The sequence below is a fragment of the Pseudomonas gorinensis genome, assembly GCF_042015035.1.
GTDB classification, from domain to species: domain Bacteria; phylum Pseudomonadota; class Gammaproteobacteria; order Pseudomonadales; family Pseudomonadaceae; genus Aquipseudomonas; species Aquipseudomonas gorinensis.
In genome coordinates, this window is the sequence record NZ_CP167125.1 from 3143547 (window position 1) to 3258889 (window position 115343).

Below are 115343 nucleotides of genomic sequence, written 5' to 3' on the forward strand. Positions count from 1 at the left end.
TTCGTTGAGGGTGAATTTGCTGACGCCCAGGGTCTCGGTCAACTCACGTACCGACGGCAATTTGCTGCCGGGTGCCCATTCGCCTTGCTCGATGGACTGGTTGAACGCGTCGACAATCTGCTGCACCTTGGGGGTGCCGTCGACAAAAGCGATGGGGGTTACCAACATAAGGCTTCCTTGTCTTTGCCGGTCATTTTACCGGTGAAGTTCGGGCGAATTAGGCATTACTTTACCTGCCTTGCGCAATGCCACTGTCCTAGACTGCGCGGCATCCGGCCCATCTGCGGCTGTCTGATCCCAGGAGCCAGGGCCATGACCAGCGCATTGACGCTATCTTCGTTTCTCTACTTTCTGCTGTTTTGCACCACCCTGACGTTCAGCCCAGGCCCCATGACCCTGTTGCTGCTGAGCCTGGGCTTGAAGGGCGGGTTGCGCAATTCGATCCCGGCGCAGGTCGGTGCCAGCGTGTCGTACCTGATCTCGATCCTGATCTTCGCCGTGGGGTTTTCCGAACTGATCAAGGGCAACCTGGCGATTACCCAGGGCATCCAGATTGTCGGCGTGGCCTATATCCTCTACCTGGCCTACAAGCAGTGGACCAGCAGCGGCCTGCCAATCGACACCGCCGGCAGTGTCGAGGGCGCGCGCGGCCTGTTCGGCAAGGGCTTGCTGACGGGGTTTTCCAACCCCAAGACCCTCATTATGTTCAGCGCCGTGTTCCCACAATTCGCCGGGGCAGGGGAGCACCGCTCGACGACGGACATCGCCATCCTCGGGCTGACCTTCCTGCTGCTGCAATGTGCCAGCGGTTGCCTGTACTGCTATTTCGGCCAGCGTATCCGGCACGTGCTGGAAAACCCCCGGCGGCGGGTGGTGTTACAACGGGTCACGGCCGCGCTGTTGCTGGGGGTGGCGTTGATGCTGGCGCGGGGTTTTTCCCCGGCAGGGCTGTAAGCTTATAAGCGGTAGTGGCGTATTGCCGCCGCCCTGATAGACTCCAGGCATTCATATAGGATCATCAGAGCATGCCGGCCGCCGGAGGAAAGGGATTTCCGCTCGCTACACGCTTGTATAAATCCCGCACCCTGGGGCTGACGCTTGGCTTTGTGTGCGTGGCGTTTGGCATGTATCCAGTGAACCCGCCCCTATGGGTGTGGGTCTGGATGATCCTCAACGCCTTCGTATGGCCGCACCTGGCCTTTCAGTCCACATTGCGCGCGCCCCAGGCCCTGCGCAGTGAACGCCGCAACCTTCTGTTCGACTCCTTTTGCGGCGGCTTCTGGGTCGGTGCCATGCACTTCAACCCGCTGCCCAGCGTCACCACCCTGTCGATGATGACCATGAACAACGTCGCCATCGGCGGCCCGCGTTTCATGCTGATGGGCTGGGTGGCACAGGGGCTGGGGATTGGCGTATCACTGCTGATATTCACGCCCGCGTTCATTGCCTTGACCACGCCGGCACAGCTCTATGCGTGCCTGCCGATCCTCATGCTTTACCCGCTGGCCCTGGGCTGGATCTGCTACCGCCAGGCCTTGAACCTTGCACGGCATAAGCGCGAACTGCTGGCCCTGAGCCGCACCGACAGCCTGTCTGGCCTGCTCAACCACGGCGCCTGGAAGGACCATCTGGAAATCGAGTTTCAGCGCTGCCGGCGCGAGCAGCAGGGCGCGGCCATTGCGTTGATCGACATCGATCATTTCAAGGTGATCAACGACACCTACGGCCATGTCACTGGCGATATCGTCCTGCGCCAGCTCAGCAAGGTGCTGCGCCAGAACCTGCGTGTCGCCGACCTGGCCGGGCGCTACGGCGGTGATGAGTTCTGCGTGATCCTGCCGGGCATGCCGCTCAACCGTGCCACCGAAGTGATGGACGCCCTGCGTGATCGCTTCAACGCGCTGGCCTACGCCCAGGACCCGACCTTGCGCGCCAGCTTGAGCATCGGCCTGGCCCCTTATCAACTCACGCATGCCGACTCCACCAGTTGGCTCAATGACGCTGACCTGGCGTTGTACGAAGCCAAGAGCAGCGGGCGCAACTGCGTCAGTGCGGTGCAGGGGGCTTGGTTGCGGTCGGTCTAGTGGGGTAGGGTGTGGCGTGATCTCCCTATAAAAACAAGGACCGTTGCATGCTTTTTACCTTCCCCCGTACCCTTCTGGCCGCGACCCTGGCCTTGTCCTTCACGCTCCCGGCCTACAGCGCCGAACCCCATAAACAGATCCAGGCAGACGCCGAACAGTACAAGGCCGACGCCCTGAAACTGCTCGAGCGCCTGGTGAATATCGACTCGGGCTCCGGCTACGGGCCGGGCCTGACCCAGGTCAGTGACATTGCCGTCGATGAACTCCAGCAGTTGGGCTTCAGTATCGAGCGCGTGCCGGATGCGGCCGCCAACAGCAGCCATGTGATTGCCACCCTCAAGGGCACCGGCAAGGCCAGGATCCTGCTGATGGCCCACATGGACACCGTATTCAAGGAAGGCTCCGCTGCCGAGCGCCCGTTCCACATCAAGGACGGCCGCGCTTATGGCCCCGGCGTGATGGATGACAAGGGCGGCATCGTCGCCGGTATCTACGCACTCAAGGTCCTGAAAAACCAAGGTTTCAAGGACTATGCGCAAATCACCTTCCTGCTCGACGCCAGCGAAGAAACCGGCTCCGACGCCGCCTCCGAGCTGATCCGCAATACCGCCAAGGCCCACGACGTCACCCTGAACCTGGAGCCCGGCCGGCCGGCGGACGGCCTGGTGGTATGGCGCAAAGGCAGCGCCACTGCGGTGGTCGAAGTCAAAGGCAAGGCCGCCCACGCCGGCGTCGCTCCGGAACTGGGGCGCAACGCCGCCATGGAAGCCGCGCACCAGATCCTGCAACTGGGCAAGCTGGGGGATGAAGAGAAGAAAACCACCATCAACTTCACTGTGATCAAGGCCGGGGATCGCACTAATGTCATCCCCGATCAAGCCATCGCCAAGGCCGACGTGCGCGCGGCATTACCTGAAGAGTTCGATCGGATCGAAAAAGATCTGGCGCGGGTGTCGGCCAACAAGTTGATTCCCGAGACGCAAGTGAAGACCAGCTTGCAACGCGGCTTGCCACCGATGCCGCAGACACCGGAGTCAGACAAGTTGGTGGCGATTGCCCAAGGCATTTATGCGGAATTGGGCAAGCAGTTGACGATTGAAGGCAGTGGTGGCGCGGCGGATGCGAGTTTGTCGGCCGGGGTCGGGACACCGACGTTGGATGGCTTTGGGATTGTCGGCGGCAACATTCATACGCCTGAAGAATATGCGGAAGTGGAAAGTGTCGCGCCGCGGGTCTACTTGCTGAGCCGGATGATCATGGAGCTTTCAAAGCGCTGACCGGGATAGGCGCTCATCCGTTCAGTGTGGGTGAGCCCCTCTTAGCCGATGATCGCATCTCCCTTTGTGGCGAGTGAGCTTGCTTGCGTTGGGCTGCGCAGCAGCCCTGAAGCAAACAACGCGATTGACCTGAACATCCCCATCGCCTGGACTGGGGCCGCTTCGCGGCCCAACGCGAGCAAGCTCGCTCGCCACAGGGGGGGCGGTATAGCCTTGGAGAGCGGTGTCCCGGAAGGCTATCCGGCCGTCAAGTGGGAGGTTTCGACACTTATCTGCTTCTCCCGCCCCAGCACCAGGCTGCACAGCGCCGGCAAAAACAACAGGGTCAACACGGTGCCCACCAGGACTCCGCCAATCAGCACATAGGCCAGGGATGACCAGCCCTCGGACTATTTCCCTGTCGGATGCCCCGGCGCCTTCTCAACGCTCGATGCAGACCGTCGGTTTCACCTGAGCCCTGCGCAATATCACGCGGCGGATTGTGGTGGTGAGCGTGACAATGCCAACGGTTGGCTAAGAGGGGGATGGGGTTTGGCGGCTTGTCGTTGAGCTATTTATGTGACGGCAGTAGCGCGCCGATTGGGCGGGGCCAAGCGTGCCAGGTGTTGGCGGCGTATAGGGCTTCCCCATTGGCACGTGAGCGCCGGGTCAGCGGATTGTCCTATACGTAGAACGAACCAAGCTGCTTTCACCGGCTAGTACTCCAGCTTATGCCGACTTATGGTGTAGGCACTTTGGAGGACCACCATGAAGAAACTGATCGGCATCTACACCAGCCCCCGCACCCATTGGGTCGGCGATGGCTTTCCGGTGCGTACGCTGTTTTCCTACGACACCCTGGGCAAACACATCAGCCCATTCCTGTTACTGGACCACGCCGGCCCGGCCGATTTCACCCCCACTGAGCAACGTCGCGGCGTCGGCCAACACCCGCATCGCGGTTTTGAAACCGTGACCATCGTGTATGACGGCGAAGTCGAACACCGTGATTCCACCGGTGCCGGCGGCAAGATCGGCCCGGGCGACGTGCAATGGATGACCGCCGCCAAGGGCATCCTCCACGAGGAATTCCACTCTGAAGCCTTCGCCCGCAGCGGCGGGGCACTGGAGATGGTGCAACTGTGGGTCAACCTGCCAGCCAAGGACAAGATGGCCGACGCCGGCTACCAGACGATTCTCGACGGTGATATTCCGCTGTTGCCGTTGGCCAACCAGGCCGGGCAATTGCGCCTGATCGCCGGTGAGTTTGCGGGCACCCAAGGCCCGGCGCGCACCTTCACGCCCATCGATGTGTGGGACCTGCGCCTGCATGCTGGCAAGGCGCTCAGCCTGGACCTGCATGCCGGACGCAACACCGCCCTGGTGATACTGCGCGGTACGGTGCTGGTCAATGGCCAAGAGCTTGCGCGCCAGGGGCAATTGGCAGTGTTCGAGCGTGACGGTACCCAACTGACCCTGGAGGCCAATGACGACGCCAAGGTGCTGCTGCTCAGTGGCGAACCCATCGACGAGCCGATCGTTGGGCATGGTCCCTTTGTGATGAACACCGAGCAGGAGATTCACCAGGCGTTTGCCGATTTCCAATCGGGTAAGTTCGGGCGGATGTAGCACTGAAAGGTGACGCCAAACCTGATGTGGGAGCGAGCGTGCTCGCCCCCACATTTTGTTCTGCGCTATACCCCGCATCCCCATTTCATGCGATCTTCCCGTCATTCACCCTGGAGTCGCCTGGATGCCCTCATTTATCGCTGATCACCCGATGTTATGCGCGCTGGCGCTGATCTTTATCGACATCGCCGTATGGCGCCTGATTTCCGCCAACCTGGCCAACTGGAAGCTGGCGGCGCGGCTGGTGATCTTCGCGGTATTCAGCGCCGTGCTGTTCAACGACGGCATGAACCCCATGCAGTTGGCGCCTTATGCCGACAACACGGCCTTGCACCTGGCGGCCACCGCGTTGCAGATCGGCTGGTGGCTGTTCGCCGCGCGGACCCTCACGGTGTTGCTCGGCACCTTGATGATGCAGCGCGTCGGGCATACCGGGCGGTTGTTGCAGGACTTGATGGGCGCGGTGATCTTCTTGATCGCGATCATCGCCGCCATGGCCTATGTGCTCGACCTCCCGGTCAAGGGCGTGCTGGCGACTTCCGGCGCGGTGGCGATCATTGTCGGCCTGGCCTTGCAAAGCACCTTGAGTGATGTGTTTTCCGGGATCGTGCTCAATACCACCAAGCCCTACCAGCTGGATGACTGGATCTCCATCGACGGCACCGAAGGCCGTGTCACTGACATCGATTGGCGCGCCACGCGGCTGCAAACCTCCCAGGGCAGCATGGCGGTGATTCCCAACTCCCTGGCGGCCAAGGCCAAGATCATCAACTTTTCGCGCCCGGCGGATATGTTCGGCTTGTCGGTGTGCCTGCAAGTCAGCCCCCATGCGCGCCCGCAAACGGTGATCGAGGCGCTGGAGCGCGCGATGCAAGGTTGCCGGCCGCTGCTGGCCAAGCCCGCGCCGAGCGTGGCGTTCAAGACCTCGGCCAGTGGGGGCGTGGAGTACGAAATCAGCGGGTTCGTGCCGGCCATGCCGCTCAAGCGCGAGGTGCGCAACCAGCTGTATGACCTGGCCTTCCGGCATTTGCAGGCGGCGGGCGTGGGGCTGTTGTCCGCCACTGAAAGCAGCGCGCCGCCGGCGGTGTCCGGTGCGCGGGCGTTGCTGGAACGCTCGTCGATTTTCTCCACGTTGCGCCAGGAAGAGAAAGACACCTTCAGCCAGAACATGACCCTGCACAGCTACCGTGCCGGTGAAATGATCCTGCCGGCGGGGGAGGTCAGCGACCATTTGTTTATCGTGGAGTCCGGCGTGGTCTCGGTGATGCTGGTCAAGGGCGGGCACAAGTTCGAGGCCGGGCGCATGGGGCCGGGGGAAGTGATTGGCGAAGCCGGGATCTTGTCCGACGAGGCCACCCCTGCGGACTTCTCCGCCAAGACCTTCTGCACCCTGTACCGTATCGAAAAGGAATACCTCAAGCCGTGCCTGGATGCGCGGCATGACATCGGCGAAGCGATGAAAGCACTGCTGGATTTCCGCATCCATGCTGCGCAGGTCATGACCCAGGAGTCGCCGGTGGTGCCGGCGAAGAAGGGGTTCCTGCAGTGGTTGCGCAAGCGCGGGTTATAACGCGATCAGGGCGCCATGGCGATGCGGTAGCGCTCGTCAAAGTCATCTGCCAGTTGCGCCAATGTCACATCGCCCAAGCGCGCCAGCAACAAGGCCTGGGCCTGGTCGAACGCGTCGGTCAGCGCCGCGTTTACCGCCTGCTCCACCAGGCATTGCGGGTGATCGGTGGATAGGCCGATGGCAAAGATCGACGGCGTGCCCAGCGCGTTGTGAATATCCAGCAAGGTGATTTCACTCAAGGGCTTGCCCAGGGTCCAGCCACCCTGATGGCCTTTTTCCGAACGCACATAGCCCTTTTCCTTGAGCAGCCCCAGCGTGCGTCGCACCACCACCGGGTTGGTGCCGAGCATCTGCGCGATGGTCTCCGAGGTGGCGCGCGCTTCATGGCGGCCCATATGGATCAGCACATGCAGCATGCGCGAGAGGCGGGTGTCATTTCTCATCAAAAACCCTCAAGTCGATTCGGTCGGGAGTATCGTTCGTAACCTAAAAAGTTGCGAGACACTTGACGCGGTATTTTTACGTAACTTATGGTGTGTCGTGAAAGCGCACGGACCACCGCGCGCGCCAACACGGGGTCACTTCCATGATGCACGACGTCATTATCGTGGGCGGCAGCTACGCCGGCCTGTCAGCGGGCCTGCAACTGGCGCGGGCGCGGCGCAAGGTGCTGGTGATTGATGCGGGGCTGCGGCGCAATCGGTTTGCGGCGACCTCCCACGGCTTTCTCGGCCAGGACGGCCAGGCGCCCGGGATTATCGCCGCCGAAGGTCGCAGCCAGTTGATGGAGTACCCGACGGTCACCTGGGTGCAGGACAGCGTGGTCCAGGCGGAGGCGGAGCAGGGCGGTTTCAGCGTGCGCACCCAATGCAATGGGGGGTTCCAGGCCAAGCGGCTGATCCTGGCCACCGGGGTGGTGGATGAATTGCCCGGCATTGACGGCTTGCAGGAGCGCTGGGGCAAGCGGGTGTTCCATTGCCCTTATTGCCATGGCTATGAGCTGGGCCAAGGGCGCATCGGCGTGTTGGCCACCTCGCCGCTGGCGATGCACCATGCCCTGATGTTGCCGGACTGGGGCAGCACCACCTTGTTCACCAATGGCGTGTTCACGCCGAATGCCGAGCAACAGGCGCAGTTGGACCGGCGTGGTGTCAGCGTGGAAAGCGCAGCCGTGACGCGCATCAGCGGTGAGCGTGCCGACCTGGAACTGGCTGACGGCCGAATCGTGCAGTTGGATGGGGTGTTCACAATGTCGCGGACCCGGCTCAGCCCGTTGGCCGAACGACTGGGCTGCGGGCGCGTCGACGGCCCCACCGGTCCTTACCTGCACACTGACGAAACCCGCCAGACCTCCGTGGCCGGCGTGTTTGCCTGTGGCGATGCGTCACTGGCCGCCGGTTCCGTGGCGTTGGCGGTGGCCGAGGGCGTGCGCGCCGGGGTGGGCGCGCACTTCTCGTTGATCAACGGTTGACGCCACTCGGGCTGTCACTTTTTCGCGGGCATCGGCTCAGCGCACCAGGCAGGGGCGTTTGTTATCGAAGCTCCAGCCGGGAATCATGAACTGCATGGCGACGCTGTCATTGCGCGCGCCCAGGCCCATGCCCTTGTAGCGTTCGTGGGCGTGGGCCACGGCGTCCATGTCGATCTCCACCCCCAGGCCCGGCTTGGCGGGCACCTGGATATGGCCGTCGACAATCTGTAGCGGCGCCTTGGTCAGTCGTTGGCCGTCCTGCCAGATCCAGTGGGTGTCGATCGCGGTGATATCGCCCGGTGCGGCGGCGGCCACCTGGGTGAACATTGCCAGGGAAATATCGAAGTGATTGTTGGAGTGCGAGCCCCAGGTCAGGCCCCATTCATGGCACATCTGCGCCACGCGCACCGAGCCTTGCATCGTCCAGAAGTGCGGGTCGGCGAGGGGGATGTCCACCGATTGCAGCTGGATCGCGTGGCCCATCTCGCGCCAGTCGGTGGCGATCATGTTGGTGGCGGTCGGCAGGCCGGTGGCGCGGCGGAATTCGGCCATGACTTCGCGCCCCGAGTAGCCGTTTTCCGCGCCGCACGGGTCTTCGGCATAGGCCAGCACGTGATGCTGGTCGCGGCACAGGGCGATGGCTTCCTTGAGGGACCAGGCGCCATTCGGGTCGAGGGTGATGCGTGCGTCGGGGAAGCGCTCGGCCAGCGCGGTGACCGCTTCGATTTCTTCGGCGCCACGCAGCACGCCGCCCTTGAGCTTGAAGTCGTTGAAGCCGTACTGGGCCTGGGCGGCTTCGGCCAGGCGCACGATGGCATCCGGGGTCATGGCCGGTTCGTGACGCAGGCGGAACCAGTCGTCCGCGTCGGCTTCGCTGCGGTAGGCCAGGTCGGTCTGGTGGCGGTCGCCGATGTAGAACAGGTAGCCGAGCATCTTCACTGCATCGCGTTGCTGGCCTTCGCCCAGCAACGCCGCTACCGGCACTTCGAGGAACTGGCCGAGCAGGTCGAGCAGTGCGGCTTCCATGGCGGTAACGGCATGGATGGTGATGCGCAGGTCAAAGGTTTGCAGGCCGCGCCCACCGCTGTCGCGGGCGGCAAAGGTGCGGCGCATGGCATTGAGGATGGCCTGGTACTGGCCGATCGGCTTGCCGATCACCAGGCTGCGCGCGTCTTCCAGGGTTTCGCGGATGCGTTCGCCCCCCGGTACTTCGCCCACGCCGATATGCCCGGCGCTGTCCTTGAGGATCACGATGTTGCGCGTGAAAAACGGCCCATGGGCGCCGCTGAGGTTGAGCAGCATGCTGTCATGGCCGGCCACCGGGATCACGTCCAGGTGGGTGACGACCGGAGCGTGGCGGGCGTGGTGCTGATGTTCTGTGTTCATGAAAACGCTTCCTTATTTGCTCAAGACGGGGGCAGGGTGCGGCACGCTGGGGGTGTGGGCGCCGGGCAGGGTCTTGGCGAAAAACACCAGGATCGCGGCGAGGATCGAGGTGCCGGCCAGCCCATATAAACCGCCCTGGATCGACCCGGTGGTCTGTTCCAGGAAACCGAAGGTCGTGGGCGCGACAAACCCGCCAAGGTTGCCAATCGAGTTGATCAACGCAATCACTGCCGCCGCGATGCGTGCATCCAGGTAACCCTGGGGGATCGGCCAGAACAGTGACGACGCCGACTTGAAGCCAATCGCCGCAAAACAGATGGCGACAAACGCAAAGATCGGTCCGCCGGTGGTGGAGAAAAACATGCCCGCCGCTGCAATCAACAGCGCCGTGGCTACCCACGCCTGCTGGTGCTTGTACTTGCCGGCCAGCGCCGCGAATGAGTACATGGCGATGATCGAGATCAGCCAGGGGATGGAGTTGTAGAAGCCCACCTGGATATCACTCAGGTCGCCCATTTTCTTGATGATGCTCGGCAGCCAGAAGGTGGCGGCATAGATGGTCAGCTGGATGCAGAAATACAGCGCGCAGAACAGCATGATCTGGCGGTCTTTGAGCAGCTTGCCCAGGCTCGGCTTGACCGTGGTGGCGGCGTCACGCTCGCGTTGTTCGCGCTCGATTTCGCCCACCAGTGCGTCCTGTTCCTCGCGGCTGAGCCACTTGGCGTCGTGGGGCTTGGAGTCGAGCCAGAACCACACGAAAAAGCACAGCAGCACCGAGGCCATGCCTTCGATGATGTACATCCATTGCCAGCCATGCAGGCCCAGCCCGGTGATTTGCAGCAGCACGCCGGACAGCGGGCCGGAGATCAGCGAAGCCAGGGCCGAGCCGCTGAGGAAGATCGCAATCGCCTTGCCGCGCTCCACCCCAGGCAACCAGCGGGTGAAGTAGTAGATCACCCCCGGAAAGAACCCGGCCTCGGCCACCCCCAGCAGAAAACGCAGGATGTAGAAGTGGGTTTCGTTCTGGATAAAGGCCATCAGGGTTGCGGTGATGCCCCAGGTGAACATGATGCGGGTCAGCCAGATACGCGCGCCGACTTTTTGCAGCAGCAGGTTGGAGGGGACTTCGAACAAGGCATAGCCGATAAAGAACAAGCCGGCACCGAAACCATAGGCGGCCGCGCCGATGCCCAGGTCGTGTTCCATGTGGGTGCGCACGAAGCCGATATTGACGCGATCGATGTAGTTGACGATGAACATGATCACGAACAGTGGGAGCACATGGCTCTTCACTTTCTTGATCGCGCGGGCCAGGACGGGGTCGAGGGCAGGCGCAGCTGTCGCAGGGCTGGAAGGGGTCACGAGGTAGAACTCCCACTGATTATTGTTGTGCGGGGATGGGTTCAGGGGTTGTCGGAGAGGTCTGACAACTTGATAGACATCATACAACTTGAATTTTCAGTGTGGCAACGTAAATTTCAGTTGTCTGCACGCTGTGTGGAAGCCGGTTTCCCTCGAATAACATCGATATTGCGGGAGGTATGCGCTGCGGGACTTTCCCCGCAGGCAAGTCGGTCCGGTAAAAAAACGCAGCATCGCAAAGGATAAGTTTGTTTGTTGTCATACAAGTTGGTGGCGATCGAGGGTGTTAGTATTGGCCGAGTCCCATGCATGGAATGACCGATGCTCAACAACCCCCCTCGCAAGCGCTCCCAGGGCCTGGCCCATGACATCGTCACCGCGCTGACCCAGCGCATCCTGCTTGGCCAAATGCTGCCGGGCGAGAGGTTGCCCTCCGAATCCGCCATCGTCGGCGAGTACGGCGTCAGCCGCACGGTCGTGCGCGAGGCATTGTCGAAACTGCAGGCGGCCGGGCTGGTGGAAACCCGGCATGGCGTGGGCACATTTGTGCTGGCGCGCGACGAGCGCCAGGGCCTGCACCTGACCCATGACACCGCCGTCAGCGTGCGCGGCATCCTCGAATTGCGCATGGGCCTGGAAACCCAGGCCGCCGCCCTGGCCGCCTTGCGCCGCAGCGACGCGCAATTGCAGCAGATGCGCCAGGCCCTCGACGATTACCAGGACTCACTCGGCAACCAGGACAGCAGCAGCGTCGAGCCCGATGTGCGTTTTCACCAATTGATCGCCCAGGCCACCGGCAACACCTACTTCACCGACGTGATCCAGCACCTGGGCAATTCAGTGATTCCGCGTGCGCGCATCAATGCCCAGGAGCGCGGCGATGCGGACTTGATGAAGCTGGGGCAGTTGGCCAACCTGGAACATGAGGCGATCCTCAACGCCATCCGCCGCCAGGACCCTGACGCGGCACGCGCGGCGATGCTGCTGCATTTGAGCAACAGCCTGGCGCGCATGACCGGCGAGTAAGCCAGTGTGCAGCCCGGTCCCCATGCTCACTCCAGTTGAATGGCCGCGCGTCCGTCACGTCGAGGGTGCGTCTACCAACTGCTGAAAGAGCGGTGTCAGCAAGTCAATCAACACCTGCGGGTCAGCCTTGACCAGTGCCGACAACGCCAGTTGCTGGCGCATCACCTGAAAACCCGCCACCAGCGCCATCGCCAGCGCCGCGCGTTCTTGCGCGTGCGCGCCCTTGAGCGTCGCGGCCATGCTCGGCTGTTGGCTGTTTTCCAGCTGCGCGCGGCCAATCGCCGCTGCGCGTGGGCTCGACGCCGAATGCAGCAGGAGCAGCCAACCTTCCAGCGACGCGCTGCTGTCGTCGCTGATGCTCACCAGTGCCGTCGCCAGGGTGCGCCCGAGGTTGTCCGCACGCAGATGACCGTCGGCGGGAATAAGCGGGCGGGCCAGGGTGTCGGCGACAACGTCGGCGAACAACTGCTCCTTGGAACTGAAGTAGCGGTCGACCAGCGCCGTGGTCAGGCCCGCGCCGACGGCGATGTCGTGCACGGTAGCGGCGTCATAGCCCGAGCGGGCGAACACCTTGCGCGCAGACAGCAAAATGGCGTCGCGGGTGACGGCGGCATCGCGCCGGCGAGGAATCGGGTTTGGCATTGGCATCCTGACGTGGCTGGGATCGGTCGGCGCACAGTGGGGGCGCGGCGACAGGGTACAGGGTCTATTTACCGTCAAGGAAGCCCAACCGGGGCGCATTTGAGGCGCCAGGGTCATTTTGTTCAATACCGCGTTGGCCTGGCCCTTTACCGTGAAGTCATCTTCGCTTGGCATGACAAAAAGGAACTGCAATGAGCTTGATCATTTCCATGGCGGCCTTCGCTCTGGCTACCTCCATCACCCCGGGCCCGGTCAATGTGGTTGCGCTCAGTTCAGGCGCGCGCTTCGGGTTTGCCGCCAGCCAGAAACACGTGTTCGGCGCCGCCACAGGTTTTACGTTGCTACTGGTGCTGATCGGCCTGGGGCTGCATGAAGTCCTGGTGCGCTGGCCGATCCTGACTCAGTTGATCCAGTGGGGCGGGGTGGCCTTCCTGTTGTACATGGCGTGGAAGCTGGCGGTGGACGATGGCCGGCTGGACGCCGACGGCTCGGCCACCGCGCCGTCGATGCTCTATGGCGCGATCATGCAATGGCTCAACCCGAAAGCCTGGCTGGCCTGCGTGGCGGGGATGGGCTTGTTTGTCGCCGATGGCGACGCCCGGCAAGTGTGGTTGTTTGCCGGGCTCTACCTGGTGATCTGCTACCTGTCGGTAGCGTGCTGGGCCTATGCCGGTACGTTCTTGCGCCGCTACCTCGGCAACCCGCACGGCGTGCGCCTGTTCAACCGCTCAATGGCCGCGTTGCTGGTGGCCAGTGTGGGTTATTTGCTGATGGCTTGAGCAAGTCGCGGTACTGCCCGGGCGTGGCCGCGAAATGCTGTTTGAAGGTGCGCTGGAAATGCGCCTGGTCGGCAAAGCCGGCAGCCAAGGCCACATCGGCGATCAACTCACCCTTGCGCAATTGGGTACGGGCAAACTGGATGCGCCGGTTCACCAGGAAGGCATGGGGCGTCAGCCCGTAATACTGCTTGAAGGCGCGGATCAGGTAAGACGGCGACAGCTCGGCGGCCAGGCAGATGTCTTCCAGTTTCAAGGCCTCGGTGCAGTGCGTGCGGATGTACTCGGCGGCCCGCTCCAGCTTGTGGTTGACCTCCCGCACGGGGGCCGGCGAAGGGTTCAGGCGCTGTTGCACTTCCGTGAAGTAACTCACCAGCACGCTCTGTTTGTGCAGCAATTCGGCCTGCTCATCCAGCAGCACCTGGTACAGCTCGATCAGGCCCTTGTACAGCACCGGGTCGCGGGTGTGCGGCGCACTGAACGGGCGATACCCCTGGTCGGTACTGAACCCCAGTTGGTATTGCAGGTCGGTCAGCCACGGGGTGTCGAGGTAGAGCATGTGATACGACCAGGGCTGGTCATGGATCGGGTTGCACGCGTGCACATCGCCGGGGTTCATCAACACCACGGTGCCGGCGCTGATCTGGAAGGTCTGCGCGCCATAGTGGTAATAGCTGCGCCCGGTGGTGATCGCACCGATGGAAAAATGCTCGTGGGAGTGGCGGGTGTAGGTGACCTTGCGCCCGTCGGCAATGGTCCGCGCTTCGATGAACGGCAGACGCTCGTCACGCCAGAAGCGCGGTGCTTGCGCCGGGTGGGTGGTGGTGTTCAGCGACATGGCGGTGGCTCCATCCCTCGAGAGATCGAGAGGCGATGATTACACAGCCCGGCGAGGCACCGCCATGGTTGTCAGTGTTCGGGCGCGATGGTTATTCAAGAAAACAAAAGTGCTGTCGATAGGATCTCATCGCCCACAAGGACCGTTACCCGATGAAACTGCTGAAACTTGCCGCCGTATTGACCTTGCCACTGCTCGGCGCCTGCTCCGACTACCACTACAAAAACTACCAGGGCGACTGGGCCCCGGAAAAACTCCACCCCGTCGACCTGTCCAACGGCGCCCCCAACCCCGCGCTGGTGTACTTCGATACCTGGCGCGAACGTGAACTGGGCGTGCCATTTCACCGCCTGGCCTTGGCGTTCGAAGTCGATGGTGTGTCCTTGCCCGGCGCTGGCCGTCACTCGATCCTCAACGTGACCGGCGAACAGGCGCTGAAGCTCAGCCCTGGCAAACATTCGCTGCGCTGGTGCAACGTGTCGATGAATGCCCTGGGCACTGGCGGTGCGTTCTGTAATGAAGGCGCCGACGACGTGGAGTTCAAGGCCGGGCAGCGTTATGTGGTGACCTACCGCCTGAGTGCAAGCACCCAGGGGGTCGGGCCCAACTACAGTACCCAGTACCACACCTATTCCAGCATCCGGAACCTGGCCACCCAGGAAATCATCTACCCGCCTGCCGGTACGGGGACGTTAATCTCTAACCCGTAAAAACCTTACTACTCAGCCTTGCCGGTGAATGAGGTGAATGAGCCCCACAATAGGCGCGAACGTGTTCGCGCCTACAAAAAACTATCCCGTATCGAGCCCATGCCGCAATGACCTACCTGATCCGCGACGCCATTCCCCAGGATGCCCTGTGTATCGGCGTGCTGGGCATGCAGGTCTTCCTCGACACCTATGCCACCGAAGGTATACGGACTTCCATCGCCACCGAAGCGCTGCAAGCCTTTGCGCCGCAGACCATCGCACGGCTGATCAGCGAGCCGGGGATTGCGCTGGTGGTGGCTGAATCCGGCGGTCACCTCGTCGGCTTTGCCCAACTCAAGTTACGCGCCGGCCACCCGCTGATTCCAGGGCCCGACGTGGCCGAACTGCAACGCCTGTACATCCAGGAACGCTTTACCGGCCGGGGCATCGGCTATCAACTGCTGCAAGCGGCGGAAGAACGTGCGCGGCTGGGGGGCGCGACGTTAGTGTGGGCGACGGTGTGGGTGGGTAATGAGCGGGCGCTGGGGTTTTACCCTCGGCGCGGGTACGAGCTGCTCGGTTCGCCGACGTATACCTTCCAGGGCGAAACCCATGAGAACCGGTTGTTCGGTAAAGCCCTGACGATCACAGCGCTTTAGACAGAAACACCCGGCTGCTAATCCGAGTCCTGGACATCAAGGCATTCCGAGTCAACTCGTGGTGCCTGGCTGGATGCTGCAAACGGGATTGGTTTCATGGGGCTCCATTAAAAAGCCATCACCATCTCATGCCACGCCATCCCGCCGTGATCCGAGGGCGAAGGCTGCACATAGCGGTAGCCCATGCGCGTGTACAACGGCACATGGCGCTCCTTGCACATCAGGTGAATGGTCTGCTTGCCCATGGCCCGCATACGTTGCACAAATTCGGTCATCAGCAGCGTGGAATAGCCCTTGCCCTGATGCGCCGGGTCGACCACCACCGACATGATCACCACATTCGGCGCCTCGGGCGAATGGCCCACCAGCTCCTTGAACGCCTCGTCCGACATCACCACCTGATGGGCGCAGCCACAATTGATAAAACCCACCACCTCGCCAGCGGCCTCCAGGATCAAAAAACCTTGCGGGTATTGCGCAATACGCGTGGCGATCTTCTCCAGCGTCGCGGCTTCGTCGCCCTCATAGGCGCTGATTTCGATATCAAAGCAACGGGCGGCGTCGGCGGGCAGGGCGTTGCGGAAGGTGAGGGCGGGCATGGTTTTTCCTGAGGCGTTTAGCGAAAGGCCACATCATAGCGGTGCGCCAATACCGCCGCCATCGCGGCCTGGATGGGCATTCTTCACTCTACCGGCGGTAAAGCGCTGCTATTGCAATGGCACATAAATATCGGTCTGCCATTGATCCTGCGGTGTTTCGGGGAAGATGCTCAGGTACTCGAAAAACAATGGCTGGTCTCGAAGCTCTTCGCCGCTGCCAGGGAGCCAGTCACGATAGATCGGATAGATCGACTCTGCGATGTGATCCGGCGAACCCACATGACGCACCACCACACAGCGCCCACCCGGGATGACGCGCTCAGTGACGCCGAACGCATTTGCTGCCAGCGGCGCGTGGATCTCGCCGCAAATGGCAAACCGGAACTCATCGGCCGGGGTGGTATCAGGATTGCCGAAAGGAATACCGAAGCTGCGACTGGAAGCCACCGGCGATTGCCCGCTCTGCATGCGCCAGGCGATGAATGACTGCACGCTTTCATCCACGCGCTCTGGGTCGCCGAGGTGCTCTAATGCAGCAACCCTGACGGAATGAAACTCAACTATTCGTACCTGCATGATGATGCTCCTGGAAAAATGAGGGACGCTGAACACCCCACGCCAGACCTGCCAATTCGGCCGCTTTCTGAATGCGCTCGGCGCCATGCCGAACGCTCGCCTGAACGCCCTGGAAAAGGCTTCTGGGCTTTCAAAGCCCGCCCCCGATGCGGCCTCCAGCACCGAATAGTCAGCGCGGGAAGACAAGTCATGCGCCGCGCGTCGTAGACGCATCAGCTGCACATAGCGCGCAACGGGCAGGCCCACAAACGCGGTGAACTGCCGATGGAAGTGAAACGCCGAAAAATACGCCACTTGGCTCAGCGTCTTCACCGACAAGTCGCCTTCAAGATTCGCGTCGATATAGGCGAGTACGGCGTCGAAGCGTTTTGTGTAGGCGGCGTTGCCTGGCAAGTCAGACACGGGTTGGAAACTCCGGGATGTGCGCTGGACGATAGGATCGACTATACCCACATGCCTGCGCCTAGCCGTACTTGCTCAAGTGTATAGACCAGCGGACTCACCGACGTGCGCGGTGCCGGCCATGGCCATATGGCCATATAGTTGCAGCCTGAACGACAGCTCCCGGCACATAGATCAAGCCGGATGGCTGAGAACTACCGGAGCCATGATCACTCCTGGCGCTCAGTGAGCTTTTTTTGCTCTTGCTTGAATTGCTCATGCCAGCGCACCAACGCATCAGCCCCATCCGATGCCTGCGCGGCCAGTGGAGTCGACACGATCGTGCCGAAAAGCGCCCAAATAAGAAGTTGCTTCATTTCATCTCACCCTGGTTGTTTGAACTGAAACGGGTGCGGATATCCGCGTTTCCCGTCCAGCCAGCGCCGCATGATCGGTTGAGTCTCGCCGTCGGCAATGGCCTTGATGAGGATGGTAGGGACTGCTGGGGCTTGCCGATATTGAGTATGCTGCCAAGATATAATCAAATTCGGACAACTGAGGCGGGGCCCCGGTTGATCAATTCGAACGGGACAGTTTCGAGCCGCCCGCGGTGGCGTTGAGGCTGGGGAGTCAGCGAAACGACACGGAATTTCCTGCCCATACGCACCGCAAGGTCACCGGGTCGTAGTTTGATTGGCGGAGAATTCCACCGCGAAACATGTGTAAACGCTGTACAACCCTCCGCCGGACCAATAAGATGAGAAGCGTTATCATTCACGCCTCGCGAGCCTCACATGCAGGATGCCAGCCCAATATCGTCCGTCGAACAGTTGTACGAGAATCATCACGGCTGGCTGCAGGGCTGGCTGAACCGGCGATTGGGGCAGAGTGCCGATGCCGAGGACCTGGCCCACGACACATTCATCCGCGTGCTGCGCGCGCCTCAGCAGGTGCGCGAGTTGCGCCAGCCCATGGCGTTTCTCGCAGCGATTGCCAATGGACTGCTGATCAATCGCTGGCGCCGCCAGGAGATTGAGCGGGCTTATCTTGAAGCGTTGGCTGCTCGACCCGAAGGGGTGGAATCGTCACCCGAGGCCCGCTATCTGGTGATCGAAACCTTGTTGCAGCTTGACTCGTTGCTGATTGGCCTGCCTGCGCGCATACGACAGGTTTTCTTCATGTCTCAGCTCGACGGCCTGACGTATCCACAGATCGCCGCGCAGTTGGGGCTGACCGTGGCTCAAGTGCAAAGGGCCATGGGTAAAGCCTTCAGTGTTTGCTATGCGAGCCGTTTCGAATGAGGTCCGACATTAGTCCGCAGGTGCGCGATACCGCCATTGATTGGCTTGTCAGGATGCAGTCCGGGCTTATGAATGCGCCTGATCTGGAGGCGTTGCGGTGTTGGCGCGAGGCGAGTGATGAGCATGAACACGCCTGGCAACGTGTCGCCAGCTTGCCGTTGTTGCAGCAGCCTGGCGCAAATCTTTTGCGCGACGCCACCGCGCGCAGGGCACTGGAATCGGCCGGGCCGGACATGCAGAAACGTCGGCAGGTACTCAAGCGCCTGTTGATCCTGGGGGCGGTTGGCGGGGTTGCCTGGCAAGGCGCGGGCTCCACGCCGGTGCGCGCCGCACTGGCGAACTACCGCACAGGAACGGGCGAGCGTCACCAGTGGACCCTGGTTGATGGCAGCTCGCTGTGGCTAAACACGGCCAGCGCCGTGAACCTGGATTTTACCGACCAAGTGCGGCGCATCCAGATGATCGAGGGTGAGTTGGCCTTGCGTGTTCGGGCAGAGTCGCGCTCGCTGCAACTGATCACGCCGGACGCGATCCTGCAGAGTCGCGACGCGTATTTGCAGGTGCGCCATGATCGGCAGGGCACACAGGTGACGGTACTGGAAGGCCAGGTGCAGGTGCACTCACGAGGCCAACAAGCGCCATCCTCGTTCGAGGCTGGATGGCAGGCACGGGTGGACCGCTTCGGGATTGGCGTGCCAAACCGCGCCGATCTCCTGGTCTCCCAGGCTTGGCTGCGCGGAGTGCTGCCGGCGGATCGCCTGCGCCTGGATGCCCTGGTGGCGGAACTCTCGCGTTACCGTCCCGGTGTTTTACGTTGCCATGAGCAGGTGTCAGGGTTACGCCTCACCGGCAGTTTTTCGCTGGATGACACCGATGCAGCATTGACGCTGGTCGCTCGCACGCTGCCGGTGCGTATCGAGCGCATGACCCGGTATTGGGTTTCGATCGTACCCGCCTGAATTATTTTTTCTGCTGCGCGATAGTTTTTTCAAACTCGCTTGGCCTATAGGGATCACCCACCCGCCAGAGGTGGGTCTTAACCCCTTAGGAGCCCCGTATGACTTCACCTTCCCGCGCCCTGCGTGCCCGTACGCTTGGACTGTTGTTGCTCAGCGTGCAACCGCTTTGCAGCCTTCCTGTCTTTGCCGCCGGTAGTTCGCAGCATTACAGCATCGACGCAGGCCCCCTGGATGCCGCGCTGTCACGGTTTGGCGCACAGGCGGGGATTACCATGGCGGGCAGCTCAACGCTGACGGCTGGCAAGAATACCCAGGGGCTGCAAGGCGATTTCAGTACTGAGGCCGGCTTGACGCAGCTCTTGCTCGGCTCGGGGCTGACCTATCAGCGCCAGGATGACGGTAGCCTGCTGCTGGTACCGAGCAGCAGCGACGTGCTGGAGTTGGCGCCGACCGCAATCAGTGGCACTGCGTACGACACCTCGCTGGGCCGCAACGATGGCATGGTCGCCAGCCGAACCATGAGTGCCAACAAGACCGATACGTCGATCATGGAAACGCCTCAATCGATCAGCGTGGTCACCCGTAAGCAGATCGATGCTCAGCAGCCACAAAGCATCGGGCAGGTGCTGCGCTACACGGCGGGGGTCAATGGTGAAGCCAACGGCGTCGATACCCGGCGCGACACGATCAGTATTCGTGGCTTTGACGCGACGACTGGCGGGGGTATCTATCGTGATGGCCTGCGCCAGTACAGCTTTGCCAACCAGAGCCGTGCCGTGGGTGAAGTCTATGGACTGGAGCGAGTGGAAGTCCTGCGCGGGCCATCGTCGGTGCTCTACGGTCAGAGCTCACCGGGCGGCATGGTCAACGTGATCAGCAAGCGTCCCACCGATGAGCCGCTCCATGAACTGGTGGTGCAGGCAGGCAGTTTTGATCGCAAGCAATTGGCGGCGGACTTCGGCGGGCCGCTTAGCGATGATGGCGTCTTGAGTTATCGCCTCACCGGGCTGTGGCGAGAGAGCGGTACGCAAATCGACTACGCCCGTGATGACCGTCAATTCATCGCCCCGGCAATCAGTTGGCGGCCCTCGGAAGACACCTCGCTGACGGTTCTGGCGTCATTTCAAAAAGACCGCAATGTGCTGGGCTACTACGCCTTGCCACGGGTAGGCACCCTCGACAGCTCGCGTTACGGACGGATCGCCACGGATCGTTTTGTCGGCGACCCTGACTTCGACAAATATGACGTAGAACAGTGGTCACTGGGGTATCAGTTTGAGCATCACCTCAATGATATCTGGACATTCCGCCAAAACGCCCGTTACAGCCGTTCCTATCAGGAACAGCGCACGATTTACCAATATGGCCTGGATGACGACCAGCGCACAGTGGGCCGCTTCGGTTATCTGGGCCACGAAGAGGTGAAGAATGCGCTGCTCGATAACCACTTCCAAGCCCAGTGGAACGTCGGCCGTTTCGAACATACAACCTTGGTCGGGATCGATTTGCAGCACGCCAGCACCAACCAGTTGGGGGGCGGCAACGTGGTTGATCCACTGGATATCTATGCGCCGGTCTATCACCAGGACTACAGCGACCTGGACGCCTTCTACGACATCAACCAGCGTCGCCAGCTTGACCAGGTGGGTGTGTATCTCTCGGAACAGCTCAAATTTGACGACCACTGGGTCTTCAATCTCGGTGGTCGCCAAGACTGGGCACGCTCGAAAACGATCCATTACGCCACCGATACGGCGGCAGACCTCAAGCAGCGCGATCACGCCTTCACGTGGCGGACCGGGGTGATGTACCTGGGAGACAACGGCGTGGCGCCCTATGCGAGCTATTCCGAGTCGTTTTTCCCTAACATCACGGCGGTGGCGCGTGACGGCAGTGCCTTCGAACCCGAAACCGGTCGCCAGTACGAAGTCGGGATCAAATTCCAGCCCAAGGGGAGTGACAGCTATGTGACCGTCTCGCTGTTCGACCTGACGCGACAAAACGTACTGACTGCCGATCCTGCCAACAATCGTTTCTCGGTGGCGACCGGAGAAATCCAGTCGCGTGGTATCGAACTGGAAAGCAAGGCGCAGTTGTCCGATGCTCTGGAGTTGATGGCCAACTACAGCTATTCACACCTTGAAATTACCCGCAGCAATACCGCCGATGAAAAAAGCAATCAACCTGGCAATACCCCTGAACAACTGGCCTCGCTGTGGTCGCAATACACCGTTCAGAGTGGTGCGCTATCGGGCTTGGCGATAGGAGGAGGGGTACGCTATGTCGGCCCCAGCTATATCGACTCGCAAAACAGCGAAGGCATTCCCCACTACACGCTGTTTGACGCCAGCCTAAGCTACGATCTGGGCAAGCTGTCTTCATCCTATGCAGGGGCGAAGCTCGCACTCAATGCGTCCAACCTGACCGACGAAACCTATGTTTCTCAGTGTGGCTACACCGGCGACAGTTGCAAATACGGGTATCGCCGAAATGTGACCGGGTCGTTGAGCTACAACTGGTAAGGCCTTGCGCTTGCTTGCGAAAGTTATCGATTGGTAATCGTCACCTTGGCGACCGGATCGGCAAGCAAGCGCAGTCGCCAGACAAGGACTCGATATGTGTATGCCTCTATTTCACCTGCGCTTGCTCCAACAGCCAATGCGCAAAGGCCTGGATGGGAGCGCGGCTTAGCTCAAGGGGGTCGGGTAACACGAGGCAGAACGTCTTGGCGATGTTCTTCTCCTGGGGCCATGGTGCAACCAGCCGGCCTTGCGCCAACTCTGCTTCCACGTACAGGCGCGGTACGAGTGCCACGCCGAGCCCCGCCAGTGCAGCCTCGATCAACATCGCGTGCAAATCGTAGCGCGCGCCCATCGCTGGGTTGCTCAGGACAATCCCGGTTTCCTGGGCATAGCGCTGCCACGCATCCGGGTTCTGTCGTCGGTGTAATCGCGGCAGTGAATCCAGAGCCGTTGCCTGCTCACCGGGATTCAGGAGAGCAGGGTGACAAACCGGAATTAATACTTCGTTCAACAGGCGGTGCGTGTGCATGCCTGTCCAGGCCGGATGCTCAAAATGGATGGCGGCATCAAAGCCACTCCCGGCAAGTACGAATGGCTCCATGCGTTCCGACAGGTGCACGCAGATATTCGGGTGTTGCGCGCAAAAGCCAGACAGCCTGGGAATTAGCCAGCGCAGGGCAAACGTTGGGCTGACGGCGATATCAAGGCTTGCGCCGTCGCTGGGCTGTCCCATCAGGTACTGGCTGTCCCTGTCGAGTCGGTCGAGGAGTTCGCGCACTTGGGCAGCGTAGCGCTCACCATTAGGTAAGAGCCGTACGCGGTTGCCAACGCGCTCGAATAGGGTGACGCCGAGAAAGGCTTCCAGGCGGCCTATCTGCCGACTGATGGCGCCTTCGGTCAGGGCCAATTCGTTTGCGGCACGGGCAAAACTGCCATGGCGGGCTGCTGTTTCAAAGGCTATCAAGGCAGCGTTACTCGGGAGCTTTCGACGCATGGGCTTTCCTGGTTCAAGTCAAAGCACCGATCTTGATGTTTAGTCACTGATGGGTGCCGAAAAGTCGTTTTATGGCTGCTTGGGGTGCCGCTAGCATGATGAAACATCAATAAGTGAAGTGCCATGATGATTTACACAGTCGAATGCAACTACGCCGATCCCGCCAGCGAAGCCGAGTGGAATGCGTTTTACAGCCTGGAAAAACTGCCCGCGTTGATCTCGGTGAGTGGTTTTAGCTCCTCACAGCGATTCAAAGCCTTGAGCGGCGATTGTCCGGCCTACTTGGCCCTGCATTCAGTCGACACGTTGGCCGTATTGCAGAGCGATGAGTACCGCCAAAAAGGGGGCGGCAACTTTTCCCGTTGGCAGTCGCACATCACTGATTGGAGACGCAACCTCTACGCCGGCCTGGACCGGGCAGTTGCCGTGGGCGCGGACGAATTCCTGTTGGTCAGTGAACAAGGCCCTCAAGTACTTATTGAGTCAGGCCTTACACCTATAGCGCTACACGCCGTCGCTTTGGACGGTACCCCTGCACACCGCTGGCTGGCCAAACTGGATTGCGCTCAGGCCAGGGCCATCGATCTGCCGGGACTGAATGTCTATCGTGCAATGACTGCGCAGTTACAGTCATGAGTCACGTGGACCTACCTCGTGGGAGACTCCCCAGCCAGCAAATTGGCGATTATTCAATCACAGCCATCAGCGACGGCTACCTGGGTGCTAGCCTGGATTTTCTAGCCAACATCACACCTACGGAAGCGGCCCGGCTTCAGTTAGCCGCCGGGATCAGCAATCCAGCCTCAATCCATATCAATTGTTATCTGGTGCGTGGGCGTGGTCGCACGATTCTGATCGACGCCGGGGCCGGAGGCTTCAAACAATGGGGCGGCGAGTTACTGGCCAATCTTGCAGTGGCTGGCGTGAAGCCCGGCGAAATAGACACGATTCTGCTGACCCACGCGCACCCCGACCACATCGGTGGCTTGTTGAACGCAGTGGGAGAGATGGCGTTCGTCAATGCTGAGTTGGTTGTGCACGAGCGAGAGCTAATGTTCTGGGAGGACGATGGCCATCTTGGCCAGGCCAGTGAACGCGCCCGTGGAAACTTCCTGTTTGCACGAAGGGTGTTCGAGCGGTACCGGAAAAACCTGCGCCCGTTCACCGTCAATGACGTATTGCCAGGCATCAGCGCGATGCCGTTGCCTGGGCATACCGTCGGGCACTGCGGATACTGCTTCGAGTCCGGGGTGGGCAACCTGCTGGTGTGGGGCGATATCGTTCACTTTCCTCAGATTCAGATTGCCCGCCCCGATGTCACGATTGCATTCGACCAGGACCCGCTGCTATCGGCGGCCACGCGAACGAGAGTGCTGGATGTTGCCAGTTCAGACAACTTGATGGTTGCTGGCATGCACTTGGGCTCGCTTGGCTTTGCTCATATCAAGCGCTGCGGTAACCGCTACGTCATTGCTTACGAAACGTGAGCCAATCCTGCTTCATTTACGATGCTCGTTAAAGACAATGATTAGGAAAGACATGACCTTGCATCCCGAACCTGAATACAACAACAGCGCTATCACCGCCTTTCACGTTCCGGACTCCGCCGATACTGCTCGATGGACGGCCTGCGAAGATCCCAGAGTAAACGAGCGGCTCTCAATATTCCTCAGGACGGGGGGCGATGGATCGTGGGCAGGGTTGTGGCTGGACGACCACGATCAGCAGCGAATCGTCCATCTTGGCTCGGGCTCAGTGGTGTGACCCCAATTTTTATCCTCCGGAAACGCTTTCGGCCAAAGGCATTGACGATAGGCACTTGATCGCGAGGTGCCTAATCTAGGCTTCGAAGTCACGACAGGGAAAAGGATATGGCGGGAGGGAACATCATTTGCGGTACGTTCCAAAGTGCCGACAAATCGGGATCAGCCTTGGAGGCAGTGTTAGATGCACTCCCATTGCAGGCTTACGAACTGGTCGAGAATGTTAAACAGCAACTCGATACAGCAGACTTTGTCCTCCTGAATTCATAGAATAAGCGCAACGCTTGAAACGAGAGGCAGAGAGCCAGCCACCGGTAGAATCCAGGCTCTCACACCGAAGGATTCAAGCGCAGATGACTACGCATTACCGGCAGCTGACTCAGGGACAACGTTACCAGATTGAGGCTGGCTTGAGCGCCGCAGAGAGCCAGGCGAGCATTGCAAAGCGGGTCGGCGTGCATCCCTCGACGATCAGTCGCGAGGTTCGCCGCAACAGCACCCAGAATATCTACAAGGCTGTTTCTGCGGCCCATGAAAGTGATGCTCGTCGAGCGGGTGCGCGCAAGTTTTGCAAGCCGGCGACATGGCTCAGCCATCATCTCCCGGTGTGGCTCAAGCATGGCATGAGTCCGGAGCAGATCGCCCAGCGGTTGAAGCAGGAGCAGCCAAGCCGGGCGGTCAGCCATGAGTGGATTTATCGGTTCATTGCCGCCGAACAGCGCGCCGGTGGTGAGCTTTATACCTATCTGCGACATCGCCGAAAGCGCTACCGGAAACGCTATGGAAGCCACGATCGGCGCGGGCAGCTGCGTAATCGCGTGTCAATCAGTGAACGCCCAGCCGAGGTCGAAAGCCGCGAGCGCCTGGGGGACTGGGAGGGCGATACGGTACATGGACTGGGCGGTAACCTGGTGACCCTGGTTGATCGCAAAAGCGGCTATCTGAGCGCCTATCCGGTCAAGCGCAGAACGCGCCGGCAGGTAACGCGGGCGATCAATCTGATGCTTCAGGGCCATGCCGCTCACACGCTGACGCTGGATAACGGAAGGGAGTTTGCCGGGCATGAACGCATCGCGCTACGGAGCCAGTGCCAGGTCTTTTTTGCAGACCCCTATTCATCCTGGCAACGTGGCACCAATGAAAACACCAACGGTCTGCTCCGCCAGTATTTCCCCAAGGGCAGCGACTTCAGCAAGCTGACCGTCGAAGCCGTCAATCGGACAGTAGCGAGGATCAATCTACGCCCGCGCAAGCGCTTGGGCTGGAAGACGCCGTACGAAGTGCATACAGGGGTGAGCGTTGCACTTATGTGTTGAATTCAGGCCTCATAGATGTCGAACTGAATCGCCCCTGACTTCGTAGGCATTCGGAGTTACTGCTTTTGGCCGATTCTGTTGAAAAAGTCGGAGGCAGTTTTTGAGGCATCAAAGTACGCGTCGGAGTTTGAAATCTTGAATGTCCGCAGAGCTTTCAGGCTGAGATTTCACGTAGAAACGTGCTGAAGAGGCTCTTTAACCGGCCCATCCTGCTGTGTTCTGAAAAAACCGACTTTTTCAACAGAATCGGCTAAAAGCAGACCTTCCTTAAATCTTTAAACAGGTTTACAAACCAGATACCTTCACTAGTTTAGGCAAGACGGCATGACACTTTCCAAAGGCAGTATCATAAAGCTGATCACTATTGACCGAGCAGCGGTGGTACTCACGGACTGGTTGAACTCTCGGGAGGCGTCTCCTGGAGATATCGCCGTGGTGGAAAGGATTTCAATGGGGGAGGCTGGATGTACCGTTCTCTTGTTGTGCGAGCTAGAAGTAGGATTCCTTGAGTGGAGAGCGTCATATTTTGAGGCTGGGTTGACCTATGAGGTACTTAGTAGCAGTCCCACTGACGTCGCCTCTTGAATGTCTGCTCAGGGCCGATTTCTACCTGCCGCCACCGTCAGCTTTGGGTCGTTTTCAGCCGGTCACCACAGGCAGAAAACGGTCAGAAGCGGTCCTTTACAGCCCAGAAAAAAGTGAGACTCAGGCGGGTATGGGATATCGTTCTGACCTCGAAACCGACTTGTATTCATGGAGGAAAAATTGCGGTTTTACATTTTTGGTGCTTCGTGTGCATGACAATCCGAAATTTTCAGGACGCAACCGAGCGTGGCACGAGGCGTGGATAACAGAGCAAACGGCTACGGTCTTACGGTTTGACGGGATGAACAGTGCTGAAAAGATGGCTGCGAAGGTCACTCATGCGTTGTCGTAAGTATCGTAATAGCTCGAAACCGTGGCGGGCGAGGCACTACTTTAAACGCGCTCAAGCTTCAATCCAGCTACTGGAGTGACTAGAGGAAAATAGCAATGATCACCGAAAACTTAACGCCTGAACTCGCATATCTTGCAATGTATGAATTTCTTGTGGATATCTATCAGCGAACGAAGTCGGATGAGTTGGGCTCAATGTTGGGCAGTATGAGTTATCTTGCCGATGGCGAGACTGCCGATCCGACAATTTGGAAGGATTGGATGCTCTGCGTGACCAAAGTCTTAGCAGGTCAAGGCAGTGCTCAACTGAATTTGATCTAACAGTCACAACCGAAAACTCGATAACTACGAGATCAGGTCTTAGTTTTTTGAATCGCTCAGAATTTCGTAGACGCTTCTATGCCCTAAACCGAGGTACGTCAGAAGATTCATCCCACTGTTTTGATAAACACCATTGAGCGGCCGCTTCTGGCCAGAAGCGGTCATTCCGGAAGAAAAATAAATCTGTCACCGTTTCAGTCACCTTTTCACCGTTGCGCTTGACCCTATTCCCTCCTTGCGGCCACATACGCGTACTGATCCAAAAACAAGGAAGACTCTCAAATGCCCCGCCTGGTTTGGCTGCGTGACCATATGCAACACAGCGACACCCTGGCGCAGTGGCTGCATCAGCAGTTCGCATACGAGTTTGTTGAGCAGCCATTGGCCGATTGGCAACGCGAATTCGCGGAAGGCCAGGGCAACGGTGATTGGCAATGTCTGATCGCCCTAGAGAATGACCAGCTACTTGGCGGCGCTGCACTTGCCGCCAGCGACTTGCCCGAACGCCCGGAGCTGGGGCCCTGGTTAGCCTGCGTCTTTATCGCCCCGCAGGCAAGGAAGCGAGGGTTGGCGGAACAATTGATAGAAGGCATCTGCGACGCCGCAAAGGCCAACGGCACCACGCGGTTGTACTTGCACACCTATGATCGCAGCGACTACTACGCCAAGCGTGGATGGCAGGTGCAGGAGTTTTTTCGGGCGTGGGGTAAGGAACAGCGATTGATGCTGCGGGATCTTTGAACTCGCTCAGGTTTGCAGCATAAGATGGAGAGCAAACGCCTGGGAGCGCGGATGTTCGCAATAGGGACGAAAGGCTAGAAGCTGCTAATTCAGGAATGTCCGCCGCCAAAAGCAGTCATTGATAGATCCTATATGGCGGTAATTTAAGATTTGCGCCTTTACGCGTTAGTGATCTGCGCTCTAGCGCACTAACAGGGCTTTAGCTTTTCGATCTGCGCAGTGGAGTGCCAGAAAGGAAATCCAAATTTTATGTGGCCGGCGAAGTGTATGATTACGCCAGCTGTATACTTGAAGGTGATGATCTTTATGTTTGCGATGAGACGTCATGCGCGACGGAGAGCGCTTTAAGTAATTGCTTTAGGGAAATAAGCTTAATAGCCTTCGGCAGGAAGCTACTCATTAGCCTGCATCAGTTCCAGAGTGATATGATCTGGCCCGGTCACATATACAACTAGAGTTTCCTTGCGTGGGCCTGCGGGAATCGCTTGAGGCTTGCCTCTTGCTTTCCAGCCTGCTTGCTCAATGCGTTCGAGTACGGCGTATATGTCTTGCACTCTCAATGCCAAATGCGCTGAACCAATCGCTGATGCCGTAGGTGGAGTGATACCGTGGCGGTCACCCTGCGAATATTCCAGCAACTCTACTCGGCTGCCATCCGGGCCTTTGACTATCGCCGTTCGCACCCTCGGATCGGCGGTGCCGGTTACTTGCAAAATGAATGATCCGCCCATTTCCGACTGACGCTCAAGAGTGAACCCAAGTCCAATTGTCCAGAAGCGAATGGCTTCTTCCAATGAACTGACTGCGAAGCCAATATGATCGACGGCATGCACCATGTGGTTAGAATTCATCAAATGATCCTTTAAAGGTTCACGGGCCAAATAGGGAGGTGAGCTTGCGCATCCAGCTGTTACGGTGTTGGCGCCGGCGCCGAATTGACCCAGTTGCCGAGATATCACTGACCCGGGCAGCCCCCTCGCGCACCGCTACTTTTACTGGATTTGTATTGACTCGAGGGTGGGTTAAACCCACGTCAGCACGTGGGTCAATTCAGCGTTGGCGTTAACACATGCCACTCACATCATGGAGCTGGTCAACGCCTGATCAGGCAGATTTCGGCCAACTGCAGACATTGGATGAAGTTTGGTTAGGGAGCTGGCTTTAGGCCGTCCCTATTGAACGAAAAGACGCAAGCTAGTCGTCAAATACTTAGGGCCAATTCTTTCCGTAGTTCATTCAAAATAATTGAGGAGTTACTCACAACGTTATCACTGACAACCGGCTCCGCACCATGAATTATTGAGTTGCGAAGAGTTATTAGAGCCCGGATTTCTCCATATAGCGACTCGCTAATTTTTTCATTTCGGAAAAGCATTTCGGTTAGTTTTGCATTGGAAATATGGCGACGAGGTCGACTGGCGTATTCTATTGAAGATGTTGTTTGATATATTGAACCATACTTGGCGATGATTTCCTCAATTTGATTATAGTTTTTCAAGAATTCTTCAAGACTTCCTTTGTTAGTTTCCTCTCTTGCAGGGTCCACCTGGCTCTGAAGCTTCCTGCTTTCTCTTTCAATTCGTTTGGGTGATATGACCTCAAAAATAAAATAGGTCACGGCCAGCAACGTTATTATAAAAGCGGATTGAGCTGAATTTATAATTATCGTACTAAACGATGTTCCCGCGCCCTCGTATGATATAGCCAAGTTTGAGAGCAGCAAGGTAGCAACGGAAGATAGAGTTACAAATAGCAATAAAGTAAAGTATCTGCTTTTGAGGCTCTCTACAGCCTCAACTAAAGTTTCATCTTCAATCTCTTCGCGACTTAGCTCGTTGCGGAAAAATATGAAGCCTGTGAGAGTTAACCCATAGACCCCAGCTAAAACTTGCGCTGAAGTTGAAAATAGATAAAGAATTTGATTTTCGTTTAGTATTAATATTGGGTTATTTGCACCTACATAGCTTGTAGTTGCCGCCATAACAGCAAAGGCAATACCGAAAAATCCGATAATTTTTGTGGGCGTCCAGTAACTTTGCATTTGGCTCACTGCTAATATTGGCGATATAGGTGGGGTAAATTTTTGCGTCATTTGTTTCTAATGACGCTTATTGTTCTTGCTTCACTCCTTGATCCACGTGAGTGTCGTGCATAGCAATGCGGCACATAGCGGGGATGCAAAGGGGTTTGACGTCTGCGCACATTACGGAGTTACGGAATCGGTGTCTACGACCAGTCTAAGTCTTTGAGCTCAGTTTCTCGTCACCGGCAGCTATTGGCCAATTGTGTTGAAAAAGTCGGTTTACCCAAAACGCTCGAATACTGATGGGTGAAAACACCTGTTTTGCACGTTGCTACGTGAAATCCGAGGCCTGAACCTTCTGCCCAAAACTCAGATTTCAATCTCAGGTGCGTACTTTTCTGCCGTGGAATTCGAAGCCGACGTTTTCAACACAATCGGCCGATTGCTGCCCTTCGGCGGCAACCTAGAGGTAACCAGGCAACCATGGCTCCTGCTCGATTGCTGCAACGTCTCCATCGGCCAATAGACGCCACAATTCCAAGATCTTTGTCTCTGGAACGCCCTTCATGTGGCGAGGCTCGCCGGACTCTAGGTTTTCAAAAGTGACGGTTCGTGACAGGTTCACCGAAATGCACCAGTCAGCCTCGTCGGTCACCGAAACATCACCGTGTTCCTCATCTTCCGGGCGAGCTTTCAGTTCGGCGAGAAGCTCAGGGAACGTGTGTATGCCAGGGTTGGAGCTCATGGCGCCGTATCTGTGTGTGACGTGATAGCTCATGTTTACCTCACGTATTAGTGGTCTGACCGCCTTAGTCTGTTTTAACCCTCAGAATTGCTCGCTAGAAATTAGCCAAAATTTCAAATGAGCTGCTACTGGCTTGAGCATCAAAGTAATCAGATCATTCTGCCATAACGCATATATTAGAAATAAAGTCTTTGGCCGAAAGCTAGCCATCTCATCTGGCTGCTTTCGACCCAAAGCTGACATCAGGCGATGGATGCTCTTGGCCGTTTTCTGCCCGTCGCTACGTGCAGAAAACCACCCGTTAAAGGTAACGGCGATACGAGAAGAAATTGAGGCGGATGAGCTGTATCAAACCATCGGAAATGTCGCGGTAAAGGTGGTGCCACTCTCTGGCATTGAATTCACCGATACGACACCGTTATGCGCCCTGACGATCTCTCGAACGATAAAGAGTCCAAGCCCCACGCTGCGCGAATCGGTGCCGGTCTTTGCCCCCCGAATCATTGGCTCAAACAAAACGCCCATCAACGAGTCGGGAATAACCGGCCCCTGGTTTTTTACCGATACAACGGCGTGATCCTGTTCAACGCGTGAAGTGATCGTGATCGGCTGTTGTAAATCACCATAAGCCACGCTGTTAGCCACCAGATTGCCAATGATTTGCTGCACCCGGTCCGCATCCAGCCAGGCGTTGCCTGTCCCCACAGTCTGATGCACCAACGTGGCTTCGGGGAATGTCATACGCAATTCATCGACGCTGGCGCCAACGAAGGCGTGCAAATCCACGGTTGAAGGGCTAAGCGTGATGCCTTGCCCAACCCTGGCCAATGCCAGGTCCAGCAGGTCGGCAATCATGCGTTCGGCACGGTTTACCGACTGGCTGATGTGGCCCAGCATTTTGCTTTCTCGAGTGGTGCGTTCTTCTCGGGCAAGGATGCCAGAGGCCATTTTGATAGCCGTCAGCGGATTTTTCAGATCGTGACTGACGATGGCCACCATTTGTTCGGCGAGCGAGGCGCGAAGCTGTGCCTCTTCATAGGCGCTTTTAAGCTCGGCTTGGGCCTGCCTGAGGGCCGATTCGGCGGCGGTTTTTTCGCGCAGCAGGTCTTCGGCGACTTTTCGTGCGTTGAGCAACTCGCGCTCGTACTTGTCGCGATCTTTGGTGCCAAAGAGCGCCAGCTCATAAAACGCACCGCTGGCGTGCTCGCGTCGGACGCCGTTGAGCAACATGGTCACGATGTGTTTGTCATGGTGAACCAGATCGAGTTTTACTTCGGCGACGGATCCTTGCATCTGCATCAGCGGCGACCAATGCGTTTGATGGAAAATGCGCCCGCCCATGGTCAGCAGGTCCTGAAAACGCCGCCCGATGAGTGCCTGGGCGTCCAGGCCGATCGAATGGCTAAACGTCTGGTTGCTGCGAAGAATCGTGCCGTCTTCCTTCGTTACCACCAAGCCGCAGGGGGCTTCATCGAACAGCATCTGATTATCGGGTAGCAACGGCTGGTCAGTTGACATGTTCGCCTATCCAGGGTGACAGGAAGTTCTCCATAGCTTCGGAGCATGCACTGGGCGCGCTCATGTGTGGGCAATGGCCGACGTTGGCCACCAGGCAGAGCGTACTATTGGGCAGCACAGCGTGCAGGTAGTCACCCACGGCGAGGGGGGCGATCAGGTCGTCGGTGGATTGCAGGATCAGCGTGGGTGTCGCCAGCCCGACGATGTCCTGGCGGTTGTCGGACATGAACGTCACTCGTGCAAATTGCTTGGCGATATCGGGCTCGGTGCGGCAAAAACTGTTCGTCAGCTCTTCGCTCAGTGCCGGTTGCCCTGGTGTGCCCATGATCACCGGGGCCATGGTGCTGGACCAGCCAAGGTAGTTGCTGTCGAGTATGTCGAGCAGCGAGTGGATGTCCTCCAGCTTGAAACCACCGACATAGTCGTCGGTGTCGATATAGCAGGGTGAAGGGCCGATCATTATATGGGCAGCAATGCTTCCGGGCGCTTGGCGGTCAGCCAGGGTACCGATCATGCTGCTGACGGAATGGCCGACAACGATCACCGGCCCACGGGCGTAATGGTCGATGATTTCATTCAGGTCCCGGGCGTACCCGGCCAGTGAGTTGTACTTTTCCCGATCATAGGCTTCGAGGTCCGACTCACCCGCTCCGACGAGGTCATACAGGACAACTGTAAAGCGATCGGTGAAACCTTCGGCGAGATAACGCCACATGGACTGATCGCAGCCGAAACCATGGGAAAAGATCAGCGTTGAAGGACCATCGCCCATTACTTTTACGTTGTTGCGATGTTGAAGGTCCATGCGTGCTGCCCCGGTCGCGCCAAAGGTTTTGATGTCTGCGGCAGTGTAGATAGTCGAAGGGATCGCGTCACGCGGTATAGGTTTATGACTCCTGAGGAAGTCGCACTTGGCTCGGGCAAACATTTTAATTCTGGCGTCGAGATGCTGAAGACGAATGTCCGCTGATGCTGTTGAAAAAGTCGTACTCGCTTAGCCAAGGTGACCGCCTGCATCAATGAATAGCTTGCGGAGTTTTTTTCGAGCCGCCTCTGAAGGACGCTGTGAATAGCGTTGAAACTCTTCTTCGGCTGTGTCGGGCTTGCCGTTCATGGCCAATACAAACGCGTATGCAAGAGGATGTTGTATGTAGTTGTAGAAACCCAGGCCACCCGTCGACGGTAGTGGTCTAATAAAACCGGACACCCATTTAGGCGAGAATGCTCGCCAGATCGAGGTGTCAGATGACCAAACAACACCGTTCCTTTTCTGCTGAGTTTCGGCTTTTGCGCAGTGACATCCGGGTAGCCCATCTAATTCATATCTGCAAGTTTGACTTGATCTCTACCATTTGATTTAGCACTGTACATCGCGGTATCGGCCCGCCGAATGAAGGAGTCAAACGATTCTAATGGAATCCATGTTGCAACACCGAAGCTACAAGTCACCTGTCCAATATCTTCAAACGGCACGGTACTTATCAGGGTGCGAAGCTTTTCTGCGAGCAGCCTTGTATCGTTCAGCTCAGTATCCGGGCAAATCAGAGCAAATTCTTCTCCGCCAGTTCTGCACAGCAGATCGGTTTTGCGCGTAGCTGAACATATTTGTGTGCATAACGACTTCAGAACGTTATCACCACACTGATGGCCCCAGCGGTCGTTAATTTGTTTGAAGTGATCGACGTCAAACGTGATCAGCGACAGAGGACGGTGTTGCGCGATAGCCTCGACGAGCAGGCGCTCCATCAACTCTTCGAAGTGTCGGCGGTTGTAGACACCGGTCAGGTGATCGGTAATGTTCAATAAATGCAAGTCGCGCGTGCGCTCATCAACCAGCGAGAGCGCACGGGCGCGCTGCGTAATCAGTAAGTACACCATCAAGGTCAATAGCAGCGTCAACCCCATTCCGAACACAAAAAACAGGCTGATAGACAGTGTGTAGCTGTTGGCGACTAGAAAGGTTGAGCTGGGTCTGAACTGGACTAAGTAATTTTGGTCGGCAACTTTCAGCAGCCGCTGCGCATAAAGCGCTGAAGGGGCAGCGGTGACCTCACTCTGATAGATGATTTCCCCTTGATGCTGCGGGTCGATTAATGAAAGCGTCACGTTCAGTCGTTGCAGACTTGGCAACGGAATCCCTTGTTCCATCAAAGAAGCCAGGCGTACGGTGGAGACCACGAAACCCTGCAAATCATCATCGTTCAATGGAACCTCAGAGGACTCCTGGAATACAGGTGCGACAAAGAAAATTCCCGCCTGTCCATTGGTCATTTTCAACGGTTCCGACACCACTATTTGACGTGTTTCTCGTGCCTTGCTCATCAAGGCCTGGCGCCCCGGACGACTCATGACGTCCATGCCAGGTATGATCGTTACGTCATCGCGCTTCAATAAATAGAGCAATATCCAGTGTTCCGGCCGACGGGTGAGGGGGACTCTTTCGCCGGTGACGGGATTGATTTCATGATATGAAAAGTCACTGGTGCCGTTGAGAAGCGCTTTAGCGCGAAACGCCTGGAGATCCTTCTCAAGAATCCGAGGTACCCAGCTATAGGCTTCGTCCTCTCCAACGAGAGGCGTAACGAACCCAATAAATTCCTTTTCAGTGACATCGTCGGCGTTGACAAAGAAGCGCCTCACCACGTCCAGTTTCAATTCCTGAGTATTAAAGCGTCGCTGCAGTCGACTGAATCTTTCGTCGATTTCAAGTTGAAAAGCGACGCTAACTGTACGCTGCTCTGATCCTAAGAACAGTATCAGCACCAAGAACGTAATGGCCACCCCAGCCAGGAGCACCATACCGCAAAGGGTCACGTCTGATGCTTTGAGTGCGTTCTGACGAATAGACATGTGTTGTGTTCCTTGCTCATCGCCAAAACAGTGTGCAGTGACCGAGAATCCTTTTGAAGTATCGGCGCGTCTGTCGATATCTTTACGACTTAGGCGCTAAAGAGGGGGCTTATATGAAAGATTCAAACCCGTTAACGGTTCAACTCTCGAGTTGTTAAAAATGGGCCTGCGAACAGTTGTAGACACGTTCGTCGACCTTTCGCAGTTTTCGGCCGGCGGGCATATTTTAGCTAGGCTCGCAGCGCCTAAGCGGGTCCACGCTGGCGAACGACACGCTTGAGCAACTGGCTTTTCTGTATCCTCCTCGACCGACTGCTTTTGGCCGATTCTGTTGAAAAAGTCGTACTCGCTTAGCCAAGGTGACCGCCTGCATCAATGAATAGCTTGCGGAGTTTTTTTCGAGCCGCCTCTGAAAGACGCTGTGAATAGCGTTGAAACTCTTCTTCGGCTGTGCCGGGCTTGCCGTTCATGGCCAATACAAACGCGTATGCAAGAGGATGTTGTATGTAGTTGTAGAAACCCAGGCCACCCGTCGACAAATGCTGCTTGACCCGCTCGAAAGCACCAGGCAGGTCGGCTATCGAACGAGCCTCGTTCCAAAACGATTCAGCTTTTGGAATGGCAGCCCGGAGGATATTGGGAGCGCTGGTTGCTATGACATCAAGTCCGTAGCTGTATGAGATATCAAACGCTCGATCTCGCACATCGAAAGTCAGATCAGGTCGTGCTGATTTTGACGTCCTGTGCCATTTGATTTCATTGCCGGAAAGATGGGGAACGAAGTCCAGTGACAGAGCCCATGACGGCGCCAGCGCGCCGCCTTTGCGCTGCTCAAGGCGAAAGAGTTGGCGAATGGGAGCATTGACGCTACGCAGCCAGGACAGCGGGCCCTGAACTTCGAACCCTAACGGCTGTAAAAGTGACTCTACGGTTGGCGAAACAATTTCGTGGATTTGATCTATTCGCACTATTTCGAACGTTTTTCCCTGCATCGTCGGCCCCATGCTCAAACGTAATCCCACTTCGACAACTTCGGTCGTTGGTTCGACCATCAGATAATGGATGGAGTCTTCTTCATCCACATTCGGGAATCAAGGCACACGAAACTTCTCTCGGCGAATTGCTTTTTACATCAGGCCGAGGTTGAACTGTCCTTTTGCAAAAGTAGCTCTCCTGATTGGTCTGAGACAAAATCTGCCCATCGGCCAGCGGGAGAGTACGCAGCATGATGGGAGAGTTATGGAGTGGGCAGGATAGGCTGTTTTATTCGTTCAATCGTGAAGACCACATGGCCAAACTTACATCTCAAGGGCCACCCGCCACAGGATAGGCGCGCCTGCCTCAAGCAAAAAACCTCAAATCAACCCACTGACAAAGCAGCAACGGGTTAAGCACCTTCAATAGACCGTCACTGTCGCTGAAACTCTTTCAGGCCCCGCGAACATATTCCAAGAGGAGCCAAGCCCCCAAGCGGAAGAAATGCTAGATGTGATTGAGCAAGTTGGTCATAGTATTTTCCGTTTAGGCCAAATCCACATCTTCCATTAGGGCTCTACAAGACAACATGTCTAGCATTGCGATCACCGATCTAACTGTGCCTTGGGACGTCGACAGCATTTCGCGTCCCGTCGTGGCCTTGAGTGCCACATCGGTAACAAAGGACTGGGAAAATGCGAGGCATCAGCACCGCAAGGCGCAGCTGATCTATTCCCTACGCGGCATCCTCAACTGCGAAATTGAAGACGGTGTCTGGATCGTGCCGCCGCAGTGCGCCATATGGATACCGGGAGACTTGCCTCACGCGGCGCGGGGGGCGGGTGAAACGGAATGCTATTGCCTGTTCGTTGAGCCAGACGCAGCACCGGACCTTCCGAAAACCTGTTGCACGATTTCGGTATCGCCATTGCTACGTGAGTTGCTACTGAAGGTGGCCGGTTTTCCTGAGTTATATGCGCAGGGGGGGCGAGAAGACCGGTTAATTGCCGCATTGCTCGATGAGTTGGTGGCGGCCCCCGTGGAAGACTTGCATCTGCCCATGCCGCGTGATTCCCGATTACGCCGCCTCGTGGAAATGATGCTGGCCGACCCCACGGACAAGACGTCGAAGGCCGACTGGGCTACTCGAATTGGTATGAGCGAGCGAAGCATGAGCCGTCTTTTGCTGCATGAAATTGGAATGAGCTTTGGGCGCTGGCGTCGGCAACTGCATGTGATCCTTGCGCTTCAACGTTTGACCAAGGGTGAAAGCGTGCAAACGGTGGCAATAGAGCTGGGGTACGAAAACGCCAGCGGGTTCGTAACCATGTTCCGCAAGGCCGTGGGCAAACCTCCGGCACGATACCTATCGGATCGCATCGGCGGCGCAGAGCTCGCTTCCGTGCCCGGCATCATGCTCCCCAATGAAATCTCTCCCTGATGCATCAGACTCTTGACTCGGGACCACCGGCCGCCTTCCGTCGCCGATGGTCCTTCCTTGCGGAGTTGCCGACATTTTGCAACGTCGTGGTGATGGTGAAAGCTAACTCCTCGTCGAGAACAAAACCCTCCTCGGATGCCAGCGACTGTAGGTGCTCACGCAACCCCCGGTCTTCAATGAAAACCATCCGCACGCCAAAATGAAATCACGCTTGGCCTAACTGAATAACAATCTGGCCTGGTTTCGCCATCACTCCCCTCTGTGCCTATTGTTAAATGAAACATCTAAATACAAATGAGTATTGTTGATGTTCATCATTGCAACTGTTGGGAAGTCCCGTTGGCCAATTGATAGGCGCGCAGAGCCCGCTGGCCATCCTCATCTGGATGGTTCGTACAAGGGCGCAATCAGGAGCGCGCCCCGCACCGTGCTGGGCTCGGCAGTTGCGGCGGCAGTTCTCATTAGCGCGCAGGGCGCATTTGCCGCCGAGCCACGGCAGATTCAAACCAGGGCAGGGGGGACGTCTCAAGACGAGATAGCCTTGCCGGCCATCACCATAACGGGCCCCATGGATACGGCGACCACCGAAGGTACTGGCTCCTACACCACGGGCCAGACGTCGGCGGCGACGCACCTGCCGCTGTCGCTGCGGGAAACACCGCAGTCGGTGACGGTGATCACCCGCCAGCGCATGGACGACCAGCAATTGAATTCGGTTCAGGGCGTGCTGGAGAACACCACGGGCGTCTCTTCATACCAGTCCGACAGCGAGCGGACGAGTTTCTACTCGCGTGGTTTCTTGATCAACAACGTCCAGTACGACGGCATACCCACCGTCCTCGGCAACATCGTCAATGGAAGCGGCATCGGTTCTATCGATACCTCGTTCTATGATCGTATCGAGGTAGTGCGGGGCGGCTCCGGATTGCTGACCGGCACCGGCAATCCCTCGGCCGCCATCAACCTGGTGCGCAAACGACCGACCCGTGAATTCTCGGCGTCCGCCTCGCTTGGAGCGGGGAGCTGGGATACCCATCGGGAAATGGCCGACGTATCGACTCCGTTGACCGAGGATGGCCGTATCCGCGCCCGCATGGTCGGGACGTCCCAGGAAGGAAACTCGTACATCGATGGGTACAAGCCACAGAGGAAGGCGTTCTACGGCATCATCGAGGCAGATCTGACACCCGATACGACGGTGAGCCTGGGCTATGACTACCAGGACATCACGCCGAAGGGCTCGACCTGGGGTGGTTTACCGCTATGGTTCAGCGACGGCACGCAGGCGGAGTATTCACGCTCCAAAAACTACGCGCAGAACTGGAGCCATTGGGACAACACCCTTAAGACGGCGTTTGCCGAGATCGAGCACCGCTTTGACAACGGCTGGAATCTCCGGGCCGTCGCTAATCAATACCGCACGGAATTCGATGCCGAACTGCTCGGCCTGGTCGGCCGCCCCGATCGCGCCACGGGACTGGGCTCCTTTCCCAACGGGGCTCTTCCGGTGGCACTGGCGTCCGAAGGTCGCAGCCGTCAAAACACCTTCGACGTGATGGCGAGCGGCCCCTTCGAACTGCTTGGCCGCCAGCATGACCTGGTGGTGGGGGCGACGAGTTCGCGCCGCACCGCCAGCCAGGAGGATATCGCTCCGTTTTATCCAGGCTTTACGCCGGTCAATGTCTATGAACTGAGCCCAGCCTATCCCCGCCCCAACTTCGATGCCATGGCTTCGATACCGACCCGCACTCGAATCAAGCAGAGTGGTGTCTATAGCGCAGCCCGGTTCTCGCTGGCCGAGCCTCTGAAACTCATTGTCGGCGGCCGCTTCAGCAACTACGAAATCGACGATGTCGTCGGTGGCTCGTCGTTGCACTACAAGAAGAGCAGTGAATTCACCCCGTATGCCGGCTTGGTTTACGACATCGACAAGACCTATTCAGCCTACGTGAGCTACACGGGCATATTCAATCCGCAAACCGACTATCGCGACAGCAAGGGCAACGTGCTCACGCCGTCAAAGGGAAAAACCAAGGAAATCGGCCTTAAAGGCGCCTACATGGACGGGCGTCTGAATGCGTCGGTAGCCTTGTTCCATACCGAGCTGGATAACGCTGCACAGATGGTCGCAGGTACCTATACACCAGGTGGTGCGCAAGCCTACATAGGCGCGGATGGGACGAAGTCGCGCGGGATCGAGTTGGACTTGCAGGGCGAGATGGCGCGTGGTTGGAACATCTATGCGGGTATCGCCCATTTCACTGCGCAAGATGGCAATGGCGTCCGCTTGAATTCACAAATACCGCGCACCACGGCCCAGCTCTTCAGCACCTACCAATTGCCCGGAGGGTGGAGCAAGTTGACGCTAGGCGCAGGCGTCAAATGGCAAAGCCGCTTCTACCAGGCACCCAACACCGGCACCAGTTCGCTGGGCGGGGAACAGGGTTCATATGCCCTGGTATCACTTTTAGGGCGCTACGCCATCACGAAGAAGATCACCGCGGCAGTCAACGTCAACAACGTGTTCGATAAGAAGTACGCGTTGCAGAAGGGCGATTTTGACACCGTAGGTTACGGCGCACCGCGCAACTTGATGGTGACGCTGGACTATAGGTATTGATTTACCGCAGGCGAACGCTTCAGCCGTTAGAAATCCCCAGACATACAACAGCCATTGATTATCGAGAAAGCTCCTATGTCCCTTCAATCTACTCTACAACCCGCCCAAGACCCGGCCATGAACAACCCAAACAAAGTGGCCTTGTTCTGGTTGACGACAGCCGCTGGTGCCGTACTTTTTGTCACCTTCCAGTTATTTTTCTACGTAAACGACTTTGTGAGAGCGCACGGAGCGACACCGGCGATTACTTTTGAGCCCGGTGTGCTTTGGATGTTTTCGGCATTCTATGGGTCTTGGATCGTGACGGTGCTTCTCGCACTGATCGGAACGCGTAAGGCTCAGGGGGTTGCCCTGGTCCTCGGCAGTCTGCTTGTCGTCCTGAATACCCTCGGGGGAATCTCCGACGGGTTGCGCGACGGTTGGCACGTTGCCTTTTCGGCAGCGTTCTTCATTACGTTACCCGGTGTATTCGCCATTGCGGCCACCTGGCGTTGCATCAAAAGCAAAGGAAACGGCCATGTCGATGAATAGTTCTGACTTCCCATTGGTCTGGATGAACCTTACGCAAGAACCCGGACATGATCACCAGAAGGACTTCGACGAATTCGAGGCCAATTTGCAGCGCGGGGAACCCTTCGTACTTTTGACCGATACCGTACCTGCAGAAGACCATGAGCACTCGCCGGAAGAAAAGAAGCGCACCGCGCTCTGGATGAAAAAGCACAAGGTTGAATTGCGAAAGTTGGTTCTGGCAATGATCCTGGTTGAAACCCACTCCGCAAAACGTCTTGGTTACAAGGCATTTGCGGTCGTTTTTGCCAAGTTCTGGGGTTACCCTCTGCTTCTTGCTGCTTCACGTGAGCAGGCAATCGAAATGGCAAGAGAACTGCTCTCAAAGGATGGAAAGCCATCTCACTGATGGTCCCCGCTGGCGTCCGATTTTCGATGAAACTCTGCTGCCGCGCACCGTCTCGGCGAGCTGCTGCCCTAACCGTTGCCCGATCGCCGGCTTCCACCACACCAGCGAGAACCCCACGCCTACTGGCCGAGCATGACGCGACGCCAGTAGATGCCGGCCACGCGCAGCCCATCCGACTTCGGGCGGTGCTCCAGGCCGGTTTCGATGGCAATCTCCCTGGCTGGCTGCGCCAGCTCCCGATTGCGCAGAGTTCCCGGCAAATTCCGGGCGAGGATCACCCGCTGCACGCCCCATTCTCCGCTCTCGAATTTCTCTATTTCTAAGAACAGTGTTCGGTGCAGCGAGTCGTTCCAGTTTTTGTAGGGCCGTGATGACCGCTTTTGGCCGATTGTTACCTGTCGCGAACGACTGCTCCGCCCCTTGGCTGACCGTCGCTTGGACGATACCTGAGCGCGCTGGCATTCCTTGTGGGAATGTAGCTCATAAAATTAATGAATTTTTATTATCGTTCTTTATGACCTAAGTTGATTCAAGGACAGGGAGAACCGCCTTGAAATCACCCATTAACTCAGTTGAAAAGTTTGATCATGCTCGGGCTAGTGAATACGGACGACAGAGCCGTATCGCACTGGCAGGTTATGACGCCTGTCAGGACCTGGTGGCGTGCATGCTCGCGGCAAGCCTTGGAAATAGGCGCTCGGCAAAAATACTGGTAGTTGGCGCTGGCGGTACGGCGCAGGAGATCATCGCGATGGCCAGGCTTGAGCCAGGCTGGCGCTTCACCGCCGTTGATCCATCTGAATCGATGCTGGAAACCGCGAAACAGCAGTTAGCCGTCAACAACATGCTTGAAAGAACGGACGTGCACCTTGGGCACGTTGAAGACTTGGTCGCAGATGAGTCCTACGACGCAGCCACGTTGATCGGTGTACTCCATCATCTCGATGGGGATGATGCCAAGGGAGACATTCTGCGATCCATTCGGGCTCGTCTGAAACCGGGGGCTCCGCTGATTGTCGCCGGCAATCAATATGCCTATGCCAACCAGCCGTTGCTCCTCGCCGCCTGGGGGCAACGTTGGCGGCAGCACGGAGCCAGTCCGGATGAAGTGAAAGTCAAACTTGGGAAAATTCTTCAAGGCGCTGACCCTCCACATTCTGAGGCGGCTGTTCAGAAGCTTTTGCATGATGCGGGTTTTGGGGACGCTACCCGTTTTTTCAGCAGTCTTTTCTGGGGGGCCTGGTTAACGTGTAGAACGGTCTGAACGGCGAGCTGAGTGGCAGCTCTTGGCCGGAAGGCAGCCTTTCACAGCGTGCAGAAATCGCCCCATGGTTAACCGCCTTAATCGGCAGAAACCGTTCACGTGCAGTCATCACGAGGGTAAGCGCGGGAGTTCATTGAAGGGATCGCCCTCAAACCAAGGTGAGCATCGAGGCCAAATCAAATGAAACCTCAATGGCCATCTCTGCCCACCTGGGTAAATCCTCAACGCTTCAGCAATAGTTAACGCCTGAAAGCATGCCTCTTGGCTATCGAGACAATCAGCAGCCCCGGCAGCAGCAACGCCAACGTTACCCAGGGAATAGCGCTTGCTCCCCAGGTTTCCAAGAGAACGCCGCCGATCACACCACTGCCTGCAAACGCCAGGTTAAAGACGGTGACCAGCATTGATTGCGCAATATCCGCGCCGTCACCGGCAACATCAGCCAAGGCGGTTTGCAATAAGGTTGGCGCACCACCGAAGCTCATCCCCCATAAGACGATGCTGATATAGATCGGACTCACGGGCAGGCCACCCAACCCAAGGGTAAACGCAACCAGGGTGAATGCTGTCAGGCTGAGCAATACCAGGCTCCGAAGCCTGCCATCAATCAGCGTGCCGATCATCCATAGACCGAACAAGGCCGCCATACCGAATAAAAGGAGGCCCCGATCTACCTGATCGGCCAATCCAACAGAAGCCAGGAACGCAGCAATATAGGTATAGAGGGTGTAATGGGCCAGTATCCAGAGCATGACCACCGCCAGCACGGGCCGCACCCCCGGGGTTTGCAAGACCTTGCGTAGCGGCAGGCGTTGATCGGAGCGTTGTCCGGGATAATCAGGCACTTTCAGATATATCCAGGCCATCAGCAAAAGGCTGAGTCCTGAGAGTGTGCCGAATACGCAACGCCATCCCAGCAGTTTGCCGAGCCAGGCACCCAGCGGTACGCCCAGGGCAAGAGCCAAAGGGATGCCGAGCATGGCCAGCGCCATAGCGCGACCTTGCAGTTGTGGGATAACCAACCGTCTGGCGTAGCCGGCCAGCAGGCTCCAGGCCAGACCGGTTGCAATACCCACCATGAAGCGAGCAGCCAGCGTCAATGAAAACCAGGGCGAAAGGGCAGTCACCGCATTACAGGCGCAAAACACACCGACGGCCAGTAATAGCACCCAGCGCCGACGCCAACCCTGCAACGCGAGCGTCAAGGGAATAGCCGCCAACCCTGAGCCCAGGGCGCAGAGTGTCACCATCTGGCCGGCCCACGCTTGCGACACACCAAATGCCTCGGCGATTTGCGGCAACAGTCCTGCTGGTACCGTTTCGTTGGCGGTGGCGATAAAGCTACCCATTGTCAGCGCCAACAGGGCCGCCAGTGGGAGACGCCCGGTAGTGAGGTATTCGGTATTACCCGATGTCGTGAAAGAGCCATTTTCAACGTGTGATTTGCCGGTCATGACCTGTGCTCAACGGGAGGGGAGGCATGAGTGTGATGAATTGCCACTGATTTGATAATTGGCCTACCATTTGATGAACTATCAAATTTGAATTGAATATGGCCACTGACCGATTGGGTGATATGCGTTTGTTTGTCGAGGCGGCGGCACTCGGCAGCTTGTCTGCCGCAGGACGCAAACTGGCGCTGTCGCCAGCCGCGGCCAGCGCGCGTCTTATCAAGCTTGAGGCGGCGCTGCGCACCAAGTTGTTTGATCGCACAACGCGTCAGTTGCGCCTCACGGAAGAAGGTCGATTTTATTTGCAACAGTGCTGGGTTGCATTGCGGGCTATCGATGAAGCGGAAGCGGGGCTTCAAGCCAGTCAAACAGAGGTGCGTGGCAAGGTACGGATATCCGCGTCTGCCGATTTTGGCCGCAATCTTTTGAATGACTGGCTTGAGGCATTCAGTTCATTGCACCCAGAACTGCACATCGCGCTGACGTTGTCGGATTCGGTGTCGAACCTGGTGCAGGACGATGTCGATCTGGCAATCCGGTTTGGACAGCCCCATGAAAGCTCGATGATCGCCAGGCAGTTGGCGCCCAACTGGCGAGTACTGTGCGCTTCGCCTGACTATCTGGCGCGCTACGGTGAACCCCAGACCCCTGCTGACTTGGTTGACCACAAGTTCATCGTGCTGGTGACTTCCGCAGGCCCATTGAACACCTTTCACTTTGTGGTGGACGGGCAGGAATGGAACCACACCGTACCCATGAGCCAGGCATGGGAAACAAATGATGGCGCACTCGCGCGCGCATGGGCATTGGCTGGGCATGGCATCGCACGTAAGACCATTTGGGATGCCGCAAACGATATCCGTGCGGGGCGACTGAAAGTCCTGTTGCCTGACTTTTGTGTCCGAGAGGCCGGCGTCTACGCGTTATTACACGGCAGTCGTTACCGGGTTCCCCGCGTGCGTGTATTGCTGGATTTCCTTATCGAGCATTTTGATCGCGCAACCCATGAGCTGTTGTTCGACCTTAAAGCACCTGATGCCAGGAGGTCGTAAGCCACGCCATATCAGATAAGTGTCACGGTCAAGTGCCAAGGTTCACCAGCTGGGTCAACACGGCAACTAGCGAAACACTGCCCTGAATTCGTTCGATATTGCCGCCCTCAAACGAGATCCACCCCTCATTGAAACCATCGAGCATGCGGATTCGAGCCAGCGGGTGCTGCATCCCTTGTGCGCGAAAGAGGTTGTCCCAAGTCTCTCTCGGCACTGCCTGAGCTTGAACAGAACGGCCCAGTATCAGGCTGAATGTAGCGGCAATGTCTTCAGGGCTCACGTGCTGCCCCTCCAGTTCGACAATGCGCTGGCCGTGCCAGGATTGCTGGATGAGTGCAGCGGCCGTCCGGCCGACGTCCGCTGTTGCGATCATGGGCACTGTTTTATCGAGTGGTTGCAGGAAGCTGTGGATCACCCCCTCATCTCGTGCCGTGGCCACGTCCCACAAGGCATTCTCCATGAACCAACCAGGGCGCAGGAACGTCACGGGAACATCAAGCTTGCTCAGGGCTTGTTCCATGAGCGTGCGTTGGGTTAGCAGGTTGGTGTTCACGGCTTGGGCACCGATGGTCGAAAGACAGACGACTCGCTGTGGCTGCGCCGTTGCGATGGCCTCGCTCACTGCCGCAATCACCGCTTTGGCCTCGGGGAAGTGCGGTTCGGGATCAAAATCCGACGGTGGCAGGATGAACACACCTTGGGCGCCTTCAAATGCCCGCGTCAGTGCGGCGGCGTCGTCCATTTCTGCAATGGCGATCTCGCAACCGAACGCTTCCCACGATTCAGCTTTGTGAGCGTCGCGCATCACGGCGCGAACGGGTTGCTTGTTTTCCAGCAGAGCATGGGCAAGTGCGCCGCCGACCTTGCCGGTGATTCCAGTGATTGCGTACATGATTGACCTGCCATCAATGAGTCCGAAGGGGATGCGCCACTGCATCTACGTACATCCATGTGCAGTAGCGATCTGACGGGGGCAGATTATCGAAGCCTGCATGATGACAGAATAGCCATCGAGTCAACTGAGTGATGACCTTAAGTCATGAATTGGCGGGCTCGCCGTCGTATTCTCAACCGACGTCTGTAACCACCTTGACTCGGGCTGTAGAACGAGCCCGATAGCTGTGCGCCGCAGGTTCGGACAGATCCAATACCTCTGTCACGAAATCGATGAATGCGCTGACCTTTGCAGGAGGCAGGTGGCGAGAGGGGTAGAGCGCGTACAGGTGAAAGCTCTCCCCCTGCCAATCTTGAAGTATCTCAACCAGGCTGTTGTCGGCCAGCAGGTCCTTGACCCCACTGGCCTTGACCCGCGCCACGCCTGCACCGCCAACGCAGGCCGCGATAAGTGTGCTGGACTCATTCACCAGCAAGCGGCCGCTGGTACGCAGGGTGATCTTCTCGCCTGCAGACCCATACTCCCAATCCAATGGCAGGCCCGTCATGGCGCTTTTCATCTGGATACATGAGTGTCCTGCCAGATCGCCAGGTGTATTTGGGCGGCCACGTCGCTTGAGGTAGTCAGGGGAGGCCACGGTGACCGTTCGCGTGTCGAGCAGCCTGCGGGCCACCAACGATGATGAAGGTGGCTGACCGAACCGCACCGCGATATCGAAACCTTCGGCGACCAGGTCGCCGAGCTGATCGCGGACGGTGAGTTCGAGTTCAAGGTTAGGATGGCGCTGCAAAAACTTGTCGATGTGAGGCGCGAGCATTCGGCCTGCAAAGAATGCATCGACATTGACCCGCAAACGCCCTTGCACCGCCGTGGATGCGCCGGTCGCGAGCGTGACGGCATCACCAATGCCAGCCAGCAGGGGGCTGATTTGCGCGTAGAGCTGCCGACCTTCATCTGTCAGGGTGACTGAGCGCGTCGTCCGGTCAAACAAGCGAATGCCAATACTCGATTCCAGGCGAGTCACCGCACGGCTGACCCCTGAGGGCGACATGCCTAAAGCTTCGGCAGCCCGCGCAAAGCTGCCGCTATGCACGATGGCAGCCAGAACACTGATGTTAGCGAGCATGCGACCGTCGAAACTCATGATTTATTGGTGCTCAAAAGTCATCAAATATCTGGCTGTGTGGGCATTCTGTCAATACAGCGCTTTCTCTACCCGCTCCAAACGTTTTGTACCTTCAGGAGGGTTGCCAGGCGATGATTGTTCGGCAACTCCCGAGAAGGCAGCCAAGGAGAGAAAACAGATCCGTCCCCATTTCTGGACCTACACCAGCACCGTCAACCAGGCCGACACCAGCAGCAAAAAAGCCAGTGCATAGTTCACGCGTTTGAACGCCTGTGGTGAACCAAAAAACCGAGCACTGCCTACGCCGAGCAATGCCCACAGGGTCATGCACGGCAAGGATACCGACAGAAACACCAGCGACAACACCAGCAGCCGCATGGTCTTGTCGCCGCCACCGGCAAACACGCTCGTCACCGCCACCGCCATCATCCAGACTTTGGGGTTGAGCAATTGCAGGGTGGCGGCACCGAACACGCTCAGGCCCTCGTCGCGCGGGGGCGGGTTCAGGGACGGCGGCGCGCTTTGAAAGATCTGCCAGGCCAGCCAACTCAACCAGAGCACCCCGGCCCAGGCCATCGTCTGTTGCACGCGGGGAAACCGCAGCAGCGTCTCGCCCACGCCAAGCCCGACTGCAAACACAATCAGCGCCGCCGCCACGCATGCGCCAAAAATGATCGGCAGCGTAGCGCCCAGCCCCCACCGCGAACTGTGGCTCAGCACCAGAATATTGGTTGGCCCCGGGGTGATCGAGGCCACGAACGCAAACAGCAGGAAAGGCAGCAGCGACTCCATGGCTCAGGCTCCCTGAGGACGCATCGAAGACGCAGAAAAGAACAGCGGAAAAGACATGGCATGGACTCCTTGATCAGATAGGAGCCCATGGTCGCGGGTCGGCTGGATTCAGTCTGGAAGGTTTGAGCAGCGCTTACGGTAGTCCGCTGGCGTGAGCTGGTAGGCACGGCGGAACCAGCGCCCCATATGGCTTTGATCGGAGAATCCGAGCGCACTGGCCACCTGCGCCGGCGACTCGCCCCGCGCCAGCAGCTGCCGCGCCTTGGCCAGACGCAGCTGGATCAGATAAGCATGAGGCGCCAGCCCAAAGGCTGCCTTGAAGGCCCGCGTCAGGCGAAAGCGATCAACCCCACAGGCTTGAGCCAGATCATCCAGCCCAATGTCCTCGTAGACATGGGCATGCAGATAGTCACGCGCGACCTGGGCCACCAACGGCAGACGCGGGTCGAAGGCCCGCCGCTTGCGCCAATCAAGGTGGCAAGTGAGCGATCCCAACAAGGTATCGATGGCGCTCTGGCGCACGATGCGCAAGTCACCCTCATGGAGCACGTGGAAGGCTTGATAAACGGCAGTGGCCAAGCCCGGCTCCTGGCTCAGGGTGTCGGCAAAGCCCGGTTGACTGTTGGCTGGCGCGTGCTCGAACAACCCATGCAACTCCCGTTCAAGCCAGTGCGGATCAAGGTAGAGCATGGAATAGGTAAACCCTTCCTCGGTCGGCGCATGCCCATCGTGGATTTCCCCCGGCTCCAGCATGAATACCTTGCCCGGCGTACTAAGATGGCGCACGCGTCGGCAATTGAACTGCTGCACCCCTTGTTCGGTGACCCCCACCAGAAAACTGTCATGCCAGTGCGGATCGTAGGCATGCCCCTGAAAATGGGCACGAATCGATTCAATCCCGGTATCGGCATCCTGGGACAGCTCAATCCAGTTGCGTTTATCCACGGAAGACTCCAGATGTAGGGTTCAGCGTTGAACTGTGCGGGCGACTAAATTACCGTGCTTTTGAACAGGACGTTTAGAAGATTTGTGCGGGTTGATGCTGAGCCATGACTGCCTGAGCTGAAAAGGCCGAAAGCCGACCTTTCAGCACCGTGCCCGGCCATCGGTATTGTTGTCCGGGGAGGGCGGTATCCGCTCGAAATGGTTTATTCGAGCCGGTAGCGTCCTATCTCACCTGTCGCCATCATGAGCACGCCCAATCCCAAAAGGTTTCGCACCATGCACACCATCCGCACCATGACGCCCTCCGACTACGCCGCCGTCCTTGCGTTGATGCAAGACACGCCCGGCATCTCCCTGCGTGAGGCCGACTCCCGCGAGGCCACCGAGCGCTATCTGGCGCGCAACCCCGGGCTGAGCTTTGTCGCTGAACGCGAAGGCCGGTTGATCGGCTGTGTGATGTGCGGCCATGATGGGCGTCGCGGTTACCTGCAACATCTGCTGGTGCTGCCGGCCTATCGACGCCAGGGCATCGCGCAGGCGTTGACCCAGCGCTGCCTCAACGCACTGGAGGCACTGGGCATCCACAAATGCCACCTGGATGTATTCAAGACCAACACCCCTGCGGCCCAGTATTGGCAAGGCCAGGGCTGGCAATTACGTACCGATATCGACCGTTACTCATTCACCCGGTCGGGCAATGAAAATGCATGAAGTTACGTGGGGGCAGGACCAGGCGGTCTACCACTCGCCATCGGGGTTGCAGTTGGCGTGCATCCAAGCAAACCGGCGCGGCGGGATGACAAGTACCCGCACCTGTATCCCACAAAAGCCCGCGATCTGTGTCTATCGCGCCGGGTGTCAGTTGGATAGGGTCGAGCCACGTTAACTGACGACCGAGCCCACCATGGAACTCACTGCTGTCCCGTTTGGCACCACCGACTGGTCCACTGTCGAACCCGAACTTCACCCCGGTGTTACCGGCAATGCGGTATGGCGCACCCGCCACTTCGGCACCACCCGCGTGCGCTGGGTCGAATACAGCCCCGGCTACCTGGCCGATCACTGGTGCTGGCGCGGGCATGTGCTGCTGTGCCTCGAAGGCGAGTTGCACACGGCGTTGGAAGACGGCCGCCAGTTCACGCTGACGGCCGGGATGAGTTACCAGGTGGGCAATGACATGGAAGGGCATCGTTCATCCACCGCCACTGGGGCCAAGCTGTTTATTGTGGATTAAGCCTGCAAATCCCTCGAAAACATGGGGACTCTCTATCGCAGTGGCAATGTAGTGGCTACACTCTGCGCCGGGGCCCACCCCCTGCTGGCACTTAACGCAGCGTAAGACGTTTAAACCTCACGCTGCCTAAGGGCCAACCCATGATTGACCGTTTCATGCTGTTGCTGGTGCCCGCCTCATTCGCGGTGTGCACCTCGTTCGCAGTGGCCGCTGATAGCGAGCCGTTGTCGCCACGCTTCGATATCACCCGCTTTGAGGTGCGCGGTAATACGCTGCTGCCCGCCGACGCACTGGCGCAGAGTGTGGCGCCGTTCGTGGGGGCCCAGCGCGATTTCAGCGATGTGGCCAAGGCCCAGGAGGCGCTTGAAGACGTCTTCCACCGACAAGGCTATCCACTGGTGCGCATCGACCTGCCTGAGCAGGAGTTGAACGGTGGTGTGGTGGTGCTGGACGTGGTGCAAGTGCGGATTGGCCAGGTGACGGTCGCCGGCAACCAGCATTTCAGCACGGCCAACGTGCGCCAGTCGCTGTCGGCGCTGCAAGAGGGCTCCTCGCCTGACCTGGCGGCGGTGTCCAAGAGCCTCAAGCTGGCCAACGAAAACCCGGCCAAGCAGACCGTGATGAAGCTCAAGACTGGCGCGGCCGCCGATACGGTGGACGCCGACGTGCAAGTCAGCGATGAGTCGCCATGGAGCGCTGCGCTGAACCTGGACAACAGTGGCTCCAAGGAAACCGGGCGCACCTACGTCGGTGCCGTGTTGCAGAACGCCAATATGTTCGGGCGCGACCAGGTGATGAGCCTGCAATACACCACCACCGTGGAGAAGCCCGAGCGTGTCAGTGTCTACGGCCTGGGCTACCACCTGCCGCTGTATGCGCTGGGCGACTCCCTGGACTTTTTCACCAGTTACTCGGATGTCGACAGCGGTACGGTGACGGCGGGCATCTTCGACCTGGCCGTCAGCGGCCGCGGCACGATCTTCGGCACGCGCTACAACCACAACCTGGCGACGGTGGGTAATTACCAATCCAAGCTGGTCTATGGCATCGACTACAAGGCCTATAAAAGCAGCCTGGAGCTGTTCGATGTGCAACTGGGCAATGACATCACCGTGCACCCCCTCAGCCTGGGTTACCAAGGCACCTGGGTGCGCCTGGATGGCGACGCGAATATCGGCCTGTCGCTGTTGCACAACATCCCCGGCGGGTCCAAGGGCCAACAGAGTGATTTCGACCTGGCGCGTGCCCATGCACGGGATGACTACACGGCATTGCGCTTTGCCACGAGCCTCACGCAGATCCTGCCGGCCGCCTGGCAGTTGCGCGCGGCGTTGAACGGCCAGTACACCAAGGATGCCCTGGTGCCCGGCGAGCAATTTGGCGCCGGCGGCGCGGCGTCGGTGCGTGGCTTCCGTGAGCGCGAGGTGAGCAACGACTCGGGTGTGGTCGGCAACCTCGAAGCCTACACGCCGCCGTTGTGCCTGGGGGGCAGTTGGCAGTGCCGCGCCCTGGCGTTCTACGACGCCGGCTACCTGACGCGTAACAACGCGCTGCCCGGTGAGTTCGAACACATCAGCCTGAGCAGCGCAGGCCTGGGTGTGCGCCTGATCTACCGACGCAACCTCAATCTGCAAATGGATTACGGCCATGCCTTGCACGCCGAAGCCAGTGATACCCAGCGCGGCGATGATCGCCTGCACGTCCGTCTCAGCCTGGCCTTTTGAGGGTGCCATGACAATCAAACCTACCTTGATGGCGCTGTCCCTGGCGATGGCGATGGCCACCAGTGCGATGGCGGCCCCGGTCAACCCGGTGATCGTCAACGGCCAGGTGACGTTTACCCAGGATGGCAACACCCTGACCGTCACCAACAGCCCCAATGCAATCATCAACTGGTCGAGCTTCTCCATCGCCCAGGGCGAGCTGGTGCGGTTTGTACAACAGAGCAGCAACAGCAGCGTGCTCAACCGTATCACCGGCCAGGACCCCAGCGTGATCCTCGGTACCTTGCAGTCCAACGGGCGGGTGTTTCTGATCAACCCCAACGGCATCGTGTTCGGTGCCGGGGCGCAGATCGATGTCGGCGGCCTGGTGGCGTCGAGCCTGGCGATTTCCAACGCGGACTTCCTCTCGGGCAACCGGCGTTTCTCCGCTGACGGGCCGGCTGGCCAGGTCAGCAACCAGGGCGCGATTACCACGCCGTCGGGGGGCCAGGTGTACCTGATCGCGCCGGATGTGAACAACACCGGCATCATCACCACGCCCCAGGGCGAGACGGTGCTGGCGGCGGGGCACTCGGTGCAGTTGGTGGACTCCACTAATCCGGGCATGCACGTGGTGGTGTCGGCGGATAAGGACCAGGCGCTGAACCTGGGCACCGTGATTGCCCAAGGCGGCACCATCGGTATCTACGGTGCACTGGTCAACCAGCGCGGCACGCTGAACGCCAACAGTGCCGTGGTCGGCGCCAACGGCAAGGTGGTGCTCAAGTCCAGCCGTACCACCTTGCTCGAAGCCGGTAGCAGCACCACCGCCACGGGCGTCGGGGGTGGTGGTGACATACACGTGCTGGGCGAGCAGGTCGGTGTGATGGGCAATGCGCGCATCGATGCCAGCGGCCAGCGCGGCGGTGGCCGTGTGCTGATTGGCGGTGACTACCAAGGCAAGAACCCGGCCATCCTGAACGCCAAACACAGTTATGTGAGCCAGGACGCGCGGATTTCCGCCGACGCCCTGGCCAGCGGCGATGGCGGCAAGATCATCGTATGGGGCAATGACACGACGCGGGTCTATGGCACGCTGTCGGCTCGCGGCGGCGCGGCCTCGGGCAACGGCGGCCTTGTCGAGACGTCCGGGCATTTCCTGGATGTGGCCGGCGCGCGGGTCGACACACGTGCGGCCCTCGGCACGGCGGGCTTCTGGCAGCTGGACCCGGCGAATATCCTGGTTACCTCGTTCCTGTCCGGCCCTTCGGCTTCACTGGGCGATGTGTCGGCTTTCGCCAATGCACCGGGCGCCGACAGTGAAATCGATGCCGACCTGCTGTCCAACGCGACCTCCAATGTGTTGTTGCAAGCCACCCACGACATCACGTTCTACACGGGGGTCAACAACACCAACAGCGGTGTCGGCCTCACGGCGCAGGCGGGTAACGACATTCATGTCAATTCGCTGATCCGGTTCAGCGGAGATATCACCCTGGCCGCCAACCATGACGGCGCCGGCACGGCCAGCGGCAGCGGGCGGGTGTTTACCGAGGGCGTGCCCACCGCTGGCGGGCGCTTGACGATCACTGACGTCGACCGGCCGCCTGTCGAGCCCCCGAAGCCTGTCACAGTGCCGCCCAGCGCCGATATTTGTACGTTGGCGCCGAACTCGGCGTTGTGCCAGGTGCTGTCGCCACCCACGGCGAGAGAGCCGAACAACCCGGTGCAAATGGCAACGAATGAGGTCATCAAGACCGTGAACCGGTCGTCCTCCAGCGTTATGGATACTGTCTCCTCCGGTATTCCGGCTGAAAAAAGCCGGGGCCCCTCGCTACCCGCTAACAAGGCGGAAGGCAATACAGACGCTTCCACTGATCAGGGCAATAAACATGAACCCGTTAAAAAGGTGTACTGCAATTAACGCGTGGCTGTTGCTGGCGCTGCTGAGTGCAGCGACCTGGGTTCAGGCCGCCCCGCAGGCCGGTGTGGTGACGCATCTGAGCGGGCCGTTGTTCGTCAAGAAGCTCGACGGCAGCCTGCGCGTACTGGGTGAGCAGTCGTTGGTGGAAGTCGGCGATACCTTGTCGACCCAGGGCAAGGGCTATGCGCAAGTGCGCCTGCGCGATGACAGCCTGTTGACCCTGCAACCGGGTACCGTGCTCAGCGTGGACGCGTTTGCCTACGACGTGAATGTGCCTGGCGCCGATGCGGCGGTGTTTACCCTGAAACACGGCGGGTTGCGCTCGGATGGCGGGTTGTTGGGCAAACGCAGCCAGGATCGCTCGACGTTGATGACGCCCCGAGGCCGTATCGACCTGCAATCGGCCAGCGTGGAGGTGTATTACCAGCCGACGGCAGGGGTGGCGACGCGAGCTTCGTCGCGGGTGAAAAGCCTGGCCATGGGGTTGGCCGCGTCGGCCGGACACGCTGACGACTCTTACAGCGCCGTCGTCGCTGCGGTTTCGGCGCGCTATGTTTATCGCCTGGCCAATGTGCTGGCATCGGTCGAGTCATGGGCGGCGCAAGGAAAGGCATCGCTTGCGGCAGTGGTGCAAAAGGCTACGTCAGTGCTGCCACCCGGTTTATACGTGCACGTGCTCGACGGTCAGATCAACTTAACTAACGGGGGCGGTACGCAGGGTTTCAAGGCTGGCCAGTTCGGATTCACGTCGAGCGTTAGGGAACCTCCTGCGGTGTTGCCGAAGAACCCCGGCATTGCGTTCAACCCACCGCCCGTATTCAGCCAATCCATGGGGCCGCAGGGCTCCACGGCCAGCGCCAGCAAATCGAATGACGTTGATTGCGAGGTGCGCTAAGCCGGATGGACCCCGCTGAACCCATCAATGCATCTTGCTATGGTCCATGCCATCCAGCCCACGCGCCTTGGCCTGGACCTCGACGGTCTGCTTCTCGCCCTTGGCATTCTGCACCGTCAAGGTCAGCGGCACCTGGTCGCCTTCCTTGATCTGCCCGGTCAGGCCCATCAGCATCACGTGGTAACCGTCCGGGTCGAGCTTGACCGCCTGGCCCGCCGGCAGGGCCACCGAGTCCACCGGGCCCATGCGCATCACGTCGTCCTTCATGCTCATCTCATGGATCTGCACGTCCTTGGCCACCGGCGAGGCCACGCTGAGCAGCTTGCTGTCGCTGTCGGCGGTCACGGTCATGAACGCGCCGCTGGACGGTTGGCCCGGCACGGTGGCGCGTACCCAGGCATCGGCGACTTGCACCTGGGCGCTGGCGTGGGCGGCGAGGCCCAGCAGGGTCAGGCCAAAGGTGAAGCGCTTGAGGTGTTGAACGGCAGTCATTAGCAGACCTCCATGACGGTGAGCAGGTCTTCTGCGCACTCTTTAGCGGTAAGGGATGCCTGCAGGCCCAGGCGCAGGTTGCCACGGGTGTCGAACACGAAACTGGTGGCCGTGTGGGACAGGGTGTAGGTGTCGCCGGCCGGGATCTTTTCATAAAAAATCCCGAACTCCTTGGCGGCCACGGCGATTTCTTCCGGGGTGCCGTAGAGCGCTTCGAAGCTGGGGTCGAAGGCCTTGACGTATTTGTCGAGAATCTCGGGCGTGTCGCGTTCCGGGTCGAGGGTGATGAAGATCACCTGCATGATCTCGCCGTCGCGGCCCATCAGCTTCTTGGCCTGGGCGGCGCGGGCGAGGGTGGTCGGGCACACGGCCGGGCACTGGGTGAAACCGAAGAACACCACCGGCATCAGGCCACGGTAGGAACTGAGGGTGACGGTGTCGCCCTCGGTGTTCTTGAGCTTGAAGGTGCGGCCCATGATCTTGTCGCTCAAGTCCTTGCCGTATTTGAAGTTCAACTTGGGGCTGTTGTCACAACCGGCCAGCAGGCCCAGACCCAACAGGCCCATGCCGGTCAGGACCTTGCGGCGGGTGAATAACGTACTCATCAACGGTGCATCCTGTGAAACGCCCGCATTGCGCTAAGTCAACTCGGCAGGCTTTGAATAGGAGTAAACGAGGAGGGCGCCAAGTCTACCAACCCTGGCCAGCCCGCGTAATCTGCGACGTTCTGCCACAGGGGCATGCCGCGCTTCATCCTTTTGCGGCGCTGGTGGTAGAGTCGCCGCCATGAAATTGAGCCGCCCCGACCGTTCCCTGATTGTCTGGACCCTGTACTTCTGCGTGCTGATGAACCTGTTCGCGTGCGGTTTGGGCCATGGCCAGATGATGGGCCAGCAGCTCAATGGGATCGGTGGCGCGTTCTGTGGGGTGGACGGCAAACCGGCGCCACTTTCCGACAAAGGGCTGGGCGCGCCGTCTTCCAGCAACATCTCGAACTACTTTGCCTGCCCGGTGTGCAACGCTGTCACCGTCGCCCTGGTGTTCCTGATCGGCCTCGCCTGGCTGCTGGGCCTCGGGCAAGCCCCGCGCCCGGCCCATGAGCGGCGCAACAAGGCGCCGCCGCGTTATTCCTGGCCCTCGGCCAACCCCCGCGCCTCTCCCGCCTTCTGACGTATGCCTTGGGCCTCCTGTGAACAGGGGGCGTTCGATCGTCACGACTGTGAGTGCGTTTCATGAATCATCACCTGCCTGCAGGCGCCAGCCGCCTGGTCAGCAAGGCATCGCGTCGCCTGCGTTCTGAACCCTTGCGGCCTGAATACCCAAGCAATGCCCGCTGTTTCGTGCACCTGGATGCACGCCTGTTGCCGTATTGGCACACCGTGTTCGACATCTGCCCGGCGCTGCTCAAGCTCGACCCGCCGGAGGGGCTGAACCTGTTTCGCAGCTTCATGACCTGGGCGTATCACAACCAGCCTCCCCAGGACTGGACGTGGCACCTGAATGTCTGCCGCTGGCTGCTGGGTTCGGCGTACCGCGGGCAGATTGATGAAGAACCCATCGAAACCTTCATGGCGGCGGCTGCGGCATGCTGGATCAACACGGATGACAGCCAGGCCCAGGGCGTGGTCCTGGGCTGGCAAGGCGTGCGCGTGTTCGACTGCAAAGGCTCCGCGCACGCCGGCTGCGAAGCGCCCGCGCTGGCGCCCCTGCCGTGGGACTTTGCCTGGTGCCCGCTGATGTCGCCGAAGGGTTTCAGCGCGTGGTTGCCGGTGCCCTGAGGAGCGGGCCCGGCCTGCCAGGGCGCCACTGGCTTCAGGCGGGGGCTCGATCAATGCGGGAGGGTTGGATTGTTACGTAAACGGAAAAAGTGATTGACGGTTTTAGCGGCTATTTCCCCGCCGCCCAACGCTATACCGTGCGCGCACCCGTTGGATGCAGCACCGCCCGAGCGACAAAGAACAGGGTTGGGCTGTGACGGGGTTGCCTCAATGACTTCCAGGAGCCTTCATGAAACACACCACTTGCCTGGCGCTCGCCGTTTCCCTCGGCGCGGCGCAACAGGCTGCTGCATCGGGTTTTATCGATGACAGCAAAGCCACCCTCGACCTGCGCAACTTCTATTACAACCAGGACACCCGTAACGCCAAGGCGCCCTCCGATAAGGAGTGGGGCCAGGCGTTCATGTTCAACTACCAGTCCGGTTTTACCGACGGGCCAGTAGGCTTGGGCCTTGACCTGCAAGCCATGTACGGCCTGCGCCTGGATGCCTCGGGCCGCGCCGGCAAGGCCGGTGAAGACAACACCCCCGGCAGCGTATTCCCACTGTCCGATGGCAAGGCCGCCAACGACTTCAGCAAGACCGGCGCCACCGGCAAGATGCGTATCTCACAGACCCAGTTCAAGGCCGGCACGCTGCTGCCCAAGTTGCCCGTGCTGACGACCGAAGACGGCCGGCTGTTGCCGCAGACCTTCCGTGGCTATCAGGTCGACTCCAAGGACCTCAAGGACTTCAACCTGGTCGCCGGTAAAATGGAGCAGGTGCTGGACCGCAACTCCAGCAACGGCCAGGGCATGTCCATCGCCGGGGCCAATGACCCGGCCAAGGGCAAGTTCAGCAACCAGTTCTACTACGGCGGGGCGGATTACGCCGTCAGCAAACAACTGCAAGTGCAGTACTACTACGCCAGCCTGGAGAACTTTTACCAGCAGCACTTCCTGGGCCTGATCCATAACTGGCAGTTGCCGGTGGGGCAGCTCAAGACCGACCTGCGCTATTTCTACAGCACGGCCGACGGCAAGAATGCCAGCGCCGCCGGGCGTGGCGAAGGCTATGTCAGTTCGGGGTACTACGGGGCGGGCGTCAATTCCGGCAAGGTCGACAACCGCCTGTGGAGCGCAATGTTGACCTATGGCTTGCACGGGCACTCCGTGGGCCTGGGCTATCAAAAGACCACTGGCGAAAGTGATTTTCCCCACATCAACCAGGGCCAGGGCCGTTCGCTGTACCTGATCACCAACGCCCAGTCGCTGAAGTTCGTCAATGCCGGCGAACAGGCCACGGTGGGCAACTACACCTACGACTTTACCGGCCTGGGCATTCCGGGGCTGAAGTCGAGCGTGACCTATATCCACGGCAGCAACATCCGCGCGGCGCGTCGCGACAACAGTGAGTGGGAGCGCGATTTGCGCGTCGACTACGTGATCCCCGTGGGGACGTTCAAAGGCCTGGGCCTGACCTGGCGCAGCGCGGTATTGCGCGGCAATGACACACCCGACAAGGATGAGACGCGCCTGATCGTCAGCTACAGCATCCCGCTGATGTAGGCGGGGGCGGCACGCAGGCGCAACGCTTGATCGGTATCAAGGCCGTGTCATTCACCCTCGCGCACACTGGGCTCCCCACGGCCGGTCCCTCTGCGAGGCCTCCATGCTTTACCTCCTGTTGCTATTGGCCCACCTGTTCGCCGCGCTGATCTTTATCGGCACGGTGTTTTTCGAGGTGCTGATCCTGGGGCACCTGCACCGGCACCTGCCGATTCGGGTGATGGTGCTGGTGGAGCAGGGTGTCGCCCGGCGCGCCCGGGTGTTGATGCCGTGGGTGCTCTTGGTGCTGTTCGGTGCCGGGCTCGGCATGGTCTGGCTGCGTTACCTGCCGGTGCTGTCGGCACCGTTGGCGTCTGCCTTTGGCACATTGCTGACCCTCAAGCTGATCCTGGCCGCCAGTGTGCTCCTGCACTTTCTGGTGACGATGGCGCGGATGCGCCTGGGCACCGTCAGTGCACGCTATAGCCGCGGGGTGCATCTGAGCCTGTTCGCGCACATGGTCGCGATCGTGCTGCTGGCCAAGAGTATGTTTTACCTGAGCTGGTAGACGTACGGGCCTGCGACCTTGATGCATATCAAGGTGCGCAACCAGGTCGCACCGGACAATGGGTCACCGTCGCCCGTACCGGAGTCTGTCATGCGCACCCACCTTCATCCCTCCCGCTTTCGTCACGATCAAGGCGTGTTGGACCTGGCCTGCCAGACGGACACCCGGCGCTTCCATGCCGGTGTCGGCTCCCTGGACCTGTTGCGCGCCTTGCGTGACAGCCGCCAGCGCCAACGGCCGCTGGCGTTGAACCTGCACTGGCCGGCGAGCGACCTCGGCGATGACTACCTGCACAGCCTGACCCAGGAAATCCAACTGATGGGTTGCCAGCTCGGCGCGCGCCAGCCGGTTGATCACTTTCACCTGCGCGGCACCACCCCGGCGCTGGCGCAGTTGCAAGCGTTGATGGCGCAGTTGCATGAGCGCTTCAACTTCCTCGACCACGACCGGGGTGACTACCGCATCGACCTCGACCCTTGGCACATGGACTGGGCCACCATGGGCCTGCTGCGCGAGCTGGGCTTCAACCACGCCAGCATCGGCGTGCCGGACGCCAATCGCGAAGGGCCTTTGCCCCAGGCGCGGTACCAGGACCCGGCGCCCATCGAATCGTTGGTCGATGCGGCGCGCACCTTCGGTTTTCGCTCGGTCAACATCGACCTCGGTTATGGGCATGCCTGGCAGACCCCGGCGAGTTTCGAGCAGAAACTCGCCAGCCTGATCACCCTGGAGCCGGACCGCTTGCAGGTGTTCGATTACGCCCACGCGCCTTCACGCTATCAAGCCCAGCGCCTCCAGCCGTTCTGCAGCGAGGCAGACAAGAGCGCCATGCGCCGCAGCAGCTTTGAGCACCTGGCCGCCGCGGGCTATCACTACATCGGCCTGGGCCAGTTCGCCCGCGCCGACGATGACCTCAAGCAGGCCCAGGAGCGCGGGCGCCTGAGCCGTAACTGCGAAGGTTTTACCCTGCACGGTTATTGCGACCATGTTGGTTTCGGCCTGGGCGCCATCAGCCAGATCGACACCTTGTGTGCGCAGAACACCACCGATCCTCGCCAGTACCGCGAACAGTTGGGTAATGGCCAGCTCGCCACGAGCCGCGGCTGGTTTCGCGAGACCGCCGACCCGGTGCGCCTGCACGTCGCCGAACGCCTGGCCTGTGACCTTGAGTTGGATATCCGCGCGGTGGAGCATCGCTACGGCCTGGTGTTCGCGCGCTATTTCGCCAACCTGTGGCCGTTGCTGGAAGCCTTGCACCGCGACGGCCTGATCGAGCTGTCGCCGACATTCATTTGGCTGCTGCCGGCCGGCCTGCCGCACGTGGATGGCATCTGCGCGTTGTTCGAACGCGCCGTGCTCGCTACCCCGGTCAGTGCCAATGACGAGGTGATCGACCATGACAGCCTTTGAATTCGACCGCGCCCTGGTACACAAATACGACCGACCCGGGCCGCGCTACACCTCGTACCCCACCGCACCGCAATTCAACAGTGCCTTTGCCCTGGATGACTATCACCAGGCGGTGCGCGCCAGCCACCGGGTGGCCGCGCCCAAGGCGTTATCGGTGTATATCCATATCCCGTTCTGCCAGAGCCTTTGCTACTACTGCGGCTGCCACAAGATCATCACGCGCAAGACCCACCGCGCCGTGGAGTACCTGGGCTACCTCAAGCGCGAGATCCAGATGCAAGGCGCGTTGTTCGAGCGCTCCCGGCGCTTGACCCAGTTGCACCTGGGGGGCGGTACGCCGACCTACCTGGACGACGCGCAACTGGCTGAGCTGATGGACTGCCTGGGGCAACATTTCACCCTGGATGACAGTGACGCCCATGAGTTCTCCATAGAGGTGGACCCACGCACCATCAGCGTCGAACGGATCGACACCCTGCGTCGCCTGGGTTTCAATCGCCTGAGCTTCGGCGTTCAGGACTTCGACCCCGACGTGCAGGCAGCGGTCAATCGCCAGCAAAGCGAAGCGCAGATCGTGCAACTGGTGGCGGCGGCCCGCGAGGCGCGCTTCAAGTCCGTGAGTGTCGACCTGATCTACGGCTTGCCCCTGCAAACCGTGGCCAGTTTCGATGTGACCCTGAGCAAACTGATCGCCCTGCGCCCTGACCGGGTGGCGGCCTACAGCTACGCGCACCTGCCCAGCCAGATCCGCGCCCAGCGCATGATCCGCCCCGAAGACATGCCACCCCCGACGCGCAAGCTGGAACTGTTGGAACTGACCATCCGCCGCCTTACCGAGGCCGGTTACGTCTACATCGGCATGGACCATTTTGCCTTGCCCGACGATGAGCTGGCATTGGCCCGCGCCAATGGCAGCCTGCAACGCAACTTCCAGGGCTACTCCACCCATGCCGATTGCGACCTGATCGGCCTGGGTGTATCCGCCATCGGCAAGGTGGGTGACAGCTACAGCCAGAGCGTCAAGGAACTGTCCCAGTACTACGCGCGAATCGATGCGGGCATGCTCCCGGTACAGCGCGGTTATCGGCTCAACCCCGATGACGTGCTGCGCCGCGAGGTGATCAATGGCCTGATGTGTGACGGCCGCGTCGATTTCGCCCGGGTCGAAGCCGCCCATGGCATTCGGTTCAACGAGTATTTTGCCGAGGCCATGACACAACTGGATGAGCAGGTGGAAGATGGGCTGTTGCTGATCCAGCACGATGCACTGCAACTGTTGCCCAAGGGCCAATTGATGGTGCGCAGCGTAGCCATGGCCTTCGACGCCTACCTCGGCGGCGCACACAAAGGCCAGTTCTCCCGCACGGTTTGAGCTAAGTGCTGTCGCGGCGATCGGAGTTGTGCCCGGTGTACTCGGTAAAAAATGTGGGAGGGGGCTTGCCCCCGATGAGGGAGTGTCAGCCACTTATTGGTTAACTGACCCGGCGCCATCGGGGGCAAGTCGAATCGTCGCACCGCCCCTCCCACATTTGGATCGGTATCTATCAGGTAGACCTGAGTCTGCTTTTGTTCTGGTTTTTGCGGCCCTGGAACCGACCGAAGTTGTGCCTGCTGTACTCGGTTAAGTGTGGGAGGAGGCAGTCTTTGAACACCATGGCTCAATGTGATGTGCCTTCGGCAAACTCCACCTTGTTCCCCACGTTGTACTTGCCCGAAGGTTTGTTCATGGGGATGCGCTTGATCTCCTTCAGCGTCTGGCTGTCATACACGATCAACGCGCCGTCGGTGGCCCAGATACTCAGCAGCAGGTAGCGGCCATCCCGGGTGAATTCCACATGGGCCGCGGTCTTGCCTGGCATCGGCCGCAGGGTGTGGGCGATCTCCAGGGTCTGCTTGTCGATCAGGTGGATCGCATCGTTGTCCGGCCCGAAGAACACGTCGCTCCACACATAGCGCGAGTTCACATGGCTGCGCATGAAAAAGCCTGGCCCCAGGGTGGGGATCTGTTTGATCAGCGTCCAGGTCTTGAGGTCGATCACCGAGATTTGCCCCTTGCTGATATTCGGCGTGGCAAATACCCACTGGCCATTGCGTTGCCAATACGTTCCCGAACCCAGGTGCGGCATGCCGGACAGCGGGATATCGGTGACCACCCGACCGCTGTCCAGGTCAATCACCTGGCCGCCCCCGGCTTTGCGTGAGGTGGCCACCAGTTGGCGGTAATCCGGGGAGAAAGAAAAGTCATCGAGCACGTCCTGGGCCTGGATGCGCCGGGGTTCGAAGCTGGGCTGGGCGGCGGCATAGGACAACTCCCAGACTTCGTTCACGTCCTTGAGCGCCACGATAAAGCTGTTGCGCGGCGGCGCGGTGTAGACCGCGCTGACGCGGGAGGCTGTGTCCAGCGTCTTGACCAGGGACAGGTCGCGCGCATCCAGCAGCACCAGGTTGCCCGGCAGGTAGTTGCCCGCCAGCACCCAGCGCCCGTCCTTGCTCACCGCCAGGTTGCGGGTATTGAGCCCGACGCGGATTTCGGCGATCAGCTTGAGGTTGTGCAGGTCATATTGGCTGATCCAGCCGTCGCGCGAGGCGAAGTACACAAAACGCCCGTCGGGGGAGAATTTTGGCCCGCCGTGCACCGCAAAATGGGTGCGGAAGCGGTCCAGCACGGTAAAGGTGTCACCGTCGAGAATGTCGATGTGATGGTCGCCCGACTCCACCACCACGAACAGGTTGAGCGGGTCGACGTGATGTTGCGGTGTGGTGGGCAAGCGGCTTACATCCGCCAATACCGTGTGGCTGCTACGGATAGCCTGCTCATCCCAGCTCACCGGCGAATCGGGCGGCTGTTGCAGCAAGCTCGCCAGGCCGTCGATCTGTGCCGCGCTCAGCTGTGGCGCGAACGCGGCCATCTGGCTGGCGGGGCGGCCTTGTTCGATGACCTTGCGCACTTCCTCCGGCTTGATCCGCCCCAGGCTTTCCGGGAGCAACGCCGGGCCGCTGGCGCCGATGCGGTTGAGGCCGTGGCAGCCTGCGCAGAGGCGTTGGTAGTCCTCGGCCGGCGTTCCGTGGGCGGCCGAGGCCCACAGCAGCGGCACCAGCAGCAGGCGTTTCATACCGCCACCGCTTCACGGGCCGGGGTCAGGCTGGCGGGGAAGTGCAGGGCGGTGTCGGCGAACAGGTTGACCACGTGGCCAATCACGGTCAGGGTCGGCACCCCGGGCTCGCAGTCGGCGGCCAGGGTCGGTAACTGGCGCAGGGTGCCACGGGCCACGTGCTGGTCGGCGCGGGCACCATTGCTGATCAGCGCCGCGGGTGTGTCCCCCGGTAAACCCGCCGCAACCAGGTGTTCGGCGATCAGCGCCAGATTGGACAGGCCCATGTAGAACACCAGCGTCTGGCTCGGCTCCGCCAGGCTGGCCCAGGGCAATTTCAAGGCACCGTCGCGTTGCAGGTGCCCGGTGACGAAGCGGCAGGAGTTGACCAGGTCGCGGTGGGTCAACGGGATGCCGGCATAGGCGCTGCACCCGGACGCCGCGGTAATACCCGGCACCACCTGGCAAGGAATGCCCCGCGCCAGCAGGTATTCCAGCTCTTCGGCACCGCGCCCGAAGATAAAGGGGTCGCCGCCCTTGAGGCGCACGACCCGTTGCCCCTGGTCGGCCAGGTCGGCGAGCAGTTCGTTGAGCTGGTCCTGGGGCAGGCTGTGACAGCCGCTGGCCTTGCCCACATAGTGGCGCGCGCAGGTCAGCGGGATCAGGCTCAGCAGCTCGGCGCTGACCAGGCGGTCGAACACCACGGCATCGGCCTGCATCAACAAGCTCCAGGCACGCAGGGTCAACAGGCGCGGGTCACCGGGGCCGGCGCCCACCAACGCGACTTCGCCGGGGTGGAAGGGGCTGTGCAAACTGGCAGGTAGGGCGGTTGAAGTGTGCATGAGACGTCCTTGGTTCTTCATCAGGTAGGCAGCGCCCCCGGTTGTGTCACCGGGTGGTCGCGCCAGGGATCAGGGGGAGGGCCGCTGGGCGATCTCGGCGTCACTGAGGTGGCAGCCGGGGTCCGGGCCCCAGAGGTCGCCGTCGGCCCAGGCGCGGGTGCGCGTATTGCCGTTGCAGATCGGCAACCAATGGCACTTGGCACAACGCCCACCGATGGCACGCGGGTGTTCGCGCAGGCGCAGCAGCAACGGATCGGGCTGGTCCAGCCAGAGTTGGCGGAAGGTGGTGTTGCGCACATTGCCCACCGAGTGCTGCCACCAGTAGGTGTCGGGGTGCACCTCGCCCGTGTTGTCGATATTGGCGATGCCGCTGCCGGAGGCATTGCCGCCCCAGTTGTGCAGCAGGTGCTCCAGCTGGGGGTAGTGTTGGGGCAGATGCTGGTGGACCCATTGCAGCAACAGCACGGCGTCGGCGTCGTTGTTGCCGCTGACGAAGTCACTGTCGATACCGTTTTCGATATCGCTCCAGGCCTGTTGGAAAATCAACCGCATGGCCTCGCGGCTCATCTGCCGGTGCGCGTCCAACTGGCGGCTGCGCTTGCCACGCCCGCTGTAGTTGAGGTGCGACAGGTAGAACTTCTGCACATCGTACGTGCGCATCAGCGCCAGCAGCTGCGGCAACTGCGCGTGGTTGTCCTGGGTCAGGGTGGTGCGCAGGCCCACGCGAATCCCGGCCTCGCGGCACAGGCGGATGGCGTGCATCGAGCGCTGGAAACTGCCGTGCAATTGGCGAAAGGCGTCGTGGGTCGCCTCCAGGCCATCGATGCTGATGCCCACATAGTCGAACTGCGCGTCGGCAACCTGCTGGATAGTGTGCTCATCGATCAACGTGCCGTTCGTCGACAGCGCCACGAAAAAACCTTTGTCGCGGGCATAGGCGCTGAGCTGGAACAGGTCCTCGCGCAGCATGGGTTCGCCGCCGGACAGGATCAACACACGCACCCCGGCGGCCTGCAGATCATCGATGACCTGAAGGGCCGCCGGGGTGTCCAGTTCATTGCGGAACACACTGTCGGCGCTGGTGGCGTAACAGTGTTTGCAGGTGAGGTTACAGCGCCGCAGCAGGTTCCAGATCACCACCGGCGGCCGATCGCTGCCGGGCGGCGATGTACGGGGTGGCGGGCATTGGCCGGCGAGGGTACGCAAGTACTGACTGATCCGCAGCATGGGGCGCTCCTACGAGTGGGCCGGCGGCAGGCGCAGGCCGGTTTTTTTCAGGATGCGGCTGCTCACCAGCATCTCGTCGGCGCGGCAGGCATCCCCCAGCAGGAACCGCAGGTGTTCGCGGTAGCTGTCGATTTCCTCGCGGCTGCGCCCATGCACCATGGCGAACAGGTTGTAGGGCCAGCCGGGGCGGCGCGGACGCCGGTAGCAATGGCTGACAAACGTCTGCGCACCGAGCAGTTGACCCAGGCGCGGCAGTTGCGTGTCGAGTACGTCCCAGACCGTCATGCCGTTATGCCGATAGCCCAGGCGATAGTGGTTGGGCACCGCCGCGATACGTCGGATCGCGCCTTCGGCCTGCAGGCGCTTGAGCAGGTCGAGGGTCGATTCGACGCTGATGCCCAACTGCTCGGCGAGCCAGGCCCACGGGTCTTCCACCAGCGGCAGGCCGCCTTGGGTGAGGGCGACCAGGCGCAGGGCCAGGGGGGTGTCAGACCGGGAAATACAGACCGACATGGTAGGTGTGCTCCTTCGGCAGGTTGAGCACCGACAACCCGGTCAGGGCCTCGATGCGCGACAGGGTGGCGGCCAACTCCGTCTCGGTGGCGCAGGCGAGCACGAACCACATGTTCCAGCGGTGCTCGCGGCGGTAGTTGTGGGCGACCTGGGGCAGGGCGTTGAGCTGCTCGGCGACGGCGTCAAAGCGCGCCTCGGGTACGGCCAGCGCGGCCAGGGTGAAGGCGCCGCCGAGGCGCTCGATATCGAACATAGGGCCGAAGCGCGTAAGCACGCCGTCTTCGAGCAAATCATGCAGGCGGTCGAGCACTTCACCGGGGCGGCTGTGCAGTTCGGCGGCCACCTGCTGCCAAGGTTCGCGCACCAGCGGCAAGCCGAGTTGCAGGCGATTGATCAGGCGTCGGTCAAGATCATCCATGGGCCCATACCTGCGAAGGGGGTGGGGCAAAACGTCCGCCGCATTGCTTGAAGGCGCGCGTGCTGAACAGCAGTTGATAGGGCAGGTCGCTGAGCAGCTGCTGCTCCAGCAGCGCGTGAATCTGCGCCTCGACCGCGCGGTGCTCGCGGCCGTGGACCATGCAGAACAGGTTGTAGCGCCACTGCGGCAGGCGCCGGGGGCGCTGGTAACACAGGTTCACCCCCCGCGCGCGGCCCAGGCGCTGGCCGACTTCATCGACCAGCGCATCCGGCACGTCCAGCACCAGCATTGCGTTGGCCACATAGCCCAGGGCGCGGTGGTTGAGCACCAGGCCGACGCGGCGAAACAAGCCCTGGTCGCGCCATTGCTGCATCTGTTGCAGCACCTGGTCGTGATGGGCGCCGATCTGTTCGGCGAGGTCTTCATAAGGCCGCGTGACGATAGGCAAACCGCGCTCCAGGCACTGGCGCAGGTCGAGCATTTGTTCCTGGGTCAGCGGCGTGATCACGGGTGTTCTCCCAGGGAAAACCCGAGGTCGATGCGGTAGGCGGTGAGCATCGGCAAATCCAGCGGGGTGAGGCCGGTGTCTTTCTCCAGCTCATCAAGGATTTGCTCCAGGTGCTGGCGGTGCGGCCCGGTCAGCACGAACCACAGGTTGTAGTGATGGTCGCGGGCATAGTTGTGGTTGACCTCCGGATATTGGTTGATCCGCAGGGCCACCTGCTCCAGGCGTTCGACGGGTACCGCCAGCGCCGCCAGGGTGCTGGCCCCCGCGCGGGTGTGCTCGAACACCGGGCCGATGCGCGACAGGGCGCCGGCCAGTTCCAGGCGTTGCAGGCACGCCATCACCTCGGCCTCGCGGCAACCCAACACCTGGGCCATTTCCCGGTAGGGCTCGGCACACAGAGGCATGCCGTGTTGGAAGCGTTCGATCAATTGTTGGCTGAGCCGATCAAGGTCCATCTCAATACCCCATTTTTTGCGCACGGAGGCTGAAGAAAATGCCGCTGGGACTCAGGGCCGGCAATGTCTTCAGCAGGGTCAGGCGGTACGGGTCCCACACTTGCACCTGTTCGCCGTCGCGCACCGACAGCCACAGTTGCTCGCCACGCCCGCTGAATTCCATATGCAGCACACCGGGGCCAGGGCGCAGGTCGGCGACCACCTGGTGGGTCTCGCTGTCGAGCACCTGCACCCGGTCGTTATCCGGGTAGGCGAAGTTGACCCACAGCTGGCGCCCGTCGGGGCGCGCGGTGACAAAAATCGGTTGCCCGGCCACCGCGATCGCGGCGGTTTGCTGCCAGGTGCGCGCGTCCATCACCAGCACCTGGTGGCGACCCACGGCGGGTACGAAGGCCTGGTTGTCGGCGACGGCCCAGCCTTCCAGGTGGGGCATCTTGTAGACCGGCAGTTTGGCCTGGCCGCGTCCGTAGTCCTTGAGCACGCGCTGTACGCCGCGCTCGGGGTGCCACAGGTCGAGCTGGGCCATGCCGTCTTCACCGAACAGCCCGGCCATGTAGTAGCGGCCATCGGCGGTGATCAGCGCGTCATAGGGTTGCTCGCCGATGTCCTTGAAGCGGGTGATGCGCGGCGCGTTGCCGTGGCTGAAGTCAGCGCTCCAGATTTCGCCCGTGTCGAACAGGCTGAACACGAAGCGTTGGCCGGGCGCATCCACCAGGCCCACCACCCGTGAGCGCTTGCCGTCGGGCAGGGCGGTGGCGGGGATATCCGCGACCTGTTGCAAGGTGTCGGCGTCGAACACCTTGACCCCGCCCGGCACATAGTTGGACACGGCGATCAGGCGGCCATCCTGGCTGATGGCGCCGCCAATGCTGTTGCCGCCCTGGACGATGCGCCGCTCGATGCGCTGGGTCAGCAGGTCGACCTTGGTCAAACCGCCGTCGCGGGCAAACACATAGGCGAAACGCTGGTCGCGGGAAAACACCGCCGAGGCATGGGACAGGTCGCCCAGCCCCTCGATGCGTGCCAGTTCGGTCATGCCGGTGCTTTCGATGATCTGCACGCTGCCGCTGGCACGTTCGATCACCAGGCCCAGGTCGCCACTGCCGCGCAACGTGGGCTGAGTGCAGGCGCCGAGCAACAGGCACAGGGATAACAGGGCGGGACGCATCATGGTGCGGGGCTTCCTTGCAAGAGGCGGTCGACCAGCCAGGCGATATCGCCGGCACTGAGCAGTGGGCCCCAGCCGGGCATGGCGCGGGCAGGGCGGCCGTAGGTGACAGTGGCGATCAGGCTGTCGCGGCTGTGGTCGGCGAGGGCCAGGGGTGTGAGGGGCGGGCCCAGGCCACCGGTCAGGTGCAGGCCGTGGCAGGCGCCGCAGTCCTGGGTCAGCAGGTGTTCAAGGCGGGCAGCGTCCGGGGTGGCCGCTGCCCGCGCGGGCATCAGCAGGAACAACGCCATGGCGGTACCGATTATCGATGCGTGCATGACGTGCTCCTTGTGGTTATTTCAAGGTCAGGACCCAATCGGCCAACACCTTGGCTTCGTCATCGGTGACCTGGTTCGGCGGCATCGGAATCGGCCCCCAGTTACCCTGGGTGCCGTTCTTGATGTGGCTGGCCAGGGTCGCGGCGGCGTCTTTCACCCCGGCATTCTTGGCCGCGACATCCTTCAAGGCCGGCCCCACCAGTTTGCTGTCGATGGTGTGGCAACCCACACAGGGCTTGCTGTTGAACAGGTCGTGGCCGTCTTGCGCCAGCGCCGGTTGCAGGCCGATGGCCGCCGTGCACGCCAGCAGTGCGAGGAGAGTATTTTTCATTGGATGATCTCGTGTTGATGGGGCTCAATAAATGTCGTGTTGGGTGTTGTAGACGTTGAATTTTCCGGTCGGGGTGATCAGGCGCTTGTCCTTGATCACCTGCTTGAGCTTGAGGGTCTTGTCATCGATCACCACCAGCGCCGACTCTTCGGTCTGGCCGTTCCATACCGAGAACCACACCTCATCGCCCGCCTTGTTGTATTCCGGTTGCACAACGCGCAGGGCGCCTTGCTTGATCCCGGAATACTCGGCAATCGGCAGCACGGTGTAGCCTTTGCCCAGCTGGTTGATATCGAACACGGCGACCGATTGGCTGAGCTTGGCGTCAGGGTTGAGGGTGGTGTCGACGTACAGGTGATGGGAGTTGGGGTGGGTCTTGATAAACAGCGAACCGCCGCCCTGGCCCTTGAGGGATTCCACCTGTTTCCAGGCATATTGCGGGTGCTTGACCGGGTCGGTGCCGATCACCGAAATACCGCCGTCGCCCAAGTGGCTGGTGGCCCATACCGGCCCGAATTTGGGGTGGTTGAAGTTGGCGCCACGGCCGGGGTGCGGGGTCTTGCCGACGTCCACCAGGGCGGTGAGCTTGCGCTCCTTGGAGTCGATCACCGCGACCTTGTTGGAGTTGTTCGCCGCCGTCATGAAGTAGCGGTGCGTGCTGTCCCAGCCGCCGTCATGCAGGAACGGCGCGGCGTCGATGGTGGTGATGGTGAGGTTCTTGATGTCCTGGTAATTGACCAGCATCACCTTGCCGGTTTCCTTGATGTTGACGATGAATTCCGGCCATTCGTGGGAGGCAATGATCGCCGCCACGCGCGGCTCGGGGTGATATTCCTGTTTGTCCACGGTCATGCCGCGGGTGGACACGATCTGCTTGGGCTCCAGGGTTTCACCGTCCATGATGGTGAACTGCGGTGGCCAGTAGGAACCGGCAATCGCGTACTTGTCCTCATAGCCCTTGAACTTGGAGGTCTCCACCGAGCGGGCCTCGATGCCCACCTTGATCTCGGCGACTTTGGTGGGTTCCAGCGGCCACAGGTCGATCATGTCGATCTTGGCGTCGCGGCCGATCACCAGCAGGTAGCGACCGGAAGCCGAGATACGCGAGATATGTACGGCGTAGCCGGTGTCGATCAGCTTGATGATCTGCTTGGTGTCACCGTCCACCAGGGCGATCTTGCCGTCGTCGCGCAAGGTCACCGAAAACAGGTTTTGCAGGTTGAGTTTATTCAGTTGTTTTTTCGGACGGTCTTCCGGTTTGACCAGCACTTTCCAGGTCTTGAGGGTTTCGGCCATGCCCCATTCCGGCGGGGTGGGCGCAGTGTGCTGGATGAAGGTGGCCATGCTGGTGATCTGCGCCTTGGTCAGCGCGTTGGAGGTGCCCCAGTTCGGCATGCCGGCGGGAGAACCGTAGGTGATCAGCGCTTCCAGGTACGCCTGGCCACGGGCCTGGGTGATATCCGGTGTCAGCGGCTTGCCGGTGGCGCCTTTGCGCAATACCCCATGGCAACCGGCGCAGCGCTCGAAGTAAATCTGCTTGGAGGCGTCGAAGTCAGCCTGGCTCATATCGGGGGCGCCGGTGGTTTTCACCACGCCTGCCGCCGCGTCGCCATGGGCCGTGATCGGCAGGGCCAGGGCCAGGGCGCAGCTCAAGCTGGCGAGGCTCAATACCCAGGTTTTTCTGTTGCGAGTCAGCATTCCATTTCTCCTCAGGCAAGACCTTTGCGATGCCCGGCGAAGGCAGGGTAGAGCGCAGGTTCTTAGTGCCCGGCAAGACTAGGGTGTCGCGTCGCAATGTTCGCTTGACGGCGATCAAGTTTGCCGGTGTGCGTGCTTGCCAGGTTGTCGCAGGGGCCCTTAGCGTGGCAGTCGAACCCGTTGTGAGTACGCGTGATGACCGAGCCCTTCTACCAACCGCTGCATAACGAACAGCCGCTGTTCGAACACGCCTGGCGCCACCGCATGCCGGTGCTGATCAAAGGCCCGACCGGCTGTGGCAAGACCCGTTTCGTGCAGCACATGGCGCACCGCCTGAACCTGCCGCTGTACACCGTGGCCTGCCACGACGACCTGAGCGCCGCCGACTTGCTCGGACGCCACCTGATCGGTGCCGAGGGCACCTGGTGGCAGGACGGCCCACTGACCCGCGCCGTACGCGAAGGCGGTATTTGCTACCTTGACGAAGTGGTCGAGGCGCGCCAGGACACCGCCGTGGTGCTGCACCCGATTGCCGACGAGCGTCGCGAGCTCTACCTGGAACGCACCGGCGAAGTGCTCAAGGCGCCGTCGTCGTTCATGCTGGTGGTGTCATACAACCCTGGTTACCAGAACCTGCTCAAGGGCATGAAACCCAGCACGCGCCAGCGCTTCGTCGCTTTGCGTTTCGGCTACCCGCCAGTGGCCGACGAGGAACGCATCGTCGCCCGTGAGGCAGGCGTGGACGCAGCGCTCGCCGCCCAGATCGTGCGTCTTGGCCAGGCATTGCGTCGCCTCGATCAGCACGACCTGGAAGAAGTCGCGTCCACACGCCTGTTGATCTTCACCGCACGCCTGATCGGCGCCGGCATGAACCCGCGCGAGGCGTGCCTGGCCTGCCTGGCGGAACCGCTGAGCGATGATCCCCTCACCGTGGCTGCGCTGATGGACGTGGTGGATGTGCACTTCGCCTGAACCGCGCCGGCTGCCAGGTGACCTGGCGATGTGGTTTTTTATCCTCGCTGAGCTGTCGGTGTTTGCGATTCTGATCCTGGCATTCGCCGTGACCCAGGTACTCAAGCCCGAGGTGTTTGCTGACGGGCGCGCGCAGCTGGATACCTCGACGGGATTGGCGATGACCTTGAGCCTGCTGACCACGGGCTTGTTCGCGGCGTTGGCTGTGCAGCGCGTACGTCTGGGGCGCTCGCGCGAGGGCGGCGCGTTGTTGGTGGGCGCGTTGCTGGTGGCACTGGTGTACGTGGGGATCAAACTCGGCGAGTACGCCCACCTGGCCGCCGCCGGGCTGGGGCTGGAGCACAGCACCTTCTTCACTTTGTATTGGATTCTGACCGGGTTTCATTTTCTGCATGTGCTGCTGGGGATGGTGATTCTCGGGTGGGTGGCGGTGGGTTGTTGGCGGCGGGCTTATCCGGGCACTGGCTTGAGTGGGGTGGAGTCTGGGGTGCTGTATTGGCACATGGTGGATTTGGTGTGGGTGGTGTTGTTTCCGTTGGTCTATGTGATTGGGTGAGGTGCGGATGGGAGGTTCCCTGGGAGTGGTGGTGTGTTGGGCGGTGCTGGTGGCGCTGAGTGTTGGTACGGTCTTGACTGGCGCGTCTGGGCTGTGGGGAGTGGTGCTGGGGTTGGCGGTGGTGAAGGGGTGGGTGATTGTGGATGGGTTTATGGAATTGCGGCATGGGCCTTGGGGGTGGCGTTTGGCGATGGTGGGGTGGGGGGTGGTGATAGTGGGGGGGATATTGGTTGCTGTGGTGATGAGTACATGGGCTGGTTGACTGAGTACATATCCATTTCTGCGGTAACGGCGACGGGACTGTCAGATATTTTGTGTGCGGGCCGGTAACGGCCTGCCGTCAGGCAGGCCATGCTTTACCAGGTTGGCCTGATAAATCGATCTCCGTACAGAATCGCAAATTGATTCATCGCACTTTTCCAGTCATGGGCCGCGGAGCCCCAGTTTGCGGTGATATTGCGCAGTCCAAGCCAGATCAGTTTTGTCGCCGCATCGTCGGTCGGGAAGTGACCTCGGGTCTTGATGATCTTGCGCAACTGAGCGTTGATGCTCTCAATGGCGTTGGTCGTGTAGATCACTTTTCGAATCGCCGGCGGGAACACGAAAAATGGGATCACACGATCCCAAGCGCGGCGCCAGGCAGCCACTACCGTCGGATACTGCTTGCCCCATGGCCCGCTTTCAAACGCATCCAGCGCCTGCTCGGCTGCTTCGGCGGTCACCGCCTGATAGATCGGTTTGAGCGCCTTGGCCAGTTCGCGACGCTTGTCCCAGGCCACGTAATCAAGACTGTTGCGGATCAGATGAACAATGCATGTTTGCAGTGTCGTGTCTGGAAATACGGCGTTGAGAGCCTCTGGCATGCCTTTCAGTCCATCGGTCACAGCAATCAACACGTCTTCGACGCCGCGTGTCTTGAGGTCGTTGAAAACTTTCATCCAGAACTTGGCGCCCTCGGTATTTTCTATCCAGATGCCGAGAATATCGCGTGTTCCGTCAGGCAAAACGCCCAGGGCCAAGTAAATCGCCTTGTTGCGAACCAGCCCCTCTTCGCGAATTTTGACCCGTAGAGCATCGAAGAAAATAACCGGATACATCGGCTCCAAAGGCCGCTGTTGCCATGCACCGATCTCTGCCATGACCTCGTCGGTTACAGAGCTGATGAAGTCGGGAGAAACGTCAGTACCGTACTGCTCGGAAAGAAACGCTCGGATCTCTCTGACCGTCATTCCACGGGCATACATGGCGATGATCTTGTCGTCGAAACCGGTGTAGCGGCGTTCGTGCTTGGGGATCAAAATGGGCGAAAAACTGCCGTCCCGGTCGCGGGGAATATCCAGTCGGAGCGGACCGTCGCCGGTTAGAACCGTCTTGCCGCTTTTGCCATTGCGCTGGTTGGTTTCATCCTCTGGGCGCTGCGCGCCCGGCGGATAGCCCAAGTGGTGACCTAGCTCTGCACTCAGCGCTCGCTCGATCAAAGCCTTCTTGAACGCCGCAGACGCGTCCTCGATAGCTTCAGCGGTCATCGGTCCATCGGTGAATTGCTCGAGCAGCTCTTTCGGGATTTTCGGCAGCTCTCGCAACGCGGGTTTCTTTTTGGTTGGCATACATGCACCTCTTACTCATGTTATGCCCGAACACAAAATTTCTGACACCCCCTTACAGCGGGTCACTTTTGGCAAACGCCCGGGATGCCGGCCCAGCCAAAAGTAACCAAAAGGTCTGTGCCCCACCACTCGGCACCTCGCTTAGGCTCGGTGTGCCCTCACTCCGGCTTTGGAGCGTGGGCCGCCGTCATGGGCCATCCCTGGCCCAGGACGGCTAACCCGGCGTCCTGCCGGGTTACCCACGCTCCAAAGCCTGCGTTCGGCCAGCGTGGTTTAACGGGGCGCCGAAGATCAAAAGCCAAAGCGCGGCGGCCTTCGAGCCGACCGGTGTTGTAGCTGGTGTACTCGGTTGAGAATGTGGGAGGGGGCTTGCCCCCGATGAGGGAGTGTCAGTCACTTATTTGTTGACTGACCCGGCGCCATCGGGGTGTAGAACCGTAGACATCGTTTACATCTGAAACCGGGGACATCGTTTACACATTTGAGGCTTGGACGCGGGTCGTACCTCGTCCAAGCCTCCCCAAGGGATAGTCACACAGGTACAAATCCCAGGCATCATCCTCAGCTTCTTTAAGCCCTATCCTTTCTCCGGATAGGGCCTCGCTGACAAATACCAACTTGCCATTCCACTTGATCGATCCATCCTGCCTGACGCTTCGCACCCGCATTTCTGCCGGATACTCCACATCGGGCAAGCATCCTGGGTACAGTCGGGTAGATGGTACGTACACCTCTCCCGGGCGCTTCATACCAAGCGCTTCATGAGGGCGTACGTAATTGAACTCATGTCGGAAATGTTCCAACAAAAGCTGCTGCTCGACCAAGTTGTTCCCTAGCGGTAGCTCAAGTTTCAGGCTGCGATGCATTCGTTCGTGTCGACCATTCTGGGCAGGTCTTCCTGGTATGGTGCGCTCGGGATAGATACCTAAACGGATCCACCAAACGGCCAGTGTGGACATTCTCGCCAAGCCAGGAGAGGCGAAGGGAACGCCATTGTCAGAACGAATGACTTCCGGCATGCCGTAATCCTGAAAAAGCCGCTCAAAGGTTTGTTTTACAGGCTGGGTCATGATTTTAGGATGAGCCCTGCAAGCCAGAATCAAACGGGATGCATGGTCTGTAACAGTCAGCGGGAAGCACATCTGGGCGTTGAGCATCTTGAATTGCCCTTTGTAGTCCACGCACCAGGTTTTGTTGGGGTCATTGGCCTCTCGCATTTCAATATGGGAGGTACCGTGCCGACGCTTGAACCGCCGTTTGCTGACCAGTCCAAGCCGATCCAGCCATTGGCCTGCTGTACTCGCAGAGGGCCATGCGATGGAGGGATCCTCGATTCGCAGTAGCTCGATAAGCTTCTTAGGTCCCCACTTATCGTGAGCTTCCTTCATGGCCACTACACGGGCCAAGATCTCATCGTCGGTCTTGTTGGGACTGTGATGAGGTCGTCGGGAAAGCTCGGACAACGACTTTAAATCGCCATCATACCGAGCAATCCATTTGTCTACCGTAGGCCGGCTCACGTTGAAACGACGCGCCAGCTGGGCTTTTGTGTAGTTGCCAGAAAGCCAGTTAGCAACCAGCTTGATTCGTTGATTCATGGGGGACTCTTGGTTCCAGGGCATGATCAGCTACCTCCTGATCATGCGTATTAACCTGTAAACCATGTCCCCGGTTAGAAATGTAAACGATGTCCCCGGTTTGTACCGGGGCAAGCCCCCTCCCACATTTGGATCTCCACAGGTCAGAGATCTCCATAGGTCAGGTAGACCTCATTCTGCTTTTGCTCTGGCTTTGCTCTGGCTTTGCTCTGGCTTTGCTCTGGCTTTTGATCTTGATCTTAGGCGCCCCGTTAAACCACGCTGGCCGAACGCAGGCTTGAATCCGTGGGTAACCCGGCAGGACGCCGGGTTAGCCGTCCTGGGCCAGGGATGGCCCATGACGGCGGCCCACGGATTCAAGCCGGAGTAAGGGCACACCGAGCCTAGGCGAGGTGCCGAGTGGTGGGGCAAGAGCCCTTTGGTTACTTTGGGGCTCTTTTCCAAAGTGACCCGCCGTAAGGGCGGAACCGCCAGCCGCCGTTACCGCAGAAACGGATATGTACACGGCCCCCCAGCCGCCGTTACCACAGAAACGGATATGTACACGGCCCCCCCAGCCGCCATTACCGCAGAAACGGATATGTACACGCCCCCCCCCAGCCGCCATGACCACAGCAACAACTATCCCCCAAACCCTATACCCGACCAAAACCATCAACATTTCTTGATCGCCATCAAGCGGTTTTCCCCCCACGCCTCCCTATCATCCCCTGGCCAAGCAATGAGGAAGCGACCATGTCAGAGACCTTCACCAAGGGCATGGCCAGGAATATCTACTTCGGAGGAAGCGTGTTCTTCTTCCTGATTTTCCTGGCCCTGACCTACCACACCGAACAAACCTTTCCCTCCCGCAGCAATCAGGACCTGCTCACCGATTCCGTCGTACGTGGCAAGAGCGTCTGGGAGCGCAACAACTGCGTCGGCTGCCACACCCTGTTGGGCGAGGGCGCTTATTTCGCGCCGGAGCTGGGCAATGTGTTCAAGCGCCGGGGCGGGGAGGAGGGGTTCAAGCCGTTCCTGCATGCCTGGATGAAGATGCAACCCCTGGGTGTACCGGGGCGGCGGGCCATGCCGCAATTCAATCTCAGTGACCAGGAGGTGGACGATATGGCCGAGTTCCTCAAATGGAGCTCGAAGATCAATACCAATAACTGGCCACCGAACAAGGAGGGCTGAGCCATGCGCAGTGCCAATCCATACCTGAAATTCCAATCCCAGGCCGTGGCCAAACCGTACTTTGTGTTCGCCCTGATCCTGTTTCTCGGCCAGGTGCTGTTCGGTTTGATCATGGGCCTGCAATACGTGGTCGGTGACTTTCTGTTCCCGTTGATCCCCTTCAACGTGGCGCGGATGGTCCACACCAACCTGCTGATCGTCTGGCTGCTGTTCGGCTTTATGGGCGCGGCGTATTACCTGGTGCCCGAGGAGGCTGACCGTGAGCTGCACAGCCCGAAACTGGCGATCGTACTGTTCTGGGTGTTTGCCGCCGCCGGGGTGTTGACTATCCTCGGCTACCTGCTGGTGCCATACGCGGCGTTGGCCAAGCTCACCCATAACGAGCTGTTGCCGACCATGGGCCGTGAGTTCCTGGAGCAACCGACCATTACCAAGATGGGCATCGTCGTGGTGTGCCTGGGCTTCCTGTACAACATCGGCATGACCCTGCTCAAAGGGCGCAAGACCACCGTCAGCATGGTGATGATGACCGGGCTGATCGGCCTGGCGGTGTTCTTCCTGTTCTCGTTCTACAACCCCGGCAACCTGGCGCGGGACAAGTTCTACTGGTGGTGGGTGGTGCATCTTTGGGTCGAAGGCGTGTGGGAGCTGATCATGGGCTCGATGCTGGCTTTCGTGCTGATCAAGGTCACCGGCGTCGACCGCGAAGTGGTGGAGAAATGGCTGTACGTGATCATCGCCATGGCCCTGATCACCGGGATTATCGGTACCGGTCACCACTTCTTCTGGATCGGTGCGCCCGAGGTGTGGCTGTGGGTCGGTTCGATCTTCTCGGCCCTGGAGCCGCTGCCGTTCCTGGCGATGGTGATGTTCGCCTTCACCATGGTCAAGCAGCGTCGGCGCCAGCATCCCAACCGCGCGGCCACGTTGTGGGCCAAGGGCACCACGGTCACGGCGTTCTTCGGCGCGGGCGTATGGGGTTTCCTGCACACCCTGGCACCGGTCAACTTCTACACCCACGGCACTCAACTCACCGCGGCCCACGGGCACCTGGCGTTCTTCGGGGCCTACGCGATGATCGTGATGACGCTGATCAGCTACGCCATGCCACGCCTGCGGGGTATCGGTGAAGCGCCGGACGCACGTTCGCAGACGCTTGAGATCTGGGGGTTCTGGCTGATGGTGTTGTCCATGGTGATGATCACGCTGTTCCTCACCGCCGCCGGGGCCGTGCAGGTCTGGTTGCAACGCTGGCAGGTGGACGGAGTGGCCTTGCCGTTCATGGCCACGGTGGAGCACTTGCAGGGGCTGTTCTGGGCGCGGTTGGTCAGTGGGGTGGGCTTCCTGATCGGGTTGCTTTGCTACCTGTTCAGTTTCCGGCAACGCGCCCGCATGGCGGGCGCACCGGTGCCGATCGTCTACTGAAGGTAACGCGGTCCAGATCTGGGAGGGGGCATTGCCCTAACGCCAGTCAGTCAAGGCTTTTTTGTAGGAGCGAGCTTGCTCGCGAAAAACTCACAGGCGCCGCGTTGATTCAGGAAACACGCGTTATCGTTGAGGTCTTCGCGAGCAAGCTCGCTCCTACAAAAAGCCTGACTGACTGGCATTGAGGCAATGCCCTCTCCCTCATTTGGATCGCGGTGTGCCCGTCCCATCCCCACTAGTTGGAGCCAACCCCATGGCCTTTACCCTTGAGCTGGAAGAGTGGGTCGGCAGTGCCTGGCATCGCTTTATCACCCGCCGCGCCAGTGCCGATTTCCCGGCGGCACGGGTCGAGCTGGTCGACCGCCAGCGGAGCCTGGCGATGCTGTTTCGCGCCCTGGGCGGGGCCAGCGGGATCGCCCTGGAAGCCGCCAGCGAGCGTGACTTGCTGCTGCGCCGCAACCTGCTGATGCGCATCGCCGGTACCTGCAAGCAGGCGCCCCTGGCCTCCTGCGATGGCAACCGCCTGCGCCTGCCGTCGAGCCTGGCGGTGTATCCCACGGTTGCGCTGAACCTGGAGTTGTACCGCTGGCTGGCCTTGCTGGCCGCGCATGCAGGGCCGATGACCCACTGGGCCCGTGACAACCAACGCTGGACCTGGTTGGTGCTGCAACGCTACCCGGCGATGCTGGCCAGCTATCAGCGCCTGGTGGAGGCCCATCTGGTATTGCGCCCCGACCCCGCCAGCCTCACGCTCGGCGAGGCCGCCCTGGAAAAAGCCTTGCGCAAGGCCCTGCGCGAACCCGGCAGCGTGCGCCAGTTACCGCGCAGTGAGCGCGCCGCCTGGCCGCTGCCCTTATGGCTGTACCCGCCGTTGCACCTGGACACGCCCCAGACCGTGGGCCTGGATGACGAGGGCGACGACCTGGCCACGCCGGCCGGCGAGCAGCAGGGCGCGCCCAAACGCGCCAGCCGCGTGGATGACCACAGCCGCGACGGCGGCCTGCTGGTGGTGCGCCTGGAAAACCTGTTCAGTTGGAGCGAACACGTCGACCTCGATCGCTGGGCCGACGAGAGCGAGGACCCCGACGCCGCCCGTGTCGCCGAAGACTTGGACGAACTGAGCCTGTCGCGCCAGCGCGTGCGCAAAAGTGGCGGTCTCAAGTTGCACCTCGACCTGCCGCCGGCCGACGTGGATGACATCCCCCTCGGCGAAGGCATCAAGTTGCCCGAGTGGGACTACCGTCAGCAACGCTTGCAGGAGGGCTTCGTCAACCTGCAACTGATGCAGCCGCGTGCCGATGCGCCGCAACCCTTGCCCGCGCGGCTGCGTGGCCCGGCCCAGCGCTTGCGTCGCCAGTTCCAGCAGCTGCGTACCGACCGCCAATGGCTGCGCCAGCAACCCCAGGGCGCGGAACTCGACCTGCAGGCTTGGGTGGACTTCCATGTGCAGCGCCAGCATGGCCACTGCGTCGAGCGGGGCTTGTACCAGGAGCAGCGGCACACCCGACGCGACCTGGCGTGCCTGTTGCTGGCGGACCTGTCGATGTCCACCGATGCGCATTTGAACGACGAGCAAAAGGTCATCGACGTCATCCGCGACAGCCTGTTGCTGTTTGGCGAGAGCCTGGCCGGGCTGGGGGATGCGTTTGCGCTGTATGGTTTCTCGTCCCTGCGCCGCCAGCATGTGCGCCTGCACCCGCTCAAGACGTTCGCGCAAGCCTATGACGATCGTACCCGTGGCTGCATCCAGGCGCTCAAGCCGGGTTATTACACGCGCATGGGCGCCGCGATTCGCCAGGCCACCCAACTGTTGGGCGCTTGCAAGCAGCGGCGCAAGTTATTGTTGCTGCTCACCGATGGCAAACCCAATGACCTGGACCTGTATGAGGGGCGCTATGGCGTCGAAGACACGCGCCAGGCCGTGGTAGAGGCGCGGCGCCAGGGCCTGGTGCCGTTCTGCATCACGATCGACAAACAGGCCGGGGATTACTTGCCCTACATGTTCGGCGCCCATGGCTACACCCTGATCCGCCAGCCGCAACAACTGCCGTTGCGCCTGCCGCAGCTATATCGGCAGTTGACTGAAGGTCAGTAGAAGGTGCGCGGCAACCAGAAGAACATTGCGATGCAAAACAGCGCCAGGCCCAGGCAGAACCACTGGAAACGCCGCAACCGGCGTGCTTGTACATGAGTGTTGGAAGCGGGCAGTGCCATGCCGCAGCGCCCACACTCCTGGCGTGCGTCGGCATGGCGCTGCTGGCAGTACAGGCAGGTTTTCACTCGAACTGCTCCAGGCGCAGGCGATCGAGAATGGCGATCTGGCGACCGTCCTGGGTGATGATCTTTTCGTCGATCAGGCGGCGGATAATCCGCGAAAACGTCTCCGGCTGGATCGACAAATGCCCGGCGATCAATTGCTTGGCCATGGGCAATTCGAAGCGGCTGTCAGTGCTGTGCAAGTGCATCAGCTGGGTCAGCAGGTAACGCACCACGCGGTGGGTGGCGTTTTTCAGCGAGAGGGTTTCGATCTCGTTGACGCGCTGGTGCAGGCGCACGCACAACTTGCCGAGCAGGGCGAAGGTCAGGCGGCTGTTGCTTTGCAACAAGCGCATGTAGGTGGCGTTGGACAAGCGATACAACTGGGTGGGGCACACGGCTTCGGCACAGGCCACATAGTTGGGGGTGTCCATCAGCATCATGGCTTCGGCGAAGGTCTGGCGCTCGCCGATGACTTCGAAGACCTTCTCTTGGCCGTCCGGGGTCAGGCGGTAGATCTTCACCGCGCCGGCAATCACAAAGTAAAACGCATCGGCCGGTTCGCCCTGGCGGAACAGCGGCTCACCCTTGTCGACACTGAGCAACTGGCTGCTGCCCATCAACACGTCGAGTTCTTCCTCGTTCAACGGCTCGAACAGGTGGTGGCTGCGCAGGATCTGGTGATGCACGCGATGTAGCACCATACCCGGCTCTTTGAGCGTCAGCGGGGCGTTCACACCAGCACCAGCGAAAGGCTGCTGGCCGCCGCCAGCATGGAACCGAGGATCACAAACCAGGCGAGGGGGACATAGGCGTTTTTCATCATGGCTCCAAAGCACGCTAAAGGTGTTGTAGGAGCGAGCTTGCTCGCGAAAAACCCACAGACACCGCGTTTAATCAGGATGCCCGTGTCATCGTTAACGTTCTTCGCGAGCAAGCTCGCTCCTACAGTGAGCGCAAGCGTAAGCGTTGAGCTGCCGTTGCGACTTGATCTACGACAAGGGCAACGCACGCCCATCGGCGCAACATTGCCGCAGTCCTGAAGGGAGACCGTGTTATGCAAGTGCTCGATCGGCGCAAGGCTATGTCGATTACCCCGTTGTTCCGCTTGGCGTTCCGGCCATTTTTCCTCGGTGCCTGCGTGTTGGCGGTGCTGGCGATCCCTGTGTGGCTGCTGGCCCTCGGCGGCCAGTTCGGCAGTTGGCAACCGGCCGGTGGCTGGCTGGCCTGGCACCGGCATGAACTGTTGTTTGGCTTCGGCCTGGCGATCATCGCCGGGTTCCTGCTGACGGCAGTGCAGACCTGGACCGGTCGCCCGGGCATCAGTGGCAATGCCTTGGCGCTGCTCGCCGGGCTATGGCTGGCGGCCCGCCTGGGCTGGTTGTTCAACCTGCATTGGCCGCTGCTGGCGGTGCTGGAGCTGACGTTCCCCCTGGCAGTGGCGGCGGTGATGGGCTGGACCCTGTGGCAGGTCCGCCAGAAACGCAATTATCCGATTGTGCTGGTGCTGGCGCTGCTGACCGTGGCCGATGCGCTGTCGCTGTATGGCTTGTTGCGCAATGACCTGGGCCTGCAACGCCAGGCGGTGTTGACCGGGCTGTGGCTGGTGGCGGCGATGATGGGCCTGATCGGCGGGCGGGTGATTCCGTTCTTCACCCAGCGCGGCCTGGGCCGGGTCGAGGCGGTCAAGCCCTGGCCGTGGCTGGACCGCGTGTTGCTGGGCGGCTCGATGCTGGTCGCGGTGCTCTATGGGGCAGGGCCGGCGCTATCGGCCAACCTGTGGATCGGCCTGCTGTTCGCCGGCCTCGGGCTTGGGCACCTGCTGCGCCTGGTGCGCTGGCATGACCGGGGCCTGTGGCGCGTGCCGCTGCTCTGGTCGTTGCACCTGGCGTATGCTTGGCTCGCCGTGGCCTGCCTGGGCATGGCGCTGTGGCATTTCGGTGCGCCATTCAACCCCAGCCTGGCGGTGCATGCATTGACCATTGGCGCCATGGCCGGCTTGATCCTGGCCATGATCGCCCGCGTCAGCCTCGGCCACACCGGCCGCGCCTTGCAGCCGCCGGCCGGGATGACCCTGGCGTTTGTGCTGCTCAACCTGGCCTGCGTGAGCCGAGTGGCGCTGGTGCTGCTCTGGCCCCTGGCTGCGCTGTGGCTGGCCGGCCTGTGCTGGAGCGTCGGGCTCGGCCTGTATCTGTGGCGTTACGGGCCGATGCTGTGGCAAGCACGGGTCGATGGGCATCCAGGCTAGGAGAACGTCGTGCTCTATTCCACCTTGTTGATCGTGCATCTGTTGGCGGCGATTGCCTTTATCGGCACGCTGTTTTTCGAAGTCGTGATCTGGCACAGCGCCCGTGAGGAACTGGCCTGGTCGGCCCAGTTCACCTCCGATCATGCTATCGCGCGGCGCTCACGCCAGGTGCTACATGGCGTGGTGGTGCTGCTGTACGGCGCCGGCATCGGCCTGGCCTGGCACTACCGAGGGGTGTTGAGCGTGCCCTGGGGCAGCCACTTTGCCGCACTGCTGAGCCTGAAAATCGTGCTGGCCCTGAGCATCATCGGCCATTACCTGTGGCTGGCGTACCTGCTGAGCCATCAGCGCCTGAGCCCCAGGCGTGCGACGTGGATTCGTCGCAGCATCCTGGTGCATATGGTGGTGATCGTGATCCTGGCCAAGCTGATGCTGCGCTGATCAGGCCACGGGGCTCAGTGCCCGGGCAAACAATACCTCGTTCTCCAGGTGGATATGCTCGCGCAGGTCGTCATGAAAGGTCGTCAACTGGCTGTACAAACTGCGCCAGGTCCCACAGGCGCTCGGCGGTGCGGTGATGCGATCGGTGAGGCTCAACAGCTGTTCCAGCGCCTCGCCGTGCTGGTCATGCTCATGCCGCATCACCTGGATCGGCATGGCCGCCTGCGCGCCCATGCCCATCTGCAGCATCGGGAACAGCACCTGTTCCTCCTTGAGCATGTGGTTCTCCAGTTCCTGCTGGATATCGCGCAGCAGGTCCGCGAGGCCGTTGGGGCATTGCAGATGGTGGCCATGGACCTGTTCGACACGACTGGCCAGGCGAATCAGCTCCGGCAGTTGTTCGCGATGCCGGGCGTGGTAGCGGGCCAGTAGATGGTCGATCAATTGATCCTGGGGTTGGGTGTTCCAGTCGCTCAGGCTCATCGGGTTTCCTCATTGGGATAGCGGTATGTGCCGGTTGTTGCAGGCGCCGTGCCAACTGAAAAACCATTGATAAATAAGGCTTTATTGTGAGGTGAGGTGATCATGACCACCCTATGCCAGGGTAATGCGAACCCCATCAGGGTCGATGCGACCCTGCCGCCCGACGCCATCCTTGGGCACAGTCAGGTGCTGCGGCAATTGCTCGATGAGTTGGCGGTACTGGCGCAGACCGAGTTGCCGGTGCTGTTGCTCGGTGAGACGGGCGTCGGCAAGGAGCTGTTTGCCCAGCGCCTGCATCACCAATCGCGGCGCTGCCACCGGCCGCTGGTGCAGGTCAACTGCGCGGCGCTGCCGGAGGCGTTGGCCGAGAGTGAGTTGTTCGGTCACGTCAAGGGCGCGTTCTCCGGCGCCAGCCACGACCGCGCCGGGCGTTTCGATGTCGCCAATGGCGGCACGCTGTTTCTCGACGAGGTGGGCGAGTTGCCCTTGAACATTCAGGCCAAGTTGCTGCGTACCCTGCAAAACGGCGAGATCCAGCGCCTGGGGGCCGACCGGCCTTTGCATGTGGATGTGCGGATCATCGCCGCCACCAACCGCCATCTGCCGGACCGCGTGCGCGACGGCCTGTTTCGCGCCGATCTGTATCACCGGCTTTCGGTGTATCCGGTGGCGATCCCACCGCTGCGCGAACGTGGCGATGACATTCTGTTGCTGGCCGAGCACTTCGTTGAGCTCAACCGTGCGCGCCTGGGGCTGCGCGGTTTGTGCCTGCCCCCGGCGGCGCGCCAGGCCCTGCTGGGCTATGCCTGGCCGGGCAATGTGCGTGAGTTGGAACATGTGATCAGCCGTGCGGCGTTAAAGCTGTTGTGTCGGGGCGGCAGCCGTCCGTTCATGAGCCTGGAGCCGCAGTGGCTGGGGCTGGGCGATGCCATGCCGGTGCTTGAACCGGCGGTGTTGGGCGGTGAGGTGTTCCAGCCGTTGGCGGTGGCGGTGGATGAGTGTCAGCGTCATAAGATTCGTCAGGCTCTGGAGCATTGCGGTGGTAATTGGGCGAGTGCGGCGCGTTTGTTGGGGGTGGATTCGAGTAATTTGCATAAGTTGGCGCGGCGGTTGGGGCTCAAGTAGTTTGGGGGTATGTGGGAGGGGCGGTGCCTGAGATCAAGAGCCAGAGCAGACTGATATCTACCTCATGTATGGAGATCAAATGTGGGAGGGGGCTTGCCCCCGATGGCGGCCTCTGGGCCGACCAGGATGTTGGGTTGGAATGGGTACATATCCATTGCTGCGGTAACGGCCACTTAGGGTTCCGCTCTTACAGCGGGTCACTTTTGGAAAAGAGCCCCAAAAGTAACCAAAAGGGCTCTTGCCCCACCACTCGGCACCTCGCCTAGGCTCGGTGTGCCCGAACACAGGCTTGAATCCGTGGGCCGCCGTCATGGGCCATCCCTGGCCCAGGACGGCTAACCCGGCGTCCTGCCGGGTTACCCACGGATTCAAGCCTGCGTTCGGCCAGCGTGGTTTAACGGGGCGTCTAAGATCAAGATCAAAAGCCAGAGCAAAGCCAGAGCAAAAGCAAAGCCAGAGCAAAAGCAAAGCCAGAGCAAAAGCAAAGCCAGAGCAAAAGCAAAGCAAAGGAAAGGAAAGGAAAGGCAGAGCCAGAGTAACCGCAACAATACGATCAGCTGTAGAACCCCATGCCCAAGTAACCGCATGCGGCGTCATGCCACGGGTGAATGTTGATCGTGGTCAAGGGATAAATGCGCGGTAGTTCTCACACTGTGGCGAACTTTCTGGAGGACTGCGCCATGCCTTTGTCTCTTGCGCAATTGCGCCGCAACTACACCCTTTATGGCTTGCGTGATGACTTGGCGCAGGACGATCCTTTAGTGCTGTTTGGCCAGTGGTTGGATCAGGCGCGTAAAACCGAAGTGCCTCCGGTCGAGGCCAATAGTATGGCGTTGGCCACCGTGGACAGTCAGGGCCATGCCCATTGCCGCATTCTGTTGCTCAAGGGTTTCAGCGCTGAGGGTTTTTTCTTTTTCGGCCATTACCAGAGTGCCAAGGGGGAGGAGTTGGCGAGTAATCCCCATGCGGCCATGACGTTTTTCTGGCCGGGGCTGGAGCGGCAGGTGCGTATCGAAGGCCCGGTGGTGCGGGCGGATGCGCAGCTGTCGGACGATTATTTTGACGCGCGTCCGGCCGCCAGTCAGTTGGGGGCCTGGGCCTCGCCGCAAAGCCAGCCCCTTAGCCATCGCAGCGAGCTGGAAAGCCGCTTGCGTGACGTCACCGAGCGTTTCGCCGGGCAGCAACCGCCGCGCCCTGAGCATTGGGGCGGCTACCGCCTGCAACCGCAGCGCATTGAGTTCTGGCAAGGCCGCCCTGACCGCCTGCACGACCGCCTCGATTACCGCTTGCACGCCGGGACGTGGCAGCGCACGCGCCTGGCCCCCTGAACGAGATACCTCCTTGGAGGAATAGGCCCTGCGCCCATTGCGGCGCAGGCTGACAGCCACTTTCTTTACGCCTGGAGCCTTGATCATGGCCCATTTGAAACAACGTCATTTCATCCCCCTGAACATCGCCGTGCTGACCATCAGCGACACCCGCACCCTCGACACCGACACCTCCGGGCAGACCCTGGTGGACCGCCTGCAAGGTGCCGGGCATGTGCTGGTCGACCGTGGCCTGGTGATCGACGATATCTACCAGATTCGTGCGCAGGTCTCCCTGTGGATCGCCGACCCTGATGTGCAAGTGGTGCTGATGACCGGCGGCACCGGCTTCACCGCCCGTGACAACACGCCCCAAGCGGTGCTGCCGCTGCTGGACAAAAACGTGGAGGGCTTCGGCGAGTTGTTCCGCCAGGTGTCCCTGGTCGAAATCGGCACCTCCACCTTGCAATCCCGTGCGTTGGCCGGCATCAGCAACGGCGTGCTGGTGTGCTGCATGCCGGGTTCGCCGGGCGCGTGCCGTACCGCCTGGGATCAGATCCTCGCGGGCCAGTTGGACAGCCGCACCGGCCCGTGCAACTTCGTGCCGCACCTCAAGCCCCAGCCCGAGCAGATCCTGCAAGCCTGCGAGTCGCGTTCGTGAGCGTCTCGGTGTGCGACAGCGGCCACCTGATGCCGGTGGACGAGGCCATCGCCACGCTGCTGGCCCAGGCACCGCCGCCGCCGGGCACTCAGGTAATCGACCTGGAGCACGCGCTGGGGCGGGTGGTCGCCGAGGAACTGTTCTCGCCCCTGGACCTGCCGGGGTTCGACAACAGCGCCATGGATGGCTACGCCCTGCGCGCCGAGGACGTACCGGCAGAGGGGGGCTACCTGATGCTCGCCGGGCGCATTGCCGCTGGCCAGCACAGCACGGCGAAGGTGCTGGCCGGGCAGGCGGTGCGCATCTTTACCGGTGCGCCGGTACCGGCCGGTGCCGACACGGTGGTGCCCCAGGAACGCTGCCGCCTTTACGGCCAGCGTATTTGGTGCCCACCGGTGCGCCTGGGTGAGCATGTGCGCAAGCAGGGCGAAGAGTTGCGACGCGGCCAGACCCTGGTCGCCGTGGGCAAGCGCCTGCGTGCCCAGGACATCGGCTTGCTCGCATCGGCCGGCATCCCGCGCCTGAAAGTCTATCGCCCGCTGCGGGTGTGCCTGCTCAGCAGCGGCAATGAACTGCGCGAGCCGGGTGAGGCACTGGTGCCTGGGCAGATCTACAACAGCAACCGATATGCCCTGGCCGCGCTGCTGCGCGGCTGGGGCGTGGACGTGCTCGACTACGGCGTGATGGCCGACGAACTGGCCGCCAGCCGCGATGCACTGGCCCTGGCGTCCTCCGAATGCGACGTGCTGTTGACGTCTGCCGGTGTATCGGTGGGGGAGGAGGACCACCTCAAGCAGGCCATCGAAGAACTCGGCCGCGTGGACTTCTGGCGCCTGGCGATCCAGCCCGGCAAGCCCCTGGCGTTTGGCGAGGTGGCGGGCAAGCCATGGCTGGGTTTGCCCGGCAACCCGTCGGCGGCGTTGATCACCGCGTTGGTGGTGGTGCGTCCGTTCCTGTTGCGCGCCCAAGGTGTGGCGCGGGTGCTGCCGGTACCGATCCAGGTGCTGGCCGATTTTGAATGGCTCCAGCCCAACAAGCGCCGCCAATACCTGCGCGCGCGCCTGAGCCCCGGCGAGGATGGACAATTGCGCGCGGTGCTGCACCCCCAGCAAAGCTCGGCGATGCTCACCGCCGCCTGTTGGGCCGATGGCCTGGTGATCATCGAGCGCGAGCATCAGGTGCCCAGGGATGCACCGGTGCCATTTCTGTCTTTCGCTGAATTTTTGTGAGGAACCCCCATGCAACTGGTCTGCCCCGCAGGCAACCTGCCTGCGCTCAAAGCCGCGGTGCGCCAAGGCGCCGATGCGGTGTATGTCGGTTTTCGCGATGACACCAACGCCCGGCACTTCGCCGGGCTGAACATGGACGACAAACAATTCGACGGTGCCGTCGCCTTTATTCGCCAGCACCAGCGCAAGCTGTACGTGGCGGTCAATACGTACCCACAACCGAAGATCTGGGTGCGTTGGCAGCGCGCTGTCGACCGCGCGGCAGACCACGGCGTGGATGCGCTGATCGCCGCCGACCCCGGGGTACTCGACTACGCCAGCCGGCACCATCCGCAGATGGCCTTGCACCTGTCGGTACAGGGCTCGGCCACCCATGCGGCGGCGCTGAAATTCTATGCCGAACGCTACGGCATTCGTCGCGCGGTGTTGCCCCGCGTGCTGTCCCTGGCCCAGGTCAAGCAAGTGGCGGCGAGCAGCCCGGTGCCGATCGAAGTGTTCGGTTTCGGCAGCCTGTGCATCATGGCCGAGGGGCGTTGCCACCTGTCGTCCTACATCACCGGCGAGTCGCCCAACCTCTGCGGCGTGTGTTCGCCGGCCAAGGCCGTGCGCTGGAGCGAGGACGCCGACGGCTTGAGCGCGCGCCTGAGCGAAGTGCTGATCGACCGCTACACCCGGGACGAACCCGCCGGCTACCCGACCCTGTGCAAGGGCCGCTTCCTGGTGGGCGGCAAGCGCTTCCATGCCCTCGAAGAACCCACCAGCCTCGACACCCTCGACCTGGTACCGGAGCTCACCGCCATCGGCGTCGAAGCGGTCAAGATCGAAGGCCGGCAACGCAGCCCGGCCTATGTGGAACAAGTCACCCGGGTCTGGCGCGCCGCGCTGGACGCCCACCGCAATGCGCCTGCCAGTTTTGTGGTCAAGGACCAGTGGCGCCAGGTGCTGGCCGGGTTATCCGAAGGCAGCCAGACCACGCTCGGCGCCTACCATCGTGCGTGGCAGTGAGGAGACACAGATGAAACTCAGCCTGGGACCGGTGCTGTTTTATTGGGATAAGGAACACCTGGGGCGCTTCTATTCAGACATGGCCGGCTTGCCCCTGGACGTGATTTACCTGGGCGAAACCGTGTGCGCCAAACGCCGCGCGTTCACCCTGGATCATTGGTTGGGCCTGGGCCGGGAACTGCAAACGTACAGCTCGGCGCAGATCGTGTTATCGAGCCTGACCTTGATCGAAGCCGCCTCCGAACTGTCGAGCCTGCGCCGCCTGTGCGACAACGGCGAACTGTTGGTGGAAGCCAACGACATGGGGGCGGTGCAGATGTTGATCGAGCGCAAATTGCCCTTTGTCGGCGGCCCGGCGCTTAACCTCTACAACGGCCACTCCCTGGTGCAACTGCTCGATGCAGGCATGCAACGCTGGGTGCCGCCGGTGGAATGCTCCCAGGGCTTGATCGCCGATGTGCTGGAGCAGGTACGCGAATTGGGCCGGCCGTTGCCCGAAGTGGAAATCTTCGCCTACGGCCACTTGCCCCTGGCGTATTCGGCGCGCTGCTTCACCGCCCGTGCCGAAAACCGGCCGAAGGATGACTGCCAATTCTGCTGCATCAACTACCCCGACGGCATGGCGCTGACCAGCCAGGAAGGGCAGGCGCTGTTCACCTTGAACGGTATCCAGACCATGTCGGCCGACGTGACCAACCTGCTGGCCGATTACCCCGGCCTGGTGACCAGTGGTGCCGATCTGTTGCGCCTGAGCCCGCGAGCCGAGGGCATGGTCGAGGTGGTGCGAGCCTTCGACCAGGTGCGCCAGGGCGCTACGCCGCCGCTGTATGTCGATGGTTGCAACGGCTACTGGCACGGCCAGGCGGGCATGTTGCGGGTTGAGGAGGTGGGGCTGTGCTGAGTCGTAAACAATGGCTGCTCAAAGGCGCCGACCAATTGTTTCCATTGATCCGTCGCGTGCCGTTTGGCGTGCAGCGCCTGGTCTTGCAGCAAGCCCTTAACCGCTGCCTGGCCGAGCCTTTGCGCGACGGTGGGTTTGACCTGCTGCGCGGACGCTGGATGTGTCTGCGTATACCTGACCTGGGGTTGTGCTGGTACCTGACCTTGGGGCGCGATGGATTGCGTATTGCGCAAAAGGCCGAGGCGCAGGTGAGCATCAGTGGTAACTGGCGCGAGTTCTTGTTGCTCGCCAGCCGGCAGGAAGATCCGGATACGTTGTTTTTTCGGCGCCGGTTGGTGATTGAGGGGGATACGGAGTTGGGGTTGGGGTTGAAGAATTTGATCGACAGCCTGGATCCGGATGTGTTGCCGCCTTGGTTGTGGCGGAATCTTGAGCGGGCGGGGCGGGGGGTTGTGGTTTGAGGGGGGGGGTGGGGACATATCCGTTGTTGCGGTAACGGCCACTGGCGGTTCCGCCCTTACGGCGGGTCACTTTTGGAAAGAGCCCCAAAAGTAACCAAAAGGGCTCCTGCCCCACCACTCGGCACCTCGCTTAGGCTCGGTGTGCCCTCACTCCGGCTTTGGAGCGTGGGCCGCCGTCATGGGCCATCCTGGCCAGGACGGCTAACCCGGCGTCCTGCCGGGTTACCCACGCTCCAAAGCCTGCGTTCGGCCAGCGTGGTTTAACGGGCGCCGAAGATCAAAAGCCAAAGCGCGGCGGCCTTAGAGCCGACCGGAGTTGTGGCTGGTGTACTCGGTTGGGAATGTGGAGGGGGCTTGCCCCGATGAGGGAGTGTCAGCCACTTATTTGTTGACTGACCCGGCGCCATCGGGGGCAAGCCCCCTCCCACATTTGGATCTCCACAGGTCAGAGATCTCCATAGGTCAGGTAGACCTCGGCCTGGTTTTGCGCTGTCTTTTGCTGTCTTGGAGCCGACCGAGTTGTGCTTGGTGTACTCGGTTAAGTGTGGGAGGGGGCTTGCCCCGACGAGGGCGTGTCAGTCACTTATTTGTTAACTGACCCGGCGCCATCGGGGGCAAGTCGAATCGTCGCACCGCCCCTCCCACATTTGGTTCTCCACAGGTCAGAGATCTCCATAGGTCAGGTAGACCTCATTCTGCTTTTGCTCTGGCTTTGCTCTGGCTTTTGATCTTGATCTTAGGCGCCCCGTTAAACCACGCTGGCCGAACGCAGGCTTGAATCCGTGGGTAACCCGGCAGGACGCCGGGTTAGCCGTCCTGGGCCAGGGATGGCCCATGACGGCGGCCCACGGATTCAAGCCTGCGTTCGGGCACACCGAGCCTAAGCGAGGTGCCGAGTGGTGGGGCAAGAGCCCTTTTGGTTACTTTTGGGCTCTTTTCCAAAAGTGACCCGCTGTAAGAGCGGAACCGCCAGTGGCCATTCCCGCAGCAACGGATATGTACCCCAACCCGCCAGTGGCCATTCCCGCAGCAACGGATATGTACCCCAACCCGCCAGTGGCCGTTACCGCAGAAACGGATATGTACACGGAACCCCCAATCACCCCCCTCTGACCAACTTGATTTCAATCAAGGGCTACCCGCCATCACCGCACCTACCATCGGTCCCATCTTCAGCGTCGTCAACAAAGGGATCCCATGGCCCGCTCCTCGCACCTGACACTCCACTGGCTGGTCATGTCGGTGCTGCTCATCCTCTTCACCAGCGCCCACGCCCAACCCTACGGCGCGATCGAACAGCAACGCATCGACAAAACCTTCCCCCAGCACGACGCCGTCTCCGCCCCCGAAGGCAAGTTCAACGTCCGCACCATCACCCAAGCCAACACCCCCATCGGCTACGTATTCCAGAGCCTGGACGTGATGGCGATCCCCGCCTACTCAGGCAAACCCATCAATACCCAGGTGATCCTCGACACCGCCGGCATCATCCGTGACGCCTACGTACTGGAACACCACGAACCCATCCTGTTGATCGGCATCCCCGAGGTCAAACTCCACGAGTTCACCGGCCACTATGCCGGCGTCGACGTGCGCCAACGCGTCGTGGTGGGGCGCTCCAGTGACCCCAAGGCCGTGACGGTGGATGCGATTGCCGGTGCCACGGTCACCGCGATGGTGGTCAACGAAGTGGTCATGCGCGCGGCCCATGAAGTGGCGGTCTCGCTCAAGTTGATCGACGGCAAGGCCGCGACCCCACAGAAAGCCGCGCTGATCCGCACCGATCAATTTGCCCCCGCCACCTGGGAGCAGTTGACCGGCAATGGCGCGATTCGCCGCCTGCTCTTGACCCGTGGCCAGGTTGACGCCGCCTTCAAGGACACCGCCGCCGAAGCGGGGGAGGCTGGCGATGAGACTTTCATCGATCTCTATGTGGCCGACATCAACCCGCCGAGTATCGGCCGTAACCTGTTGGGGGATGCGCACTACGCCACGTTGATGCAGGCGCTCAAGCCGGGTGAGCAGGCCATCGCCGTGCTGGGCCGTGGGCTGTTTTCGTTCAAGGGCTCGGGTTATGTGCGAGGCGGTATTTTCGATCGGGTGCAGTTGCGCCAGTTCGGCAATGTGATCAGCTTTCGCGACCTCGACCACCGGCGCATCGACGATGCCTACGCCGCGGGCATGCCGGACTTCACCGAGATGTCGGTGTTTATTGTGCGGGCACAGGCGGCGTTCGACCCCGGTTCGCCCTGGACCCTGGAGTTGCTGGTGCGGCGCCAGACCGGGCCGGTCAGTGGCACCTTCAGCAGCTTCGAATTGCCTTACCAGCTGCCGGAACAATACCTGGAACGGCTACCGCCCACCGCCGAGGAACAAGCGGCGATCGATGAAGCCAACCGCCCGTTGTGGCTGAGCATCTGGTACCAGAAACAAACCCAGGTGCTGGTGCTCGGTGTTGCGTTGGTGCTGCTCACAGTGATCCTGTTCCTGCAAGACAGCCTGGCGCGTCGTCCGCGTCTATTGCACTGGCTGCGTCGCGGTTACCTGGTATTTACAGTGGGGTTTATCGGTTGGTACGCGTTGGGGCAGCTGTCGGTGGTCAATGTGCTGACCTTCGTGCACGCACTGGCCCAGGACTTTCGCTGGGAACTGTTCCTCACCGACCCGCTGATCTTCATGCTCTGGGTGTTCACCGCCGCCAGTATCCTGCTGTGGGGACGCGGCGTGTTCTGTGGCTGGTTGTGCCCATTCGGCGCCTTGCAAGAACTGCTCAACGAAGCCGCCCGCCGCCTGAAGATCCGCCAGTTCGAATTGCCCTTCGCGGTGCATGAGCGGCTATGGGCGATCAAGTACCTGATCCTGCTGGTGCTGTTCGGCCTGTCGCTGGAGTCCATGGCCACCGCCGAACGTTTTGCCGAAGTGGAGCCGTTCAAGACCGCCATCACCCTCAAGTTCGACCGCCAGTGGTGGTTCGTGCTCTACGCCGTGGCATTGCTGGTGATCAACCTGTTCACGCGCAAAGTCTACTGCCGCTACCTGTGCCCCCTCGGCGCCGCCCTGGCGATCCCGAGCAAATTCCGCTTGTTCGACTGGCTCAAGCGCCGCCAGGAATGCGGCAACCCCTGCCAGCTGTGCGCCAAGGAATGTGAGATCCAGGCCATCCACCCGGACGGCCATATCAACGCCAATGAATGCCACTACTGCCTCGACTGCCAGATGACCTGGCACAACGAAAACAAGTGCCCGCCGCTGATCAACAAGCGCAAGAAGCGCAACAAGGCGGCCCCCGTACAGATTCCCGTAGTGCAGATAAATCCCAACCCTTGAAGGAGCGACCCATGAACGATACAGACGACAACCATGACGGCCTGACCCGGCGCAGTTTCCTCGGTACGGGGGCGGTGACCGGGGCAGTATTGGCCGGGGCTTCGGCCCTTGGCAGCGCGGTGTTCACGCGTGAATCCTTTGCCGCGGCGGCCAAGGATGCCAAGTCGAAAATCCATGTGGAGCCCGGTCAGTTGGACGACTACTACGGCTTCTGGAGTGGCGGCCACCAGGGCGAAGTGCGGGTGTTGGGCATTCCATCGATGCGCGAGCTGATGCGTATCCCGGTGTTCAATATCGACTCGGCCACCGGTTGGGGCCTGACCAACGAGAGCAAGCGCATCCTGGGGGAGGGCGCCAGGTACGCCAACGGCGATTGCCACCACCCGCACCTGTCCACCACCGACGGCAAGTACGACGGCAAGTACCTGTTCATCAACGACAAGGCCAACACCCGGGTGGCGCGTATCCGCCTGGATATCATGAAGTGCGACAAGATCCTCACCGTACCGAATGCCCAGGCCATCCACGGCCTGCGCCTGCAAAAAGTGCCCTACACCAAGTACGTGTTCTGCAACGCCGAGTTCATCATTCCGCACCCCAATGACGGCAAGAATTTCGACCTGAAAGACCGCAACGCCTTCACCATGTTCAACGCCATCGACGCCGAGAAAATGGAAATGGCCTTCCAGGTGATCGTCGACGGCAACCTCGATAATGCCGATATGGACTACACCGGCAAATACGCAGCCGCCACCTGCTACAACTCGGAAAAGGCCACCGACCTCGCCGGCATGATGCGCAACGAGCGCGACTGGGTGGTGGTGTTCAACATTCCGCGCATCGAAGCGGCGATCAAGGCCGGCAAGTTCATCAGTGTGGACGGCGCCAAGGTGCCGGTGGTGGACGGGCGCAAATCCGAGGACGGCAAGGACAGCGAGTTCACCCGTTACATCCCGGTGCCGAAGAACCCCCACGGTTGCAACACCTCGCCGGATGGCAAGTACTTCATCGCCAACGGCAAGCTGTCGCCCACCTGCACCATCATTGCCATCGACAAGCTCGACGACCTGTTCAGCGGCAAGATCGCCGACCCGCGCGGTGTGGTGGTCGGTGAGCCGGAACTGGGCCTGGGCCCGCTGCACACCACTTACGATGGGCGCGGCTTTGCCTACACCACGCTGTTTATCGACAGCCAGGTGGTCAAGTGGAACATCGCCGAAGCCATCCGCGCCTACGGCGGCGAGAAGGTCAACTACATCAAGCAGAAGCTCGATGTGCAGTACCAGCCGGGCCACAACCATGCGTCGCTGACCGAAACCCGCGACGCCGACGGCCAGTGGCTGGTGGTGCTGAGCAAGTTCTCCAAGGACCGCTTCCTGCCCACCGGCCCGTTGCACCCGGAGAACGACCAGTTGATCGACATCTCCGGCGACGAGATGAAACTGGTCCACGACGGCCCGGCCTTTGCCGAACCCCATGACTGCGTGATGGCGCGCCGCGACCAGATCAAGACCAGGACCATCTGGGACCGCAACGATCCATTCTTCGCCGAAACCGTGGCCATCGCCGCCAAGGACGGGATCAAGCTGGAAACCGATAACAAGGTGATTCGCGACGGCAACAAGGTGCGCGTGTACATGACCTCGATGGCCCCGGCCTACGGCCTGGGGGAATTCACCGTCAAGCAGGGCAATGAAGTCACCGTGACCATCACCAATATCGACATGATCGAGGACGTGACCCATGGCTTTGTCATGGTCAACCACGGCGTGAGCATGGAGATCAGCCCTCAGCAGACTTCCTCCATCACCTTCATCGCCGATAAGCCGGGGCTGCATTGGTACTACTGCAGTTGGTTCTGCCATGCCCTGCATATGGAGATGGTGGGGCGGATGAAGGTCGAGCACGCCTGACCAAGGCACACCGCAGGACAAAGGTGGGAGGTGGGCTTGCTCCGATGGGGGTGTATCCGTTGATGCATCCGTGGCTGATTCACCGCCATCGGGAGCAAGTCGAATCGTCGCACCGCCCCTCCCACATTGGACTGCATTCAGTTTAAGGACATCACTGTGGCTCGATCACTCATCACCTTGATAGGGCTCGCACTGCTCTCGTTCGGGGTGAACGCTGCCGTACGTCCCATCACCGACTTGCCCCTGCAAGCCGACGGCCCCGACCGCTGGCGCCTGCCTGCCGGCGAATACCGGGGCGCGTTCCGCATCGACCAACCGCTGCAATTGACCTGCGCGCCCGGCGCCGTGTTCCAGGCTGAAGGGCAGGGCAACGGCCTGCTCATCGGCGCGCCGGATGTCAGCGTCGAGGGCTGCACCTTCCTGGATTGGGGGCGTGACCTCACCGCCATGAACGCCGGCATCTTCATCCAGGCCGACGCCCAACGCGCCAAGGTGCGCGGCAATCGCCTGCAGGGCCCGGGCTTTGGCATCTGGGTCGACGGCACCGCGGACGTCAGCCTGCTCGACAACCGCATCCAGGGTGACCCCTCGATCCGCTCCCAGGACCGTGGCAACGGCATCCACCTGTACGCCGTGCACGGCGCTCGGGTCATCGATAACCAGGTGCGCGAGACCCGCGATGGCATCTACATCGACACCTCCAACGGCAACCTGCTGCAAGGCAACACCTTGCAAGACCTGCGCTACGGCATCCACTACATGTTCTCCAACGACAACCGGGTACTGGGCAACACCACCCGCCGCACACGCACCGGCTATGCCTTGATGCAAAGCCGCCAACTGACGGTGACCGGCAACCGCTCCGAACAGGACCAGAACTATGGCATCCTGATGAACTACATCACTTATTCCACCTTGCAGGACAACGTCGTTACCGATGTGCGCGACGGCTCCACCGGCGACACCATGATTGCCGGCGGCGAAGGCAAGGCGCTGTTTATCTATAACTCATTGTTCAACCGCATCGAAGGCAACCGCTTCGCGCGCAGCGCAGTGGGCATTCACCTCACCGCCGGCTCAGAAGACAACCGCATTGCCGGCAACGCGTTTGTCGACAACCAGCGTCAGGTCAAGTACGTCGCCAGCCGCTTGCAGGAATGGTCGGCGGACGGGCGGGGCAACTACTGGAGCGACTACCTGGGCTGGGACCGCAACGGCGATGGCCTGGGCGACGTGGCCTACGAGCCCAATGACAACGTCGACCGCCTGATGTGGCTCTACCCCCAGGTGCGCCTGTTGCTCAACAGCCCCGGCATCGAGTTGCTGCGTTGGGTACAACGCGCGTTCCCGGTGATGAAGTCGCCGGGGGTGATGGACAGCCACCCCCTGATGCAAGCCCCCTCACATAAGGAACCTGCCTGATGAACGTGGTCGAGATCGACGGCGTCAGCCAACGCTATGGACGTGCCACGGTGCTGCACGGCCTGAACCTGAACCTGGCCCCCGGCGAAGTGCTGGGGCTGTTCGGGCATAACGGCGCGGGCAAGACCACCGCGATGAAACTGGTCCTCGGCCTGCTGCGCGCCAGTGCCGGCCAGGTGCGGGTGTTCGGCCGTGCACCGAGTGATCCCCACGTGCGCCGCTGGCTCGGTTACCTGCCGGAAAACGTCACGTTCTACCCGCAGCTCAGTGGCGTGGAGACCCTGCGCCACTTTGCCCGGCTCAAGGGCGCGCCGATGCATCAGGTCGACAGCCTGCTGGAGGACGTCGGCCTGACAGCGGCCGCCACGCGACGGGTCAAGACCTATTCCAAAGGCATGCGCCAGCGCCTGGGGTTGGCCCAGGCCCTGCTCGGCGAGCCGCGCCTGTTGCTGCTCGACGAGCCTACCGTGGGTCTCGATCCGTTCGCGACCCAAGACCTGTATCGCCTGCTCGACCGCCTGCGCGCCGCGGGGACCAGCATCATTCTGTGTTCCCACGTGCTGCCGGGGGTCGAAGCGCATATCAACCGCGCCGCGATCCTCACCCAGGGCCGCCTGCTGGCGCTGGGCAGCCTGGCACAACTGCGTGCCGAGGCCGGCTTGCCGACGTTGATCCGCGGCAGCGGTTTGCAGCGTGTCGAGGTGCTGCAAAAGCGCTGGAGCGCTGCCGGCCATGTGACCCGGCCCTGGGGCGACGAAGGGTTGCAGGTGGCGGCGTGCAACGGCAGCAAGGTGGAACTGCTGCGCCAGTTGCTGGCCGAAGACAGCCCCAGCGATGTGGAAATCCTCGCGCCTTCCCTCGAAGACCTTTACCGCCATTACATGAACAGCCACCAGATCACGGCACAGGAGGCGGCGTTATGAGCCCGGTCTGGAACATGGCGCGCAAAGAGTTCTGCGACGGCCTGCGCAACCGTTGGCTGTTGGCGATCAGCCTGTTGTTCGCGGTGCTGGCCATCGGTATTGCGTGGCTGGGGGCCGCCGCCGCCGGGCAACTGGGCTTCACCTCGATTGCCGCGACCATCGCGAGCCTGGCCAGCCTGGCGACCTTCTTGATGCCGCTGATTGCGTTGTTGCTGGCTTATGACGCCATCGTCGGCGAGGACGAAAGCGGCACCTTGTTGCTGTTGCTCACCTATCCCCTGGGACGCGGGCAAATCCTGCTGGGCAAGTTTGTCGGCCACGGCCTGATCCTGGCATTGGCCACGGTGCTCGGGTTTGGCTGCGCGATGCTTGCCATCGCGCTGCTGGTGGATGACGTCGAACTCGGCGTGCTGCTCTGGGCGTTTGGCCGTTTCATGCTGACCTCGACGTTATTGGGCTGGGTGTTTCTCGGCCTGGCCTATGCCCTGAGCAGCCGTTGCGCGGAAAAATCCACGGCTGCCGGCCTGGCCCTGGGCGTGTGGTTTTTCTTTGTGCTGGTGTTCGACCTGGCGCTGCTGGCCCTGCTGGTGGTCGGCAAGGGCCAGTTCAACCCGCAGGGGTTGCCCTGGCTGTTGCTGCTCAACCCTACCGACGTGTATCGGCTGATCAACCTGTCCGGCTTCGGCACGGGCACACAGTCCATCGGGGTCATGGCCCTGGGCACGGACCTCGACGTACCGCCGCAGGCCCTGTGGGCGTGTTTGTTGGCCTGGGTGGCCGGGCCGTTGGCGCTGGCCTATGGGATGTTTCTGCGCCGCGGCGCTTGACGATTTTTTTGACGGCTGGAGTAAGTGATATGGGTTTCAAGACACGGGTACTGGCGGCCTTGCTGGTCGGTTTGCTGCTGACGGCGTGCGATAAGGAACAGGCGTCGAGTTTCAGTGACGCGCCGGTGGCATTTCATCCCAACGATGAGTGCCACGTGTGCGGCATGGTTATCAACGAATTCCCCGGGCCCAAGGGGCAGGTGGTGGAGCAGGGCGCGGTGAAGAAATTCTGCTCCACCGCCGAAATGCTCGGCTGGTGGCTGCAACCGGAGAACCACCATGACGACGCCAAGCTGTATGTGCACGACATGGGCCGCAGCCCGTGGGACTCGCCCAATGATATGCACCTGATCGACGCCCGCAGCGCCTTTTACGTGATCGGCACCGGTCTCAAGGGGGCAATGGGCGTGGTGCTGGCCTCGTTTGCCGATGAGGCCAAGGCGCAGAAGGTCGCGACGGACACCGGCGGGCACGTGTTGCGCTTTGCCGAGATCGACCTGGCACTATTGCAACAGCCAGCGGGCATGGCCCACAGCGGCCATTGAGTCAGCCGGCCTGGTAGCTCATCAGTTGCTCTTCACACACGATCCGAATGGTACGCCGCTGCACCTCGATCATCCCGCCTTCCACCAGCCGGTGCAGGATCCTTGAAAAGGTCTCCGGCTGGATACCCAGCTTCGACGCCACCAAGCGCTTAGGCACTTGCAAGACCACCTCGCCGCTGACGGCATCGCGCTCCTGGAACAGGAAATTGATCACCCGGCGACTGGCATTGGCCAGGGTCAGGGTGTCGATGTCCTTGAGGCGTTGGTGCAGGTGGATGCTCATGCTCGCCAGGATCGCCAGGCAGATTTTTGGCTGGTCCTCCAGGGCGCGGCGGTAATGCTGGCCTTCGATGCTGACCAGCACGCTGTCCTTGAGCGCGGTGGCGCTCACCGGATAGGCCTTGGCCTGGGTGAACAGCAGGGCTTCGGCAAAGGTCTGGCCGGGCTGGATGACTTCCACCAGGTGTTCCTGGCCTTCACCCGTGACACGGTGCAGCTTGATTTGACCGCTGACCAGCAGGAAAAAACGGTCTGCGGCATCGCCCTGGTGCATGAGTGGCGTGTGGTTGGGCAGGCGCTTCAGGCTGGCCAGGGTACAGACGTCCTGGAAGGTTTTTTCCGGGAGCTGGCTGAACAGGTGATGGCGACGCAGGGTGAGGACAATGTGGGGATGGGTGAGCATGTTTGGGCCTCCGCAATGGGGTAGCGTAGGGGGCTTGGCGCGGGGTTGATATGCCTCTGTGGGGGTACCTCTTGCGGGGGTTGTGAGCCTATGTGGGCGTGTCAGTTGATGCACCTGTGGCTGATCCACTGTATCGGGGCAAGCCCCCTCCCACATTTGGATCTGCATCCATCAGGTAAATTTCGGTTTGGTTTTGTTCTGGCTTTTGCGGTCCTGGAACCGACCGGAGTTGTGGCTGGTGTACTCGGTTAAGTGTGGGAGGGGGCTTGCCCCGATGGCGGCCTTTGGGCCGACCATTTTTTTTGGATTAGATCGGGTACATATCCGTTGCTGCGGTAACGGCGGCTGGCGGTTCCGCCCTTACGGCGGGTCACTTTGGAAAAGAGCCTGTATGGACCGGACACATGGTGGACACATGTGCGGGGACATGGTTGACACATTATGGACCATAGTCAGGTTTGCTCACGTCGATCGTTCGTAGGAAGTGATGGCAGAAAAACACGTCAAACAGTCCATCACCTTCAGTGTTGGGCCGTATTGCGATGTGATGCCCAGCCAAACCTTTGGCGATGCTGAAGTAGCGTTTCTGAAAACGAAAACGGCTGTGATAAGCCTTGGCTAATACGTCGTCCGGTCCGTACTCAAAGGTTGGTAACTGTTGCGGATAAGCCCATGGGCTGGCTCTATACCGGTCCATAGGCACCTTGTAGTCCAGCGCCTGATGGGGCCGTTGCAGGTTATAAACATCACGCCACCGATCAAATGCTGCTTGAGCTTCCTTGAGCGTGGAAAACTGACGCCCTTCAAGTACTTCGGCCTTGAGTGAGCGATGGAAACGCTCAATCTTTCCATTGGTTTGTGGGTGGTAAGGGCGGCTGAAACTGATCCGAATACCCAGACGAATCAACCAGATACTCAGCTCTGTGATTTCACCAGGGTTACGTGGAGAGCCCCAAGGCGGTCCGTTATCAACGTTGATGCGAGCCGGTAATCCGAAGCGCTGGAATACCTCGGTCAACCTTTCTTTCACCGTGGCTCCACGCTCGTTATCACAAGCTTGAATAGCCAAACTGAAACGTGAATGGTCGTCCAGTAAAGTCAGGGGATGGCATCTGCCTTCTTGCGTCGGGAAATGCCCTTTGAAATCCATCTGCCAAAGATTGTTGGGCGCCTCGTGTTCAAACCTCAGCTTTGCCTCTTGCTCCTTCGTAGTCGGCTGAATCAGCCCGTGCCGGTGCAGGACATTGGTAACGGTGCTGGGAGCAATCTGCTTTTTCAAGAGGCTGCTGATCGTGCGCCCACCCCATGCTGGATGGTCTTGTCTGAGCGCTATGACCTGCGCTTCCAGGGCCGGCGTGGTCAGCTTGGGGCTGGTAGCCGGTTTTCGGGATTTATCTTGCAGCCCTGAATGGCCGAGCGTCGCGTAGCGGTTAAGCCACTTGTAAGCCGTCTGCGGACTGATACCGAACCGTCGGCATAGTTCTCGTTTGTTGCTGCCGGGTTGCCCTGCTAAGGCAACAAACTCTTCTTTCAGGCTCATGGCATCTCTCGTGTCCCAGGGCATGATGGCTTTCCGGCGAAATTGGCTCGCCGAAAAGTGTCCACCATGTCCCCGCACACCCGTCAACCATGTGTCCGGTCCATACACAAAAGTGACCCGCCGTAAGGGCGGAACCGCCAGTGGCCGTCACCTAAATAACGGATATGTACTCAACCCCACCCCAAAAAAACCTCACCCCGCCTGCCGCAAATGCTCCATCGCCCAAACCGCCGCCTCCACCCGCGACCGCAACCCCAACTTATGCAGCAAATTCTTCACATGCACCTTCACCGTCCCCTCGGTAATCCCCAACTTATGCCCGATCACCTTGTTGCTATGCCCACTGGCAATCGTCTTCAACACCTGCCGCTCCCGCTCGGTCAACTCCACCGCCGCATGGGGTTGCGGCGAGCGCAGGGCCTGGGCCAGGACCCGCGTCAACCCAGGGCTGATCACCAAGGCACCCTGCAAGGCATCGCGGATGAACTGGACGACCAACTCCGGCTCCATGTCCTTGAGCAGGTACCCGTTGGCATCCAGGCGCAGGGCATCGCGAATATCGTCTTCAGCGTCGGACACCGTAAACAGCAACACCTTGCCCGCATAGTTCATGGCCCGCAGGCGGCGCAGGGTTTCCAGGCCGTTCATTTGCGGCATGTTGTTGTCCAGCAGCACCAGGTCCGGTTGCAGCGTGTCGATCTGGTCCAGGGCTTCCTGGCCATTACCGGCCTCGCCGACTACCTGCAAGTCGTCTTCCAGTTCCAGCATCTGGCGCATGCCGTGGCGCATCATCGGGTGGTCGTCGACTAGCAGGATGCGGTGGCGAGTGGGTGTGTTCATGCGTGGGTGCCTTGTAGAGGTTGCCCGAGGAATTCCGGGTGAAAACGCAATTGCACGCGCGTGCCCTGGGGCTCGCGTGGGCTGATGTCGAGTTGGCCGTGCAGGCTGCGTGCGCGCTCGTCCATGATGGTCAGGCCGTGGTGTTCACGTTGATCGACGTCGCCGCAAAAGCCACGACCGTCGTCTTCGATGCACAGGCTGACGGTCTCGCCCTCCTGGCGCAGTTGCAGCCAGGCGTTTTGCGCATGGGCGTGGCGCAGGCAATTGGACAGGGCTTCGCGGGTGATTTGCAGCAAGTGGATCTGCTCACTGGCCGATAGCTGGAAGGCCAGGGCGTCGACGTGCAGGTGGACCTGGAATTCGCCGCGCCGGGAAAACTCTTCAGCGGTGTCCTGCAGTTCCTGCACCAGCCCGGCATCGTGGATTTGCAGGCGAAAGGTGGTGAGCAACTCACGCAGTTGCCGGTAGGCATTGTTCAGGCCGTCGCGCAGCTCGGCGGTGACGGTGGCCAGGGTCTCCACCGGTTCGCCGCGGCGGATCAGGGTTTGCATGCGGCTGACTTGCAGCTTCATGTACGACAGCGCCTGGGCCAGGGAGTCGTGCAGTTCGCGGGCGATGATGGTGCGTTCGTCGAGCAGCAGCAAGCGGTGGTCCTGCTCGCGCTGGCGCTTGAGGGACAGTGAGGTGCCGATCAGGTTGGCCAGGGCCTGGATCAGTTGTTTCTCCCAGTCCTGGGGCGCATGGCCGTCGATGAAGTGGGCCTTGAGTTCGCCCAGTTCCGAGCCCTGGTTGCTGATGCTGAACACCTGGGGCGGCGCGACCTTGTGTTTCTGGCAGGTCGCGCAGTCGCCGATGGCGCAGACGTTGCGGCTGTCGCCGCCATGCAGGGCGAGCATCTGCTGGGCCGGTGCGAGGAAGTGGCCTTGCAGGCACAGCGACAGGCGCAGCCCAGGCAGGCGCTTCTGGAAGCGTCGGATCAGTTCATCCAGGCCCTCGGCATTCGCCAGGCGCGTGGCCAGGCTGCGGCTGCTCTGGTAGAGCAACTCGAGGGCGGCGTTGGCCTGTTGCAGGTTGAGGGTCTTGAGGCGCACCTGGCTTTCCAGGGTGCGGTGGGAGGCTTCGATGGTTTCGGCCATGGTGTTGAAGCTCAGGGCCAGTTGCCCCAGTTCATCCTCGGAACGGTGGTTGACCCGGGTCTTGAAGTCGCCGTCGCGAAAGCGCCGGGTGGCCTGCACCAGCTCCTGCAAGGGGTTGACCACACCGTATTGCAGTTCATACAGGCCGATCAACAGGATGATCAGGGTGCTGAACAGCGCCAGGCCCTGGATGCCTTGTTGCCAGCCTTGTTTGTGTTCGCTCTGTTGCTGCAACAGGCTGACGAATTGATTCAATTGCTCGACGAACCCCGGTGCGCTGGCCTGGAACAGGGCGGCGTCACCCCGCGCCAGGGCCGGACGCAGGTCATCGTGCCAGCGTTGCTGGATCTGTTGGTAGCTTTGCAACAACGCACTGCGCGGGCCGTCTTCGAGCACGGCCTTGAGCGACTGGCTATCGAGACGCCCTTGCAGGCTTTGGGTGATGCTGTCGATCTCGTCGGCCGGTGCGCCGGCGGCGAGCTTCCAGCTCAGGTGGTAGGTCTCCATGCGCACCGAGCCTGCGGTATTGATCGCGGCGGCGTCGCCCTGGCTGAACCAGGCGATCAAGCCGGCACTCAAGGAACTGGCGAGCGCGAGGATTGCGATCAGGATCACGGCCAGGCCGGCACGGGCGGGCAGGGAACTGCGCAGCCAGCTAAACACGGCGGCGTAATCGAAGGAGGGGGGACGTCTGCATGGCGGCACCAAAAAGGGCAAAAAGGGCTGGAACACCGCAATCCCTGGCGCACTACCTCTAAAGAATTGCCGGCAAACCCTCCCACGGGAAAACACCGGCACAAGAGACCAATCCATTGATAAATAAAGACTTTCTCTTGTTGTTCGAACTACCTCCTTAGAGGTAGGTGGGGCCAGCATAGCCCGATACCCCCCAGGCGGACGTTGATCTGCGTCAAGTTCCAAGGGGGGGCCGCCCCTAACCTGCGCTCATGGAATCACTTTCTGGAGCGCGTACCGTGACTCAACCCCGTATAAGACAAGGCCTGGTGCTGGGCATGAGCACACTGGCTTTCACCGTCTGCTTTATGGTGTGGATGATGTTCGCCGTGTTGGGCGTCCCCATCAAAGAGCTGTTGCAACTCAACGAAACCCAGTTCGGCCTGTTGGCCGCCACGCCGGTGTTGACCGGTTCCCTGGTGCGCCTGCCGCTGGGCCTGCTGACTGACCGTTTCGGCGGGCGCATTGTGTTCTTCCTGCTGATGCTCGCGTGTGTGTTGCCGCTGTACCTGATCACTTACGCCACCGCCTATTGGCAGTTCCTGGTCCTGGGCCTGTTCGTCGGCCTGGCCGGTGGCTCGTTCTCGGTGGGCATCGCCTACGTTGCCAAATGGTTCGACAAGGACAACCAGGGCTTCGCCATGGGGGTGTTTGGCGCCGGCAACGCGGGCGCCGCTGTCACCAAGTTTCTGGCCCCGGCGCTGATCGCCCTCGGCACCTGGCACCTGGTGCCCAAGGTGTTCGGCGCAATCCTGTTTATCACCGCGCTGCTGTTCTGGTTTCTCACCAGCGAAAACAAGGCGCACCGCAGTGCCGGCGGCGCGACCCTGCGCCAGCAGTTGCTGTGCCTGAAAGACCCGGCCGTGTGGCGCTACTGCCAGTACTACTCGATTGTGTTCGGCGGCTACGTGGCCCTGGCGCTATGGATGACCAAGTACTACGTGCAGGAATACGGTTTCAGCCTGCAAAGCGCCGCACTGCTGGCCGCGTGTTTCTCGCTGCCCGGTGGCGTGCTGCGTGCGGTGGGCGGTTGGATGTCGGATCGCTGGGGCGCTCAAAGCGTGACCTGGTGGGTGTTGTGGGTGAGCTGGATCTGCCTGTTCCTGCTCAGCTACCCGCAGACCCAATTGCAGGTGCAGACCGTCAACGGCCCCCTGGATTTCCATATCGGCCTCAACGCCACCCTGTTCACCGTGCTGCTGTTCGTGATGGGCATCGCCTTCGCGTTCGGCAAGGCCTCCGTATTCAAGTACATCGCCAATGACTACCCGCAGAACATGGGCGCGGTGTCCGGCATCGTCGGCCTGGCCGGTGGGCTGGGGGGCTTTGTACTGCCGATTCTGTTTGGCGCCCTGGTGGACCTCACCGGCGTGCGCTCGTCCTGCTTCATGTTGATGTACGGCGTGGTCTGGGTGTCCCTGACCTGGATGTACTTCAGCGAAATGCGCAAGCAACCGCTTTTGGGCAAAACCGCCCAACGTCTCCAAGGAGAATGAACATGTCCATCGCGCAAAAGCCCGGCTCGGGGCCGGTGATCCACGACTGGCGCCCTGAGGACCCCGCGTTCTGGGGCGCCAGCGGCAAGAAGACTGCCACCCGCAACCTGTGGATCTCGATCCCTGCGCTGTTGCTGGCCTTCGCCGTGTGGATGGTGTGGAGCACGGTGATCGTGCGCCTGAACGCCATCGGCTTTACGTTCACCACTGACCAGCTGTTCTGGCTGGCGGCGTTGCCGGGCCTGTCCGGCGCGACCTTGCGGGTGTTCTACTCGTTCATGGTGCCGATCTTCGGCGGCCGCCGCTGGACCGCCCTGAGCACCGCGTCGCTGCTGCTGCCATCGCTGTGGATGGGCTTTGCGGTGCAAGACCCCAACACCCCCTACAGCGTGTTTGTACTGATCGCGTTGCTGTGCGGTTTCGGCGGCGGCAACTTCGCCTCGAGCATGTCCAACATCAGCTTCTTCTACCCCAAGTCGCAGCAGGGCACGGCCCTGGGCCTGAACGCCGGCCTCGGCAACCTTGGGGTGTCGGTGATGCAGTTCTGCGTGCCGCTGGTGATCACTTTCGGCGTGTTCGGCCTGGTCGGCGGTCAACCGCAAACCTTGCCGGATGGCAGTCAACTCTGGTTGCAGAACGCCGGTTTTATCTGGGTGCCGTTTATCCTCACCGTCACCGTGGCGGCCTGGTTTGGCATGAATGACCTGTCCAGCGCCCGTGCCTCGTTCAGCGAGCAGGCGGTGATCTTCAAGCGCAAGCACAACTGGCTGATGTGCTGGTTGTACCTGGCCACCTTCGGTTCGTTCATCGGCTTTTCGGCGGCGTTCCCCCTGCTGATCAAGACTTCGTTCCCCGATGTGGTAGCGCTGAAATTCGCCTTCCTCGGGCCTCTGGTCGGCGCACTGGTACGCCCATTGGGCGGCTGGCTGGCGGACAAGTTGGGCGGTGCACGGGTGACCTTGTGGAACTTCGTGCTGATGATCGTGATGGTGTTCGGCGTGTTGCACTTCCTGCCCGAAAACGGCCAGGGCGGCAGCTTCTATGGCTTCCTCGGCATGTTCATGCTGCTGTTCATCACCACCGGCGTGGGCAATGGCTCCACCTTCCGCATGATCCCGGTGATCTTCCGCACCCAGCACGAAAAGGCCAGCGCCGGTAAATCCGCCGCCGAACGCGAGCAAGCGCTCAAAGATGCCGGCAAGGAATCCGCCGCCGTACTCGGCTTCAGTTCGGCCATGGGCGCCTTCGGTGCGTTCTTCATTCCCAAATCCTTCGGCACCTCGATGGCCGCCACCGGCAGCCCGGCGATGGCCTTCTACATGTTTGTCGGTTTCTACCTGAGCTGCATTGTCGTGACCTGGTGGTGGTACGCCCGCAAAGGTTGCGCCACTCCCTGCTGATCGACCACGAATTCGCCGGGGCAACGTACCCCACGGCACGCCTGATGAGGAAAACATCATGAGTCACTTGCTGGATCAACTGCGGTTCTTCAACCGTAAGCAAAACGAATTCTCCGAGGGTCACGGCGAGACCCGCAAGGAGTCCCGCGACTGGGAGAACGTCTATCGCTCGCGCTGGCAGTACGACAAGATCGTACGCTCCACCCACGGCGTGAACTGCACCGGCTCCTGCTCGTGGAAGATCTACGTGAAGAACGGCCTGATCACCTGGGAAACCCAGCAGACCGACTACCCGCGCACCCGCAACGACTTGCCCAACCATGAGCCGCGCGGCTGCCCGCGGGGTGCCAGCTACAGCTGGTACATCTACAGCGCCAACCGCCTCAAGTACCCGAAGATCCGCAAGCCGTTGCTCAAGCTATGGCGTGAAGCGCGCCTGACCCTGCCACCGGTCGAGGCGTGGGCGAGCATTGTCGAGGACAAGGTCAAGGCCGACTCGTACAAGAGCAAGCGCGGCATGGGCGGTTTCATTCGCTCGAACTGGGAGGAGGTCAACGAGATCATCGCTGCCTCCAACGTCTACACCATCAAGCAATACGGCCCGGACCGCATCGTCGGTTTCTCGCCGATCCCGGCCATGTCCATGGTCAGCTACGCGGCGGGTTCGCGTTACCTGTCGCTGATCGGCGGCGTGTGCCTGAGCTTCTACGACTGGTACTGCGACTTGCCACCGGCCTCGCCGATGGTCTGGGGCGAGCAGACCGACGTGCCGGAATCGGCCGACTGGTACAACTCCAACTACATCATCGCCTGGGGTTCCAACGTCCCGCAGACCCGTACCCCGGATGCGCACTTCTTCACCGAGGTGCGTTACAAGGGCACCAAGACCGTGGCCATCACCCCCGACTATTCGGAAGTGGCCAAGCTCACCGACCTGTGGCTCAACCCCAAGCAGGGCACCGACGCCGCGTTGGCCCAGGCCTTCAACCATGTGATCTTCAAGGAATTTCACCTGGACAAACCGAGCGCCTACTTCACCGATTACGCCAAGCGCTTCACCGACTTGCCGGTGCTGGTGATGCTCAAGCCGATGACCGGTTTTGCCCCCGGCGCCGGCTTCCAGCCTGACCGCTTCCTGCGGGCCTCGGACCTGACCGGCAACCTCGGCCAGGACAACAACCCGGAATGGAAAACCATCGCCCTCGACGAAAGCGGCGAACTGGTCTCGCCACAAGGTTCCATCGGCTACCGCTGGGGCGAGAAGGGCAAGTGGAACATCCTCGCGAAGGAAGGCGGTGAAGGCCGTGCCATCGACCTGAAACTCAGCCTGATCGGTGACGACGTCGCCGAAGTGGCGTTCCCGTATTTTGCCGGCGAAGCCCACGAACACTTCCAGCACGTGGCCGGCGATGCCGTGCAGTTCCGCCGCGTGCCGGTGCACAGCGTGACCCTGGCCGACGGCAGCGTGGCCAAAGTGGCGACGGTGTTCGACTTGTCCGCCGCCAACCTGGCCATCGACCGTGGCCTGGGCGGCCAGAACGTGGCCAAGGACTACGACGACGCCAGCGTGCCGGGCACCCCGGCGTGGCAGGAAGCGATCACCGGCGTCAGCCGCGAGAAAGCCATCCAGATCGCCCGTGAGTTCGCCGACAACGCCGACAAGACCAAGGGGCGCTCGATGATCATCGTCGGCGCGGCGATGAACCACTGGTACCACATGGACATGAACTACCGCGGGCTGATCAATATGCTCATGCTCTGCGGTTGCGTCGGCCAGACCGGCGGCGGCTGGGCCCACTACGTAGGCCAGGAAAAACTGCGCCCGCAATGCGGTTGGCTGCCCCTGGCCTTCGGCCTGGACTGGAACCGCCCGCCACGGCAGATGAACGGCACCAGCTTCTTCTACGGCCACAGCTCGCAATGGCGCCACGAGAAGATGAGCATGCACGATGTGCTCTCGCCTCTGGCCGACAAATCGCAGTTCCCGGAACACGCCCTGGACTACAACATCCGCGCCGAACGCGCCGGCTGGTTGCCGAGTGCGCCGCAGCTCAACACCAACCCGCTGCACATCTGCCGTGAGGCGGCTGCCGCCGGCATGACGCCGAAAGACTACGTGGTCCAATCCTGGCAGGACGGCAGCCTGCGCTTTGCCTGCGAACAGCCGGACAGCCCGGTGAACTTCCCGCGCAACATGTTTATCTGGCGCTCCAACCTGCTCGGCTCGTCGGGCAAGGGCCATGAGTACATGCTCAAGTACCTGCTGGGCACCAAGAACGGCGTGATGAACGAAGACATCGGCCACAGCACCGAATGCAAGCCCACCGAGGCCGAATGGGTCGAAGACGGCGCCATCGGCAAGCTCGACCTGGTGACCACCCTGGACTTCCGCATGTCCTCCACCTGCGTGTATTCCGACATCGTCTTGCCGACCGCCACCTGGTACGAAAAAGACGACATGAACACCTCGGACATGCACCCGTTCATCCACCCGTTGTCGGCCGCCATCGACCCTGCGTGGGAGTCGCGCTCCGACTGGGAAATCTACAAAGGCATCGCCAAGGCGTTCTCGGCCATGTCGGTCGGCCACCTGGGCGTGGAGCAAGACCTGGTCACCGTACCGTTGATGCACGACAGCGTCGGCGAACTGGCCCAGCCATTTGGCGGCACCGACTGGAAAAGCGCCGGTGTGGCGCCGGTGCCGGGCAAGAACGCGCCGAACATGGCGGTGGTGGAACGCGACTACCCGAACATCTACAAGCAGTTCTCGTCCCTGGGCCCGATGCTGGAAAAACTCGGCAACGGCGGCAAGGGCATCAACTGGAACACCGACGAGGAAGTCGAGTTCCTCGGTGAACTCAACCACCACGAAAACGACGCGGGCATCAGCCACGGTCGGCCGAAGATCGACACCGCCATCGACGCCGCCGAGGTGATCCTGTCCCTGGCCCCGGAAACCAACGGCAAGGTCGCCGTGAAAGCCTGGGCCGCGCTGTCGGAGTTCACCGGCATCGACCACAGCCACCTGGCGATCTCCAAGGCCCACGAAGCGATTCGCTTCCGCGACATCCAGGCGCAGCCACGCAAGATCATCTCCAGCCCGACCTGGTCGGGCCTGGAAGACGAGCACGTGAGCTATAACGCCGGCTACACCAACGTGCATGAAAACATCCCATGGCGCACCATCACCGGCCGCCAGCAGTTCTACCAGGATCACCCGTGGATGCAGGCGTTCGGCGAGCAGTTGATGAGCTACCGGCCACCGGTCAACACCCGCACCATCGAAGGCGTGAAGGGCAAGCGCAGCAACGGCGAGACCGAGATCGTGCTGAACTGGATCACCCCGCACCAGAAATGGGGCATCCACAGCACCTACAGCGACAACCTGCTGATGCTCACCCTGAGCCGTGGCGGACCGATTGTGTGGCTCTCGGAGATCGACGCCAAGCGCGCCGGCATCGAGGACAACGACTGGATCGAATGCTTCAACGTCAACGGCGCCTTGACTGCCCGTGCGGTGGTCAGCCAGCGCGTGAAGGAAGGCATGGTGATGATGTACCACGCCCAGGAACGCATCGTGAACGTGCCCGGTTCGGAAACCACCAAGACCCGTGGCGGCCACCACAACTCGGTGACCCGCGTGGTGCTCAAGCCGACGCACATGATCGGCGGCTATGCCCAGCAGGCCTACGGTTTCAACTATTACGGCACGGTCGGTTGCAACCGCGACGAGTTCGTCGTGGTGCGCAAGATGGCCAAGGTCGACTGGCTCGATGGCTCCACCGGCAATGACCTGCCGCGCCCATTGCCGACTGATATCGAGGAGAACTGAGATGAAGATTCGCTCACAGATCGGCATGGTCCTCAACCTGGACAAATGCATCGGTTGCCACACCTGTTCCATCACCTGCAAAAACGTGTGGACCAGCCGTGAAGGCATGGAATACGCCTGGTTCAACAACGTCGAATCCAAACCCGGTATCGGCTACCCGAAAGAGTGGGAAAACCAGGACAAGTGGAAGGGCGGCTGGATTCGCAACGCCAACGGCTCGATCAACCCACGCATCGGCGGCAAGTTCCGCGTGTTGGCGAACATCTTCGCCAACCCCGACCTGCCGAGCCTGGACGACTACTACGAACCGTTCGATTTCGACTATCAGCACCTGCACACCGCACCGTTGGGCGAGCACCAGCCGACCGCACGCCCACGTTCGCTGGTGTCCGGCAAGCGTATGGAAAAGATCGAGTGGGGCCCCAACTGGGAGGAAATCCTCGGCACCGAATTCGCCAAGCGCCGCAAGGACAAGAACTTCGACCAGATCCAGGCCGACATTTATGGCGAGTACGAAAACACCTTCATGATGTACCTGCCGCGCCTGTGCGAGCACTGCCTCAACCCGGCGTGCGCGGCGTCGTGCCCGAGTGGCGCGATCTACAAGCGTGAAGAAGACGGCATCGTGCTGATCGACCAGGAAAAGTGCCGGGGCTGGCGCATGTGCATCAGCGGCTGCCCGTACAAGAAGATCTACTTCAACTGGAAGAGCGGCAAGTCCGAGAAGTGCATCTTCTGCTACCCGCGTATCGAAGCCGGTATGCCGACTGTGTGCGCCGAAACCTGTGTGGGGCGGATTCGCTACCTCGGCGTGCTGTTGTACGACGCCGACCGCATCAGCGAAGTGGCGAGCACGGCCAATGAGCAGGACCTCTACGAGAAACAGCTGGAAATCTTCCTCGACCCGAATGACCCGGCGGTGATTCGCCAGGCCCTGGCCGATGGCGTGCCGCAGTCGGTGATCGACTCGGCCCAGCGTTCGCCGGTGTACAAAATGGCCGTGGATTGGAAACTCGCGCTGCCGCTGCACCCGGAATACCGCACCTTGCCGATGGTCTGGTACGTGCCGCCGCTGTCGCCGATCCAGAACGCCGCGGCGGCTGGCACCGTGGGCATGAACGGGGTGATCCCGGATGTCGACAGCCTGCGCATTCCGCTGCGTTACCTGGCCAACCTGCTCACCGCGGGCGACGAGAAGCCGGTCAAGCGTGCGCTCAAGCGCCTGTTGGCGATGCGTGCCTACAAACGCTCCCAGCAAGTCGACGGCGTGCAGGACCTGCAAGTGCTCGAAGACGTCGGCCTGAGCGTGGAACAGGTGGAAGAGATGTACCGCTACCTGGCGATCGCCAACTACGAAGACCGCTTTGTGGTGCCGAGTGCGCACCGTGAAGACGCCATGAGCGATGCGTTCGCCGAGCGCTCCGGCTGTGGTTTCAGCTTTGGCAGCGGTTGCAGCGGCAGCTCCGACACCAACATGTTCGGCGCCAAGAAGGCCAACCGCCGCGACGTGCTGAAAACCGTACAAATCTGGGAGGACTGAGCATGCGCATTCTTAAAGTGATTTCGTTGCTGCTGGACTACCCCACCGACACCCTGGTGAACGGCCGCGACGAACTGGAACAGGCGATCATCGAATCGCGGGAAATCAGCCCCAAGCAGCGCGGCGCATTGTTCGAGTTGCTGGAGCTGATCTGCGCCAATGACTTGATGGACGGTCAGGAACACTACGGTGCGCTGTTTGGCCGGGGGCGTTCGCTGTCGTTGCTGTTGTTCGAGCACGTGCATGGCGAGTCCCGCGACCGCGGCCAGGCCATGGTCGACATGATGGCCCAGTACGAAGAGGCCGGGTTTGCCATCGGTGTCAAGGAGCTGCCGGACTACATCCCGTTGTACCTGGAGTTCCTCTCCACCCGTGAAGACATCGAGGCCCGCGAGGGCCTGGCGGATGTGGCGCACCTGTTGGCCTTGCTCGCCGCGCGGCTGGAAGAGCGCGAGAGCGGCTATGCCAGTTGCTTCCGTGCGCTGTTGCAGATTGCCGGCGCCGAGCCGCACCAGGCCGTGGCCGAACTGCGTGCCCAGGTCGCCGCCGAACCGCGTGACGACTCCCTCGAAGCCCTGGACAAAATCTGGGAAGAGGAAGCGGTGGACTTCATGCAGGCCGAGCAGCAGGACCGTTGCAGTTCGATGCCCAGCGCACCAGGCAAGGCCCGCGAAGAAAGCGCGGTGCCGTTGCACTGGGTGGATTTTCAGCAAGAAGGGCGGGCCACAGTGCCGGCCGGGGAGGTGGGTAATGTCTAAGTGGAATTTGCTGGTATTCGGGATCTATCCCTATGTCGCCTTGGCGATCTGCCTGTTGGGCAGCTGGGCGCGGTTCGACCTGTCGCAGTACACCTGGAAGGCCGGCTCCAGCCAGATGCTCAACAACCGTGGCATGCGCGTGGCGAGCAACTTCTTCCACATTGGCGTGCTGTTCGTGCTGGCCGGGCATTTTGTCGGCCTGTTGACCCCGGCGTCGGTCTATCACCATGTGATCAGCACCGAGCACAAGCAGTTGCTGGCGATGGTCTCCGGTGGCTTCTTCGGCCTGCTGTGCCTGGTGGGCCTGCTGATGCTGGTCAAGCGTCGCCTGGGTGACCCGCGTGTACGGGCCACGTCAAGCCCGTCGGACATCCTGATCCTGCTGGTGTTGCTCGCGCAGTTGGTGCTTGGCTTGCTGACCATTGTCGCCTCCACCGGGCATATGGACGGTTCGGTGATGGTGATGCTCGCTGACTGGGCGCAGAACGTGGTGCTGTTGCGGCCGATGGACGCGGCGGCTTCGATCGAGCCGGTCAGCCTGATCTACAAGGCCCATGTGGCGCTGGGCTTGACCCTGTTCGTGCTGTTCCCGTTTACCCGCTTGGTGCATATGGTCAGCGCGCCGATCTGGTACCTGGGGCGTCGTTATCAAATCGTGCGGCAGAAGTATTGAGGAGAACGTCATGACTACAGGATGCGGATGTGGTGGCGGGAATGGCGGCAGCGGTGGTTGCGGCTCGTCGGTCAAGGAACCGGTGATTGCCGAGGTGACGGCCCAGGCTTCGTTCGAGGAGCTCAAGGCGCCGGAACTGATCGCCAGCAGTGAACAGGAATGGCCGATCGTCAGCGTCAACGGCGTGCCAGTCACGCCTGAGGCCATGGCCCTGGAATTGCAATATCACCCGGCTGAAAGTCGCGAAGAAGCGGTGTACCTGGCCGCCCGTGCACTGGTGATCCGCGAGCTGTTGCAGCAACGGATCGCCGAGCTGGGCCTGGCGGTGGAGATCGCCGCCGGCGAGAACGAAGAAGAAGCGGCCACGCGCCTGTTGCTGGAGCGTGAGGTCAAGGTGCCTGAGTGTGACGAGGCCACCTGTGTGCGCTACTTCGAGAACAACCGCGGGCGCTTTCACAGCGCGCCGCTGCTGGCGGTGCGGCACATTCTGCTTGAATGCGCGCCGGACGATGCCGACGCACGCCACCTGGCGCACACCCAGGCGGAAATCCTGCTGCTGACCCTGGAAGAGCAGCCTGGCCAATTTGCCGAGCTGGCCCTCAAGTATTCGGCGTGCCCGTCCAAGGCCCAGGGTGGTTCGTTGGGCCAGGTGAGCAAGGGGCAAACCGTGCCCGAACTGGAGCGCCAGCTGTTCACCCTGGCCCCGGGCCTGGCCGGCAAGCCGCTGGAGAGTCGTTATGGCTGGCATGTGATCAGTGTCGACCAACGTATCGAAGGCCAGCCGCTGCCGTATGAAGCGGTGGCGGTCGCGATCCGCACCCAGTTGCAGCAGGGCGTGTGGCAGAAGGCATTGGTGCAGTACCTGCAAACCCTGATCGGCGCGGCGGACATCCGCGGCATCGCGCTGCAGGGCGCCGACTCGCCGTTGGTGCAGTGACATGAGCCTGGTGGATGGGGTGGGCCGTTCGATCGATTACCTGCGCTTGTCGGTGACCGACCGCTGTGATTTTCGCTGTGTGTATTGCATGGCCAAAACCATGACGTTCCTGCCGCGCCAGCAGGTGTTGACCCTGGAAGAGCTGGAACGCCTGGCGGCGCTGTTTGTCCGCCAAGGCGTGCGCAAGATCCGCCTCACCGGCGGCGAACCGTTGATCCGCCCGGGCATTGTCGGGCTGTGCCGCAACATCGCGGCACTGCCGGGCTTGCGCGAACTGGTGATGACCAGCAACGGCTCGCAGCTGGCGCGACTCGCACAGCCGTTGGTGGAGGCGGGGGTCAAGCGCATGAACATCAGCCTCGACAGTCTGGATGACGCGCGGTTTCGTGCGATTACCCGCAATGGCGACTTGCAGCAGGTGCTCGCGGGGATCAAGGCGGCCAGCCAAGCGGGGTTCGAACGGGTCAAGCTCAATTGCGTGGTGATGAAGGGACGCAATTTCGACGAGGTGCCGGCGCTGGTGCAGTTCGCCATCGACCAGGGCATCGACATCAGTTTTATCGAGGAAATGCCCCTGGGGGATGTGGGGCGCTCGCGGGGCGAGACGTTCTGCTCCAGTGATGAAGTGCGAGCGGTGATTGCCCGTGAGCATGGGTTGATTGATAGCACCGAGAACAGCGGAGGCCCCGCGCGGTATGTGCGGTTGGCGGGGCATCCGGGGACCCGGGTGGGGTTTATTTCGCCTAATTCGCATAATTTTTGTGGGAGTTGCAATCGGGTACGGATGACGGTGGAGGGGCAGTTGCTGTTGTGTCTGGGGCAGGAGGATGCGCTGGATTTTCGCGCTTTGCTGCG

107 protein-coding genes and 4 pseudogenes (2 of these 111 cut by a window edge) are annotated in these 115343 nt (G+C 60.7%); 65 read left to right on the plus strand and 46 right to left on the minus strand.

Translation table 11 applies throughout. The features are described from left to right. Positions 1-168, minus strand: partial view of a PLP-dependent aminotransferase family protein gene (locus AB7933_RS14410; protein WP_024074924.1) — the 5' end (the start) only. Its footprint begins 1233 nt before the window's first position; 168 of the gene's 1401 nt are visible here — the first part of the coding sequence; the start codon lies at positions 166-168; its stop codon lies beyond the left edge, outside the window. Between the two features lie 144 nt (positions 169-312). Here AB7933_RS14410 and AB7933_RS14415 point away from each other — a divergent pair, with 144 nt between their 5' ends. The 5 genes from AB7933_RS14415 (at position 313) to AB7933_RS14435 (ending at position 6539) form a co-directional block, all read left to right on the plus strand. Beyond that, positions 313-954 (plus strand): LysE family translocator, encoded by a 642-nt coding sequence (locus AB7933_RS14415; RefSeq protein WP_024074925.1) that lies wholly within the window; start codon positions 313-315, stop codon positions 952-954. A 71-nt stretch (positions 955-1025) separates the two neighbouring features. Continuing rightward, entirely contained in the window at positions 1026-2084 is a 1059-nt protein-coding gene (locus AB7933_RS14420; protein ID WP_024074926.1) for a diguanylate cyclase, read from the plus strand. Between the two features lie 47 nt (positions 2085-2131). Then, positions 2132-3361 (plus strand): M20/M25/M40 family metallo-hydrolase, encoded by a 1230-nt coding sequence (locus AB7933_RS14425; RefSeq protein ID WP_024074927.1) that lies wholly within the window; start codon positions 2132-2134, stop codon positions 3359-3361. A gap of 747 nt (positions 3362-4108) precedes the next feature. Next, positions 4109-4969, plus strand: a complete 861-nt coding sequence (locus AB7933_RS14430) for a pirin family protein (protein ID WP_024074929.1) — start codon at positions 4109-4111, stop codon at positions 4967-4969. 124 nt (positions 4970-5093) lie between these two features. Continuing rightward, a complete protein-coding gene (locus AB7933_RS14435) occupies positions 5094-6539 on the plus strand; it encodes a mechanosensitive ion channel family protein (RefSeq protein ID WP_024074930.1) in 1446 nt (481 codons plus the stop codon). Positions 6540-6544: 5 nt separating this feature from the next. Here the strand turns inward: AB7933_RS14435 and AB7933_RS14440 are convergent, their stop codons facing one another. Then, positions 6545-6982: an Rrf2 family transcriptional regulator gene (locus tag AB7933_RS14440; RefSeq protein WP_024074931.1), complete on the minus strand. Its 438-nt coding sequence runs from the start codon at positions 6980-6982 to the stop codon at positions 6545-6547. A gap of 143 nt (positions 6983-7125) precedes the next feature. Here AB7933_RS14440 and AB7933_RS14445 point away from each other — a divergent pair, with 143 nt between their 5' ends. Further along, on the plus strand, positions 7126-8010 hold the full coding sequence (locus AB7933_RS14445) for an NAD(P)/FAD-dependent oxidoreductase (RefSeq protein ID WP_024074932.1): 885 nt from the start codon (positions 7126-7128) through the stop codon (positions 8008-8010). A gap of 36 nt (positions 8011-8046) precedes the next feature. Here AB7933_RS14445 and gudD read toward each other — a convergent pair whose 3' ends face one another. Together gudD and AB7933_RS14455 are read right to left on the minus strand one after the other, a co-directional pair. Continuing rightward, the gene (gene gudD / locus AB7933_RS14450; RefSeq protein ID WP_024074933.1) at positions 8047-9396 is read right to left on the minus strand and encodes a glucarate dehydratase; all 1350 of its coding nucleotides are present in this window, start codon (positions 9394-9396) and stop codon (positions 8047-8049) included. 12 nt (positions 9397-9408) lie between these two features. Continuing rightward, positions 9409-10758, minus strand: a complete 1350-nt coding sequence (locus AB7933_RS14455; RefSeq protein WP_024074934.1) for an MFS transporter — start codon at positions 10756-10758, stop codon at positions 9409-9411. Positions 10759-11079: 321 nt separating this feature from the next. On the opposite strand from AB7933_RS14455, the gene AB7933_RS14460 reads away from it, so the two are divergent. Further along, positions 11080-11784, plus strand: a complete 705-nt coding sequence (locus tag AB7933_RS14460) for a FadR/GntR family transcriptional regulator (RefSeq protein ID WP_024074935.1) — start codon at positions 11080-11082, stop codon at positions 11782-11784. A gap of 54 nt (positions 11785-11838) precedes the next feature. On the opposite strand, the gene AB7933_RS14465 is transcribed toward AB7933_RS14460, so the two are convergent. Continuing rightward, positions 11839-12426 carry a TetR/AcrR family transcriptional regulator gene (locus AB7933_RS14465; RefSeq protein WP_024074936.1) on the minus strand — a complete coding sequence of 196 codons (588 nt, stop codon included), beginning with the start codon at positions 12424-12426 and terminating at the stop codon, positions 11839-11841. 191 nt (positions 12427-12617) lie between these two features. Between AB7933_RS14465 and AB7933_RS14470 the strand changes: the two genes are divergently transcribed. After that, entirely contained in the window at positions 12618-13205 is a 588-nt protein-coding gene (locus tag AB7933_RS14470) for a LysE family translocator (RefSeq protein ID WP_024074937.1), read from the plus strand. Here the strand turns inward: AB7933_RS14470 and AB7933_RS14475 are convergent. Further along, complete coding sequence (locus AB7933_RS14475; RefSeq protein ID WP_024074938.1) at positions 13147-14040, minus strand: AraC family transcriptional regulator; 894 nt, start codon at positions 14038-14040, stop codon at positions 13147-13149. The genes AB7933_RS14470 and AB7933_RS14475 overlap by 59 nt on opposite strands. A gap of 152 nt (positions 14041-14192) precedes the next feature. Here AB7933_RS14475 and AB7933_RS14480 point away from each other — a divergent pair, with 152 nt between their 5' ends. Both AB7933_RS14480 and AB7933_RS14485 read left to right on the plus strand, forming a co-directional pair. Then, entirely contained in the window at positions 14193-14750 is a 558-nt protein-coding gene (locus tag AB7933_RS14480) for a hypothetical protein (RefSeq protein WP_024074939.1), read from the plus strand. A 107-nt stretch (positions 14751-14857) separates the two neighbouring features. Then, positions 14858-15388, plus strand: a complete 531-nt coding sequence (locus AB7933_RS14485) for a GNAT family N-acetyltransferase (protein ID WP_024074940.1) — start codon at positions 14858-14860, stop codon at positions 15386-15388. Between the two features lie 107 nt (positions 15389-15495). Here AB7933_RS14485 and AB7933_RS14490 read toward each other — a convergent pair whose 3' ends face one another. From AB7933_RS14490 to AB7933_RS14500, 3 genes are all read right to left on the minus strand, one after another. Further along, positions 15496-15987 carry a GNAT family N-acetyltransferase gene (locus AB7933_RS14490; RefSeq protein ID WP_024074941.1) on the minus strand — a complete coding sequence of 164 codons (492 nt, stop codon included), beginning with the start codon at positions 15985-15987 and terminating at the stop codon, positions 15496-15498. 108 nt (positions 15988-16095) lie between these two features. Continuing rightward, on the minus strand, positions 16096-16965 hold the full coding sequence (locus tag AB7933_RS14495) for an AraC family transcriptional regulator (RefSeq protein ID WP_024074942.1): 870 nt from the start codon (positions 16963-16965) through the stop codon (positions 16096-16098). A 209-nt stretch (positions 16966-17174) separates the two neighbouring features. Next, positions 17175-17321 (minus strand): hypothetical protein, encoded by a 147-nt coding sequence (locus AB7933_RS14500; RefSeq protein ID WP_024074943.1) that lies wholly within the window; start codon positions 17319-17321, stop codon positions 17175-17177. Positions 17322-17738: 417 nt separating this feature from the next. On the opposite strand from AB7933_RS14500, the gene AB7933_RS14505 reads away from it, so the two are divergent. From AB7933_RS14505 to AB7933_RS14515, 3 genes are all read left to right on the plus strand, one after another. Next, the gene (locus tag AB7933_RS14505) at positions 17739-18245 is read left to right on the plus strand and encodes a sigma-70 family RNA polymerase sigma factor (protein ID WP_024074944.1); all 507 of its coding nucleotides are present in this window, start codon (positions 17739-17741) and stop codon (positions 18243-18245) included. Then, entirely contained in the window at positions 18242-19204 is a 963-nt protein-coding gene (locus AB7933_RS14510; RefSeq protein WP_041160911.1) for a FecR domain-containing protein, read from the plus strand. The genes AB7933_RS14505 and AB7933_RS14510 overlap by 4 nt, the downstream gene beginning before the upstream one ends. A gap of 98 nt (positions 19205-19302) precedes the next feature. After that, the gene (locus AB7933_RS14515) at positions 19303-21726 is read left to right on the plus strand and encodes a TonB-dependent siderophore receptor (protein WP_024074946.1); all 2424 of its coding nucleotides are present in this window, start codon (positions 19303-19305) and stop codon (positions 21724-21726) included. A 106-nt stretch (positions 21727-21832) separates the two neighbouring features. Here the strand turns inward: AB7933_RS14515 and AB7933_RS14520 are convergent, their stop codons facing one another. Further along, a complete protein-coding gene (locus AB7933_RS14520; protein WP_024074947.1) occupies positions 21833-22720 on the minus strand; it encodes a LysR substrate-binding domain-containing protein in 888 nt (295 codons plus the stop codon). 126 nt (positions 22721-22846) lie between these two features. Between AB7933_RS14520 and AB7933_RS14525 the strand changes: the two genes are divergently transcribed. From AB7933_RS14525 to AB7933_RS14550, 6 genes and pseudogenes are all read left to right on the plus strand, one after another. After that, a complete protein-coding gene (locus tag AB7933_RS14525) occupies positions 22847-23356 on the plus strand; it encodes a hypothetical protein (RefSeq protein ID WP_041161171.1) in 510 nt (169 codons plus the stop codon). Further along, complete coding sequence (locus tag AB7933_RS14530) at positions 23353-24207, plus strand: MBL fold metallo-hydrolase (RefSeq protein ID WP_024074949.1); 855 nt, start codon at positions 23353-23355, stop codon at positions 24205-24207. Before AB7933_RS14525 ends, AB7933_RS14530 begins: the two co-directional genes overlap by 4 nt. Before the next feature lie 629 nt (positions 24208-24836). Next, a complete protein-coding gene (locus AB7933_RS14535) occupies positions 24837-25799 on the plus strand; it encodes an IS30-like element ISPpu17 family transposase (protein WP_004577240.1) in 963 nt (320 codons plus the stop codon). A gap of 796 nt (positions 25800-26595) precedes the next feature. Continuing rightward, positions 26596-26736, plus strand: a pseudogene (locus AB7933_RS14540) (adenylate kinase); the annotation flags it as partial. Positions 26737-26831: 95 nt separating this feature from the next. Further along, positions 26832-27056, plus strand: coding sequence for a hypothetical protein (locus tag AB7933_RS14545; protein ID WP_024074953.1), 225 nt, complete (start codon positions 26832-26834; stop codon positions 27054-27056). A gap of 282 nt (positions 27057-27338) precedes the next feature. Beyond that, positions 27339-27797 (plus strand): GNAT family N-acetyltransferase, encoded by a 459-nt coding sequence (locus tag AB7933_RS14550; RefSeq protein ID WP_024074954.1) that lies wholly within the window; start codon positions 27339-27341, stop codon positions 27795-27797. Positions 27798-28189: 392 nt separating this feature from the next. On the opposite strand, the gene AB7933_RS14555 is transcribed toward AB7933_RS14550, so the two are convergent. From AB7933_RS14555 to AB7933_RS14585, 7 genes are all read right to left on the minus strand, one after another. After that, complete coding sequence (locus AB7933_RS14555; protein ID WP_024074955.1) at positions 28190-28648, minus strand: VOC family protein; 459 nt, start codon at positions 28646-28648, stop codon at positions 28190-28192. A 350-nt stretch (positions 28649-28998) separates the two neighbouring features. Beyond that, entirely contained in the window at positions 28999-29838 is an 840-nt protein-coding gene (locus AB7933_RS14560; RefSeq protein WP_146016274.1) for a hypothetical protein, read from the minus strand. 445 nt (positions 29839-30283) lie between these two features. Next, complete coding sequence (locus tag AB7933_RS14565) at positions 30284-30598, minus strand: hypothetical protein (protein ID WP_024074957.1); 315 nt, start codon at positions 30596-30598, stop codon at positions 30284-30286. A gap of 315 nt (positions 30599-30913) precedes the next feature. After that, positions 30914-32083 (minus strand): PAS domain-containing sensor histidine kinase, encoded by a 1170-nt coding sequence (locus AB7933_RS14570; protein ID WP_024074958.1) that lies wholly within the window; start codon positions 32081-32083, stop codon positions 30914-30916. Then, the gene (locus AB7933_RS14575; RefSeq protein WP_041160912.1) at positions 32073-32888 is read right to left on the minus strand and encodes an alpha/beta fold hydrolase; all 816 of its coding nucleotides are present in this window, start codon (positions 32886-32888) and stop codon (positions 32073-32075) included. The genes AB7933_RS14570 and AB7933_RS14575 overlap by 11 nt, the downstream gene beginning before the upstream one ends. Before the next feature lie 509 nt (positions 32889-33397). After that, positions 33398-34933 carry a diguanylate cyclase gene (locus AB7933_RS14580; protein ID WP_024074960.1) on the minus strand — a complete coding sequence of 512 codons (1536 nt, stop codon included), beginning with the start codon at positions 34931-34933 and terminating at the stop codon, positions 33398-33400. Positions 34934-35283: 350 nt separating this feature from the next. Beyond that, a complete protein-coding gene (locus AB7933_RS14585) occupies positions 35284-36015 on the minus strand; it encodes a hypothetical protein (protein WP_024074961.1) in 732 nt (243 codons plus the stop codon). 482 nt (positions 36016-36497) lie between these two features. Between AB7933_RS14585 and AB7933_RS14590 the strand changes: the two genes are divergently transcribed. From AB7933_RS14590 to AB7933_RS14605, 4 genes are all read left to right on the plus strand, one after another. Beyond that, positions 36498-37349 (plus strand): AraC family transcriptional regulator, encoded by an 852-nt coding sequence (locus AB7933_RS14590; RefSeq protein ID WP_024074962.1) that lies wholly within the window; start codon positions 36498-36500, stop codon positions 37347-37349. Positions 37350-37656: 307 nt separating this feature from the next. Next, the gene (locus AB7933_RS14595) at positions 37657-39969 is read left to right on the plus strand and encodes a TonB-dependent siderophore receptor (protein WP_024074964.1); all 2313 of its coding nucleotides are present in this window, start codon (positions 37657-37659) and stop codon (positions 39967-39969) included. Positions 39970-40086: 117 nt separating this feature from the next. Beyond that, positions 40087-40500, plus strand: coding sequence for a hypothetical protein (locus tag AB7933_RS14600; RefSeq protein ID WP_041161173.1), 414 nt, complete (start codon positions 40087-40089; stop codon positions 40498-40500). After that, positions 40487-40888, plus strand: a complete 402-nt coding sequence (locus tag AB7933_RS14605) for a hypothetical protein (protein WP_024074966.1) — start codon at positions 40487-40489, stop codon at positions 40886-40888. The genes AB7933_RS14600 and AB7933_RS14605 overlap by 14 nt, the downstream gene beginning before the upstream one ends. On the opposite strand, the pseudogene AB7933_RS14610 reads toward AB7933_RS14605, so the two are convergent. Continuing rightward, a pseudogene (locus AB7933_RS14610) lies at positions 40862-41172 on the minus strand (DUF3363 domain-containing protein); the annotation flags it as partial. The gene AB7933_RS14605 and the pseudogene AB7933_RS14610 sit on opposite strands and share 27 nt — an antisense overlap. Positions 41173-41438: 266 nt before the next feature. Between AB7933_RS14610 and AB7933_RS14615 the strand changes: the two are divergent. Further along, entirely contained in the window at positions 41439-42152 is a 714-nt protein-coding gene (locus AB7933_RS14615; RefSeq protein ID WP_024074968.1) for a class I SAM-dependent methyltransferase, read from the plus strand. Positions 42153-42391: 239 nt separating this feature from the next. Here AB7933_RS14615 and AB7933_RS14620 read toward each other — a convergent pair whose 3' ends face one another. Continuing rightward, positions 42392-43606 carry an MFS transporter gene (locus tag AB7933_RS14620; protein ID WP_024074969.1) on the minus strand — a complete coding sequence of 405 codons (1215 nt, stop codon included), beginning with the start codon at positions 43604-43606 and terminating at the stop codon, positions 42392-42394. A 98-nt stretch (positions 43607-43704) separates the two neighbouring features. On the opposite strand from AB7933_RS14620, the gene AB7933_RS14625 reads away from it, so the two are divergent. Next, on the plus strand, positions 43705-44655 hold the full coding sequence (locus AB7933_RS14625; RefSeq protein WP_024074970.1) for a LysR family transcriptional regulator: 951 nt from the start codon (positions 43705-43707) through the stop codon (positions 44653-44655). Positions 44656-44683: 28 nt separating this feature from the next. Here AB7933_RS14625 and AB7933_RS14630 read toward each other — a convergent pair whose 3' ends face one another. The 4 genes from AB7933_RS14630 to AB7933_RS14645 all read right to left on the minus strand — a co-directional run bounded on the left by AB7933_RS14630 (position 44684) and on the right by AB7933_RS14645 (position 48413). Next, a complete protein-coding gene (locus AB7933_RS14630; protein ID WP_041161174.1) occupies positions 44684-45547 on the minus strand; it encodes an NmrA family NAD(P)-binding protein in 864 nt (287 codons plus the stop codon). Between the two features lie 175 nt (positions 45548-45722). Then, positions 45723-46694 carry a LysR family transcriptional regulator gene (locus AB7933_RS14635; RefSeq protein WP_024074972.1) on the minus strand — a complete coding sequence of 324 codons (972 nt, stop codon included), beginning with the start codon at positions 46692-46694 and terminating at the stop codon, positions 45723-45725. A gap of 180 nt (positions 46695-46874) precedes the next feature. Continuing rightward, positions 46875-47468: a LysE family translocator gene (locus AB7933_RS14640; RefSeq protein ID WP_024074973.1), complete on the minus strand. Its 594-nt coding sequence runs from the start codon at positions 47466-47468 to the stop codon at positions 46875-46877. 108 nt (positions 47469-47576) lie between these two features. Continuing rightward, positions 47577-48413, minus strand: coding sequence for an AraC family transcriptional regulator (locus AB7933_RS14645; protein WP_024074974.1), 837 nt, complete (start codon positions 48411-48413; stop codon positions 47577-47579). A 276-nt stretch (positions 48414-48689) separates the two neighbouring features. Here AB7933_RS14645 and AB7933_RS14650 point away from each other — a divergent pair, with 276 nt between their 5' ends. The 5 genes from AB7933_RS14650 to AB7933_RS14670 all read left to right on the plus strand — a co-directional run bounded on the left by AB7933_RS14650 (position 48690) and on the right by AB7933_RS14670 (position 54169). Next, positions 48690-49124 (plus strand): GNAT family N-acetyltransferase, encoded by a 435-nt coding sequence (locus tag AB7933_RS14650; protein ID WP_024074975.1) that lies wholly within the window; start codon positions 48690-48692, stop codon positions 49122-49124. A gap of 193 nt (positions 49125-49317) precedes the next feature. Further along, entirely contained in the window at positions 49318-49647 is a 330-nt protein-coding gene (locus AB7933_RS14655; protein ID WP_024074976.1) for a DHCW motif cupin fold protein, read from the plus strand. A 140-nt stretch (positions 49648-49787) separates the two neighbouring features. After that, positions 49788-51371 carry a ShlB/FhaC/HecB family hemolysin secretion/activation protein gene (locus AB7933_RS14660; RefSeq protein WP_024074977.1) on the plus strand — a complete coding sequence of 528 codons (1584 nt, stop codon included), beginning with the start codon at positions 49788-49790 and terminating at the stop codon, positions 51369-51371. A gap of 7 nt (positions 51372-51378) precedes the next feature. Then, entirely contained in the window at positions 51379-53274 is a 1896-nt protein-coding gene (locus tag AB7933_RS14665) for a filamentous hemagglutinin N-terminal domain-containing protein (protein WP_024074978.1), read from the plus strand. Further along, positions 53243-54169 (plus strand): iron dicitrate transport regulator FecR, encoded by a 927-nt coding sequence (locus tag AB7933_RS14670; RefSeq protein ID WP_143036968.1) that lies wholly within the window; start codon positions 53243-53245, stop codon positions 54167-54169. Before AB7933_RS14665 ends, AB7933_RS14670 begins: the two co-directional genes overlap by 32 nt. Before the next feature lie 24 nt (positions 54170-54193). On the opposite strand, the gene AB7933_RS14675 is transcribed toward AB7933_RS14670, so the two are convergent. Both AB7933_RS14675 and AB7933_RS14680 read right to left on the minus strand, forming a co-directional pair. After that, positions 54194-54661, minus strand: coding sequence for a copper chaperone PCu(A)C (locus AB7933_RS14675; RefSeq protein WP_024074980.1), 468 nt, complete (start codon positions 54659-54661; stop codon positions 54194-54196). Further along, complete coding sequence (locus tag AB7933_RS14680; protein WP_024074981.1) at positions 54661-55266, minus strand: SCO family protein; 606 nt, start codon at positions 55264-55266, stop codon at positions 54661-54663. The genes AB7933_RS14675 and AB7933_RS14680 overlap by 1 nt, the downstream gene beginning before the upstream one ends. A 181-nt stretch (positions 55267-55447) precedes the next feature. On the opposite strand from AB7933_RS14680, the gene AB7933_RS14685 reads away from it, so the two are divergent. The 6 genes from AB7933_RS14685 (at position 55448) to hemN (ending at position 61314) form a co-directional block, all read left to right on the plus strand. Continuing rightward, the gene (locus AB7933_RS14685; RefSeq protein WP_024074982.1) at positions 55448-55831 is read left to right on the plus strand and encodes a DUF2946 domain-containing protein; all 384 of its coding nucleotides are present in this window, start codon (positions 55448-55450) and stop codon (positions 55829-55831) included. A gap of 62 nt (positions 55832-55893) precedes the next feature. Then, positions 55894-56439 (plus strand): putative natural product biosynthesis protein, encoded by a 546-nt coding sequence (locus tag AB7933_RS14690; RefSeq protein ID WP_305453216.1) that lies wholly within the window; start codon positions 55894-55896, stop codon positions 56437-56439. Positions 56440-56668: 229 nt separating this feature from the next. Beyond that, positions 56669-57985, plus strand: a complete 1317-nt coding sequence (locus tag AB7933_RS14695; RefSeq protein WP_024074984.1) for an OprD family outer membrane porin — start codon at positions 56669-56671, stop codon at positions 57983-57985. 103 nt (positions 57986-58088) lie between these two features. Beyond that, positions 58089-58532 (plus strand): membrane protein, encoded by a 444-nt coding sequence (locus AB7933_RS14700; protein ID WP_024074985.1) that lies wholly within the window; start codon positions 58089-58091, stop codon positions 58530-58532. Between the two features lie 90 nt (positions 58533-58622). Then, positions 58623-59942 (plus strand): coproporphyrinogen III oxidase, encoded by a 1320-nt coding sequence (locus tag AB7933_RS14705; RefSeq protein WP_024074986.1) that lies wholly within the window; start codon positions 58623-58625, stop codon positions 59940-59942. Then, the gene (gene hemN, locus AB7933_RS14710) at positions 59929-61314 is read left to right on the plus strand and encodes an oxygen-independent coproporphyrinogen III oxidase (protein WP_024074987.1); all 1386 of its coding nucleotides are present in this window, start codon (positions 59929-59931) and stop codon (positions 61312-61314) included. Before AB7933_RS14705 ends, hemN begins: the two co-directional genes overlap by 14 nt. A 286-nt stretch (positions 61315-61600) precedes the next feature. Here hemN and AB7933_RS14715 read toward each other — a convergent pair whose 3' ends face one another. The 11 genes from AB7933_RS14715 to nirS all read right to left on the minus strand — a co-directional run bounded on the left by AB7933_RS14715 (position 61601) and on the right by nirS (position 70379). Then, positions 61601-63055 carry a nitrite reductase gene (locus AB7933_RS14715; RefSeq protein WP_024074988.1) on the minus strand — a complete coding sequence of 485 codons (1455 nt, stop codon included), beginning with the start codon at positions 63053-63055 and terminating at the stop codon, positions 61601-61603. Further along, positions 63052-63876: a uroporphyrinogen-III C-methyltransferase gene (gene cobA / locus AB7933_RS14720; protein WP_024074989.1), complete on the minus strand. Its 825-nt coding sequence runs from the start codon at positions 63874-63876 to the stop codon at positions 63052-63054. The genes AB7933_RS14715 and cobA overlap by 4 nt, the downstream gene beginning before the upstream one ends. Positions 63877-63945: 69 nt before the next feature. After that, positions 63946-65103, minus strand: a complete 1158-nt coding sequence (gene nirJ, locus AB7933_RS14725; protein WP_024074990.1) for a heme d1 biosynthesis radical SAM protein NirJ — start codon at positions 65101-65103, stop codon at positions 63946-63948. Between the two features lie 9 nt (positions 65104-65112). Then, the gene (locus AB7933_RS14730) at positions 65113-65616 is read right to left on the minus strand and encodes an Lrp/AsnC family transcriptional regulator (protein ID WP_024074991.1); all 504 of its coding nucleotides are present in this window, start codon (positions 65614-65616) and stop codon (positions 65113-65115) included. After that, positions 65591-66034, minus strand: a complete 444-nt coding sequence (locus AB7933_RS14735) for an Lrp/AsnC family transcriptional regulator (protein ID WP_024074992.1) — start codon at positions 66032-66034, stop codon at positions 65591-65593. Before AB7933_RS14735 ends, AB7933_RS14730 begins: the two co-directional genes overlap by 26 nt. Beyond that, positions 66027-66515 carry an Lrp/AsnC family transcriptional regulator gene (locus AB7933_RS14740; RefSeq protein WP_041161178.1) on the minus strand — a complete coding sequence of 163 codons (489 nt, stop codon included), beginning with the start codon at positions 66513-66515 and terminating at the stop codon, positions 66027-66029. Before AB7933_RS14740 ends, AB7933_RS14735 begins: the two co-directional genes overlap by 8 nt. A 23-nt stretch (positions 66516-66538) precedes the next feature. Next, positions 66539-66997 (minus strand): Lrp/AsnC family transcriptional regulator, encoded by a 459-nt coding sequence (locus AB7933_RS14745; RefSeq protein ID WP_024074994.1) that lies wholly within the window; start codon positions 66995-66997, stop codon positions 66539-66541. A gap of 1 nt (position 66998) precedes the next feature. Further along, complete coding sequence (locus AB7933_RS14750; RefSeq protein ID WP_024074995.1) at positions 66999-68168, minus strand: cytochrome D1 domain-containing protein; 1170 nt, start codon at positions 68166-68168, stop codon at positions 66999-67001. Next, complete coding sequence (locus AB7933_RS14755) at positions 68165-68482, minus strand: c-type cytochrome (protein WP_024074996.1); 318 nt, start codon at positions 68480-68482, stop codon at positions 68165-68167. Before AB7933_RS14755 ends, AB7933_RS14750 begins: the two co-directional genes overlap by 4 nt. 16 nt (positions 68483-68498) lie before the next feature. Then, positions 68499-68813: a c-type cytochrome gene (locus AB7933_RS14760; RefSeq protein WP_024074997.1), complete on the minus strand. Its 315-nt coding sequence runs from the start codon at positions 68811-68813 to the stop codon at positions 68499-68501. A 24-nt stretch (positions 68814-68837) separates the two neighbouring features. After that, positions 68838-70379 carry a nitrite reductase gene (gene nirS / locus AB7933_RS14765; protein WP_236646011.1) on the minus strand — a complete coding sequence of 514 codons (1542 nt, stop codon included), beginning with the start codon at positions 70377-70379 and terminating at the stop codon, positions 68838-68840. 327 nt (positions 70380-70706) lie between these two features. On the opposite strand from nirS, the gene AB7933_RS14770 reads away from it, so the two are divergent. From AB7933_RS14770 to AB7933_RS14780, 3 genes are read left to right on the plus strand one after another with little or no spacing between them, the layout of a single operon-like run. Then, on the plus strand, positions 70707-71483 hold the full coding sequence (locus AB7933_RS14770) for a CbbQ/NirQ/NorQ/GpvN family protein (RefSeq protein WP_041160914.1): 777 nt from the start codon (positions 70707-70709) through the stop codon (positions 71481-71483). After that, on the plus strand, positions 71467-72039 hold the full coding sequence (locus AB7933_RS14775) for a cytochrome c oxidase subunit 3 family protein (RefSeq protein WP_024075000.1): 573 nt from the start codon (positions 71467-71469) through the stop codon (positions 72037-72039). The genes AB7933_RS14770 and AB7933_RS14775 overlap by 17 nt, the downstream gene beginning before the upstream one ends. 7 nt (positions 72040-72046) lie before the next feature. Beyond that, positions 72047-72301, plus strand: a complete 255-nt coding sequence (locus tag AB7933_RS14780; RefSeq protein ID WP_024075001.1) for a cytochrome C oxidase subunit IV family protein — start codon at positions 72047-72049, stop codon at positions 72299-72301. Between the two features lie 94 nt (positions 72302-72395). Here the strand turns inward: AB7933_RS14780 and AB7933_RS14785 are convergent, their stop codons facing one another. Next, positions 72396-73646, minus strand: a complete 1251-nt coding sequence (locus tag AB7933_RS14785; RefSeq protein WP_024074675.1) for an IS256 family transposase — start codon at positions 73644-73646, stop codon at positions 72396-72398. Positions 73647-74119: 473 nt separating this feature from the next. Beyond that, complete coding sequence (locus AB7933_RS14790) at positions 74120-75268, minus strand: integrase core domain-containing protein (protein ID WP_024074889.1); 1149 nt, start codon at positions 75266-75268, stop codon at positions 74120-74122. A 711-nt stretch (positions 75269-75979) separates the two neighbouring features. Between AB7933_RS14790 and AB7933_RS14795 the strand changes: the two genes are divergently transcribed. The 3 genes from AB7933_RS14795 to AB7933_RS14805 all read left to right on the plus strand — a co-directional run bounded on the left by AB7933_RS14795 (position 75980) and on the right by AB7933_RS14805 (position 79940). Then, positions 75980-76420, plus strand: a complete 441-nt coding sequence (locus AB7933_RS14795) for a c-type cytochrome (protein WP_024075002.1) — start codon at positions 75980-75982, stop codon at positions 76418-76420. Between the two features lie 3 nt (positions 76421-76423). After that, a complete protein-coding gene (locus tag AB7933_RS14800; RefSeq protein WP_024075003.1) occupies positions 76424-77845 on the plus strand; it encodes a cbb3-type cytochrome c oxidase subunit I in 1422 nt (473 codons plus the stop codon). Positions 77846-78098: 253 nt separating this feature from the next. Further along, positions 78099-79940: a nitric oxide reductase activation protein NorD gene (locus AB7933_RS14805; RefSeq protein ID WP_024075004.1), complete on the plus strand. Its 1842-nt coding sequence runs from the start codon at positions 78099-78101 to the stop codon at positions 79938-79940. Here AB7933_RS14805 and AB7933_RS14810 read toward each other — a convergent pair. The 3 genes from AB7933_RS14810 to AB7933_RS14820 are packed head-to-tail and all read right to left on the minus strand — an operon-like array spanning position 79934 to position 81038. Next, entirely contained in the window at positions 79934-80125 is a 192-nt protein-coding gene (locus tag AB7933_RS14810) for a hypothetical protein (RefSeq protein WP_024075005.1), read from the minus strand. The two genes, AB7933_RS14805 and AB7933_RS14810, sit on opposite strands and share 7 nt — an antisense overlap. Then, positions 80122-80805, minus strand: a complete 684-nt coding sequence (locus AB7933_RS14815; protein WP_041160915.1) for a Crp/Fnr family transcriptional regulator — start codon at positions 80803-80805, stop codon at positions 80122-80124. Before AB7933_RS14815 ends, AB7933_RS14810 begins: the two co-directional genes overlap by 4 nt. A 29-nt stretch (positions 80806-80834) precedes the next feature. Beyond that, positions 80835-81038, minus strand: a complete 204-nt coding sequence (locus AB7933_RS14820) for a hypothetical protein (protein ID WP_024075007.1) — start codon at positions 81036-81038, stop codon at positions 80835-80837. Positions 81039-81158: 120 nt separating this feature from the next. On the opposite strand from AB7933_RS14820, the gene AB7933_RS14825 reads away from it, so the two are divergent. Both AB7933_RS14825 and AB7933_RS14830 read left to right on the plus strand, forming a co-directional pair. Beyond that, positions 81159-82349 (plus strand): NnrS family protein, encoded by a 1191-nt coding sequence (locus AB7933_RS14825; RefSeq protein ID WP_024075008.1) that lies wholly within the window; start codon positions 81159-81161, stop codon positions 82347-82349. Between the two features lie 9 nt (positions 82350-82358). Continuing rightward, positions 82359-82790, plus strand: a complete 432-nt coding sequence (locus tag AB7933_RS14830) for a membrane protein (protein WP_024075009.1) — start codon at positions 82359-82361, stop codon at positions 82788-82790. Here AB7933_RS14830 and AB7933_RS14835 read toward each other — a convergent pair. Next, positions 82791-83261: pseudogene (locus tag AB7933_RS14835) on the minus strand (hemerythrin domain-containing protein); the annotation flags it as partial. Between the two features lie 174 nt (positions 83262-83435). On the opposite strand from AB7933_RS14835, the pseudogene AB7933_RS14840 reads away from it, so the two are divergent. The 13 genes and pseudogenes from AB7933_RS14840 to AB7933_RS14900 all read left to right on the plus strand — a co-directional run. Further along, positions 83436-84398 (plus strand): annotated as a pseudogene (locus AB7933_RS14840) (sigma 54-interacting transcriptional regulator); the annotation flags it as partial. Between the two features lie 680 nt (positions 84399-85078). Next, positions 85079-85726: a pyridoxamine 5'-phosphate oxidase gene (pdxH, locus tag AB7933_RS14845; protein ID WP_024075013.1), complete on the plus strand. Its 648-nt coding sequence runs from the start codon at positions 85079-85081 to the stop codon at positions 85724-85726. An 85-nt stretch (positions 85727-85811) separates the two neighbouring features. Continuing rightward, on the plus strand, positions 85812-86366 hold the full coding sequence (moaB, locus tag AB7933_RS14850) for a molybdenum cofactor biosynthesis protein B (RefSeq protein WP_024075014.1): 555 nt from the start codon (positions 85812-85814) through the stop codon (positions 86364-86366). Continuing rightward, positions 86363-87595: a gephyrin-like molybdotransferase Glp gene (gene glp / locus AB7933_RS14855; protein WP_024075015.1), complete on the plus strand. Its 1233-nt coding sequence runs from the start codon at positions 86363-86365 to the stop codon at positions 87593-87595. The genes moaB and glp overlap by 4 nt, the downstream gene beginning before the upstream one ends. 9 nt (positions 87596-87604) lie before the next feature. After that, positions 87605-88600, plus strand: coding sequence for a ubiquinone anaerobic biosynthesis protein UbiU (gene ubiU / locus AB7933_RS14860; protein ID WP_024075016.1), 996 nt, complete (start codon positions 87605-87607; stop codon positions 88598-88600). Positions 88601-88610: 10 nt separating this feature from the next. Then, positions 88611-89501 carry a U32 family peptidase gene (locus tag AB7933_RS14865; protein ID WP_024075017.1) on the plus strand — a complete coding sequence of 297 codons (891 nt, stop codon included), beginning with the start codon at positions 88611-88613 and terminating at the stop codon, positions 89499-89501. Beyond that, positions 89495-89962 (plus strand): ubiquinone anaerobic biosynthesis accessory factor UbiT, encoded by a 468-nt coding sequence (gene ubiT / locus AB7933_RS14870; protein WP_024075018.1) that lies wholly within the window; start codon positions 89495-89497, stop codon positions 89960-89962. The genes AB7933_RS14865 and ubiT overlap by 7 nt, the downstream gene beginning before the upstream one ends. Before the next feature lie 1197 nt (positions 89963-91159). Continuing rightward, positions 91160-93289, plus strand: coding sequence for a transcriptional regulator NosR (nosR, locus tag AB7933_RS14875; protein ID WP_024075019.1), 2130 nt, complete (start codon positions 91160-91162; stop codon positions 93287-93289). An 11-nt stretch (positions 93290-93300) separates the two neighbouring features. Then, the gene (gene nosZ / locus AB7933_RS14880) at positions 93301-95202 is read left to right on the plus strand and encodes a TAT-dependent nitrous-oxide reductase (protein ID WP_024075020.1); all 1902 of its coding nucleotides are present in this window, start codon (positions 93301-93303) and stop codon (positions 95200-95202) included. A 156-nt stretch (positions 95203-95358) separates the two neighbouring features. Then, positions 95359-96624: a nitrous oxide reductase family maturation protein NosD gene (locus AB7933_RS14885; RefSeq protein ID WP_024075021.1), complete on the plus strand. Its 1266-nt coding sequence runs from the start codon at positions 95359-95361 to the stop codon at positions 96622-96624. Next, positions 96624-97547: an ABC transporter ATP-binding protein gene (locus AB7933_RS14890; RefSeq protein ID WP_024075022.1), complete on the plus strand. Its 924-nt coding sequence runs from the start codon at positions 96624-96626 to the stop codon at positions 97545-97547. Before AB7933_RS14885 ends, AB7933_RS14890 begins: the two co-directional genes overlap by 1 nt. Continuing rightward, a complete protein-coding gene (locus AB7933_RS14895; RefSeq protein ID WP_024075023.1) occupies positions 97544-98374 on the plus strand; it encodes an ABC transporter permease in 831 nt (276 codons plus the stop codon). Before AB7933_RS14890 ends, AB7933_RS14895 begins: the two co-directional genes overlap by 4 nt. 29 nt (positions 98375-98403) lie before the next feature. Beyond that, entirely contained in the window at positions 98404-98919 is a 516-nt protein-coding gene (locus tag AB7933_RS14900) for a nitrous oxide reductase accessory protein NosL (RefSeq protein WP_024075024.1), read from the plus strand. Between the two features lies 1 nt (position 98920). On the opposite strand, the gene AB7933_RS14905 is transcribed toward AB7933_RS14900, so the two are convergent. The 4 genes from AB7933_RS14905 to AB7933_RS14920 all read right to left on the minus strand — a co-directional run bounded on the left by AB7933_RS14905 (position 98921) and on the right by AB7933_RS14920 (position 103780). Continuing rightward, positions 98921-99601: a Crp/Fnr family transcriptional regulator gene (locus AB7933_RS14905; protein ID WP_024075025.1), complete on the minus strand. Its 681-nt coding sequence runs from the start codon at positions 99599-99601 to the stop codon at positions 98921-98923. Positions 99602-100040: 439 nt separating this feature from the next. Beyond that, positions 100041-101165, minus strand: coding sequence for an IS481 family transposase (locus tag AB7933_RS14910; RefSeq protein WP_024073683.1), 1125 nt, complete (start codon positions 101163-101165; stop codon positions 100041-100043). A gap of 168 nt (positions 101166-101333) precedes the next feature. Next, entirely contained in the window at positions 101334-101981 is a 648-nt protein-coding gene (gene narL / locus AB7933_RS14915) for a two-component system response regulator NarL (protein WP_024075026.1), read from the minus strand. After that, a complete protein-coding gene (locus tag AB7933_RS14920; RefSeq protein WP_041161181.1) occupies positions 101978-103780 on the minus strand; it encodes a HAMP domain-containing protein in 1803 nt (600 codons plus the stop codon). Before AB7933_RS14920 ends, narL begins: the two co-directional genes overlap by 4 nt. Before the next feature lie 311 nt (positions 103781-104091). Here AB7933_RS14920 and AB7933_RS14925 point away from each other — a divergent pair, with 311 nt between their 5' ends. The 8 genes in view from AB7933_RS14925 to moaA are tightly spaced (at most 58 nt apart) and all read left to right on the plus strand, a layout consistent with a single transcriptional unit that may run on beyond the window. Then, a complete protein-coding gene (locus AB7933_RS14925) occupies positions 104092-105348 on the plus strand; it encodes an MFS transporter (protein ID WP_024075028.1) in 1257 nt (418 codons plus the stop codon). A 2-nt stretch (positions 105349-105350) separates the two neighbouring features. Then, complete coding sequence (locus tag AB7933_RS14930; protein ID WP_024075029.1) at positions 105351-106748, plus strand: NarK family nitrate/nitrite MFS transporter; 1398 nt, start codon at positions 105351-105353, stop codon at positions 106746-106748. A 58-nt stretch (positions 106749-106806) separates the two neighbouring features. Next, entirely contained in the window at positions 106807-110580 is a 3774-nt protein-coding gene (locus AB7933_RS14935; RefSeq protein WP_024075030.1) for a nitrate reductase subunit alpha, read from the plus strand. 1 nt (position 110581) lies between these two features. Continuing rightward, complete coding sequence (narH, locus tag AB7933_RS14940; RefSeq protein ID WP_024075031.1) at positions 110582-112120, plus strand: nitrate reductase subunit beta; 1539 nt, start codon at positions 110582-110584, stop codon at positions 112118-112120. A 2-nt stretch (positions 112121-112122) separates the two neighbouring features. After that, complete coding sequence (narJ, locus tag AB7933_RS14945; protein WP_024075032.1) at positions 112123-112878, plus strand: nitrate reductase molybdenum cofactor assembly chaperone; 756 nt, start codon at positions 112123-112125, stop codon at positions 112876-112878. Beyond that, complete coding sequence (gene narI / locus AB7933_RS14950; protein ID WP_024075033.1) at positions 112871-113551, plus strand: respiratory nitrate reductase subunit gamma; 681 nt, start codon at positions 112871-112873, stop codon at positions 113549-113551. Before narJ ends, narI begins: the two co-directional genes overlap by 8 nt. Before the next feature lie 10 nt (positions 113552-113561). After that, on the plus strand, positions 113562-114488 hold the full coding sequence (locus AB7933_RS14955) for a peptidylprolyl isomerase (protein WP_024075034.1): 927 nt from the start codon (positions 113562-113564) through the stop codon (positions 114486-114488). 1 nt (position 114489) lies between these two features. Next, positions 114490-115343, plus strand: partial view of a GTP 3',8-cyclase MoaA gene (gene moaA / locus AB7933_RS14960; protein WP_024075035.1) — the 5' portion only. 133 nt of this gene lie beyond the right edge of the window; only the first 854 of its 987 coding nucleotides appear in the window; the start codon lies at positions 114490-114492; the stop codon falls past the right edge of the window.

Coding starts and splice junctions, on each gene's coding strand:
- AB7933_RS14910 (WP_024073683.1), bottom strand. CDS start 101,165: ATGCCCTGGGACACGAGAGATGCCATGAGCCTGAAAGAAGAGTTTGTT.
- AB7933_RS14815 (WP_041160915.1), bottom strand. CDS start 80,805: ATGGTGCTACATCGCGTGCATCACCAGATCCTGCGCAGCCACCACCTG.
- AB7933_RS14620 (WP_024074969.1), bottom strand. CDS start 43,606: ATGACCGGCAAATCACACGTTGAAAATGGCTCTTTCACGACATCGGGT.
- AB7933_RS14445 (WP_024074932.1), top strand. CDS start 7,126: ATGATGCACGACGTCATTATCGTGGGCGGCAGCTACGCCGGCCTGTCA.
- AB7933_RS14715 (WP_024074988.1), bottom strand. CDS start 63,055: ATGAAACGCCTGCTGCTGGTGCCGCTGCTGTGGGCCTCGGCCGCCCAC.
- AB7933_RS14655 (WP_024074976.1), top strand. CDS start 49,318: ATGGAACTCACTGCTGTCCCGTTTGGCACCACCGACTGGTCCACTGTC.
- AB7933_RS14705 (WP_024074986.1), top strand. CDS start 58,623: ATGCGCACCCACCTTCATCCCTCCCGCTTTCGTCACGATCAAGGCGTG.
- AB7933_RS14575 (WP_041160912.1), bottom strand. CDS start 32,888: ATGGACCTTCAACATCGCAACAACGTAAAAGTAATGGGCGATGGTCCT.
- AB7933_RS14460 (WP_024074935.1), top strand. CDS start 11,080: ATGCTCAACAACCCCCCTCGCAAGCGCTCCCAGGGCCTGGCCCATGAC.
- AB7933_RS14700 (WP_024074985.1), top strand. CDS start 58,089: ATGCTTTACCTCCTGTTGCTATTGGCCCACCTGTTCGCCGCGCTGATC.
- AB7933_RS14440 (WP_024074931.1), bottom strand. CDS start 6,982: ATGAGAAATGACACCCGCCTCTCGCGCATGCTGCATGTGCTGATCCAT.
- cobA (WP_024074989.1), bottom strand. CDS start 63,876: ATGCACACTTCAACCGCCCTACCTGCCAGTTTGCACAGCCCCTTCCAC.
- hemN (WP_024074987.1), top strand. CDS start 59,929: ATGACAGCCTTTGAATTCGACCGCGCCCTGGTACACAAATACGACCGA.
- AB7933_RS14685 (WP_024074982.1), top strand. CDS start 55,448: ATGAAATTGAGCCGCCCCGACCGTTCCCTGATTGTCTGGACCCTGTAC.
- AB7933_RS14500 (WP_024074943.1), bottom strand. CDS start 17,321: ATGAAGCAACTTCTTATTTGGGCGCTTTTCGGCACGATCGTGTCGACT.
- AB7933_RS14730 (WP_024074991.1), bottom strand. CDS start 65,616: ATGTCGGTCTGTATTTCCCGGTCTGACACCCCCCTGGCCCTGCGCCTG.
- AB7933_RS14550 (WP_024074954.1), top strand. CDS start 27,339: ATGCCCCGCCTGGTTTGGCTGCGTGACCATATGCAACACAGCGACACC.
- AB7933_RS14755 (WP_024074996.1), bottom strand. CDS start 68,482: ATGCACGCATCGATAATCGGTACCGCCATGGCGTTGTTCCTGCTGATG.
- AB7933_RS14505 (WP_024074944.1), top strand. CDS start 17,739: ATGCAGGATGCCAGCCCAATATCGTCCGTCGAACAGTTGTACGAGAAT.
- AB7933_RS14485 (WP_024074940.1), top strand. CDS start 14,858: ATGACCTACCTGATCCGCGACGCCATTCCCCAGGATGCCCTGTGTATC.
- AB7933_RS14595 (WP_024074964.1), top strand. CDS start 37,657: ATGTTCATCATTGCAACTGTTGGGAAGTCCCGTTGGCCAATTGATAGG.
- AB7933_RS14900 (WP_024075024.1), top strand. CDS start 98,404: ATGGGTTTCAAGACACGGGTACTGGCGGCCTTGCTGGTCGGTTTGCTG.
- nosZ (WP_024075020.1), top strand. CDS start 93,301: ATGAACGATACAGACGACAACCATGACGGCCTGACCCGGCGCAGTTTC.
- AB7933_RS14605 (WP_024074966.1), top strand. CDS start 40,487: ATGTCGATGAATAGTTCTGACTTCCCATTGGTCTGGATGAACCTTACG.
- AB7933_RS14510 (WP_041160911.1), top strand. CDS start 18,242: ATGAGGTCCGACATTAGTCCGCAGGTGCGCGATACCGCCATTGATTGG.
- AB7933_RS14930 (WP_024075029.1), top strand. CDS start 105,351: ATGTCCATCGCGCAAAAGCCCGGCTCGGGGCCGGTGATCCACGACTGG.
- AB7933_RS14660 (WP_024074977.1), top strand. CDS start 49,788: ATGATTGACCGTTTCATGCTGTTGCTGGTGCCCGCCTCATTCGCGGTG.
- AB7933_RS14580 (WP_024074960.1), bottom strand. CDS start 34,933: ATGTCTATTCGTCAGAACGCACTCAAAGCATCAGACGTGACCCTTTGC.
- AB7933_RS14745 (WP_024074994.1), bottom strand. CDS start 66,997: ATGGACCTTGATCGGCTCAGCCAACAATTGATCGAACGCTTCCAACAC.
- AB7933_RS14665 (WP_024074978.1), top strand. CDS start 51,379: ATGACAATCAAACCTACCTTGATGGCGCTGTCCCTGGCGATGGCGATG.
- AB7933_RS14740 (WP_041161178.1), bottom strand. CDS start 66,515: ATGCTCGACCTGCGCCAGTGCCTGGAGCGCGGTTTGCCTATCGTCACG.
- AB7933_RS14630 (WP_041161174.1), bottom strand. CDS start 45,547: ATGTACGCAATCACTGGAATCACCGGCAAGGTCGGCGGCGCACTTGCC.
- AB7933_RS14590 (WP_024074962.1), top strand. CDS start 36,498: ATGTCTAGCATTGCGATCACCGATCTAACTGTGCCTTGGGACGTCGAC.
- gudD (WP_024074933.1), bottom strand. CDS start 9,396: ATGAACACAGAACATCAGCACCACGCCCGCCACGCTCCGGTCGTCACC.
- AB7933_RS14780 (WP_024075001.1), top strand. CDS start 72,047: ATGGGAGGTTCCCTGGGAGTGGTGGTGTGTTGGGCGGTGCTGGTGGCG.
- AB7933_RS14555 (WP_024074955.1), bottom strand. CDS start 28,648: ATGAATTCTAACCACATGGTGCATGCCGTCGATCATATTGGCTTCGCA.
- AB7933_RS14475 (WP_024074938.1), bottom strand. CDS start 14,040: ATGTCGCTGAACACCACCACCCACCCGGCGCAAGCACCGCGCTTCTGG.
- AB7933_RS14415 (WP_024074925.1), top strand. CDS start 313: ATGACCAGCGCATTGACGCTATCTTCGTTTCTCTACTTTCTGCTGTTT.
- AB7933_RS14490 (WP_024074941.1), bottom strand. CDS start 15,987: ATGCCCGCCCTCACCTTCCGCAACGCCCTGCCCGCCGACGCCGCCCGT.
- AB7933_RS14530 (WP_024074949.1), top strand. CDS start 23,353: ATGAGTCACGTGGACCTACCTCGTGGGAGACTCCCCAGCCAGCAAATT.
- AB7933_RS14770 (WP_041160914.1), top strand. CDS start 70,707: ATGACCGAGCCCTTCTACCAACCGCTGCATAACGAACAGCCGCTGTTC.
- AB7933_RS14635 (WP_024074972.1), bottom strand. CDS start 46,694: ATGAGTTTCGACGGTCGCATGCTCGCTAACATCAGTGTTCTGGCTGCC.
- ubiU (WP_024075016.1), top strand. CDS start 87,605: ATGCAACTGGTCTGCCCCGCAGGCAACCTGCCTGCGCTCAAAGCCGCG.
- AB7933_RS14625 (WP_024074970.1), top strand. CDS start 43,705: ATGGCCACTGACCGATTGGGTGATATGCGTTTGTTTGTCGAGGCGGCG.
- AB7933_RS14470 (WP_024074937.1), top strand. CDS start 12,618: ATGAGCTTGATCATTTCCATGGCGGCCTTCGCTCTGGCTACCTCCATC.
- AB7933_RS14465 (WP_024074936.1), bottom strand. CDS start 12,426: ATGCCAAACCCGATTCCTCGCCGGCGCGATGCCGCCGTCACCCGCGAC.
- moaB (WP_024075014.1), top strand. CDS start 85,812: ATGGCCCATTTGAAACAACGTCATTTCATCCCCCTGAACATCGCCGTG.
- AB7933_RS14695 (WP_024074984.1), top strand. CDS start 56,669: ATGAAACACACCACTTGCCTGGCGCTCGCCGTTTCCCTCGGCGCGGCG.
- AB7933_RS14515 (WP_024074946.1), top strand. CDS start 19,303: ATGACTTCACCTTCCCGCGCCCTGCGTGCCCGTACGCTTGGACTGTTG.
- AB7933_RS14805 (WP_024075004.1), top strand. CDS start 78,099: ATGGCCTTTACCCTTGAGCTGGAAGAGTGGGTCGGCAGTGCCTGGCAT.
- AB7933_RS14680 (WP_024074981.1), bottom strand. CDS start 55,266: ATGAGTACGTTATTCACCCGCCGCAAGGTCCTGACCGGCATGGGCCTG.
- AB7933_RS14675 (WP_024074980.1), bottom strand. CDS start 54,661: ATGACTGCCGTTCAACACCTCAAGCGCTTCACCTTTGGCCTGACCCTG.
- nirJ (WP_024074990.1), bottom strand. CDS start 65,103: ATGCTGCGGATCAGTCAGTACTTGCGTACCCTCGCCGGCCAATGCCCG.
- AB7933_RS14650 (WP_024074975.1), top strand. CDS start 48,690: ATGCACACCATCCGCACCATGACGCCCTCCGACTACGCCGCCGTCCTT.
- AB7933_RS14545 (WP_024074953.1), top strand. CDS start 26,832: ATGATCACCGAAAACTTAACGCCTGAACTCGCATATCTTGCAATGTAT.
- AB7933_RS14690 (WP_305453216.1), top strand. CDS start 55,894: ATGAATCATCACCTGCCTGCAGGCGCCAGCCGCCTGGTCAGCAAGGCA.
- AB7933_RS14825 (WP_024075008.1), top strand. CDS start 81,159: ATGCAAGTGCTCGATCGGCGCAAGGCTATGTCGATTACCCCGTTGTTC.
- AB7933_RS14865 (WP_024075017.1), top strand. CDS start 88,611: ATGAAACTCAGCCTGGGACCGGTGCTGTTTTATTGGGATAAGGAACAC.
- AB7933_RS14750 (WP_024074995.1), bottom strand. CDS start 68,168: ATGATGCGTCCCGCCCTGTTATCCCTGTGCCTGTTGCTCGGCGCCTGC.
- AB7933_RS14425 (WP_024074927.1), top strand. CDS start 2,132: ATGCTTTTTACCTTCCCCCGTACCCTTCTGGCCGCGACCCTGGCCTTG.
- pdxH (WP_024075013.1), top strand. CDS start 85,079: ATGCCTTTGTCTCTTGCGCAATTGCGCCGCAACTACACCCTTTATGGC.
- AB7933_RS14735 (WP_024074992.1), bottom strand. CDS start 66,034: ATGGATGATCTTGACCGACGCCTGATCAATCGCCTGCAACTCGGCTTG.
- narI (WP_024075033.1), top strand. CDS start 112,871: ATGTCTAAGTGGAATTTGCTGGTATTCGGGATCTATCCCTATGTCGCC.
- AB7933_RS14560 (WP_146016274.1), bottom strand. CDS start 29,838: ATGCAAAGTTACTGGACGCCCACAAAAATTATCGGATTTTTCGGTATT.
- AB7933_RS14760 (WP_024074997.1), bottom strand. CDS start 68,813: ATGAAAAATACTCTCCTCGCACTGCTGGCGTGCACGGCGGCCATCGGC.
- AB7933_RS14480 (WP_024074939.1), top strand. CDS start 14,193: ATGAAACTGCTGAAACTTGCCGCCGTATTGACCTTGCCACTGCTCGGC.
- AB7933_RS14435 (WP_024074930.1), top strand. CDS start 5,094: ATGCCCTCATTTATCGCTGATCACCCGATGTTATGCGCGCTGGCGCTG.
- AB7933_RS14600 (WP_041161173.1), top strand. CDS start 40,087: ATGAACAACCCAAACAAAGTGGCCTTGTTCTGGTTGACGACAGCCGCT.
- AB7933_RS14520 (WP_024074947.1), bottom strand. CDS start 22,720: ATGCGTCGAAAGCTCCCGAGTAACGCTGCCTTGATAGCCTTTGAAACA.
- AB7933_RS14430 (WP_024074929.1), top strand. CDS start 4,109: ATGAAGAAACTGATCGGCATCTACACCAGCCCCCGCACCCATTGGGTC.
- AB7933_RS14785 (WP_024074675.1), bottom strand. CDS start 73,646: ATGCCAACCAAAAAGAAACCCGCGTTGCGAGAGCTGCCGAAAATCCCG.
- AB7933_RS14570 (WP_024074958.1), bottom strand. CDS start 32,083: ATGTCAACTGACCAGCCGTTGCTACCCGATAATCAGATGCTGTTCGAT.
- AB7933_RS14800 (WP_024075003.1), top strand. CDS start 76,424: ATGCGCAGTGCCAATCCATACCTGAAATTCCAATCCCAGGCCGTGGCC.
- AB7933_RS14935 (WP_024075030.1), top strand. CDS start 106,807: ATGAGTCACTTGCTGGATCAACTGCGGTTCTTCAACCGTAAGCAAAAC.
- AB7933_RS14535 (WP_004577240.1), top strand. CDS start 24,837: ATGACTACGCATTACCGGCAGCTGACTCAGGGACAACGTTACCAGATT.
- AB7933_RS14795 (WP_024075002.1), top strand. CDS start 75,980: ATGTCAGAGACCTTCACCAAGGGCATGGCCAGGAATATCTACTTCGGA.
- AB7933_RS14955 (WP_024075034.1), top strand. CDS start 113,562: ATGACTACAGGATGCGGATGTGGTGGCGGGAATGGCGGCAGCGGTGGT.
- nirS (WP_236646011.1), bottom strand. CDS start 70,379: ATGAGCCAGGCTGACTTCGACGCCTCCAAGCAGATTTACTTCGAGCGC.
- AB7933_RS14525 (WP_041161171.1), top strand. CDS start 22,847: ATGATTTACACAGTCGAATGCAACTACGCCGATCCCGCCAGCGAAGCC.
- AB7933_RS14905 (WP_024075025.1), bottom strand. CDS start 99,601: ATGCTCACCCATCCCCACATTGTCCTCACCCTGCGTCGCCATCACCTG.
- AB7933_RS14890 (WP_024075022.1), top strand. CDS start 96,624: ATGAACGTGGTCGAGATCGACGGCGTCAGCCAACGCTATGGACGTGCC.
- narL (WP_024075026.1), bottom strand. CDS start 101,981: ATGAACACACCCACTCGCCACCGCATCCTGCTAGTCGACGACCACCCG.
- AB7933_RS14790 (WP_024074889.1), bottom strand. CDS start 75,268: ATGCCCTGGAACCAAGAGTCCCCCATGAATCAACGAATCAAGCTGGTT.
- nosR (WP_024075019.1), top strand. CDS start 91,160: ATGGCCCGCTCCTCGCACCTGACACTCCACTGGCTGGTCATGTCGGTG.
- AB7933_RS14895 (WP_024075023.1), top strand. CDS start 97,544: ATGAGCCCGGTCTGGAACATGGCGCGCAAAGAGTTCTGCGACGGCCTG.
- AB7933_RS14420 (WP_024074926.1), top strand. CDS start 1,026: ATGCCGGCCGCCGGAGGAAAGGGATTTCCGCTCGCTACACGCTTGTAT.
- narJ (WP_024075032.1), top strand. CDS start 112,123: ATGCGCATTCTTAAAGTGATTTCGTTGCTGCTGGACTACCCCACCGAC.
- AB7933_RS14640 (WP_024074973.1), bottom strand. CDS start 47,468: ATGGAGTCGCTGCTGCCTTTCCTGCTGTTTGCGTTCGTGGCCTCGATC.
- AB7933_RS14775 (WP_024075000.1), top strand. CDS start 71,467: ATGTGCACTTCGCCTGAACCGCGCCGGCTGCCAGGTGACCTGGCGATG.
- AB7933_RS14670 (WP_143036968.1), top strand. CDS start 53,243: ATGAACCCGTTAAAAAGGTGTACTGCAATTAACGCGTGGCTGTTGCTG.
- narH (WP_024075031.1), top strand. CDS start 110,582: ATGAAGATTCGCTCACAGATCGGCATGGTCCTCAACCTGGACAAATGC.
- AB7933_RS14565 (WP_024074957.1), bottom strand. CDS start 30,598: ATGAGCTATCACGTCACACACAGATACGGCGCCATGAGCTCCAACCCT.